The sequence below is a fragment of the Robertkochia aurantiaca genome (assembly GCF_020166495.1).
Classification (GTDB): domain Bacteria; phylum Bacteroidota; class Bacteroidia; order Flavobacteriales; family Flavobacteriaceae; genus Robertkochia; species Robertkochia aurantiaca.
The window spans coordinates 403,701-519,043 of the sequence record NZ_JAINZS010000001.1; the positions used below are offsets into that span (position 1 = coordinate 403,701).

A 115,343-nucleotide genomic window follows, 5' to 3' on the forward strand; every position below is an offset into this window, starting at 1 on the left:
CATTGGAAATCATGGTGTTGCGGGCGCCAGAAATGCCTGGAAAGCCGCATTACCTTCGATACTCAACCTGCAGTATAACGATTACATTAAAGGTAAAAAGGTATTGCTTCTCGGCCATATGGATTTTGATGAGCTGTACCATCAACTAAGCGGGTTGGAAGGTGAAGAACGAACAGAAAAAGCAAGAGAAATCACCAACTTTGTAGACAAACAGATAGTCATTGTTGTAAATCGTATCGTCAGTGCAGGAAAAATACCTATTGTTATTGGCGGAGGTCATAACAATGCCTACGGAAATATAAAAGGAGCATCCCTGGCGTTAGGCAAACCCGTCAATGCCCTCAACTTCGATGCGCATACCGACTTCAGAAAGAGGGAATCCCGGCATAGTGGTAATGGTTTTTCATATGCGTGGTACGAAGGATTCCTGCAACGGTATTTCATTTTCGGATTACACGAGAATTATACCCCTAAGAAAGTATTCAAAAAACTGCTAAAGGAGAATAATATAGCCTTTAATACCTTTGAAGAAATTTCGGTAAGACAGGAAAAAGGATTGGAATACCAGATATCAGAAGGCATAGACTTTGTGAAATCGAACAGCTTCGGTCTGGAGATCGATCTTGACGCCATAAGCGATATGCCGAGCAGTGCGATGACGCCAAGCGGGTTTGACCTCAATGTCGCCAGAAATCTTGTTTTCAAAGCTTCCAGAAGCAAAAATATTGCCTGGCTTCATATCTGTGAAGGTTTACCGGGAGAAGAAGGAAGCACCGATTTTATTAAGGTAGGAAAAGCTATTGCTTTGCTGGTTGCTGATTTTCTTCGGAAATAGTCATGACCCATTTAAATGTTGTGAATTCAGAGATACAACTATGCTTAACCAACTATTTTTCAATCGTTTACATATAAACTTACATCATAGACAACAATTTTCGAGACCACTGCATGAAATTTCCTATATTTGAACCATAAAGAACCCCAATTCTTTAACTCTAATTAGAACGATTATGCATAACCTACTTTTGGCGATCAACGTTTCCAAACTTACTTCTCTGCTCAGCTCCGGCTTTCTTATCTGCCTGGTTCTTCTGATCATAGCTCTTTACAGGAACCTGAAACTCAAGGCTGAAAATGAACGCCTGAGAAACAAAACGGAGAAAAGCCGGGGATAGTTATTGGATTTTTCATATCGATGCTTATATGTATCTTTAAGAAAAACCAATGATATGAGAATCGTACTCTTTTTTCTTTTTTTATTTGCTTCCACGCACCTGCAGGCTCAATTACCCGAGCCAGACATGTATAATAATATTACCGTTCAACCCGTCGTTCACGGGTCTCTGATGCTCGAATATAACGGAAAAGTAATCTATGCTGATCCATATGGCGGAGCGGAGCGCTATACGTCTTTGCCAGAACCTGACATTATTCTTATCACAGATATTCACGGCGATCATTATAATGAAGAAACACTCCGGGCGGTTTTCCACGAAGATGTTTTAATCGCTGCCCCATTAGCTGTGCGCCAGATGATGCCTTCAGAAATAGCTGAGAAAACGGTTATTATTTCTAACGGAGAAACCAAAGATATTGGAGGTGTAACTGTCGAAGCCGTACCCATGTACAATCTTCCGGAAGATGAAGAATCACGGCACCCGAAGGGTCGGGGAAACGGCTATATTCTCGATCTGGACGGAACCCGGGTTTATATCAGTGGTGACACCGAGGATATTCCTGAAATGCGGGCCTTACAAAATATCGACCTTGCTTTCGTTTGCATGAATATGCCTTATACCATGACCGTCGAACAGGCTGCAGATGCCGTTCTGGAATTCAAACCAGAGGTGGTCTACCCTTACCATTACCGGGGAAGACCTGAAATAAGCGATACCTCAGAATTCAGACAGCTCGTTAAAGCTGAAAACAATGACATCGAGGTTCGACTTAAGAATTGGTATACCGGCGAATAAAAAAGGGAGGCTTGATGCCTCCCCTTTCCTTTGATTAGTCTCTGATAAGTTTTTTGTATTTGATACGCTTGGGAGTAAGATCTTCACCCAGACGTTTTCTTTTATTCTCTTCATATTCTGAAAAACTACCTTCAAAGAAATAAACCTGAGAGTTTCCTTCGAATGCAAGTATATGAGTACAGATACGATCAAGGAACCATCTGTCGTGAGAGATGACCACGGCACAACCCGCAAAATTCTCCAGACCTTCTTCCAAAGCCCGAAGCGTGTTAACGTCGAGATCGTTGGTTGGCTCATCAAGCAGAAGTACGTTACCCTCTTCCTTGAGTGTCATGGCCAGGTGAAGACGGTTTCTTTCACCTCCTGAAAGAGTGTTCACCTTCTTGTTCTGTTCGCTTCCGGAGAAATTAAAACGGCTGAGATAAGCTCGCGAATTCACCTGTCGGCCACCCATCATAATCAGATCCTGTCCGTCAGAGAAGTTTTCCCAGATCGATTTTTCAGCATCAATATCTTTATGGGACTGATCGACATAAGCGATCTTCACGGTATCTCCCACCTCGAACGAGCCCTTATCGGGTTGTTCCTCACCCATGATCATGCGGAATATGGTCGTTTTTCCAGCTCCGTTGGGTCCTATGATTCCGACGATACCTGCCTGCGGAAGTTTAAAATTCAGGTCCTCATACAGGAGTTTATCTCCGTAGGCTTTGGCAACGCCTTTCGCCTCTATAACATTGGTACCCAGCCTGGGACCGTTCGGAATATAGATCTCGAGCTTCTCATCCAGTTTTTTCTGGTCTTCGTTGAGCAGTTTATCATAGTTGTTCAGACGTGCTTTTTGCTTGGCCTGTCTTCCCTTCGGTGCCATACGCACCCATTCCAGTTCCCGCTCCAGGGTTTTCTGTCTTTTCGAAGCCTGCTTCTGCTCCTGGGCCAGTCTTTTTGACTTTTGCTCCAGCCATGAAGAATAATTCCCTTTCCATGGAATACCTTCTCCCCTGTCAAGTTCCAAAATCCAGCCGGCCACATTATCCAGAAAGTACCTGTCGTGCGTTACGGCGATGACCGTTCCGCTGTATTGCGAGAGGTGTTGTTCCAGCCAGAGCACCGATTCTGCATCAAGGTGGTTGGTGGGCTCATCAAGCAGTAATACGTCAGGTTGCTGCAATAGCAGACGACACAAGGCCACCCTTCGGCGCTCTCCTCCGGAAAGCACGCTTATTGGCTTATCGGGTTCCGGAGTACGCAAGGCATCCATGGCGATCTCCAGTTTGGTATCGAGTTCCCAGGCGTTGGTAGCATCGATTTTATCCTGCAGAACAGCCTGCCGGTCCATTAGCTTTTGCATCTTATCAGCATCCTCATAAACCTCCGGTACTCCGAAACTATCGTTGATCTGATTGTACTCATCCAGCACAGCGGTGATCTCTGCCACCCCCTCTTTTACCACTTCGATCACGGTTTTTGATTCGTCAAGTTGTGGTTCCTGCTCCAGATATCCCACAGTATATCCCGGAGAAAATACCACATCACCCTGGTAGTTCTTGTCCTCTCCTGCAATGATGCGTAAGAGAGTCGACTTACCAGAACCATTGAGTCCGAGGATTCCGATTTTGGCTCCGTAGAAAAAGCTCAGGTAAATATTATTAAGTACCTGCTTATTTGATGAGGAGTAGGTTTTAGAAACCCCCGACATGGAGAATATGACTTTTTTATCGTCAGACATCGTAAATGTTTTTAATATTAATCAATTGAGTAATTCATCATTGGATACAGCACAGATCTATACCCTTCCTTTTAACGCATTGAAAACCCAGGCAATGGCAAAGAAGCCTACTCCAACCGCAGCAAAGCCGTAACCTGCTACTTCCCGGTATTTAAAGGCGCCCAGGGCGATCAGTCCCAATCCGACCACGATCATGATCCAGGTTGCCCAGGCCAAAATGGTATTCTTGTTCATTCCCATGAATAAATTTTTAAATGTTCTTGTCTAGTAGTTAAAAAGAGGCCAAATATCGTACAATTTAAGGAAATATTGGGGATTTAAATAAGACTTGTTTTCGTATTTTAGCGACGCTTGCCCGGAAGTTACCCGAGCAAATTACTGCCCGAATTGCCCCCTTCGGGACCGCTAACTTAAATTAATCACTACCAAAATTAGTTTGATGGATTTAAAATTCAATAAGAACGAAGATCACAATAAGCTTAAAGTATCTGAATTAAAATCAAGACTACAAAAAATATCGCTGGGAGGCGGAGAAAAACGCATCAAAAAACAACACGAGAACGGGAAGCTCACTGCTCGTGAGCGTATCGATCACCTCCTGGATAAAGACCGACCGTCTATCGAGATCGGGGCGCTTGCCGGATATGAAATGTACGAAGAGCATGGCGGATGTCCTTCAGGAGGGGTCGTTGTCAAGATCGGCTACGTTAGTGGAAAACAATGTATCGTCGTTGCCAACGATGCCACGGTGAAGGCGGGAGCCTGGTTTCCGATCACAGGAAAGAAAAACCTGCGGGCACAGGAGATCGCGATGGAAAATCGTTTGCCGATCATCTACCTGGTCGACAGTGCTGGTGTATACCTGCCTATGCAGGATGAGATCTTCCCGGATAAGGAACACTTTGGTAGGATCTTCAGAAATAATGCGATCATGAGCAGTATGGGAATCACCCAGATCGCTGCGGTGATGGGAAGTTGTGTGGCAGGAGGAGCTTACTTACCCATCATGAGCGACGAAGCGCTGATCGTTGATAAAACAGGAAGTATTTTCCTGGCCGGGAGCTACCTGGTAAAGGCTGCCATCGGTGAGAATATAGACAATGAAACCCTTGGCGGGGCAACCACTCACAGCGAGATAAGCGGGGTCACCGACTACAAGGCTAAAGACGATAAAGATGCACTGAATACCATCAGGAATATCATGAACAAGATCGGTGATTTCGACAAGGCCGGTTTTAACCGTGAAAAGCCCAAAAAACCCGGGAAAGATCTCCAGGAAATTTATGGGATCATCCCCAAAAGCCGGGCAGATCAGTACGATATGATGGAGGTCATCGAACGCCTGATCGACAAAGACAGCTTTGAGGCTTATAAGGATGGCTACGGAAAAACGCTGATCACCGGATATGCCCGCATCGATGGTTGGGCCGTGGGAATCGTGGCGAACCAACGGAAAGTTGTCAAATCAGGGAAAGGCGAAATGCAGTTTGGCGGTGTGATCTATTCTGATTCTGCCGACAAAGCCACCCGATTTATTGCCAACTGCAACCAGAAAAAAATTCCGCTGGTTTTTCTGCAGGACGTGACCGGTTTTATGGTAGGCAGCAAATCAGAGCACGGAGGAATTATCAAAGACGGAGCGAAGATGGTGAATGCCGTTAGCAATTCGGTGGTGCCTAAGTTCACTGTCGTCATCGGAAATTCTTACGGAGCAGGAAACTACGCCATGTGCGGAAAAGCCTATGATCCCAGGCTGATCGTTGCCTGGCCCAGCTCAGAACTGGCGGTGATGGGAGGTTCCCAGGCTGCTAAGGTTTTGCTGCAGATAGAAACCGCGGCCATGAAGAAAAAAGGGGAAACCATCACTAAGGAAAAAGAAGAAAAGCTCTTTAACGAGATCAAGTCACGATATGATGAGCAGGTGTCTCCTTACTACGCAGCGGCCCGTCTATGGACCGATGCCATTATCGATCCGGCCGACACCCGAAAATGGATCAGCATGGGAATCGAAGCAGCCGATCATGCTCCCATTGAAAAGAAATTTAATCTGGGAGTGATACAGACGTGATTTGGTTTTTGGGTATGCAGTTATACGGTTATGCAGTTATACGTGGTTAGCTAACAGCTATCGGTGAACGGTTTTTATTATAACAGAACCATTCTCTTATCTCTTATATCAGGGATACGGTCCTGCCGGCAGGCAGGGATGCGGTGATAGCTAACGGCTAACAGCTATCGGTGAACGGGATTTTCTCATAATAAACCATTCTCCACTCTCTATTCTCTATTCCCCACTCTCCATTCTCTATTCTCCATTCCCTATTCCCTATTCCCTATTCCCTATTCCCTATTCCCTATTCCCTATTCTCTACTTCCCTCCTCCAATCAAAAACTTTTAAAAAAGAACTTGATTATCTCATACGATTTTGCGTATTTTCGCAATCCGTATCGGGTCATTAACTCAGTTGGTTTAGAGTGTCACCTTGACAGGGTGGAAGTCATTGGTTCGAGTCCAATATGACCCACTAAAAAAGCCGTTCCTTCTAACAGGAACGGCTTTTTTTATTTTCGCTTATGTTGATGAGATAATTATCAATCACTCAAATGGTCATTCACCCTGGGGATCAGCAGAAACTCCGTCTGCCGGCCATCTACATAATTAAAGCCGTCATCGCCATAGAACCCTGCCTCTTCCAGCATGATACGGATATCGCGATTCCATTCCGGTATGTTCACCGTTGCATTTAATTCTATAGCATAGACGGTATTCGGGTACAGGGGATAATCACCATCGCCTTCCACTCCCCCCTGGGAATCCCACATCCCGATGGTCGGACCGGCCGAATGACCGTAACTTCCGAGAGGATGGGTATAAATCGCAGGTTGCAGTCCTTCTGCCTTGGCTTCCCCAAGAGATTTGAGAAGGATCTCATTGCCTGTTTTTCCTTTTTCGAAATTACGAGTGAGGGCATCCTGCACCTGGTTTCCTTTCTCAAAAGCTTTCTTTAAGAAGTCAGGAGCTTCCTTTTCTCCTCTTCGCAGTACATAGGCCAGCTCCTGGCAGTCGGTATTCAAACGCAGGTAGGTGATCCCAAAATCACAATGAAGCAAATCTCCCGGCATGATCACCTCATTTTCAGGTCTCCCGGAAAATGAATACAGGTGGCCGACCAGTTCCTCGCTGGTACGCTGCACATCGACCGTTGGGTGAAACCAGGTTTCAAGACCAAGACCGGTCACCTTTTCCCTCATCCACCATTCCACATCGGTAGTGGTGGTCACTCCGGGGGTGATCACTTCCTCAGAAAAAGCTTCTGCAATGATATCGTGCGTAATATCTACCAGTTGTGTGTAAATGGCCATTTCTCTTGGGGTACGTGTCTCTATCCAGGAAACAGCCAGTTCTTCTGCAGAGGTAATTCTCTTTTTATAGGTATTTGGAAGATATTCCATAAACTCATTATAGTCGGTAAGAACCAGTCCGTCTGCAATATTGAAATGCTCTGAATAGTTCAATCCGATGGTCCGGGGATCCCGCTCTTCGATGATCTCGACCAGTCGTGCCCACTGATCAGGTTGTTTTTCTTTATCCCAGGCTGAAATGATATTCTCTCCGAAATTATAGCGGGCCACAGCCAGGCGTTCTAGGGTATCTGCCGCCTTATCGCGATAGAAGACCAGGATGGTTCTTCGGCGCGCATTCAGCCAGGTCGCAGGTAACATTGTCTTTAATACCGGATCTTCGTTATATTCCCTGGATATAACTACCCACATATCGATTCCCGCACGGTCCATGAGTTCGGGTAGCAGGTAGGTAAACCGTTCTTTCAGGATCTCATCAATAACCTCGGCTCTTTCGCGTTCAGGGAGAATGCGCTGTGCATTCAGGCAAAGGCCGGCCATCACAAAGCTTAACAACAGAATTTTTTTCAGCATGTGTTTTCAGATTTTCCGTACAAATTACATCAAAAGAACGATTTGATGAAATGAAGCAAAATCACTTTTACAAGTGGCTGTTTTTCAGTATATTAATAGATAGTTTAACCAATAAACAAACCAAAATGGAAACTGTTAAGAATCTTAATAAGTGGGCGAACGCGCACACTTATTATCCCTTGGATCTGCTCCGGGTGGCTCTGGGAGTATTTCTGTTCATAAAGGGAACCAAATTCATCGCCAACAGCCAATACCTGATCGATCTGATCGAACCCTTTCAGAATCTTGCGGGGTCGATGATCATGATACATTATGTGGCGCCGGCTCATATGGTAGGAGGCCTGCTCATTGCCTTCGGATTGCTTACCAGATGGTCAGTGATCGCACAGCTTCCCATACTGATCGGTGCTGTAGCCATTAATTTTGCAGGAGAAATGCATGCAGGCAATCTGATACTTTCAACAGTGGCACTCCTCTTATGTATTTTCTTCCTCTTTTACGGAAGCGGAAAACATTCGGCCGACTATTATTTTAAAATGCAACAGTAGAACCCGATCAAAGACCTTTCTGGTCCAGTTCCAGAATCGTATGTAACAGAACATTGGCACCCCTGGCGATGTCTTCAGGAGAACTGTATTCTTCCGGAGAGTGACTGATACCGCCTTTGCTGGGAATAAATATCATTCCAACCGGACCGATCACAGCCATTTCCTGGGCATCATGCCCGGCCCCGCTGGGCATTTCCTTATGACTGTAACCCAGATCAGAAGCCACTGATGCAATGGTCGATTTAATAAGCTTATCGGTAAGAGCCGGATAACTGTCTGTAGAGAGATGTTCAAACGCTATTTCCGTACCGGTTTCGGCTTCTATTTGCTCAGCGCGCTCTTGTATCATTTCAAAAAGCTGCCTGATCTTTTCCTTGGAAAGGTCCCTGATCTCGAGGCTCAGAACGACCTTGCCGGGTATGACATTCGGTGCCCCGGGTTCGGCCTTTATTCTGCCCACTGTTCCTACCTGCCTCCCTTCAACGCTGTTGATCACCTCATTTACGGCAATGGTAAATTTAGCTGCCGCAAGCATGGCGTCTTTTCGCATGTTCATAGGAGTTGTCCCGGCATGATTTGCAGAACCGGTAATAGTGACATCCCACCATTCAATACCGACGATTCCTTCCACGATCCCTATATCGATCTGTTCATTCTCAAGTATGGCTCCCTGCTCGATATGCAATTCCAGAAAAGCAAGCATAGATCCCTTTTCCCGGGCCACCTCACCAATCCTGTCTGGGTTTCCTCCAATCTTTCTGATTCCTTCTCCCATGGTGATTCCTGTGATGTTCTTTTCACCGAGAAGATCTGTATTTAAATGCCCTGCAATGGCACTGCTGCCAATTACCCCTCCTTCTTCATTTGCAAACAAAATGACTTCAAGAGGATGGTTAGTCACTACATTTCTTTCATCGAGCGTCTTTATCACCTCGATCGCTCCCATAACCCCTACGCAGCCATCATAATCACCTCCATCGGGTACCATATCGATATGGGAACCGAATATGATAGGTTTGGATTTCGAATCCTTCCCATCTCTTCGGCCGATTATATTACCGGCATAGTCGATACGGGTTTCCAGACCGGCATCTTTCATGAGTTGTAAGACAAAACCTCTGGCTGCCACATCTTCATCAGAAAATGCCACACGGTATGAGTGACCGCTGCTGTCGCGACCAAAGGTCGATAACTTTGTAAGGTTTTCATTTATACGTTCCTTATCAACTCTCAACGCTTCCGTATCGCTTTGTGAATAAACGTTTACCAGGGCTAAAAGAAAAAACAGTAAGGCTATATTTTTCATAAGCATCAAATAATATTCTCACTAAGTTAAGAAAACCATGTATTTATTCACCTCCCCCTGTAATCTATCACAAAGGCTATGAAATAAAAAAACGTCCATATCGGACGTTTTTGTATGAAGTTTTGAAAGCCGGTCAGGCCTTTTCAAGAATCTTTTCAACGGTGACTTCCCTGATCACCTTGCTGTTTTCGGTTTCCTCAAAACGCGAGGTAAAGAGTATATCTTTGGGTCGTTCAAACTTTTCAAGGTTTTTAACCCGTGAAATTTCATCTTCTATTTCTTCCCTTTGATTCTCCATGCCTTCCACTACCAACACCACCTTCTGACCCAATTCCTTATCAGGAATACCGTAAATAAAGAAACGATCCCTGATATAAGGGGCAAATTTTTCTTCCACCAGTTCAGGTATCACCTTCACCCCTCCTGAATTGATCACATGATCCACGCGACCAAGCCACTCGAAGGAATTATCTTCATGAATCTTTACCAGGTCATTTGTTATCACGGGTTCCTCGGCTAAATCAGGAGCCTGTATTACCAGGCAGCCCCGGTCATCAAGTTTTATTTCAATATTTGGCAACACTTCGAATCGGGCCGATTCAACCTCTTCTGCGTTTCTGAAATTATTGATCTTCTTAGCAGCGATATGAGTAACGGTTTCGGTCATACCATAAGTTTCAAAGATCATGGTGTGTTTGTTCTGAACAGCCTCTATCAGGTCACGGTTAACAGGAGCTCCGCCAACGATGAGTTTCTTGATCTGATTGAGTTTATCGAGCGAATTCATCACCTGAAGGGGAATCATGGCCGAAAAATCATAAGACTTATTCACTTCAGACAAAGGTGTGAGGCTGGGTTCCACCAGATCGATCTCTAAACCGAGTATCATAGCTCTCACCAGCATCATTTTACCGGCGATAAACCCCGCAGGAAGACAATGTAATGCCGTATCACCAACCCTGATACCAAAAAAATCTCCTGAAGCCAGGGCAGAATTTACCATGGCCTGTTTTTGAATTTTTATCATCCTGGGGTTTCCGGTCGATCCTGAAGTACGTACCTGTATATAGTCCTTGTCATCTACCCAATCCATGAGGAAATCCCCCACGGCGATCTCAAAATCTTTACCTTCCTTGACAAAACTATAGGCTACCTCTTTAAGCTCCTCGCGGTTAAAATGAATACCATTGAGCTTGAACTTCAGGTGTAAATTTTCGTATGTTGGTTTCATACTGTAAAATTAATGCTTTCTGTGCGAATAGAAAGATAAATCGTTAAGCCCTGATATCATCCGGTTTAACCACTTTTCCTGTGAGTCTTTCCTTCCAGTTCTTCCATTTATATCGCTTTGAAAATATATATAACAACAAAGGAAAAACCACGAAAACGGGTACCAACACGTCAAAACCAAGAGCAGGAGTCGCTATGTCTTTCAATACTGATGGGGTCTGAAAGGCAGTCCAGCTGGCGGTTACCAAAAGGGCCGTAAAAAGGTTGTTTGCAGCGTGAAATCCGATAGCCAGTTCAATTCCTTCATCCATGAGTGTTATAATCCCCAGAAAGAAACCGGTACCTATATAATAGACCAGGATACCATACCCCAGTTTCCCGACCTCAGGGTTACCCAGGTGCATCAAACCAAAGAGAACCGAAGTTGCGATCAGAGGAACCAAACGGTTACCGGCCCATATCCCGATACCCTGCATGAGATATCCCCTGAAAAGATATTCTTCAAAGCTTGTCTGAAGAGGGATTAGGAGAACTCCTACCAGGAGGAGGTATAAAAAAGGTTCCCATTCAAAGTTCCACTCATAATTCTCAGGACCCAGCTGGTAATCCAGAAAGATCATCAGACCTGTTATGATCCCCCAAAGAAAAAAAGCGAAGAAAATCCGTTTCCAGTCAATCTTATTGCGGGCAGTGGTCAGAGAGGTGATCGATTGCTGATGAACCAGTTTTACCCATCCTAAGAGAAAAACCAGGCCAAAAGCCAGAGGAGCCAGTAATTCTATCAATACCCTGATTTCTCCTTTTTGTTCAATCTGTTTGGCCATCAAGGCTTCTACATCGATATTAAGAACCACTACTGCCAGGTAATTCAACACCATTAAGGCAAAAAACAAACCGGGTATGATCAGGTATTTCCACAAACCGATATCACCCTTGTAACCTTGAGCTACGTACATATATTAATAGAGATTAAGTTTCATTCCTTATTTGTTTGAGCACAGCATTCAAATCCCATGCTGCTGAACTGTTATAATGAAGCGCTCCGTCCCGAACCTCTAAGGGAGCAGGAATGTTATTGGTAAACAGGCTACCCGTTCCCAGGCCCTGGGGCATTCCATTATTCAGCGTAAAGGTCCATTGTGCAATGGCGTTCAGCCCTATGTTGCTTTCAAGTGCACTGGTAATCCACCAGCCTATATCGTATTTCTCAGCCAGTTCGATCCATTGCCCTGCTCCTTGAAATCCACCTGTCAATGATGGCTTCAGGATGATATATTGCGGGCTGACGATTTGTAGCAGTTCTTCCTTTTTTGTTACATCGGTGATGCCTATCAATTCTTCGTCAAGGGCTATAGGAAGAGGGGTCCCTTTACAAAGCGAAGCCATGGCCTGCCATTGGCCGGCTCTGATGGGCTGTTCTATGGAGTGCAGGTCAAATTCAGATAAACTCCTGAGCTTATCGGCTGCTTCCCCTATTCCGAAGGCTCCGTTGGCGTCGACCCTTAGCTCTACCTGCTCTTTGCTGAAGTTTTTCCTGATACCCCTGATCAAAGCCATTTCCTTATCAAAATCGATGGCCCCGATCTTCATTTTTATACAATCAAAGCCCTGATCGAGCTTCTCTTCGATCTGTTCAAGCATGAATCCAGGGTCACCCATCCAGATCAATCCGTTTATGGGTATGGCTTTCTTTCCTTCAGTGAATTCACCGGGAAACAATACAAGGTTTTCAGCTGCATGCAGGGATCGGATGGCCTGTTCGAGACCAAATTGAATCGAAGGGAATTCCCTTAGGTAATGCAGCAGCTCCAGTTCAGGCAAATGTATATTTTGGCAGAGCCATTGCAGCTTTTCTTCGTAATCAGGCCTGTCGTCAAAGCTCAGACCTCTGAAGATACCACACTCTCCCACACCTGTACGCCCATTATTTTGAAGTACCAGGAACCAGGTTTCCTTGGTGTTCATGATCCCTCTCGATGTGCCGCTGGGTCTTTTGAACTCTAACGTATATCGATGGTAAGTGGCCTTCATCAGAGTTCGATACTTTCGCCTATATCCAACAGCATCAGGTCTCTATTCTTCTCATAGAAATATTTCTTGGCTGCATCATGGTCGATTTCGATAAAACCAAAAGTATCGTAGTGATACCCGAGCACCTTATCACATTCCAGGAAATCAGAAGCAATAGCCGCATCTTCATACCCCATGGTGAAATTATCGCCCACCGGCAGGATCGCAAGATCCAGTCTTGTACGCATGGGTATCAGTTTCATATCCATGGTGAGGGCTGTATCTCCGGCTATATAGATATTCTTGTGTTCTCCTTCCAATACGAATCCTCCGGGTTGCCCCCCGAAACTGCCATCACCAAAGGAGGAAGTGTGAATGGCATTGACATATTTAAGGTTACCAAACTCGAAATCCCAGCTGCCGCCATGGTTCATTGGGTGGGTTTCAAAACCCTTTTCACCGTAGTGATTGGCGATCTCATAATTCGAAACTATAACAGCTCCGGTTCGTTTGGCGATCGGTTCCACATCCAGGGTATGATCCTGATGTGCATGTGTTAGCAATATGTAATCAGCTTTCAGTGAATCGATATCGATATCTGAAGCTTTTTCATTTCCCGATATAAAGGGATCTACTAAAATATGTATATCATTGATCTGTATTCCCAGACAGGCATGTCCGTAAAAGGTGATTTTCATAAAAAGAAATTTTTGTTCACCTTTAAAAGTAGGAAAATTTTAAGTGAAATTAAACCAAAAGCGCACCCCCCGGGTTTCCCTGTCGATGTTCAGTTTGGAACGCAGCTGGTTAGCCAGGCGCTGAATAAGACTGAGCCCCATGGATCCTTTAGATACTTCACCAAGATCTTCAGGCAATCCCACCCCGTCATCGGTATATTCGAAAGACACCTCTTCACCTTTTTTCTTCAGGTAAATATCGATATTTCCTGTTTTACCGTCATTAAAGGCATATTTAAACGAATTTGAAACCAGCTCATTGAGAATAAGACCTATGGGAATAGCCCTGTCTACATCGAGCTGAGTGCCTTCTGCATGCACATTGACACTGATATCGTAACCCTCCTTTTTGTAGACTGATTGTATACTGGCTACCAGTGATTCTATGTATTCCTGCATCTCGATGACAGAAAGGTCTTCGTTCTGATATAGCTTCTGATGAATAAGGGCCATTGCCTTAACCCGGTTCTTTCCTTCTTCCAGAGCATTAATGGCTGATTTACTGCGTGTACTTTTAGACTGCAGACTCAAAAGGCTGGAAACCATCTGCAGGTTGTTCTTTACACGGTGATGTATTTCCTTAAGCAGCGAATCTTTTTCAACAAGAGATTGCTCGATGAACTTCTTCTGGTTCTCGATAAGGCGTTTGTTCTTAATACTCTTGATATAGGCGATTATAAGGGCAATTACACAGAGAACGCTGAAAATAAGGGCTACGATACTCAGGTAGATGGTCTTCTCCCGTTGCAGTATTTCTGAACGGTTGCGTTCCAGGTCCATACGCTGTTGCTCGATAATCGACTCCTTTTGGTTGGTCAGATCGAAAGAAACCACAAGGCCGAGTAATTGTTTTCTGAGCTGATTGTATTCCAGAGAATCTTTCAACTGCATGTACCGGTTATAGTAGGTGGCTGCAGAATCCGGCTGATTCTTTCTCAGATGATAATTAGCCTTCAGTCTGTTAAATTCAGCTATCTTATTATTCACAATACGCGGTTGCATATCAATACTGTCAAGATAAGCCTTTGCCAGCCTGAGATCATCATTCTCCATATAACATTTAGCCAGTTCTGTCCAAAAGTCAATAGCGTTCTTCTGGTAGCGTCCACGATCATATTCCCTGCTGGCAGATATTCCGGCCTCTATATACGGAATAGCTTCTTCATATTTTCCCTGGTCAACAAGACATTTACCCATGTTACCCAGAATCATTCCCTTTAGAAAAATAGCTTCCCTGAAGTCTGATGGAGTAAGTGTCATTTCATGATCCATGTAACTTTCAATGGTTTCAAGAGCTTTCTCATACTCTTTCAGCGCAGAATAAACAGATCCGTCTTTCCTTAGAAAAGTGGCTTTCTGATTGAAATATGCCGCCTTTTCAAATCCGTTTCCTTCTTCAAGTACATCTCCATAGGTATTGGCATAATCTATCATGGCCTGCCTGTGCAAGCCTATATTGGAGTAAATATCATATAAGGGAACATCAACCCCAAGTTCTTTCAGCTCCATACGTGTTTCCAATTGTTGATTATAGAGCTGCATCGCTTCATAGCTATCATCAAGCACCCCCAACATGCGACTTTTGACCTCAAAGTCCATCATGTTTAATGATTCTGAAAGCGCTTCGCCGATCTGTATGGATTTTTCGTAATTCCCCAGGTCGTTATAGATTTGTGATTCTATGGTTTTATAGATAAAATAATCCTGGGTGTTTTCTGCTGATTTTGCAGAATCTATAGCTTTCCCGACCCATTCGAGCCAACGGTAAGCAGATCTTCTGTCGTATCTGTTAGTTGTTTCAAAGAAGAATTTCAACTGCCCTTCAGAAGAAGACAGCCCCGTGAAACGTTCATAACTGTTATCGGTTATCCCGGCGCTCTGGCCAGAAACGCTTATAGTAACCGAAAAGCTGCCTATGATCGATAAAAATAAGGTTGTAAAAATGCTTCGATACATATTTCGTTTGGGGTTGAAACTTGCTGGTGGGATATCTTCAGGTGTATGGAAAAAGCCTAAATTTTCATTTAGGCTTTCTATTCACTGAAAACATATAACTAAAAGCATGTCTTACTTTTCGCTATACGATTAACATCTTAACAGCGGGATAAACATAGGTCTTTTCCCCAACCCAGATAAATAATTGTTGTATAAAGGCGGCATTTTGTTGTGTATTCAAAATATCAGGAAAAGCGGCAAATACTTTATAGCATATAGTCTCAGACATCACTTCCCTGAGAACATTCGTGTCTTAAACGGGATCGACAAAAAGCAACTTAAGCACCAGGTATCGGTGTATAAAAAAAACGAGCCTTAAGGGGTACTTAAAACTCGTTTTGGGGCATCATTATGAAACAAGTTGCTTAGGCTATTAATCAACTTTTTCTAATCGATGGAGTAAACTTAGCATTTTAGCAGCTTTCAGGGCAAAACTTTGTTGTCAACCTGGCAGGAGATGTTGTAAAACATAAGATATGAGCCTTTTAACTACTTTCGATACGGGTAAAAAATAAAAAGAGCCCCGGAGATCCGGAACTCTTTTCACGAAAACCATTAGTGTAGGTGTTAGGTATTAGTTTATTCAGGGCTATTTGAACTGATAACATTTAGGGCATCGTATCAGTCATTAATAACTAACAACACTGTAAATGTATATCAGCACTTGCGCAAAGAAAAATTATTGTTGCCAGTCAAGACTATGTTGTTGCGTAAAACACTCTGAATGTGGTTACTACTTTTTCAGGAGTTCATATTTGAGAGGATAAAATCCTTAAAGTCTTTGGAAATAGGAATGGTCTGACCGTTGATAACAATATCACGGGAATTAATCGCCTGAATGTGGTCCAGGTTCACGATATATGACTTATGAGCCCGGTAGAATTGGTGAGAAGGCAGTTTTTCCAAATAATCCTTTAAAGCGGAACGTACCAGGTAGGTTTTATCAGCCGTATTTACTTCCAGATAGACGTTATCGGCCTTGACAAAGTGAATATCGTCGAACGGGATGCGGTGATAATGCTGGTTTTTCTTGACAAAAATCGAATTTCGAAGTACCGAATTCGATACATGATCATCCTGTGAATTGTTCGTCTCCCCTGCCTGAGACAGGTTGGTCTCATTAAAATTTGAAAGAGCGATCTCGATAGACGTGAACAGATCCTGCTGTTCAAAAGGTTTTACCAGGTATCCGTTCGGTTTGACCGTTTTAGCATTTTCCACCGTTGCCTTATCCGAATTGGAGGTTACAAAGATGAAGGGAATATTGCAGTTTTCCCTGATGTATTTACCGACATCGATTCCGGTCTTTTCAGTAGCCAGAATGATATCGACTAATGCCAGATCAACTTCATTGTTACTGAGGGCTTCTACAGCACTCTCATAATCAACAACATTGGCTACGATATCGTAACCGATCTCTTCAAGCATGGATTGCATGTCATCAGCTATGATCACATTATCCTCAACAATAAGAATCTTAATGAGTGGGTCCAAAGTAGTTAGTATTAGTTATTTAGTTTAGAAGGTCTTTAAATCTACAAAAAAATATTAAAACCGGTCATGAAGAGAATGGAAAAGAGAAAGGTGCTCAGAGCCAGGGGCTTCAGTTCTTTATCAAGTACAGAAGGGTCTTTACTATCGGCTACCCTTTTGAGGTGAAGCCCCAGGGGAATAAAACTAAGCACGAATAAGAAGTTAAACCACGAGCTAAAGTTCAGGTATGCGAAGTACAGACTGCTCAGCATTCCGGCAACCACCAATACATAATGATAGGTTCGGGCTTTGTTTATCCCCATTTTGACGGCCAGGGTGATCTTTCCGGCATTTCGGTCGCTTTTGATATCTCTCATATTGTTAAGATTCAGAACACCCACACTGAAAAACCCAATGGTAACCGCCGGTAAAAAGACCTCCACAGTCAGAGCCTTGGTATAAAGAAAGTAGCATCCCACTACGGCAAGCAGGCCAAAGAACAGAAATACGAACAGGTCTCCAAGGCCTCTGTAACCGTATGCACTTCGCCCCACAGTATAGGTAATGGCAGCCATTACAGAGATCAGGCCCAATATGAAAAATAACAAGGCATACCAAAGGTAGTCAGTGCCAAAAGCAAGATAGATCAGTATCATAGCTGAAAGCAGGCTTATCACCCCCGTAATCACTATGGCTGCCTTGAGTTCAGAAGCAGTAAGCAACCCGCTCTGCATGGCTCTGGCCGGCCCTATTCTTTCTTCGTTATCAGTGCCTTTTACTCCGTCGCCATAGTCATTTGCAAAATTAGACAAGACCTGGAAACCAATGGTGGTGATTATTGCCAGTAAAAAGATCTGTATATCGAAGGCATGATCGATCAGGGCAACTGCCGAACCGGTGATGATACCGGAAACCGATAGCGGAAGGGTTCGCAACCGCGCAGCATTGAGGTAAGCTTTGGTTTTCTTCATTAAAAGGCTTCTTCTATTTTAATCCTTTTTCCATTCCTGTATGAAGCTATAAATGCATCTTCAAAGCCCATGGTTATCAATTCCTTTCTCAATTCCCTGGCTTCTTCGAGGGTTGCAAAATTTCCAAGGGCATATCTGTTGATCGACTGGTCTGAAGTAACCTTCATTCCATCGAATGCCCTAGAAAGCAATGGAAGTTTTCTTTCTTCAAAAGCTCCTACCTGTACGGTGTACAGAAGGCGTTCCGGATCGAGCAAACTATCGGCCAATACCAGGGAACGTTTCAAAGCTTCATTTTCAGAACGAAGCCCGGCTATGGTTTGGCGCAGTTCTTCAACTTCCTCTATACCTATCGTCTCAGAGGCACGAACCTGTTCAGATGGCTCTGAAACATAGGTAATGACCCCCCATGTTATCGAACATGCCAGTAAAAACAGTAAGACTCCTGAAACAACGAGATGCTTTTTTTTTGAAAGGGCATAAGCGGAACGTTCTTTTTTCAGAACTCTGAGCAATCGTTCTTCAGACTGCTCCTTTTTCTCAAGGCTCTCATGCAGCCTTACAAGGTGTTTTTCCTCGACATAAGGCATGGTATATGGTTTATGGTTGGACTCTAAGGTAGATCTACGGAATCCATTTAATATCGGAAAAGTCAGGTTTTCTTTTCTCAAGGAAGGCATTGCGCCCTTCCTTGGCCTCATCCGTCATATAGGCTAAACGGGTTGCTTCACCCGCAAAAACCTGCTGTCCCACCATTCCGTCATCCGTAAGATTAAAAGCAAACTTAAGCATTTTGATTGAAGTAGGAGATTTCTGAAGAATCTCCTGTGCCCACTGATAAGCCGTGTCTTCCAGCTCGCTATGAGGCACCACAGCATTGACCATTCCCATTTCATAGGCTTCCTGAGCTGAATAGTTTCGTCCCAGAAAGAAAATTTCGCGTGCGCGCTTTTGTCCCACCATTTTGGCCAGGTACGCAGAACCATACCCCCCGTCAAAACTGGTTACATCAGCATCGGTCTGTTTAAATATAGCATGTTCTTCTGAAGCGAGGGTCAGGTCGCAGACCACATGAAGACTATGGCCTCCTCCTACTGCCCAACCGGGAACCACAGCGATGACCACTTTTGACATGAAACGAATTAATCGTTGAACTTCGAGTATATTAAGCCTCGGCATTCCTTCATCATCAACATACCCCTGATGACCACGGGCATTCTGGTCTCCACCGCTGCAAAAAGAATAAACCCCGTCTTTGGGAGAAGGTCCCTCTGCTGAAAACAGAATGACCCCGATACCGGTATCTTCACGGGCATCGACAAATGCCTCGAACAATTCTGCCACTGTTCTAGGCCTGAACGCATTTCTCACTTCCGGTCTGTTAAAGGCTATACGTGCAACGCCGTTAGCTTTCTTATAGGTGATATCCTGGTATTCTTTTACTGTTTTCCATTCAGGTTTACTCATGAATCTATGCTTTAAAAAATGAAATTAATCAAATATTTTCTAATTGAAAGTTAAGGCGTATACCGGTTCAGGATTCGATCAGGCGTATCCCTCCCTCTTCGATGGTAATGCGCCTCTTTTTATACAAAATGCCCACAGCCTTTTTAAAACTCTTTTTACTCATTTGCAGTTCCCTGCTGATCGTTTCCGGGTCGCTCTTATCGTGCAAGGGCAGGTAGCCGCCGTTATCTTTCAGGGTCTTTAGAACCTTTTCTGCGGAAGGCTCCAGATTGCGTACACCCTGCACCTGCAAGGCCACATCGATCTTATTATCTTCCCTGATCTTCTTGATATAGCCTTTGAGGTGTTCTCCAAGGTGTAGTTTTCTGAAGATCTCATCCTGGTACACCAGGCCCTTATGTCGGTTGTTTATTATAACTTCTACCCCAAGGTCTGTAAATCTCTTTACGATCAGGTCTACTTCCTGATTCTCATCAACAGTGACCTCATCATTCGAAAGAAAACGGTCTGTTTTGCTGGAACCAACCAGTCGCCCGGTCTTCTCATCTTCGTAAAGGTAGACCAGGTAATGTTTTCCTTCTTCCATTTTTCTGGCCTGCTCTCTGAAGGGAACGAACAAGTGCTTTTCCAACCCCCAGTTCATGAAAGCTCCGATCTGGGAAACATCTGCGACCTTTAGCAGTCCGAATTCACCTAAAGTAATAGCAGGCTTCAGGGTTGTTGCCACCGGCCTTTCATCATGGTCGAGGTAACAGAACACCGTCATTTTATCTCCCAGCTCATAGTCTTCAGGAACATATTTATTGGGTAAGAGAATATCATTCCCTTCCTCATCGGTTAAAAAAAGCCCTACTGAAGTATGGCGATCGATGGTTAGCGTGTTGTAAGAGCCTGTTTTTATCATGTAACAAAAGTACATCAATCTCTGCGAGTCGCCCAAAACACTGTTAAAAATATCAGTTTATATTTTATACATTTATCTTCCTAAACCTGATTTAAAATGAAGTTCCTTACTGTATTCATACTCTCTGTCGTACTACTTTCCTGTAATAAAGAGCCACGGTTTTCTGTTGATTCCATTTTTGATGAGACCGAGTCTTTAAAAGGCAAAGAAGCTTATCTGCAATCACCTTATGTTACGGCGGGGAACAGATTGTATTCGGTAGGGCACCAGGATGGTAGTTTTCCACCGCTGGGATGGCACGTCAAAGATGAAATGGGAGGCGTGTGGAACCATCCGGTCAAGTTGCTCGATGGATTTACAGCCTCTTGGGTGGAAAACGGTGATACCGTTAATTTAAACCGGGCTGAAACCTTTGTCAACTATCCCTTTGCAAACCGGCATTATTACCCTTCCTCAGAGTCGATCAGGGCTCAAAGATGGCAATTTGTGCCGGATGATCGCCAGGGCATGTTCGTACAGTACATATTGGAAAATGAATCTGACACCTCAAGAAAACTTGAATTTCTGTTTACCATTCATTCAGATCTAAGGCCTACCTGGCTTGGAGAACGTACGGGAATGATCGATACCGATGACCTGGTACAACCGGGTCATGAAGAGGGACCGGTACTGATAAAAGACTCAGAGAATCCCTGGTTCGTTCTTGCAGGGTCAGACACCAGGCTGCGTCATTCAGATACCCTGCAGAATACCCTGCCGGGTAAGGGAAAGACCGCAATACTTACATATCAACTCGATATGGAGCCCAGAGAATCGAAGAAAATCAATTTTTTTATTGCCGGTTCATATCTCAATGAACAGGAAGCCCGGAAGACCTATGATGATATCCGTAAAAATTGGTTCAGGCATTTAAAAAGCAAACGCGACCGATATGAGAGCCTGGCGGAAAGAAGCAGATTAACCATTCCTGACAAAGATATAGAAGAAGCGTTCCGATGGCTGAAATACAACAGCGACTGGCTGGTGCAATCCGTTCCTGAGATCGGCACCGGAATAACAGCCGGAATTCCCGATTACCCATGGTGGTTTGGAGTTGACAGCGAATATGCGCTTAAGGGATATATGATGATCGGCCAGGATGATCCGGTTTACAAGACCATAGCCCTGCTTGACAGTATATCGAACGCTGTGAATGGAAATGGGAAGATCGTTCATGAGGTTTCCACTAATGGCGCTGTATTCAATGAGGGGAACATCAACGAAACCCCGCAATTCGCATCTCTCATTTGGGAAATTTACAAGTGGAACGGTGACAGGGAATTTCTGGAGGCTTACTACCCTACCGTTAAAAGCGGACTGGAATGGCTGATGACGGAAACAGATCTCGATGGAAATCTTTTTCCAGACGGATTCGGAATGATGGAAATACATGGTCTTGACAGTGAAATGATCGATGTGGCTTCCTATACTCAAAAAGCATTTGCCGATGCTTCTGAGATGGCAAAAGTCATGAACGACAGCCTGCTCTCTGCAGAATACCACGAAAAAGCAGTGAAACTGGGTGCCCTCATCAACGAGAAATTCTGGTCTGAAAAATTCGAATCCTATGCCGATTTTATAGGGAAGGATTCCCAGGCTCTGAAGCTAATCGAAGATGCTATTGTAAGAGCAGACACCCTTGATAAGCCGTGGGCGGTAGAGGAACTTAAGGCTACTAAAAACTTCATCGAAGAAAATCCGCAAGAGGGTTCGAGGCCTTTTGTGGTACATCACAACTGGGTGGTAAACACGCCTATGGAGGTCGGCTTGGCTGATTCGGCCAAGGCGATAAAAGGTCTGAACACGGCCCGGCGCTATACCAATCCTTTTGGAGTGTTTGTTACCGGTATCGATCGTGATGAAAGTTCAGAAAACGACGACGGTTCCTTTGCCGGAAGCAAGGTCTTTTCATATACCGGAGCAGTCATGACCCTCCCTACCGGGGTGCAGGCGATCGCAGAAAATAATTATGGCAGACCCGATGAAGCCCTTGATTACCTCAAACGAATGACACGATCTTTCAGTTATGCGCTTCCGGGAAGCTTGTACGAGGTATCACCTGATTACGGGATGATCGCTCAGGCATGGAATATCTACGGCTATGCCAAACCTTTGATCGGTCAGTTCTTTGGGGTGGATCCCATGGCTTCTGAGAAGAGGGTGCGTATTTCTCCCATGTTCCCCTCATCATGGCCTGATGCAACATTAGAAAATATTCGCATTTCTGATAACACTCTCAATATTCATATGGAACGGGATGATAAATGGGAGACGCTGATTATCTCTCAGGAACTACCCTGGAACATTGATATAGAGAATGACAACATTTCATCTTCAGCAGAAGTACTGGAAGGAGATGTGCGAATCAAATCATCAGGTGATGGGGTAACTCTTTTGAGCTCCAAAAGCGAGTTGATCAAAATCAGGTATCAAAGAAAAAACAAGCAAAGTAGCAGCGCAGCCGAAAATAATCTCTGAAAGCGCAAGGATCTTTTCAGAGGCCTCCTATGAAAACTGATATACCCCGGGCTATCTCATTTAAACTTTCTGTGACAGGGCAACCTTACTGATTGTTGGCCAGATAGGTGAAATACTGCATCAATATCTTGTCGTTTTCAGTGCGAGGAGTAAAAATTTCAAGCAACTTGGGTCGGTCTGATTCCACATAGAATTCCTGTTGATGTTCCTGCAACTCCTCCAGGGTATCTGCCCTGTGATAATCGATATTAAAGGTTTGGCAAAGTCCTTCTGCAGTAAGATCATGAGTGGTTTCGAAGTAGGTTTCGAAATTTTCAGAACTTTTATCTCCCGGAAGGATCCTGAAGATCCCCCCTCCGCTGTTGTTGATGATCACTATGCGAAAATCAGAACGCAGATAATTATTCCACAACCCGTTCGAATCATAAAAGAAACTAAGATCACCACTTATCAAAACGGTAGGAGTTTCAGCCTTCCATGCTGCTCCCACTGCCGTACTGGTACTACCGTCTATACCGCTGGTACCACGATTGCAAAAGACCTTAATGGTTTCACTTATGCGGAACAACTGTGCGTATCGTATCGTAGAACTATTGCTAAGCTGGAGATGGTATTCATCGGGAATTCCCTTTAAAATATGCTCATAGGCTTTGAAGTCAGAGAACGGAATGCTTTCCACATATTTTTTGTGGAAGCTGGTTCTTTGTTCCCTTATCTTCTCCCAGAAAGATTGGTAACCGGAAGCACTATTTTCTGTCTTCTTAAGAAATTTTTCCAAAAACATTGAAGGGTGTAACCTGATATGGCGGCTCAGGCAAAAAAAGGTATCAAAGGCCCTTTTTTCGTCGATATGCCAATGGTGTTCCGGTTGATATTTCCTTAAAAATGCCTTGATCTTCTTTGAAACGATCATCCCGCCAAAAGTGAGCAGTACCTCGGGCTGCAAGCGTTGATAAAAGCTTTCGGCATCTTCAAGTTTATCAAGGGGAGCTATTAATTTGTCTATAAATGGGAAAAAATCCCTGTGATGCAGGTTCGAGGTCGTTTCGGTTAGAACAATGACCGATTCATCTTTTGCAAGCTGCTCCAAAACTTCGAAGGGAATGGAATCAGGACTGTTCACCCCTACCAGAACCATCTTTCGTTGAGCTCCGTTCCAGGTGGTAACCAATTCATCCCATTCACTTTCGCCAAGTTGGTAGGTCTCTTCGCTTTTAACCACTCTTTTTGGTTGTACAACCGGATGATCGCTCCGGTTATAAAGGGGTTCTTCAAAGGGTGCATTCAAATGCACAGGGCCCTTACCATGTACTGCTGTACTCAAAGCCTCATTGATGGTTACCTCGTTGTAATGCTGTATCTCAGACTGTAATGAAGGTTTATTTCTTGCCAGCTGTAACAAAGGCGGAACGCTATCCTGGTCTCTTATGATATTCGGATCATTATCCCGGAGATCCTGCTTCAGGTTACCGGAATACAATATATGCCTGTGAAAGATATTATCCTGCCTGATGGTTTGCCCGTCGCCGATGTCGATACGATATGGCGGACGATCGGCAGAGATAACCACTAAAGGGATGTCGCTGTAAAAAGCTTCTGAAACTGCCGGATAATAATTCAAAAGGGCAGAACCTGAGGTACAGACAACCGCCGCCGGCTCTTTTAATTGCTGGGAGAGCCCCAGGGCAAAAAAGGCAGCGCTTCTTTCATCTACGATACTATAGGTAGCAAACCAGGGGTCTTCTGTGAAACCGATGGTTAGGGGAGCGTTGCGGCTTCCCGGAGATATTACTATATGCCTGACTCCGTTTTGCTTACAAAGATCGACTATGGTATGTGCCAGGGGAATTTCAGTATACTTCATGCTAGATACACGGCAATTTTTCAGTAAAAATACATAAAGTTATCGCCTTTGCCGAAATAACTCATTGCCTGAGAACCCTCAAAATGGTTTCAGCTTTGTTTTCGGTTTCCTGCCATTCCCTTTCGGGGTCAGAATCCTGTGTTATCCCCCCGCCGGCATACAGGCTCAGCAAGCCATCACGATAACAGCAGCAGCGCAAATTAACAAACAACCTGCTCTTGCGATTCTCGTTTTCACCGAGATTGATTTCTCCGAAGTAGCCCGTGTAGTATGAACGATCATAATTCTCATGCCGATCCAGAAAGTCAACAGCGGCTTTTGCGGGAAGCCCTCCCACGGCCGGAGTCGGATGTAAGGCCCGGGCAAGCTCCCCCGGGCTAACCCGGTGCGGATCGAACCGGGCACTCACCATGGTTCTCAGGTGCAGAAGATTCCCGGCTCTGACCGTGGCTACCTCATCCTTTTCAGGACTATCGGCAAAAGGTTTCAGAGCCTCGAGTATAGCCTCGGTAACCAGGGCCTGTTCTTCAATTTCCTTGTTTCCCCAATGTACTTTCTCGGTGCCATTAAATGTCTGTGTGCCGGCCAGCGACATGGTAGTGATTTTGTTACCCTCTATATTCATAAGAGTTTCGGGGGTGGCTCCCATCCAGTAACCCGTTTGGGGGTGATACCAGCAATATACCATGGCTGCCGGGTATGCTGTTCTCAGTCTTTGAAAGAGCTGTAAAGGAGCTACCTCATCTGAGCGGAAGTCGATTCGCCTGGAAACGACCACTTTTTTAAGTTCAGAATTTCTGATCTGATCAATCGCTCTTTTCACCAAAAACATATGTGCTTCTTTTTGTGCAGAAAGATCGGTAACAACCTCTAAGTTAATCGTGTTCGATCCGGTCTGTTCCGGCAAGTCTGTGGATGAAAAACTCAATTGATGTTCAGCAGGAATATAAATCATCGGTCTGCCTTGACTGAAGGGAGCCATGACGAATCCGGAAACGTTGAGATCAGACGTCGTGTGGGTTTTAAGATCGGTCTGATAAAAAGCCCTGAACTCACTTGACCCCGGAACGGAATAGACCACAAAAGGGTACCCCTTATCGCTGATGTTCTGTATGTGCTGCCACTCTGATCCCACAGAAAGAATTTCTATTTATTTGTACTCAAGGTGATAGTGGTAAGCTTGCACAGCGAGATAAGCCTGTCTTCCTCATCGGTAACCCTGATCTCCCATAACTGGGTCGTTCTTCCCTTATGTAAGATACTGGCTTTTGCATAAACGTATCCTTCCCGAACCGATCTTACATGATTGGCAGCGATCTCAATACCTCTGACAAAGAAGTTATGCGTATCCATAAAGATGAGCGAAGCAGCGCTCCCGGTGCTTTCTGCCAAAGCGACAGTGGCGCCACCATGCAGCACCCCATCGGGTTGATGCACCCTGGAATTTACGGGCATCCTGGCAAGCAGCCAGTCATCTCCAAGATCACAGTACTCGATTTCAAGAGTTTCCATCAGGGTATTTTTGGAGATCTCCTTGCAACGAGCTAAAATTTTTTCCTTTTCAAAGGCCATATTACCTAATTTTAGCGTAAAAATACAAAAGAGGACCCAATGAAGATACCCCGGCTGGAAAATCAGATCGCCAGACTGGAACCACTGACCATGAGCAATTTTAAATACCTCCTTCCCATAGCAGGTGAAAAAGAAATTTTAAAATATTCTCCTTCAGATATTTCCACTTTCAGCAAACTTCGCGCCTATGTGACAGAAGCTCTTGAGGAAGCCAACCAGGACAAGGCCCTTCCTTTTATCATTTTAGACAAACGCTCAGGCAAAGTTGCCGGTTCCACCCGTTTTGGTCATATCGATCTCAAACAACGCAAACTTCATATTGGCTGGACATGGCTGGGTCAGGAATTCAGGGGTACCGGTCTGAACAAAGCGGTAAAGGAGCTTATGATCAACTATGCTTTTGGAGAAATGCGAATGGAAAAGATCGAATTCAGGGTCGATGAAAGAAATCTTCGTTCCAGAAGAGCACTCGAAAAACTGGGCGTAAAACTTGAAGGTATACTGCGTAAAGATATTTACCTGTCTGATGGCTATAAAAGGAACACCTGCTGTTACGGTCTTCTGAAAGAAGAATGGACCATCAGTTAGACACACCTTCTCAACTTTTTCCAGTCACTTTTTTGAAAAAATTCTGTTTTTTTCGTCATTGTCTTATTATATCACAATCAACTGTTAAACAGTGTCTTACATGATAAATATCATAGCATTTAATTAGGATAGTGACTACCTTCTGTCGGCAACTTAAAATACAAGAAGTCATGAAAAAAATCATTATGGTCCTTCTTATTTTGGGTCTGACCAGCCCAATCGTTGCGCAGGACGTAGTTGAATTATCTGCGGTTGAAGTGTCTGCTATGAATTACAAGTACCTAAAAGATGTAGGTTCTGCAGAAGCAGCAGTACCAGTAAGATTACTGGAAGAAAAAGTCGCCCGATACGATTTAAAAAGCTCTGATATTTACAGTGATGAATATGAAACATACACCGTAAATTTTTTCATTCCTGATGGTAAGGTGGTCGCAGCCTATGACAAAGACGGCAATCTGGTAAGAACCATCGAAAAATTCAAAAATGTTAGTCTCCCGAACCCTTCCAGAAAAGCCCTTTTAGAGCGATTTCCGGGCTGGGAAATGACTGAGAATATTTACCGGGTCACCTACCATACTAAAAAGGGTGTAGGCAGAAAAGATTACAGTGTGAAACTGGTAAATGGTGACCAGGTCCTAAGGGTCAAAGTAGATGATCAGGGTAATTTTATGTAAAAACCTTTTAACCGGAGGTTTATGTCAGGAAATGCCCGGGGAAACCCGGGTTTTTCTTTTATACTCAGAACCGGTTACAGGAAGGTTACGGAATGAAAAAAGCCATTCCCGTTTTAGGAATGGCTTTTTTTTATTCATTGAAGGTTTTTCAGAAGGATTATTTCACCTCTTCAAAGTCGACGTCCTGAACGTCTTCACCTTCTTTTCCTCCACCCTGGTCACTGCCTCCGGTGGCTCCGGATCCGGCATCTCCCCCGGCTCCTGCTGCACCACCCTGAGCTTCTGCCTGGGCTTTGTACATTTCTTCTGAAGCTTGCTTCCAGGCCTCGTTGATCTTATCAAGTGCAGGCTGCACCTTGTCAAGGTCCTGAGACTCGTGAGCTTTTTTCAATTCTTCAAGAGCATCTTCGATAGGCTTTTTCTTATCGGCAGAAAGCTTATCACCGAATTCCTTCAGCTGCTTTTCTGTCTGGAAGATCATCGAATCGGCCTCGTTGAGCTTTTCAACACGCTCTTTGGCTTTTTGGTCTGCTTCGGCATTGGCCTCGGCTTCCTTCTTCATTTTTTCGATTTCCTCTTCGGTCAATCCAGAAGAAGCCTCGATACGGATCTTTTGCTCTTTATTGGTGCCTTTATCTTTTGCAGATACGTTGATAATACCATTCGCGTCGATATCAAAGGTCACTTCGATCTGAGGAACTCCCCTTGGTGCAGGCGGAATTCCGTCAAGGTGGAATCTACCGATGGTTTTGTTATCTGCTGCCATCGGACGTTCACCCTGAAGTACGTGGATCTCAACCGAAGGCTGATTATCTGCCGCTGTGGAGAATACCTGTGACTTCTTGGTAGGGATAGTGGTATTGGCCTCTATAAGCTTGGTCATTACACCTCCCATGGTTTCAATACCTAACGAAAGCGGGGTTACATCAAGAAGCAATACGTCTTTAACGTCTCCTGTAAGAACACCACCCTGAATAGCAGCACCGATAGCTACTACCTCATCAGGATTCACTCCTTTAGAAGGTTTCTTACCAAAGAATTTTTCAACTGCTTCCTGTACAGCTGGTATCCTGGTCGATCCACCTACGAGAATGATCTCGTCTATATCGCTTTTAGAAAGTCCGGCACTCTTAAGAGCCGTCTCACAAGGCTTGATGGTTCTCTCTACCAGGTCACTGATAAGCTGCTCGAATTTAGAACGGCTCAATGATCTTACCAGGTGCTTGGGACCTGAAGCGGTTGCTGTAACGTATGGCAAATTGATCTCTGTCTGGCTGGAAGAAGAAAGCTCGATTTTTGCTTTCTCAGCAGCTTCTTTCAAACGCTGTAATGCCATAGGATCCTTTCTAAGGTCGATCTCCTCTTCCTTCTGGAACTCATCGGCCAGCCAGTCGATGATCTTTTCATCTACATCATCACCTCCCAGGTGGGTGTCTCCGTCTGTAGAAAGTACTTCAAATACGCCGTCTCCCAGTTCAAGAATAGAAACGTCATGGGTACCTCCACCAAAGTCAAATACCACGATCTTCTGATCTTCACCTTTTTTATCAAGACCATAAGCCAGCGCAGCTGCGGTAGGCTCGTTGATAATACGCTCCACTTTCAATCCGGCGATCTCTCCGGCCTCTTTGGTTGCCTGACGCTGAGAGTCATTAAAGTAAGCCGGTACGGTAATCACTGCCTGCGAAACATCCTGTCCGAGATACTCTTCAGCGGTCTTCTTCATCTTCTGAAGAATCATGGCTGAAAGCTCCTGAGGCGTATACATACGGCCGTCGATCTCCACCCTTGCGGTGTCATTATCACCTTTTACCACTTTATAAGGAACACGCTGCGCCTCTTTCTCTACTTCAGAGTATTTGTTCCCCATAAAACGCTTGATGGAATAAATGGTCTTATTAGGATTGGTTACCGCCTGGCGCTTGGCAGGATCACCAACCTTTATTTCTCCACCTTCTACGAATGCTATCACAGATGGTGTTGTTCTTTTTCCCTCTGCATTAGGAATAACTACCGGTTCGTTCCCCTCCATTACAGAAACACAGGAGTTGGTAGTACCTAAATCAATTCCGATAATTTTACTCATGCTAATTTTATTATAGTGTTCAAAATTGTTTTCTCTCGATCTAACTGAGTCAATCTTTATGCCACTAAACAAAATATGACAAGCTGTCAGATTCTCTGACGAAGAACCTATTCCACTACCCCGTTGACGTAAGATTATCAACGAAATGCATCTTCCTGACATTAATATCACCTGCAGTAACTCATCATACCTGTTAGCCTTCATCCGGAGGTCATTTTAACAGCTTATTAATTTCTTAGCCGGTTGAATTCTGTAACTTTAAGGGAAACCAAAAATTTGAAACAGTATATGAAAGCAGCACAAATACATGAAGCAGGAGGAGATTTTAAAATCGTTGATATCGATACTCCCCAACCCAAATCTGACGAAGTACTAATCAAAGTAGAAGCCTGCGGGGTCTGCCATAGCGATATGTTCGTAAAGGAAGGTGGGTTTCCGGGTCTGGAATACCCCCGCACCCCTGGTCATGAGGTGATCGGTATTATTGAAGAGACCGGGAGTGATGTCACCGGCTGGAAGAAGGGACAACGGGTAGGTGTCGGCTGGCACGGTGGTCACTGTTTTGAGTGTGAGCCCTGTAGAAGGGGTGATTTTGTCAATTGTCAGAATGCCAAAGTCTGCGGAATCTCTTACGACGGCGGCTATGCTGAATACCTCACCGCTCCGCAGGAGGCGCTCGCCATGGTACCGGAATCTTTAAAACCGGCAGAGGCGGCACCATTGCTTTGTGCCGGAATAACCGTCTTTAACGGAATGCGCCACTCGGGAATAAAAGCAGGTGACCTCGTGGCGGTGCAGGGTATCGGAGGACTTGGTCACCTGGCCATACAATATGCCCATAAAATGGGAATGCGTACCGTCGCCATCTCCACTTCAGATTCGAAAAAAGAGCTGGCCAAAGAACTGGGTGCCCACCACTTTATAAATACGGAGAACTCAGACGCGGCAGAAGAGCTGAAAAAACTGGGTGGGGCACGATTGATCGTAGCCACAGCCCCTTATCCCGACGCGATAAGCAGTGTGATAGATGGTTTGGGCATCAACGGCGACCTGCTGACCCTTGCTGCTTCCCCTGACCCTATCAAGGTTTCGAGTTTCCAGCTTATCATGGGCAGAAAGTCCATCAGCGGATGGCCCAGCGGAACAGCCATTGATTCAGAAGACACCCTTCGTTTCAGCGCCATGACCAATTCCCTTCCCATGATCGAAGAATTCACACTTGATAAAGCCGGAGAGGCTTACGACCGGATGATCAACAACGAAGCGCGTTTCAGAGTGGTTATTGTGCCATGATGGGGAGTGGTGAGTGGTGAGTGGTGAGTGGTGAGTGGTGAGTGGTGAACTGTAAGCATAGGTTTATTCACGTAACTCCCCACTTCCCTATTTCCCCCCATACCCCCATACCCTCATACCCTCATACCCCCCTACCCAATAATTTATCCCTCACCGGTTTGCATCGTATTTAGAAATACTATATTTGCGGCCATCTATAACGATTTCGAAAATGGAGTGCATCAGTGTATTTGATATGCTTAAGATCGGGATCGGCCCCAGCAGCTCCCATACTCTCGGACCCTGGCGTGCCGCCGAACGATGGCTTAAGGAAATAAAGGAAGAAGGATTGTTCGAACAGGTTCAGTCTGTCAGGGCTCACGTCTATGGTTCCCTTTCATTAACGGGAAAAGGTCACGCCACAGACCTGGCTATTCTTCTCGGACTGTCGGGTTGTGACCCTGAATATTACCCGGTTGAAGATATCAACGACCTGGTTACAACCATAAAGAACGATCAAACCCTGTCACTTTCAGGAGAAAAACTCATTCCTTTCAGTTTTAAGGAAGATATCGTTTTTCACCGTGATTTTTTACCCTTCCATGCCAACGGAATGAAGTTTGAAGCCCTGTTGAAAGATGGCTCGGTACAGACCGAGACCTATTATTCCATCGGAGGAGGCTTCGTTGTAAAGGAAGAGCGTGAAAATGCCAAAGAAAATATCGCGGTCTTTAAGACATTCCCCTATCCCATTCAAAACGGAACGGAATTGCTGGAGGTCTGCAGGGAAGAGCAAAAACCCATATCTGAGATCGTACTCACCAACGAGAGATCACTAAGAAGCGACGAAGCGATCGATCGTGAGCTGAAGCGAATCTGGAATACCATGCTGGAGTCAATGTATCTGGGATGTCATACCGAAGGAACCTTACCCGGCGGACTCAATGTAAGACGTCGTGCTTTTGACATGCATCATAAGCTCAAAGGCGACCTTCCCTACGACGGTCCGGAAGAATGGCTTCAAACCATAAGAAAAACAGAGGTGAAATTCCGGCAAATCCTCAAATGGGTAAGCTGTTTTTCTCTCAGCGTTAATGAGGTAAATGCTTCTCTCGGAAGGGTTGTAACCGCTCCTACCAACGGGAGCGCGGGTGTTATTCCGGCTGTGTTGATGTACTACATGGTAATAGAAAATCACGAAGCAGACTTTTCTCATATAAAGCAATTTCTGATGGTGGCCAGTGAAATAGGAAGTATTTTCAAAAAAGGTGCTACCATCTCAGCCGCCATGGGCGGGTGCCAGGCAGAAATAGGCGTTTCCTCGGCCATGGCTGCCGGAGCGCTTACAGAACTTCTGGGAGGAACTCCCGAACAGGTACTGATGGCCGCCGAGATAGCTATGGAACACCACCTGGGACTTACTTGTGACCCTATCGGCGGACTGGTACAGGTGCCTTGCATCGAAAGAAATTCGATGGGTGCCATAAAGGCTATAAACGCAGCAGAGCTGGCGATGGAATCCGATCCTTCACATGCTAAGGTTCCCCTCGATAAAGTTGTGAATACCATGTGGGAGACCGCAAAAGACATGAACTCAAAATACAAAGAAACCTCTGAGGGTGGTCTCGCAGTTGGGGTTCACCTGAGTGATTGTTAATACGGGGATGCAGGGATTCGGTGTTGCGGTGATAAGAGATCCTTTCTACCTCTTACCATTGAAAAGTTACAAGCACAGAACTTTGGGGCGTTTCTTTAAAATGTATTAGTAGTCAGATATTCCCGGTACGGGGAAGACAGGATTGATAAACCCAGCTTCCCGTTTTCCTTTTGATCCTAAATACTCCCGTATAAGGAAAACCGGGCTATTTGTTATCGTGCCCTTCACACCCTTCCTTCCGGCGGGTATCGATCAGGTAAATGATCTTCCACTTTCCGTTCAATTTGACCATCTGAAAAGAATTCACTCCACAGTGGCTGAACTGACCATCGAACCAGAACTCATAAGGGGTCCATACCTGGGCCATGGGTCCGTCGATGAGCACCTTATAGTCGAGCAGTTTCTCTTCATAGGCATTCACTTCGGGAATGGCTGCCAGGCGGGTCAGAAATTCAGACAGGGAACTGCTTCTGAGCTGCACCTCCCCTTCCTCATTTTCCCCTGTGGTTTGTAATAACATATCAGGTTGAACATATTCCTTAATGGCGCTGGTATCCTGCTTGTGGAAGGCGATAAAAAAGTCATCGACCACCTTGATCAGCTGCTCTTTTTCTGAACCCTGAGCCTGTGACAGGTAAAATCCACCAAAACAAACAATAAGAGAAAGAATTTTCTTCATAGTAACGCGTGAAATCTATTAATGTAGGGCTAAGTAAAGAAAAGTTTATCAAATCTCCCTATTTTTACAGACAGTAAAACTAAAGTCATCTCAATGTCAGTTGCAAAAAAGGAATACAAGAGGGTAACGGTTCATTCTCTGATGGAAATGAAACAGGATGGAGAGAAAATCTCCATGCTCACAGCCTATGATTACACCATGGCGAAGATTGTTGACGGCGCCGGTATCGATGTGATCCTGGTAGGTGATTCTGCCAGTAATGTCATGGCAGGTCATGAAACCACTCTTCCCATCACCCTTGATCAAATGATTTATCATGCTTCCTCGGTAATTCGGGCAATTGACCGGGCACTGGTAGTGGTCGACCTTCCTTTCGGAAGTTATCAGTCTGATCCGAAAGAGGCGTTGCGCTCTGCGATCAGGATCATGAAGGAAAGCGGTGGTCACGCGGTGAAACTGGAAGGCGGCAAGGAGATCAAGGAATCGATCAAACGTATCCTGAACGCAGGGATCCCTGTAATGGGGCATCTCGGATTGACTCCCCAGTCCATCTATAAGTTTGGAACCTATACCGTAAGAGCAAGGGAAGAAGCCGAAGCTGAAAAACTGATGAGCGATGCGAAATTTCTTGAAAAAGCCGGTTGTTTCGCCATAGTTCTGGAAAAGATACCGGCCGAACTGGCCAAAAAAGTAGCTGCCTCAGTAGCCATCCCGGTGATCGGTATCGGTGCAGGCAGTGGCGTAGACGGACAGGTCCTGGTCTTACACGACCTGTTGGGGATGACCCACGAATTCAATCCGCGTTTCCTGCGCAGGTATATGAACCTGTATGATGATATGACCAAAGCGATCACCAATTATGTTGATGACGTGAAGTCGGCCGATTTTCCTAACAGCGAGGAACAGTACTAATGTCGTCATCTCAGCATTCTGACAAGAATAATCTCGACGTGCTTTACGAAGACAATCACATCATTGTGGTTAACAAAAGACCGGGAGATATTGTTCAGGGAGATAAAACAGGAGACAAGCCTCTCTCTGAGGTGATCAAATCGTTTCTGAAAGAGAAATATAATAAGCCCGGTAATGTATACCTCGGAGTGGTTCACCGGCTCGACAGACCTACATCGGGGGTCGTTCTTTTTTCCAAGACTTCGAAAGCCCTGCCGCGGCTCAATAAACTTTTCAGCGAAAAAAGAACCCGTAAAACCTACCTGGCAATTGTTGAAAACAGTCCGGAGAAACCCCATGCCACTTTGACCCACTGGCTGAAGAGAAATCACAAACAGAACAAATCGTATGCTCATATCAAGGAGGTCCCTGACAGTAAAAAGGCTGTACTGCACTACAAGACTCTGGCACAGCTTAAGAACTACACCCTTCTTGAAATAGATCTCGAAACCGGAAGACATCACCAGATACGGGCGCAGCTGGCTGCCATCGGGTGTGTGATCAAAGGTGATCTGAAATACGGAGCAGCTCGCAGTAACAAAGACGGAGGAATACATCTGCATGCCCGTAAACTGGAACTCACACATCCCGTCAAAAAAGAATTACTTACGATAACAGCTCCTCTGCCCGATCAGGACAATCTATGGAACGCCGCCTCGGCATTTCTGTGAAAAACGATAACACCCCGAACTAACGTCTTTCTGCTCTTACATTTCGAAAACTCTCGATGACTACGGCAAGAAGAATGAGAATACCCCCGATCACTGTGGTCAGTGCAGGTATTTCATCTAAAAAGATCATCCCGATAATAATCCCATAGACCGGCTGCACACTGCTCATAATACTGGCTGTGGTGACCGAAAAATGTCTGAAAGACAGTAAAAGCAAGGTGTGTCCCACACAGGTGGTAAGCAGAGCCAGTGTCGCAATGGGTACAACCTGATCCCATACCTCTGTGAAATCGGCTGTAAAAAGAAACGGACTCAGCATGGCGCTGATAGTCGCAATCTGGTATAGCATCAACACTGACCCGTTATGCCTGGCAACCTGAGGCTTCATCAGAATATTCCGCAGGGCATAGAATAAAGCGGAGGTAATACCGAAGAGAACGGCGATAAAATAGGTGTTCTCAAAGCTGAAGTCGGGAACCAAAAACCAGATACCGGCCAGCACGAGCATTCCAAGAATCAGATGTGATTTCTTAAAGGGGACCTTCAGAATCAGGGGTTCCAAAAAAGAGGTAATGACCGGGTAGGTATAAATCGAAAGCATACCAACAGCCACACTTGAGAGCCTCAGGGCATAGAAATAAGTAACCCAGTGAATTCCGAAGAAAACACCGCAAAGAAGTATCTTTCTCAGATCTGACTTATCTGAAATAGTCAGCCGGAATCCCCGTAATTTACAGTACACCAGCATAAGCAAGGTGGCCAGCAATGATCTGAACAGGATGGTGACCTCAGGTGGTAGCTCAATATAACGGCCGAGTGCACCTGACGTACTGATAAACAGAACAGCCAGGTTAATCTCGAGATAAGGAAGTATGGAAGGTTTGGTACGGGTCAAAAATCAGGGTGTTTAACGAATGAGTTCTGCTGCCTTTTCCCTGATGATCTCGCCAACGGGTTTATTCTCAATTTTACTTTCAAGCCATGAGAGTATGTCAAGGTATAGAAAAGCTCTTTTCTCATACGGATGATTCTCATACCTTTTCAGGGTTTTGTGTAGTTTTTTAAACTCTTTCCTGATCTCGTGCGGATAGATCTCTCCCAACCCTCTCAGAAATTTGATAATCTCTTTCTGTACTTCATGGAGATCATTCATCTTTAAAAGGAATTTATAGGTACTCTTCAGCTGTAATTCGAGATGATAGTCCATTCCTGCTTCATAATGTGCCACCAGGCTCAGTATGCGGGCAAAGCACATCAGGTCTTCCCGCATGCTCAGGTTCTTGTTTTCGATGATCATCTTCAGATACCTGATACATGACCTGTTATCTCCTGTCCCGAAATAAAGACATGCCAGTTTATAGTAGAACAACATGACATGATGTTCATCAAGCCGGTTGTCATGAAGTTTTATCCCCTTTAAGATTTCGGGCTCAAGCTTCAGGCCTTCCTGAAATGTACCCTCCATAAAATGAAGGTTGATCTTATTGCTGTTGATATACAGGAACGAAAGGGTTTCCAGGTTGTCATTTACAGGAAACTTCTTTCCGGCGATAGTAGCTTCCAGTCTTTCAAGTGACTCCTTGAACCCGCCGCGGTTACGCACAAAGAATAAAGATTCCAGCAAATAATTATTTCCCTTCAGGAAGAAAACCGGGTTCAGGTAGATCATGGGTTCATTATCGTAGAACAGCTGCACCCATTTAGCCGAATATTTATAACAGGAAAGAAAATCCTGGGTAAGGAAACTATACCAAAGCTGGGCCTTATAAAGCCAAAGTCTTTCGCGAAAGCCCAGGTCAGACATTTTAAAATCAGGCATATGAGCCAGATAGTAGTCGGTGATCCAGCGGTACTCCTGATCAGACTTAACATAACCGAACTTTAGCATGATCCCGTAAAGTTGCAGGGAAAGGTTTGACAACTTGCTGGTAAGCACGTTCTGCCTGCTGAGGTCTTTCGCCTGTACAGCCAGCTCATCGGCCCTCCCGCTTATACTTCTGGTTATATATTGCGTTTCGATCACCTTTTCAAGTTCAACAATCTCATAAGCGATCACCTTTTCCTGGTTTTCTATAGCCTGGGCCTTTGCCTTATCCAATATTTTCAGGCTTTGCTTGTATAATCCCTTATGGTAAAGTATGGTTGCAAAATCCAGTTGTTCCCTGATTTGTATCCTGATATTCTGGTTGACAGGATTCAGCCTCAAGCTCACCAATATCTGCTTATACAAGTGAGCCTTCAGGTTCGAAAGCTGCTGCTTCTTTACGATACCACTTTTAAGAATCTCAGGCTCATTATAAGTCGACATCTTATCCAGCAGGTTAAAGAGTGCCAAAAACTTTGCATCAGCATTTACACCCAAACGATTGACATAGAGTTTGAATTGCCTTTTTTCCGATTTGGATAAAGACTTTACCAGGATGAATAAGCTATCATTTGAACTACTTGTCATTGTAAAATTATAAACGTAAATAACTGATTATCAGGTTTTTACAAAAATAAAGCTTGCCTTTAACATTGTAAACCGACCCCGAGAACACCGGTTGTTGGTTCACGCAAAATATAAATTCGTAATGTCTTATTGAAATTATATTAAAAAATCAATATGAGTACAGAAAAAGTCCAAATCTTTGACACCACATTAAGAGACGGAGAACAGGTACCCGGATGTAAATTAAACACCCAACAGAAGCTCATAATAGCCGAGCGACTGGATCAGCTGGGGGTCGATGTTATTGAAGCCGGTTTTCCGATCTCCAGTCCGGGTGATTTCACCTCTGTGGCGGAAATCTCAAGAATTGTAAAGAATGCGACCGTTTGCGGGCTGACCCGTTCGGTTAAAAAAGATATAGATGTTGCAGCCGAAGCACTGAAAGGTGCAAAATACCCACGTATTCATACGGGTATCGGAACTTCTGATTCACATATCAAGTATAAATTCCGGTCGACCAGGGAACAGATCATCGAAAGAGCGGTTGAGGCAGTGAAGTATGCCAAAACCTATGTGGAAGATGTTGAGTTCTATGCTGAAGATGCCGGAAGAACCGACAATGAATTTCTTGCACGGGTATGTGAGGCAGTAGTAGCAGCAGGAGCCACTGTATTGAATATTCCTGACACTACCGGTTATTGCCTTCCGGAGGAATATGGCGCAAAGATCAAGTATCTCAAAGAGAATGTCAAGGGAATTGAAAAGGCCATACTCTCCTGTCATTGTCACAATGACCTGGGGTTGGCTACAGCGAATTCCATAGCGGGAGTCATAAACGGTGCCAGACAGATCGAATGTACCATTAACGGGCTTGGGGAAAGAGCCGGTAACACCTCCCTCGAAGAGGTGGTCATGATCATGCGACAGCACCCGACCCTGAATCTTGATACAGGAATTAACTCGAAGTTGCTTTACAGTACCAGTCGTCTCGTTTCTGAAAGCATGGCGATGCCTGTGCAACCCAATAAAGCCATCGTAGGGGCTAACGCTTTTGCACACAGTTCAGGTATTCACCAGGACGGCGTGATCAAGAATCGTGAGACCTATGAGATCATAGACCCTGCCGACGTGGGCGTAACCGAATCGGCGATTGTTCTTACAGCAAGAAGCGGTCGTGCTGCGCTTGCCTACCGCGCCAAAAACGTAGGTTACGAACTGACCAAATTACAACTGGATAAAGTATACCAGCAGTTCCTGGTTTATGCAGATAACAAGAAAGAAGTTCATGACGATGATATCCACCTGATCATACAGGAATCTAATATTGGAATTAAAGCTACGGCCTGAAAATGAAAAAAACATTGTTTGATAAGGTCTGGGACAGTCATGTGGTTGATACCGTACCTGATGGCCCCCAGATACTCTACATAGATAAACACCTCATACATGAGGTAACCAGTCCGCAAGCCTTTGCCGAACTGGAAGAGAGAAATATCCCGCTGTTCAGAAAAGAACAGGTGGTCGCTACTGCCGACCACAATGTTCCGACCAAAGATCAGCACTTACCCATACAAGACCTGTTGTCTAAAAAACAGGTGGAAATGCTGAGCGAGAACTGCGAGAAGCATGGCGTCACCCTATACGGGCTCGGACACCCTTACCAGGGGATCGTTCATGTCATGGCTCCTGAACTGGGCATTACACAACCGGGTATGACCATGGTTTGTGGCGACAGTCACACCTCAACCCATGGAGCCTTCGGCACCATTGCCTTTGGAATCGGAACCAGTCAGGTTGCACAGGTATTTGCCAGTCAGTGTTTGCTGCTGAGCAAGCCCAAAAGCATGCGTATTACGGTTAATGGAAAATTAAAGAAGAACGTACTCCCAAAAGACGTGATACTGTATATCATAGCAAAACTCGGCACCAATTCCGGAACCGGATATTTCGTGGAATATGCAGGTGATGTTTTTGAAAATATGAGTATGGAAGGTCGTATGACCGTTTGTAATATGAGTATTGAGATGGGTGCACGTGGCGGTATGATCGCACCCGACCAGACTACCTTCGATTACGTTAAAGGAAGAGAATTTGCTCCAAAGGGTGAAGAGTTCGATAAAAAGGTGGCCTACTGGAAAACCCTGCCCACCGACGAGGGAGCAGAATTTGATCTGGAATACGAATTTGACGCAGCCGATATCGATCCGATTATCACCTACGGAACCAATCCGGGTATGGGAATGGGTATCACTGAGTCGATTCCTGAACAGGATGATCCCACCTTCAGAAAATCCCTGGAGTATATGGGACTCAAACAGGGCGAACAATTACTTGGTAAGAAGATCAACTACGTATTCATCGGGAGCTGTACCAATTCGAGGATCGAAGATTTCAAAATAGCCGCCTCCTATATCAGGGGAAAACAAAAAGCCCCGAACGTCAATGCGCTCATCGTACCGGGGTCACAACAGGTAGCACGGCAGATCAAGGAAGAAGGTCTGCAGGAAATATTCGAGGCTGCCGGTTTCGAAATACGTCAAAGCGGTTGTTCGGCCTGCCTGGGAATGAATGAAGATAAAATCCCCGCCGGAGAGTATTGTGTGTCCACCTCGAACAGAAATTTCGAAGGAAGACAAGGTCAGGGAGCCAGAACCATACTTGCCAGCCCGCTGGTTGCCGCAGCGACAGCGGTGAACGGAAGCATAGTCGATATATCGGCAGAAGTGGAAACAACAGAATTCGCAAGCTAGAAGAGATCAAATGAAAAAACTGAATACATTACATTCGACCGCCATTCCATTGCCAATTGAAAACATCGATACCGATCAGATCATTCCGGCAAGGTTTCTCAAGGCCACCAATAAAAGCGGTTTTGGTGAAAACCTGTTTAGAGACTGGAGATATAATAAAGACGGTAGTGAGAATGAAGATTTCATACTTAATAACGAAGACTACTCCGGGGAAATACTCGTGGCAGGCAATAACTTTGGTTGCGGGAGTTCCCGGGAACATGCTGCCTGGGCATTGGAAGACTATGGCTTCCGCGTAATTATATCGAGCTACTTCGCAGATATCTTTAAGGGAAATGCTCTTAACAACGGTATTTTACCCATACAGGTCAGCAAGGAGGTTTTAAACCAGATTCTTCACGAAGTAGACAACGATCCTAAAACGCTGCTGACCGTCGATCTCGAAAACCAGGAATTAAAGGTTGAAAGTACCGGAATCAGTACTGCGTTTGAGATCGACAGCTACAAAAAAATGTGTTTGCTGAACGGATACGATGACATCGATTTTCTGTTGAGTAAAAAGGAAAAAATCGAAGCTTTTGAAGCTTCCAGAACTTTAGGTTAAAGAAGTATTAAATACTATAAAAAAAGCATACAACACACTAACTTTACGTGTTTAAAATATTAGTAATCAACAATTTATGAAATTAAATATCGCTGTTTTACCCGGAGATGGAATAGGACCTGAAGTAACGCTTCAGGCTATCAAGGCGCTGAATGCCGTGGGTGAGGCTTTTAATCATCAGTTTACTTTTGAAGAGGCACCGGTAGGGGCTACAGCAATCGACAGCACGGGAGACCCACTACCGGAAAAAACCCTTGAATTATGCATGAACAGTGATGCTGTTCTTTTCGGGGCTATTGGTGATCCCAAATACGATAATGACCCTTCGGCCAAGGTACGGCCGGAACAAGGCTTATTGAAGCTAAGAAAATCATTGGGTCTTTTTACCAACATAAGGCCCATAAAGGCCTACCCTACTCTGCTCGATCAGTCTCCCTTGAAGAAAGACCGCATCGAAGGGACCGATATGACTATATACAGAGAGCTTACCGGAGGAATTTATTTCGGAGAGAAGAAATTAAATGATAAAGGAACCACAGCCTCCGACCTCTGTGAATACAGCGAATTTGAAATAGAACGCATCGCACACATGGCCTTCAAAGCGGCCAAAGCCCGTAAAGGGAAGCTGACACTTGTCGATAAAGCGAATGTACTGGAAACCTCTCGTTTATGGCGTAAGGTGGTTACAGAAATCGGAAAGAGCTACCCTGAGGTAAGTCTTGATTTTCTTTTTGTGGATAACGCCGCCATGCAAATGATACTTAACCCTTCTCAATTCGATGTAATATTGACCGAGAATATGTTTGGTGACATCATTTCAGATGAAGGAAGCGTCATAGGTGGTTCCATTGGGCTGCTTGCCTCTGCTTCGGTGGGAGATGACAATGCATTGTTCGAACCCATACACGGATCATTCCCGCAGGGAAAGGGACTCGGAATAGCAAACCCTATTGCCTCCATCTTATCGGCAGCAATGCTGCTGGAGCATTTCCGGCTGTTCGAAGAAGCCGCTATCATACATAAAGCTGTTGAAAAAGCCCTTGAAATGCAGGTGGTGACTCCTGACCTGAAACCAGACAGTAAAATCAGCACCGACAAGGTTGGAGATTTTATAGCCGATTTTATCGGTCATGCTGAAGAGGTCATCAATTACAATCACGAAAACATAGAATACGGTCAATCAACTATCATATAATAATTAATTTGATTCGTTTTTAGTGTTTGTTGACCTGAAACCCTGGCTCCGGCCGGGGTTTTCTTTTTAAGGTAAGGCTGCTCCCACCGGCAGGTCACATCGGTGTCCCGGCTGGCCGTGCGGTGGATTCACACGTGTGGTGGCATTTAAAATCGAACCGTCAAGTTGCGGATTCACGGGTTGGTCAAGCGAAGCTCCCACCGGCAGGTCACATCGGTGTCCGGGTTGTCCGTGTGGCGGATTCACTCCTGAAACCGGCGCAGCCTGAATAGGATCATCGGGCTTATTAGCCTCATATTCTGCCTGCTCCTGTTCAGGATCATAACCTTCCAGCTTTTCACTTTGAGACCAGCTGTCTCCGAAATTAAGGTATACCAGTATGGCTGCCGCAAGCAGCAAAACAAGGGAAAGTATTGTAGCAGGTTTTTTCATGGCACATCGTTTTGTTCTTCAAATATAGGGTTTTTTGGTTATGCGGTTACACGGTTATACAGTTATGCGGGGATGCAGGGATGCAGTTACGGGTTATGGGGTTATGGGGTTATGGGGTTATGAAATTTACACGGTTGCGCCATTTACAATTGAACATTCATGATCGCTTACTTCGGTTCACGCTACTTCCGGGAAATGAGATTATTACTTACTTAACCCTTAATAATTTATCATTCTCCACTCACGACTCACGACTCACAATTAAAAAATTTTCAGGGATACGGTTATACGGTTTACGGTTATGCGGTTATGGGGAATTTAAACGGTTGAGCCTTTTATAAGGCTATAATTTACAATTGAACATTCATGATGGCTTACTTCGACCAACGCTACTTCCGGGAAATGGGACTATTACTTACTTAACCCTTAAATAATTTATCATTCTCTACTCCCGACTCACGACTCACAATTTAAAACTTTCCGTGGATACGGTTATACAGTTATACGGTTAAGCGGTTATACAGTTATGCGGGGATGCAGGGAAAACAATTTATACCTTCATACCCTCATACCTTCATACCCTCATACCTTCATACCTTCATACCTCCATACCCTCATACCCTCATACCCTCATCCCCTCAAAAAAAAAAGCCGACCTCATTTAAGAAGCCGGCTCCAACCATTAATTAAAGGTTTCGGGGGATTAAAGAATATAATCGGTGCTCACGAAATTAGAGGCTTTACTGCCCAAAAGATCATTGAGAATACGGTTGTTATAATCATTGTCTTTAGAAGCCACAAAGGTCCTGATCGAGAATGACCTGAGCGCGTCGTGTACGCTAAGGGTGCCCACTGCAGAGTCTTTCCTTCCGGTAAAAGGATATACATCGGGGCCTCTCTGGCATTGTGAGTTCAGGTTTACCCGGCAGACCAGGTTTACCAGGGTATCGATCAGCGGTGCCAGGGTTCTGATATCCTTCCCGAAAAGACTTACCTGTTGTCCGTAATTCGAATCGGCTATATCATCCAGAGGCTTGTCGATCTCATCAAATGGCACAACGGGAATAACAGGACCAAACTGTTCTTCATGAAAGACCCTCATCTTTCTATTAACGGGATATAGTACAGCAGGATAGATATAGTTCTCAGATATCTTCCCTCCCTTTTTGTTGAGTATGTCTGCTCCGTGTTCACGTGCATCGGCGATCAGTTCCTGGATATAACCGGGCTTATCGGGTTCAGGAAGGGGAGTGAGTTTCACATCCGGCTCCCATGGGTTGCCGAACTTGAGTTCATCGACCCTTTTAGCAAACCGGCGATTGAATTCATCTACGATCTCCTCATGCACATATAACAGCTTAAGAGCCGTACATCGCTGACCGTTGAAAGAAAGGGTTCCCGTGATGCATTCCTCTATCGCCAGATCCAGGTCTGCGTCAGGCATTACTATGGCCGGATTCTTTGCTTCCAGTCCGAGAACCAGTCGTAACCTGTTCTTGTAAGGGTGTTGATCCTGAAGTGCAACGGCTGAACGACTGTTTCCGATAAGTGCCAATACGTCGATGCGGCCTGATTGCATGATAGGAGCTGCCACCTCTCTCCCGCGTCCGAACACTATATTGATAACCCCTTTTGGAAAACTGCTTTTAAATGCCTCCAGTAAGGGGGTAATCAGTAAAACGCCGTGCTTGGCCGGTTTGAAAATGGCTGTATTTCCCATCATCAGCGCGGGAATCAGTAAGGCAAAAGCCTCATTCAGCGGATAGTTGTATGGGCCCAGGCACAGTACGATGCCGAGCGGACCTCTTCGAATGTGCGCATAGATACCATCTCTTTTCTTGAAATTTGCCGAGTCACGGTCCAGCTGTTTGTACTCTTCGATAGTATCATAAATATATTCAACGGTACGGTCAAATTCCTTTTGTGAATCGGGCAGGTTCTTTCCGATCTCCCACATCAGTAATTTAACCACTTCATCGCGTTTCTTTTCCATCTGCCTGACGAACTTTTCCATACAGGCCACCCGGTCAGCGACCTTCATGGTAGGCCACAGGCCCTTTCCCTTATCAAATGCATGGGCTGCAGCTTCCAGAGCCTGGTCAGCCTCGGGTTTACTCATATAAGGAATACTGCCCAAAAGCGTGGGCTCATAATCGGCGGTTTTAGAAATGGTTGAATATACTTCGGTGGTTTTTCCCTCCCACGACTTCAAAACACCATTGACCAACCATTGCCTTTGGTGTATGGGTTCGTTGATTTCAAATCGTTCCGGTATGACCGGTTTGTTTTTGGTTTTCATAAGGTTTTTAAACTTTTTGCTGATTTCCATACTGGAAATCCCACTAAATTTCGGCAATAGCCTGATAGAAATCAAATATTTAGAGGAGCTTTTCTACGCAAACGTTTGATATCAAACCAGGAACTGAAACAAGTCGGGTTTATCATTCAGATAGTCTCCGTAGAAATTGTGATCCTTCATCCTTTTGATCAGGGGTTGCAGGTCATCAGGCGACTTCAATTCAATGCCGACCACCGCCGGGCCATTCTCCCTGGCGTGTTTTTTAGAGTATTCGAAATGCGTGATGTCATCGGTTGGCCCCAGTATTTCTGCCACAAATTCTTTCAGAGCCCCTGCTCTTTGCGGGAAGCGCACGATAAAATAATGCTTCAGACGAGCATGAAGTAAGGCTCTTTCTTTTATCTCGGCCGTTCGTGTGATGTCGTTGTTGCTTCCGCTTACGATACAAACCACATTTTTTCCTGCGATCTCATCCTTAAACTGGTCCAGAGCCGAAAGTGTCAGGGCTCCTGCCGGTTCAACCACTATGGCGTCTTTATTATAAAGGTCGAGAATCTCCTGGCAGATCTTTCCTTCGGGCACCGTTACCATTTCATGAAGATGATCCCTGCAGATGGCGAATGTTTTGTCTCCGACCTTTTGAACGGCAGCACCGTCAACGAATTTATCGATCGAGCTCAATTCGGTGTTCCTGCCCATTTTCATCGAGGTCTTCATCGAGGGGGCTCCTTCGGGCTCCACCCCGATTATCTTCGTATCGGGAGATAGAACGCTGAAGACCGAAAGCAGACCGGAAGCGAGACCGCCTCCCCCGACGGCGACAAATACGTAATCGACAGGGTTCTTGGTTTGTTCCAGTATTTCCAGTCCTACCGTTGCCTGCCCTTCGATTACTTTGGTGTCATCAAAAGGGTGCACAAAGGTTTTCCCTTGTTTTTCACAAGCCCGCATAGCAGCTTTATAGGCATCGTCGAACGTGTCTCCTTCCAGTACGATATCGATATACCCTTCTCCGAACATTTCGACCTGCTCGATCTTTTGTTTCGGTGTGGGTGAAGGCATATAGATCGTGCCATGAATTTTCAGGGTACGGCATGAAAAGGCTACTCCCTGGGAATGATTCCCGGCTGAGGCACAGACAATACCCCTTTCCCGTTGTTCACTGCTAAGAGAACTTATCTTATTATAGGCACCTCTTATCTTATAGGATCGAACCTGCTGCAGGTCTTCCCTTTTGAGCATTATGTTAGCCCGGTATTTCCCGGAATAACGAATGTTCTGTAATAAAGGGGTTACCGCCGATACGCCTTTAAGGTTTTGCGCTGCCTTTCTGACGTCTGCTATTTCAGGGAACCAGGTTTTGTCTGATTCTTTCGTTTTCGTTGTTTCCATCTCGTCTCCTTCTCTTTTAAACAGGGAAAGGGTACTGCAAAACTGAAGCACCCTTAAACCCCTGTTCCATTACAGGAATTATTCTCTTATTGCCTTCATGGCGGTCATCGAAGCCCGCAGCCACTCTCCCACAGCCTCGACCGGGTGATTTCTGATAGCAGCGTTCACCTCAATGAGGGTCTTGTTATCAACGGCTGTTTCATGAGTGAATGGCTTTCCGATCACTTTGGTATCGATCGATTTCATAAAATCAGCCAACAATGGCTTACAGGCATGATCGAACAAATAACAACCATACTCTGCCGTATCAGAAATGATCCTGTTCATTTCAAACAGCTTCTTTCGCGCAATGGTATTAGCGATAAGCGGCGTTTCGTGTAACGACTCATAGTAGGCTGATTCTTCGATGATACCTGCCTCTGTCATGGTTTCAAAGGCCAGTTCCACCCCGGCTTTCACCATGGCAACCATCAGGGTGCCGTGATCGAAATATTCCTGTTCAGCAATGGGCATATCTCCTGACTCGGTCTTTTCAAAGGCCGTCTCTCCGGTTGCCTTACGCCATTTTAACAAATTCGCATCATCATTGGCCCAATCTTCCATCATGGTCTTTGAAAAATGTCCGCTCATGATATCATCCATATGCTTCTGAAACAAGGGTCTCATGATCTCCTTCAGGTCTTCAGATAATCTGAAGGCTTCGATCTTTGCCGGATTTGAAAGACGATCCATCATATTGGTGATTCCTCCGTGTTTAAGAGCCTCAGTAATGGTCTCCCATCCATATTGTACCAATTTGGCCGCATATGCCGGTTCCACCCCCTGCTGGGTCAGTTTATCAAAACAAAGTATCGATCCGGTTTGCAGAAGACCGCAGAGAATGGTCTGCTCTCCCATAAGATCAGATTTCACTTCAGCTACGAAAGAAGACCTGAGCACCCCTGCCCTGTGACCTCCGGTCGCTACAGCATAGGCTTTGGCTTGTTCCAGTCCTTTTCCTTCGGGGTCATTTTCCGGATGCACCGCGATGAGGGTAGGCACGCCGAAGCCACGTTTATACTCTTCCCGAACTTCAGATCCGGGACATTTGGGCGCCACCATGATAACAGTGATATCTTCCCTGATCTGCATGCCTTCTTCCACTATATTGAAACCGTGAGAATACGACAATGTCGCTCCTTTTTTCATCAGTGGCATAATGGTGCTGACTACCTGGCTATGTTGTTTATCAGGGGTCAGGTTACAGACCAGATCAGCATCGGGAATCAGCTCTTCGTAGGTTCCGGTTTTAAATCCGTTTTCAGTGGCATTCTTATAAGACTGCCGCTTTTCATCAATCGCACTTTTTCTCAGTGCGTAAGAGATATCAAGGCCTGAATCGCGCATGTTAAGCCCCTGGTTCAGCCCCTGGGCTCCGCAACCTACGATCACGATCTTGTGATCTTTCAGGGCATCGATACCGTTTTCGAATTCACTTTGATCCATGAATTCGCAAACACCTAATTGTTGTAATTGTTCACGTAATGATAGGGTATTGAAATAATTTGCCATTACTCGTTTTTTCAGTTTTATATTAATTAGTTGATCAGTGTTGAAATTCTTTTAAAATTGTGGTCACCGGCATTTGTCCTTTGGTCACCGATATTCTTCCCGAACGAACGAATTGCATGATGCCATAAGGTTTGAAACGGTCATAAAGCGCTTCGATCTCATCTCTTCTGCCTGATTTTGAAAGCACGAAGAACTCCGGCGAAACCGTTACGATCTCAGCATGACTTTCCTTTATGATATTCTGTATCTGTCGCTCTTCGAACAGCAGGCTTGATGCGATCTTAAAGAGAGCCGTTTCCTGGAAAATGGTCTCTTCATCGGTGTGGTAATACGCCCTGATGACCTCTATCTGTTTTTCGATCTGGCCTACGATGCGTTTCACCCATGTTTCGGTGGTATGCACCACGATCACGAACCGCATCACGCCTTCGATCTCTGAGCCCGAAACGTTTAGACTGCTGATACTTATATGACGTTTTAGAAATATCCCCGAGATACGATTCAGGAGGCCGAGCTTATTTTCTGTATATACCGAAATGGTAAAGTTTTGTTTTTCTTCCATGACTGCTTAATTATAATATCAACTCAATCTGATATCAGATACCGACGCTCCGGAAGGCACCATAGGGAACACATTATCTTCTTTTTCTACGCATACTTCCAGGAAAAACGCTTCTTTTGAAGCCATCATATCTTCAACGGCTGCCTTCAGGTCTCCTCTTTCAGACACCCTTCGCGCTTCGATATGATATCCCTTTGCAATGGTAACAAAGTCAGGATTGGTGAGTTCGGTTGAGGCATATCGCTTATCAAAAAAGAGTTGCTGCCATTGTCTCACCATCCCCAGGAAGTTATTATTTAGTACCACGATCTTCACCGGTACACCTGTTTGGAAGATGGTTCCCAATTCCTGGATGGTCATTTGATATCCTCCGTCTCCGATCACGGCCACCACGTCTCTATCAGGAGCTCCCATTTTGGCTCCGATAGCTGCCGGAAGGGCAAACCCCATCGTTCCCAGGCCGCCTGAAGTGATATTACTTTTACTGGCTTTAAACTTGGCATATCGGCAGGCGATCATCTGGTGCTGACCTACATCGGAAACGATAACCGCTTCCTGACCGGAAGCCTTATTGATTTCCTCTATTACCTCACCCATGGTCAGGCCGGTCTTTTCAGGATGCAAATCGTTCTTGATCACCTGTTTAAATTCCTCTTCATATTTTTCATGAAAGGCTCCCAGCCATTCTTTGTGCTCGTTCTTATCGATCATGGGGAGCAGTCGCTCCAAAGATTCCTTCACATCTCCCAGCACGGCAACATCGGCCTTCACATTCTTATCGATCTCGGCGGGATCAATCTCGAAGTGTAATACTTTAGCCTGTTTGGCATAGGTGTCAAGATTACCCGTCACCCGGTCGTCGAACCGCATTCCAAGGGCGATCAAAACATCGCATTCGTTCGTTAGCACGTTTGGTCCGTAATTACCATGCATTCCCACCATTCCCACGTTCAGGGGATGTTCGCTCGGAAGGGCTGAGGCTCCGAGGATGGTCCATGCAGCAGGAATCCCTGCTTTTTCAACCAGTGCTTTCAGTTCATTTTCAGCATGGCCGAGAATGATCCCCTGTCCCCAGACGATCAGGGGCTTTTTAGCCTGGTTAATGGCTTTTGCCGCCTCCCCAAGACAGAAATCATCTGCCTTTGGAACCGGTTTATAACTTCTTATACCCGTACATTTATCATAACTGAAATCCATTTCCTCGAACTGAGCATTCTTGGTAATATCGATAAGTACCGGTCCGGGCCGCCCGCTGCGGGCGATAAAAAAGGCCTTGGCTATGATCTCCGGAATTTCTTCAGCATGTGTGATCTGATAATTCCATTTGGTTACTGGCGTAGAAATACCCACGATATCGGTTTCCTGAAAGGCATCTGATCCCAACAGATGGCGTGGCACCTGTCCGGTTATACACACCATGGGTGTTGAATCGATCTGGGCATCTGCAAGACCGGTGACCAGGTTAGTGGCTCCCGGACCTGAAGTGGCCATGGCTACCCCTACCCTGCCAGACACCCGGGCATAGCCCTGTGCTGCATGGGTAGCGCCCTGTTCATGACGCGTAAGCACGTGATGGAGCTTATCCCTGAACTTATAGAGTTCATCATATATCGGCATGATGGCTCCACCGGGATAACCGTATATCGTATCTACACCTTCGGCCAGTAAGCAATGCATTACCGCCTCAGCCCCCGTGATCTTTAAACGGGTGGGAGTAGCTTTACCTTCTTTTTTCAATGTTTTTAATTCCATGGTGATTCAATAAAAATGGATTGTAACTGCTAACATTCATCGGTCACGCAGCCCTGGGAAGCCGATGAAACAGTCTGGGCATATTTGTATAAAACCCCTCTTTTCTTTTTAAGTTCGGGGGCCTTCCAGTTCTTTCTCCTTTTTTCCAGCTCTTCCTCTGAGATATCAAGAGTGATGGTGTTGGCCTCTGCATCGATAGTGATGGTATCACCGTTCTCTACAAGGGCAATGGCGCCCCCTGTCTGTGCTTCTGGCGAAACGTGGCCTACCACGAAACCGTGAGACCCCCCGGAGAAACGGCCATCGGTAATCAGGGCCACCTCTTTTCCGAGACCGGCACCCATTATTGCAGCTGTTGGCTTGAGCATTTCAGGCATTCCGGGACCTCCTTTGGGGCCTTCATACCGAATAACGACAACATCTCCTTTCTTAACCAGTCCGTCGCGAATTCCATCATTGGCCTCGAACTCTCCGTCAAAGACCCTGGCCTTTCCTGTAAACCGCAATCCTTCCTTGCCGGTGATCTTTGCAACGGCTCCTTCAGAAGCAAGATTGCCGTAGAGAATACGTAAATGACCGGTGCTTTTGATCGGGTTCTCAACATCCCTGATGATCTCTTGCCCCTCTTCGAGGTCTGGTACCTCAAGGAGGTTTTCTGCCAGAGTTTTCCCGGTAACCGTTAAACAGTCACCGTGCAGCATACCCTTTTTCAGCATGTATTTCAGAACGGCCGGGATTCCGCCTACTTTATGGAGGTCTTCCATGACATATTTTCCACTGGGCTTCAGGTCTGCCAGAAGCGGAGTGGTATCGCTGATACGCTGGAAATCATCAAGGGTGAAGGTGACTCCCGCAGCCTTGGCGATTGCCAGAAAATGCAATACTGCGTTGGTTGAACCACCCAGCACTGTGATAAGTCTTACTGCATTCTCCAGGGCTTTCCTGGTGACGATATCCCTTGGTTTTATATCTCTTTCAAGTAAAAGTCTTAATGTTTTGCCCGCTTTCCTGCATTCTTCCTTTTTTTCCTTGCTAACGGCAGGATTCGAAGAGTTATAGGGCAGCGCCATTCCCAGTGCCTCTATGGCAGAAGCCATGGTATTGGCAGTATACATTCCGCCACAGGCTCCCGCACCAGGACATGCCTTATGAATAACCGCTTTGTATTCCTGTTCGCTGATAGTCCCTGAAACCTTTTGTCCCCAGGCTTCGAAAGCTGAAACGACATCTAGTTTCTTTCCTTCATGACATCCTGCAGCTATGGTTCCGCCATAGACGAGTACCGAAGGACGGTTGAGTCTGAGCATTCCCATCAGGGCCCCAGGCATATTCTTATCGCATCCGACCACTGTCACCAGGCCATCATAACACATGGCTTCAATAACCGTCTCTACAGAATCGGCGATCACATCTCTTGAGGGAAGCGAAAAGCGCATTCCTGAGGTTCCCATGGATATCCCGTCACTGACTCCAATGGTATTAAAGATCAGACCGACCAGGTCTTCTTCTTCAGTACCCTTTTTAACATGGGTCGCCAGCTCGTTCAAATGCATGTTACAGGGATTTCCCTCGTAACCGGTACTGGCAATTCCTATAAACGGTTTTTCAAGGTCTCGATCATCAAGACCCAGGGCATGTAACATTGCCTGAGCAGCAGGCTGGGTAGGGTCCTGGGTAACTTTTTTACTGTGCTTATTTAATTCCACTATGAGTATTCGTTGTTTTTGGTTTAAAACTTCTTACTCAAAATTATCGGAATGAAAACAGGCGAAAATTATTTTTTTACAGATTGTTTTAAACTCAATCACTACATTAAAAACATAACTTACTGATTTACAGTTAATTACATCTAATCATATTGGATGTTCAATTTTGAAGAAATTATGGTAAACACTGATAGTTATGTGTTTAAGAAAGAAACCACCCTAATTCATCATCGATTCAAGCCCACGGAACAATCTTCTTCGTACTTCCTGATCTCCCGGTCGGTTCAGGAAGAGATAAACTTCATTTCCTGAGGGCAGATAAATACTGAAAAGTTCAAATCCCCGAACAGATCCATCGAGGTTGACAGAGGGACCTTTAAAATACTTTTGGTGCTCATCGTTCAGCACCCTGCCTTCCCTGATGAATTCGTAGAATTTTAATAAATCGTCAAGCGTTGAATACATACCTCCGCTACCCTTGATCAGCCAGGAAGTGGGCCCCCAGTTAGGAGGAATATTGGGCAGACCGATCAGTTGAGGTCCTCCTCCAACGGCAAAGTCCCTGATCGCAAAATTCTTTCTGTCTCCGTATTCCCCGGTTCGCGTCATTCCTGCCGGCTGAAAGAAATTTTCTTCCAGAAACTGCATATACGATTTACCGCTGTTCAACTCCACTATCGCAGCCAGTAATCCAAAAGCAGCATGTGAATGGGCGTGATCACTTCCCGGTTCGAATATCAGACTGATATTCATTAGTCGTTCAATAGCTTCCTCTCTGCTTATCCATTGCAAATCGGGATCGCTGTCTTCATCTGTATGAAAGAAATCAGGAAGACCTGATTCACCGGTCATCAGCTGTTTCAGGGTGATGTTCTGTTTGTCTGCGGGTACATTTTTTAAATGTTCCTCCAGCCGATCGTCCAGCGACAGGGTCCCTTGCTGATCTAACAGAAGAATCGCCGCTACCGTAAAATCTATAGGTCTGGAGCCGATGGCAAAAATGGTTTGCTCCTGGTTCTTCAAATCCAATGCTTCGTTGGCCATTCCAAAGGGTTTTCTAAGCAAGATATTTCCCTGATACTTCAAGTAAATATGTCCGGACATCTCATTTGCGTTCAAATAATCCAGTATGGCCCCGGGATCATCAGCACTCAAATGAAGGGTTTCCATTTCCGGTAGTAAGACGAGTGCTCTTACCCGACCGGCTTCAACATCATATACGATACGCAGCCTTTTTTCAACATCTGAATTACTAAAGGAAAGGATCGCTCCTGTTTCATCAGCCTCGATGCCGATACCCTCGCGAATACCTGCCAGTTCTTCCCTGATCCCTTCAATGCTTTTTATAACAGAATCGCGGTCTTTATTCAATACCATATACCCGTCAATAAATTTTTCCACACTGGGCTGCCCCTTTTCGTCCATTAGCTTTTCAACAGCACGGGCAGAAGACTCAAGGGAGTTTTTTTCCTGTGCCAGAACAGGCATAATAACCAAGTAACAGAGGGCCAAAAAAACAGCGGCTGATTTTTCCATAGGAATGAATTTACGAATTAATGGACCATTCTTGTTTTTCTTCAGGTTAAAATCCAGTATTGTGATCGAAAGACGGAATTAAAATTTGACCAATTATTTTATTAAGTTATACTGCTTAAATCTAATTTTAATTTCTAATTTGAAACTTTGATTAGACGATACATAATTTAAAAACACCAAAACGTGGAAACCCTGGTTAAGGAAGACCTGCAAAAGATCAGAACTGCTCAGCAGGAATATTTTAAAGGTGGTCATACCCTTCCCTATCATATTCGGAAGGAAAGCCTGAAAAAGCTCAGAGATGAGATTGTAAAGCGGGAAGACGAAATATGCAAGGCTGTGTATGATGATTTCAGGAAATCAACATTTGAGTCATTGCTAAGTGAAACGCAGTTCACACTAGCGGAAATCGAACATGCTATCAGCAATTTATCGAGCTGGATGAAACCCGAAAAAGTGCGTTCATCCCTCGCTAACTTCCCTTCAAAAGACCGTATTTATAGCGAGCCTTATGGAAAGACACTGATCATAGCTCCCTGGAATTACCCTTTCAATCTCGCTATCGCTCCCCTGATAGGAGCCGTGGCAGCCGGCAACACCGTGGTGCTGAAACCTTCTGAATTAACTCCGAACACCTCGGCTATAATCAGGGAGGTGGTCAGCGCTTGTTTTAAAAAGGAACATGTAGCCGTTGTGGAAGGCGATGCAGATACGGCCCAGGAATTACTGGATCTTCAATGGGACTATATTTTCTTTACGGGTAGTGTTGCGGTTGGTAAGATCGTATATAAGGCTGCAGCTGAACATCTGACTCCTGTTACCCTGGAACTGGGCGGGAAGAACCCTTGTATTATCGATGAGACTGCAAAAACAGACCTGGCGGCAAAACGAATTGTTTGGGGAAAGTTTCTTAACGGCGGGCAAACCTGTATCGCTCCCGATTACATCCTGATAAAGCCTGAAATCAAATACGATTTTATCAAAGCCGTTGAGAAGGAGATCACCAACGCATACGGCGATGATCCCCAAATTTCCCCAGACTACCCCCGTATAGTAAATCAAAAACATTTCAACCGACTCAACGCTCTTCTGGAAGATCAGGTGATTGCGGTGGGCGGACAAACAGATGCTTCTGACTGCTATATCGCTCCGACGGTGTTAGACGAACCGGAATTGAGCAGTAAGGTCATGGAAGATGAAATATTTGGTCCTATTTTGCCGGTACTGTCTTATAATGACGAGAAAGACCTGGACACTATCATAGGTTCGTACGACAGGCCTTTATCGCTTTATGTCTTTTCTTCAGATGGTAACCGGTCAAAACATTTAATGCGCAAATACAGCTTTGGAGGAGGAGCGATCAATGACACGGTTGTACACATAATAAACAAGCGCCTGCCCTTCGGAGGTGTCGGAAACAGTGGTATAGGGGCCTATCACGGAAAGAAAAGCTTTGACATCTTCAGCCATAAAAAATCGGTGGTAAAAAGAGGTACATGGATCGATATACCCATCAGGTATGCTCCTTACAATTCAAAGCTTGGTCTCGCCCGCTACATAAAAAAACTACTCTAGTATATGGAAAAAACCGTTTCTGAAGCAATCGCCTACCGGCGATCGGTACGCGTATTTGACGATAATCAACCCATCGATGCCGAAAAGGTCAGGTCATGTATCGAAAACGCAATACTCGCTCCTACGAGCAGCAATCTGCAGCTCTGGGAATTTTACCATATCACGGATGAAGAAACCCTGGAAGAATTGACACATGCTTGTCTTGGCCAGAATGCGGCCAAAACTGCCCGGCAACTGGTTGTGGTAGTGGCACGAAAGGATCTTTATCGTAAAAGGGCCAAGCAAAACATAGCTTTCCTCAAGTCGGTCTATGGAGACAAAAAAGAAGAGGATTACTCGCGCAGGGAAAAATTCGCATTAAACTATTACCGGAAACTGATTCCAACCATCTATACCGACTTTTTAGGTATCCTGGGATGGATTAAATATCTGGTGTTTTGGTTCATCGGTCTTTTCAGGCCGGTATACAGACAGGTAAGAAAGAGTGATCTGCGTATTGTGGCTCATAAAAGTGCCGGACTGGCCGCCCAGAATTTTATGATCAGTATGGCTGCAATCGGTTATGATACCTGCCCCATGGAAGGCAGTGATACCCTGCGGGTAAAACGAATACTTCGATTGCCCCGAGGAGCAGAGATCAACATGATAATCGGTTGCGGCATCAGAGCCGAGAATGGAATTTATGGTCCGCAGTTCAGGGTTCCTTTTTCAGAAACCTATACCCGAATCTAAACTTCGATGATGTGATGCTTCATAGCGTATAGTACCAAGCCGATCCTGCTTCTGACGTCCAGTTTATGAAATAGAGTCTCCCGGTAACCGTCGATGGTTTTGGGGGAAAGAAACATCTTTTCGGCTATTTCTTTGTAGGTATGTTCTGTGCAGGCCCACTTGAGAAACTCCAGCTCCCTTTCCTTCAGCTCAATCTCATTCTGTGGCTTCTTATCCAGACTGTCTAAAAGGGAATCAGTGATCATATCAGAATAATAAAAACCCTTTTCAAGTACATCTGAGATGGCTTTTTCGAATTCATCGGGATGAATGTCTTTCAACAAATATCCCCGGGCTCCCTGCCGCAACATCTTGATAATGGTTTCTTCACTGTCGTCAACAGAAAGGGCCAATACTTTCTGTTCAGGAAAGTTTTTCTTTAAATGCCCCATGGTATCGATCCCGTCCATCACGGGCATATTGATATCCATTAGCACTACGTCAGGTGGCTGATTAAGTGTCTCGTATTTATCAAGAAAAATTCTGCCGTTAGTAGCATGAAAGATCACGTCCCACTTGTCGAATGAAAGAATCAGTTTCTCAAGAGATTGCGCAAAAAGACGATGATCATCGACTATCGCTATAGACTTTTTCATTGTCGGCTGGTTTGAATAGATACTTTAAAGATAGGGAAACACCTTTATTTTTCGAAGCCTTCATCGATAAATCTGCCCCGATCAGGGCTGCTCTCTTTTTCATATTCATAAGGCCCAGCCCTTTACCTTCCTCGTCCATATCGAAACCGTGGCCATCATCTGCTACAAGAATATCCAAAGCCTCATCGGTATAGTTCAGCACCAGCCTCAGGGTATCTGCATCGGCATATTTCACTGTATTTGAGAAAAATTCCTGGAGAATGCGAAAGATTACCAGCTCGTCTTTGTCTTCCAGCTTACGGGGATCACCCTTTACCTGATAATCAATATTGAGCAACTGAAGTCTTTTAAAACGTGCCAATTCCCTTTCAACCGATTCCTGTAAACCCATTTTCGAGACAAAGTCTGTGTTGAGCATATGAGATAACTGACGAACCTCCTGCAAGCTTTGTCCGAGTGTTTCGGAAGCATCTTTAAAGACATGCATATTGTCTTCAGGAATATTTCGCTGAAGCATGTTGAGCTGCATACGTGCCACAGACAGTAGTTGCCCGATATTATCGTGAAGTTCCCATGAAACGTTCTTCATGGTCTGTTCCTGTATTTCGGTTTGGGTTTTGGAAATCTCCTCCTCGTAGAACCGTTGTTGCTCTGCCTTTTCAATAAGGAGTTGGGTCTTTCTCTTGTGATAGGCTAAAAAGAAGGTGATCAGAAAAACAATGATGATGATAATCAGCAAACTCACATAAATGATCAGACTCACGATCTCCTCCTGTCCGTCTGAAACGGCATCAGGTTCACTCTCCTGTAAAAGAAATAGGATATTCAATAACGATAGGTTCATAGCTTAAGGCAATGGCTGCTCTAAGTTAAATAAACATTTTCACATTTTCTGTCGTATCGCTTTAGCCCTACTGACTGTTCTCAATCTGCTTCTTTCACGTTCAACTTTTTCACCGTATTTAGCATTAATGATAAAGCCTAATATGAAGCATCCGTAATAAAGAATATTAGAGAATTGCAAAATGAATTGGAAGACAGGATGTTCTAAGCCTAATATAGTTTGAAAAATAATGATCGGGGTATATAACAAATGAAAAGTCAACGTGCCTATAATTATCCACAGATCCAGTGAGTACTTGAAAAAGTAGAATTTATCTGTATTGATCACTTCATAAAAATAAAGACAACAGCAAATAAAGATCAATAAGGAACCCAAAATAGGATAAAACACCATCAGCTCGTCCATCAGCGCGGCATCTAATTTTATCAAATTGTATATACACGCTCCCCATAGGATTGGAAAAAAAGCTAATACAAGGTATTTATTAAATTTTACTTCGAATAAGCGATAGAAATAGAGCATGTAAACATTATATATAATGATATCATAGGAATGATACAGCCATACATTCCCCGCCAACATGCTTTTCGGTATAAATTTTTGTAACCATATGATAAAATCGTGATTGGGATTTAAGTGGTGCAAGGATCTGATTTCCCCAAAAAGTTCAAGAAACACTACAAACCAAAGGAGAAATAGAAAGTATTTACCTGGTAAGTGTTTATAGTATTTCCAGGTGACAGTCGCGGTAAGAGCTGCAACGATCTCACTAAATAAACGTATATCTGAAATGGTTTCAATCACAACCTAATAGCATAGAGTATTATTTTATCTGGTATTTCCGGTTCCCACTCCGCCCCTGTTTAATACCCCGGCTGAGCTGTAAAATGGTTTTATGGTAAGGTTGAATATGCTACCCTCCTGCATACCTCCTGCAGCTTCTGCTTTTTTAAAGAATTCATCTTCCTTCGGAAAGATAAAAACAGTCAGGGTTTCCTGTTTATATTCTCCCTGTGGAGGGTTGATACCAAAGAAAATGGCCATCTCTGAGTTATCGTCAAATCTGAACCCTTCTTTAGCAAATTCCTGTTCCACGTAGGCTAAATATTTTTTAAATTGACCAACAGGTATGGTCACATGGGTTTGATCAGAAAACATTCCATTCTTCTCTAAAATCGGTTGAAACTTTTCTGCAAATGCTATTTGCTTCTCAACCATTTCGTCGTAGTCTATGACATTTCCCGGCCGGGAAACCATACCCGTATCTGTGGTATCTACCTTTAAAAAAGCGTTATCTTGTTGATATTTGTCCGGAAATACTGCCTGTGGCTCCTCTGCCTCGGTTTTGGCCTCTTTTGGCTGTTGATTGCATGAATTACATGAGGTGAGACACAGCACTAAAAATGCACTAAACAGGATTCTTATTGGTAAAGTTTTCATAACTGGTTGGTTTTATACATGTTAAAATTATGACAAAATAACACCTGAGATTAGGGGAAAAAGCCCTGTTTTTACCCCAATCTTTTGAAAACCAACCCTTAAATAATTATCTGAACGATTTTGGAGGCCAGCCTGAACTGGATTCATTCAGCGCCTGATACTGGGTAATGGTCTGAAGTAAAATGACCGGTTTCTGTTTGATCGGGCGCCCCCCTTCTTCCTGCTCTTCCTCCTCTTCCTCTTCAATCGAAGGATCGTCATGAACGATCACCCCTACCAGGCAATTATCAGGCTTTCCGGCTACAGCTGCAGCCTGATCCGGCAAACCAGATGGAGAATTCTTTCCAAGAAAGAATCGAATGCCTTTGACATTGGGATTAGGATCATCATCGATCTGCTTTAAAAACTTTCTTACGTCTTCTATGGAAAACCAGAATTCATCACAATGTTTTTTATTGATCGAATTTTTTTGCCCCCGGTAATTTTTTACTTGCTCTTCTGCTTCCTCTAATGAAATTAGTGCCATTTTATTTGATTTTTGGTTATACTCTGATCTTCAGGCTACAAACTACCTGGTAAATGGGGAATAACTGCTAAATCTTCATGGCCCGGGGCTCAGGCGCTTTCAGCTGCGTGCATATTTTTTTGGGGACTCTTTTTAGCCACGATAAAAGCCAAGGTCAGGCTTCCGTATAAAAACAGGTTCCACAGAAACAATCCTATTACATACACATCCATCAGCTTGTCATAGGTTCCCAAGAGGATCTGTAAAACTGAAAACAGGCTCTTGTTTAGTAATAAACCGACAGCCACAATCATAGGCATCCGATTGATCGACGCATTCATTGAATCGTTCAGGATCAGGGAATACAAGTACAATAACACCGCGATCAAAATACCAATGGTCTGGGTAATTAAATTCAGATTGATCGGAAATTGGTAGTTAAAAAAATCTTCAACCCGCGTGAATCCATACAGGCTAATGACAATTACGGAATAAAACAAGAGGTGCTGGACCTTTCTGAATCCGGAATGCAGGGTAAACTTTTTGAAATACCATATAAAGAAACAAGAGAATACCAGACCATAGATATTGTAAAGCCACTGATTTTCCAGGTAAACCCACCCAGGTACGTCTTCAGGAATAGAATTTATAAGTATGTTTTCAGGGTAGAAATAATTCAAAACCGGCAGGAGCGCAAAGGCCTCAACGAAAATGATGAATACCAGCAAATGAAGCAAGTAGCGGTTTGGGGTATCTTTAAAGTAGCCATAGTTCTTTATGGCAAAGAACAGACAAATGACCTCCATCCCCTTAATAGAATCCCGAAGTAATTGATCCCAGTTCATATTGGTTTATCCCGGTTATTAGAAACTATCGCGCATAATTTGCGTACTTGAAATTACAAAATTTGTCGGTAAACGATATCAACAAATCTTCCATTCCTGTAATCTGCTAATCATATCTCACTGATCATCAATGAATATCTAAGAAACACTTAGTTTTTTATCCGTTCGAAATGCCAGTAGGTAAAAACATACCAGTAGACTGGAGTACCAAAGAATGTTGAAAACAAATAAAAAAAATGAATAGGTAAAATCCATACTCCCCAACACGTTGATCAATAACAGATTAGGCGTATTCCCAACAAAGAAGAATAAAGCGCCGATAGCCACCCAGAACACCGGTAACTTAACCAGCCCCCCCTGTTGTTCAAAGAGAAAGTAATCGAATAAAAAACTGATTACGGTAAAGAGTATGAGCAGGTTTCCGGCGATCAGGCTCAAGGCCTGATGCTCATCATTAAAGGTGTCGGTAGTCATATAATTATATATGAATATACAGACCAGTATAGCTCCAATAGCCTTAAAAACCTTTTTTATCACGATCGAGTTTAAATAACGGTAGAAATAGTACAGGAAGAAAAGAGCAAGGAAGTTGAAATATAAATTGGTGATCCAGAAATTATTCACATAGAACCATTCGGGCATAACCATTCGCATTCCCTGGAAAAAATAATGGTCCGCATAATAGTAGTTGAACACCGCGTTATAATTGATCAACTCGACGAGCACCGGCACCCATACTAATATAAGCAATGGCCTGTCTTTGGTATTAGCATAATACCTGTAGGTAATGGTACCTGCAAGAGCTGTAATCAATATAAGGGTGACCACGATTATACGTGACCATATTTTAAACTCCACGATCAATAATCTTTGGGCGGTACACCGGTTCCGGTCACATTATAAGCATCGATACTGGTCAGGTTATCATCTTCACGGCTGGGCTGACCCTGTAATTCAGTGTTCGGCTGACCTGTTCCCGTGATAAACAACGTGACATCATCTTTTCCGGTATCTGCTGAAGATTTACCCAAATAGAACCGGAGACCGAGATTATCATAGCCCTGTGTACCTGCTTCTTTCCTGAGGTAGGCAATATATTCTTCGATCTCTTCCAGCGACCACCAGAACTCTCTTACCTTATTCTTGAATAGCGCTCTGAACCGGTTGTCGTTAACGAAATTGTTTTGTTCTTCAGCGGCCCGGGCCTTTGAAATACATTTTGCGGGTTTTGACATGATTATAATTTTTTTGGTTGGTAGCGCCGAATATACTAAAAATATTACCAGAAAAACCTGGAAAAGCTGAATCAATAGTGTCGTTTTATCTTACACCAAAGCATTAAATCAAAGCTCTGCTTCCCACATGAATGCACCAATACAACTATCTGACTATCAACAAATAACAACTTAACATTATCTTTACAGGAAATTTTAACCGATTCGTATTATAAACTTTAAATAACTGATTAATAATCAACTAAATCCAATTCCTCTGGTCGTTAATTTTTACCTGTAAACGTTTTATTTTCTATGCATTCCTGAATTTATCTTTATTTGAGAGAAAGCAATCAATGATAACTCAAAAAGCATATGAACCGAACGACTTCCTACCTGCACATCTACAAACTGCTCAGCAATCAGAAACAGGGGGCAGTTAGCAAGATTCAGGCCCTGATCGAAAACGACGACCTGTCGGCCAGCGATGAAATGTATGCCTGGCTTCAAAAGCTGGAAGATGTATTGAGAAGAAACAGATTTGTTCAATTCAACGACATCGCTAAATACAGAGCGAACCTGTTATCTTCCCGTATCGCCATTGACCGACGAATACCGAGAAAAAAACAACAGCTGGAAGCTGCGCTGGCTTTGATTACGCCGGTTACCAAAACACTTGAAGACGTTATGAAACCAATTGAAAAAAGCCTTGAAGAAATTCATCAGACCATTAGAGAATTACTAATTGAAGCGAATGAAAGAGGTGATGCCAAATGGAATAACGGACTCGACTTTTCTGAATTTATACATGCCTTATGGAGACACTTCATTTATAAAGATCCTTACAAGCAACGCGCGCTGCCTATTTTACAGGTGATTTCTGAAAACGATGCCCTGGAGATACTGGCCAGCGAATTTCATAAAACAAGAACCAGAAGCGAAAAAAATCATACACAGGAAATCTAGTTTTATTAATTTGATGCAGGATAAAAACCCGAACCTTTTGCAGGTCGGGTTTTTTATTTTAGAATGAGAACATGATCTCTTCTCCTGTATGTTTTTGTGCCAGCAGACAAATAGCTTCTTCCTCAAGCTGTAAAATTCGCGGATAACCCCCTGTAGTCTGAGCATCCCGCATAAGTATGATCATTTTACCGGCCGGAGTGAGTTGAACCGTTCCAGGTAATGTGGCTGATGTGAGAATACTCATCTCATGGGGAAGCAGATTTTCGTTAAGCTGACAGGCCATCCGGTTATTTTCTTTTGCTACCGTGAAAATTCCCGTCTTCAACTGCCGTTGCTGCTGAGTCGACAACAATGTAAATTCGGGTCCCTTACAGGCCTTCAGGCGTTTTTTTGAAAAATCCACCGGCTTGGGAACCCTGCGAGATTTTGGTAATTCGCCTGAGTATACTTCAACAGGCAAGATATCGCCTTTCTTAAGATGAGACGATGGAGTAAGAGGAACATACCATGATCTGCTTCCTAAAACCTCCACGGTCCTGAACCCCTTTCTAACGGCAAGATAAGCTCTTAAGCCGTTATTCGACCTTCCCATATCCAGGATGTCTCCTCTTTTCGCTTTATAGGCACGCACGGGCTGTATCTCCTCCCCATTTAGCATGAGACTACCGCTTCCCCCGGTAATAGCGAAAACCGTTTCGCCGTCGAACTGCAACTTCGGGCCGGTCATGGTGGTCTCCATTACTGCTGCCCCCTCCGGATTTCCCACTAAGGTATTAGCCAGGGCGGCAGAATGACTGTCCATGGCACCACTAAGAGGCACACCTTTGTCTCTGTATCCCTTTCTTCCAAGATCCTGAATGGTGGAAAACAGTCCGGGTTCCAATACTTTAATCATTTAATTCCAGGGTTTTCAGTTGAAAAATTCCGCTTTCCACTTGTATAGTGAATAACTCGTGTGTAGGCTTATCGATCGAATAGAACTGCACCTGATCTCCGACATTCACTCCGCATGGAGGCTGATTCTCAGGATTAAATATTCTGATGGGCGAGTTCCCGATGATGTTCCATCCTCCGGGAGATTCCTGAGGGTATACCCCTGTTTGTTCTCCGCCAATCCCCACCGAACCTCTCGGGATCTTAAGACGTGGTTCTTTCCTGCGCGGATGATGTAAAGTCTTGTTAAGCCCGCCCAGATACATGAAGCCGGGAAGAAAGCCGATGGCGTAAATGGTATATACCGGTTCTGTATGGAGTTTTATGACATCTTCTACCGAAAGTTTCTTTTGAAAGGCAAAGTCTTCCAGGTCGATACCGAACTCTGTATCATAACAAACAGGGATCTGCCAACGCTTGCGTTCGACAGGATCGCTTTTATAATGCCCCTTATAAAGATTGTTGACTTCCTTAATCATTTTGGCAAGTACCGTTTCTGTATCAAAAATCAACAACAAAGAATTGTAAGCCGGAACGGTTTCCTGAACATCAAGCTGCTGCTTTATCAACTCATTAAAGCTGATGATATCGGTAAGTATGGATTCATCAACAAGCCTCGGCCATTGTATTAATAATGCATGGTCTCCAAAACTCTTATATTCAAGTTTAAATTTATCCAAGCCTGGTGTTTTTAAGTTTATTTCTGATATAACCCACTATGGTAACAGCATTTTCTGTATCTGAATGTATGCACCAGGTTTCGGCCTGAAGAGGAACGAGTTCTCCTTCTACCGTTTTCACCCTTCGTTCGGTTGCCATTCGTAAAATGTGCTGATAAACTTCTTCCTCATCATGAATAAGAGCATTTGGCGAACTTCGATTCACCAATGTAAGGTCAGCATTGTAGTTGCGGTCACCAAAGGCCTCATAAATACATGGATGCCGGTTCTCACGGGCTATTTTGCCAAGTTCTGACCTGAAGGGCAGCATCAGGGGAATATTTTTGTAGTTCAACTCCAGGGCCTTCCAGACTGTATCGGCGATTCGCCTCGACACTACAGCATCGTTGTATAAAGCCCCGTGCAGTTTAATGTGTGTTAAAGGTTTGTCGCTTTGACCCAGAGCCCGGTCAAATGTTTCCAGTTGATTCCTGATACTTTCGATCAAAGCTTCAGAGGATATGGTCATCGTTTTTCGTCCGAAATTCTCTTTATCAGGATACGAAGGGTGAGCCCCTACCTTCACCTCACTTTCTTCAGCAATCGTCAATACCCGCTGCATGGTTTCTATGTCGCCGGCATGCCCTCCGCAGGCAATACTGCAGTAATCGATCAACGGTAAGAGCGAAGCTTCATTATCGACTCCTTCCCCTACATCACAATTAATCTTAACATCAGTGTTTACCATATATTAAAAGCTCTCAATATCCCTCTAATACCTAAGAAAAGCGTCAGGCATATAATTATAAAGGTAAGTATATTTTGTAAGCTGGTATTGCTGTAGGTTCCCAAAACAGACTTTTTATTCACCAGCCAAAGCAGGAGAACTGCTATGACAGGTAACAACAGTCCATTGGCTACCTGGGCAAACTGTATTAACGCGATCGGATTGAGATTTAAACTCTGTACACCTACTCCGAAAACGAGTACTGAGATCCAGGTTATCCTGAAAGGCAGAGAGGTCATATCACCGGAAAAGTTAAAACAATTGCGCGCCACATAGGCCGCCGCAAGCGGGGCAGTCACAGCAGAGGTTATTCCTGCCGCGAACAACCCGATTCCCATAAAATACCGCGCCATGTCTCCGTAAAGAGGTTCCAGGCCCGATATCAATTCCATGACCGATTCTACCCTGTCTGCTTTAATGGCGGCGGCTGCTATGACAATACTCAGAGACACCAACCCGCCCAGTACCACTGAGACCAGGGTATCTGTACGACTGATCTTGAGAAAAGACGAATCTTTCCATCGCTGGTTTACCAGGGAGGCATGTAAAAAAAGGTTATAGGGTACCACCGTGGTTCCAACCAGGGCGATGATAGTAAATAAATTCTCATCATTCACTTCCGGAACGAAAAGGCCTTTAAGCAGGGGCATAATGGCTGGTTGCGTAATAACCGCAGTGAGCAGAAAGGAAACACTCATGACCAGTACCAGAAATACCAGGCTTCTTTCCATTGTTTTATAACTACCCGAGAAGAGCAAAATAAAAGCCATTGCTCCCAGTATCAACGGATAATATTCACTGTATACGGAGCCGAAAACAGCCTGCATTCCAAGAGATGCTCCACTGATATTACCCGCTTCGTAAGCTGTATTTCCGATGACGATAGCAGAAAAGATCAGTATTAATATGATCCTCTTCCAAATAACACCGGGAAGATTATCCCGGATGACTCCGGCCAGACCCTTCTGAGTAACCAGGCCTATACGACTGGCCATCTCCTGCAATATATAGGTCATAAAAACAGATAGTACCAGAGCCCACAGAAGGCTGTAACCAAAGGAAACCCCTGCTATGGTACAAACCGTTACCGTTCCCGGACCGATAAAAGCAGCTGCAACCAGGGTTCCGGGTCCGATTTTTTCTAACCAGCGATTTATCATTCTGTACTTTTTAATGCCAGCAGGGCAAAACTGCCCAGCCAGTGTGTGCCTTCATAATTCCCGTCTGTGATCCCGTTCAGGGAATAGGTGATATGTTCGTTCGCTGCACTTTCCAGGTGCTCAAAACCAGCCAGGGTATTGGCTATGCCATTCAGGCACCAGGCCCTGCTGAAGTTGAGTCCGTCAAGATGTACAAGCTTCCCGTCACTGCGATCGCTGACACGTGCAGGCGTCAATTCGAAGTCAGGATCTGAAAGCTGGGGAAGAAATCGGTTCAGCCACTTTTCAAATGCCCTGGCATCAAGAACCCTCCTCATGATATCTGCCTCCTGAAGGCAGGGAGATAAAAAATCGAAGCCTCCCGGTTCCCAGCTTATCGGGCAATTCTGATCATTTTCATAAAAGGAAACAGCCTTATCGCGAATCATTGTCATCAATTCTTCATCACCGCTAACGACTGCATAATCGTAGGCAAAAGACATTCCGAAGGCCGTATTGCTGTGTTCCCCGACACGAACCGGATATACGAGTTTTGGTAAGAAGGTTTTATACCCTTCAACTACACGGTCTGCAAGTGGTTGAAGGTTAGAAGCCAGTTCTTTTGCTAATGGATCATCCCATGTTCTTAGTTCCTCCTGCAGTTTTAACAGCCAGGCCCAACCATATGTTCGCTCATAAGATCGGTTTTCTTCTCTGTTGAAATAGGCGACTTCGGCAGCGATATTACCGGCTGTAAGATGCGATCTTAAGCTTTCCATGATCTGTTCTTTATCTCTCAGCTCAGGAAATGACTTCAGGAGTTTTACCAGAGACCAATGTCCGTGTACCGAGGAATGCCAGTCAAAACAACCGTAGAAGGCAGGATGAAGCATATCGGGCGGCAGTAACTGAGTCGAATCGCTAAGGGTCTGGCCCAGTTTATTCGGATATACCACGTCGATGCAGGCTAACGGCAGGGAAGCCAAACGATCGGCTTGTTCCAGGTCTAATTCCGGACTTTCAGTGGGTACCGAAACCGACTTGTTATTTGACCTTTCACAACCATGGGAAATTACCATAAAACAGAAGAGCAGTAAGATCTTTTTCAAAATTCAAGGATTACGTTGGTGCTTTTGGGATGAAACTACTAAAATATTTTGAGCTATGATACATGAATAGTGGTTAGTGGTTAGTGGTTAGTGGTTAGTGGTTAGTGGTTATTAGTTATTAGTTATTAGTTATTAGTTGTTGGTTGTTGGTTGTTGGTTCTCCGTTCACCTTTCCCGGTTTACGGTTTTCGGTTTTCGGTTCCCAGTTCCCAGTTCTCGGTTCTCGGTTCTCGGTTCTCGGTTCTCGGTTTATTAAAAATCCGATAATATTTATCTCCCCACTGCATTACAGCTTTAAAGCTTCAGCTATTATACTTATGAAACCCGTAACTCTTAACCCTTAACTCTTAACCCTTAACCCTTAACCCGTAACCCGTAACCCGTAACCCTTAACCCGTAACCCTTAACCCGTAACCCTTAACCCGTAACCCTTAACCCGTAACCCGTAACCCAATACCCCCATACCCCCTTACCTCCTTACCCACTTACCTACTTACCTACTTACCCACTTACCTACTTACCTACTTACCTACTTACCTATCCACCTCTCATACCTGAAATTTCCCTTACTTTAGTACAAGTTTTTAAATAAGACCCCATGAACCCGACCAAAAATGTGCTGCCCCTTATTGTTCTGTCGCAATTTCTTTGTACATCTCTCTGGTTTGCCGGCAATGCGATTATCAACGAACTGGTCATTAATTTTGATCTTGGTGATCATACGCTTGCCTATCTGACCAGTGCGGTACAGTTGGGTTTTATTACCGGTACGCTCCTTTTTGCAATACTCACGATCGCAGATCGCTTTTCACCTTCAAAAGTATTTTTCTTTTGTGCCTTGTCTGGCGCCCTTTTTAACCTGCTCACACTATTACCATCCAATACCTTATTCAGCCTTTTAAGCTGGCGAATTATGGTAGGCTTCACGCTGGCAGGGGTGTATCCTGTAGGAATGAAGATCGCGGCAGATCATTTTGATACCGGATTAGGCCGCTCTTTGGGATATCTGGTTGGGGCTCTTGTCCTGGGAACGGCTTTTCCTCACCTGATCAGGTGGGTCACGGGCGGAAATCAGCTACCCTGGCAATGGGTGGTGTATACTACTTCCTTCCTGGCTCTCTGTGGTGGGTTCCTGATCCTGATCTTTGTGGCTGACGGTCCGTACATGCGTAAGAGGTTGCGGTTCGAGTGGAGTGCATTTACCCGGGTATTTTCGAAAAAACCTTTCAGGGCTGCGGCCTTTGGCTATTTCGGACATATGTGGGAACTGTATGCATTTTGGGCTTTTGTACCTGTCATGCTTGAGGTAAGAAACAATATGTTCGAGACCGAATTACCTGTCTCTGCCTGGTCTTTTGCTATAATCGCCATCGGTTCGCTCGGATGTGTGGCAGGAGGATACCTTTCTGAGCGCTTTGGATTACAACGCATTGCCGGCGCCGCATTATTGGTCTCAGGGCTTTGCTGCCTGGCTTCCCCTTTATTCGTGCAAACGGCTTCGCCGTATTTTTTTCTGGGTTTTATGCTGATATGGGGAATGGCGGTGATCACCGACTCTCCGTTATTTTCAACATTGGTAGCTAAAAATGCTGAACCGGATATCAAGGGTACAGCACTCACTCTGGTGAATTGTATCGGATTCAGCCTGACCATTATCAGCATTCAGTTACTGGGTTATCTCACTCCCCTGGTCGACCGGTCTTATCTGATGTGTTTTCTGCTTCCGGGCCCCGTTTTCGGGTTATGGCGGCTGTTTAAAGTAACGGAGAGAAAGAGCTAAATGAAATTCAGAAAACACCTACCACCGACAATACTTTTCTTACTTACGCTTATCAACAAATGTTCATAACTCCCTTCTTAATAACCTAAACAACATGCTATCAAATAATTAAGCTGTTGATAACTCAAAAATCCTGAATTCAATTTTAAGTCCATTTCCGGTCATTTAACCATAAAATCAACTTTTAATCTATCGTTTTTCCATAATACATCGATTTATTATCAGAATTTTCTGATTCGATAACATTGTTTATAACTATTTGCTTTTCAGGTAATTAACAGGTTAAATCATTGTTATTTTTATATCAACAAAACTAACTGCTAAAACACGATGAATCAGGTATTGAATAATGCACAGACCAGAGAACTGTATGCCCAACTTATCATGGTGAAATTATTTGCAGAAACAAAAGGATGCGCTACTCCCACCGCATTTTGCAATCCGTTTAACATGTACAATCAGATCAAGCTGTTAATGGGAGATGAATTTCAGACCGAAACCTACTACGATGCCATCCAGTATTTGGAACAAAACAATTATGCAACCTATGGCGGTATGTATATCACTGAGAAAGGAATCAATTTTATCAGAAGCTTCATTTCTGTTTCCAGGCAACTCTCAGTACTTGAAAAACATGAAAACACACCCCTTTTGCTAACCGATGATGAACCGGCAGAAGCATTAAAGGTGGCAAACAATATAACGACTTCCTAAACCGGAATTTACTTGTGATGCGTTTTAGAGCCCATTAATTGATTTGGCAAAAACAAGGCTTTAAAACTGGTTTCGGCAGCAACAGGGGAGAAAGTCCGACCTGGTTTTCAGTAAGAAGGACTCCCGAGCCTATACGGACTCCCCGGCTGTCGGGCCCATTTGAGTGAGGTAGTGAGGTAGTGAGGTAGTGAGGTAGTGTGGTAGTGTGGTAGTGTGGTAGTGTGGTAGTGTGGTAGTGTGGTAGTGTGGTAGAAAATATAAATTATTCCCGCGTTCACTGAATTTTGAATAAAAAGTAATTTTAAATCTCACCCTTTATTTTCAACAATTCAATGCCCATTTCCTATGCTGCATTATCCTATCCGGTTCCGCTTCTTTATTGTTTAAACATTCTTGAATAGATTTTTTCCTATATCTTGAGATCTAAATAAATCAAAAAGATATGTCAAAATTCATGAAATGGTTCCTATTAATACTGTTGGCCCTGCTACTGATCCAATTGATTCTGTTTATTCCGGATATTTTTTTAAATAATGACCTTAGCCAGCTAAATAATATTTTGATGACCCTGGTGATTTTTGGTATCATCTGGCATTTTTACAGCAAATCACATAACGAAAAGGGTCAGAGGGAAGACAGGCTTTCCCAACTGATAGGAAATAAGACGGTTGTCTTTGTCATGTTGATTTTATCTGTCTTCATGTTCGGAATTTTGATTTATAATAGACTGCCAATGGAATTGATTAAAGAAAATCTTTTTGTAAATGCATTTTTTTCTGTGCTTCCCGGTTTGCTTGCAATATCACTTTATGGCTATATTCTTTATAACCGAAAGATTCAATAGATTCTGATCTATTTCCTATCCACCCTTTCACTTCTTATAAAATCCTCACCCTTTAAAAAATCCATCCACAATTAATGACATTTAAATAAGAAACCATTGGCTATCTAATTCTACCTGAAATCGAATTTCAGGAGTGTCCGATCATCCATAATGTGATGGGATGTATTACATAAAAAAGGCTTACAAACTGACTTTGTTTTCATCAACACTTTAATAATCATTCATCATTTACCATTTACCATTTACCATTTATCATTATTCACCCCAGCCACCCTTCTCTATCCAGGCTACAATACTGAATGGCTTCAGCGATATGGTTCCCGTTAATGGCTGCCACTCCTTCAAGATCAGCGATCGTTCTCGATACTTTTAAGATCCGATCATAGGCCCTGAACGACTACCTTCTATTTATTGAGATGAGCGGGAGCTTTTGATAAAATTGTACACTCCCTTGCCCTCAGCCACCAGTTCCCCTTCTTGTAAAGCTCTCATCCTAATAACCATAATTCGATTACCCAACCTGACCAGGTCTCCTTCAACGATCAGGGAAGAAGCATCTGCTCCCTTTAGATAATCAACTCTGAGATCTATGGTAGACAAACTGTCTTTCATTGAAGTAAAGAATGTAGTTCCGATCATTCCTCCAACTGAATCCATAACCGTTGCTATTATACCACCATGCCATCTGTTGCGACGTATATCCCCGACTAGCTCTGTTCTGAAAGGAACCGAAACACGTACATAGCCCTTTTCAACGCTTAGTACCTTTAGTCCGAGAAATTTGTGAACAGGTATCTTTTCTTCAGCTATCCTGATAAATGAAGATTTTTCCTTTGCTTCCATACTGCCTTTCCGATCAGTTATGTTCTCCCCTGGCCGGATATCCCGAAGAATTAATATAATCTACCGCTTTCAAAAATGAAGGAAGATGTGGTCTGCCCCATGGGTTACTGTTAATAGCAACATAATACACCTTGTTAGAATCATCAATCAGGAACAATCCCGGTTCACTGAACAGATCCGGTTCTTCATCTTTTATCGCCTCACTAAGATATAACCCCCATGATTTTGCTGCTTCCTGATCCAGACCATACCCCAGTTTTAACTTCTTAAGATCCCATTTTTGACGAGATAAGCGGGCTCTCTTTTCACTGTCCATGCTAACAGCCACTGCATCCACTCCTTTTTCCCTGAAATCAGGTATAAGTTCTTCCAGCTGCTGGAGGTAGCTTTTACATATCGGACAATGAAGGCCTCTGTAAAAAACTACCAGGGTAAAGTTTTGCGGAGCCTGATCTTTCAGACTCCACAACTCACCTTCCAAAGTATTAAAGCTCAGTTCAGGGGCCTTTTGTTTTGGAATGGGTCTGCTCATCGTTATACGTTTTTAAAATTTTCATATAAGTGATCATGGAATCGCTTAAAATCCATCTCCACCTCGGGATTCTTCATAACATCGTAGGCCATAAAAGTCGGTAGGGGTTCAAATCCAAACCACTTAAAATTCAAATGCATGGGCCGTAAAAGCTCATCTTCACTCAATCCGTTAAAAAAACTCTCATTCTTATCGTTAAATGCTTCTTTAGGGGCATTTGCCGTAACAGACATCATATAATTACCTTTCAGTTTTCCGCCTAGACCGTAATTCTTTTTGGGGTCTTTTTCAGATCTGCCATCTCCGTCTGACATTTGACCCATCATACCTAATGAAAAGACTTCATCGATGTATTTTTTAAACGACCAGCTCACTCCCATCCAGTTAATAGGGGTCTGAAAGAAGATCAGATCAGCCCATTTGAATTTATCAACTTCCTCCTGAACATCGTAATCATCCTCCATGGTGGTCAACTTTACCTTAAAGTCGTTAGATTCAAAGAATTCTTTTGCTTTGGCGGTAAAAGTTCCATTGAGTCTTCCCTCAGAAAAGGGATATTTCTGATGACCGTTTATTATAAATACGTTTTTCATTTACTTTTAATTATTTACATTTGTATCGCAAAGAAACAAATAATAGTTTCTTTTTGAAACTAATTGGCTTTTCATCTTATATAAAGTGGTAACCCTGAAGTAACCTATGTCAAGAAAGTATATTGATAATCCGAATGCCTGTACCCTTGTTCATACCATGAACATTATAGGAAATAAATGGAAACCCATAATTATTTACCTCTTATCAAACGGTCCTATGCGATTCGGAAAACTGAATGCTTTGGTCCCCACCATTTCCAAAAAAGTACTTACCACGCAGTTAAAGGAACTTGAAAACGATGAACTTATCATCCGAAAATCTTATGCTGAAATACCCCCCAGGGTAGAGTATTCACTTTCTGAGAAAGCGAAGGGCTTGCTACCGGTATTAAAAGAATTGAGTCAATGGGCAGAAAACAACTTTCCGGAAATTGAATTTGAAGAATGCCGTATAGTCGATCTCTAGGCCAAGGGATCTCGGAAGTAACCAAATTCAAGAAAATAAAGTTGATTGAGCTTGCTCCCCCACAAACACTTTCACTACCATCTAAAGAATACCTGGGAGAAAGGCCAGACCGACGAAAACTCTATGATCAAAAAAGATTCAAGGCAGAACCCATCTTTCTTGAAGCTATCTGGAGAATTCGATGAACGACGGTACAGCCATAGTAATCGTTTTGAAATTGAGAGAAACATTTTTTCTGAACATTACAGTGCGATCCAAGGCGAGTTGGAGACCAAGGAACATTAATAACGAATGTAGGTTCTGGTAAAAATCCAAATCTATCTGGTTGATAAATTTATAGTGTTGTTGCATTATATCAATTACTCAAGTTCTCAGACCTTCATAATCTACAATCCACCATTCATCATTTATGGTCACCCTATACCTGATTTATTTACAAACCCCCATTTATCATTCATCATTTACCATTTAACATTTAACATTTATCATTATTCACCCCAGCCACCCCTCTCTATCCAGGCTACGATACTGAATGGCTTCCGCGATATGGTTCCCGTTAATGGCTGCCACTCCTTCAAGATCAGCGATCGTTCGCGATACTTTTAAGATCCGATCATAGGCCCTGGCCGACAGATTCAGTCGGTCCATGGCGGTTTTCAGGAGGGTCATGGCAGCCGGATCGAGCGGACAAAACTCCCTGATCTGCCGGGTTCCCATCTGGGCATTATAATGTATGTTCTCAAAGCTGCTGAAACGCTGTGCCTGTAATTCCCTGGCTTTGGTCACTCTTTTACGTATCTCCCTGCTGGGCTCTCCTTTCCGGTCATCAGACAGTTTTTCGAAAGGTACGGGTGTCACTTCGATATGGATGTCGATACGATCGAGTAACGGACCCGAGATCTTTCCCATATAGCGATGCATCTCTGCCTGGCTGCTCTTAACCGGCGCATTGTCATCATTGAAAAACCCGTTCGGACTCGGATTCATACTGGCAACCAGCATAAAACTCGAAGGATAGGTGATGGTGAACCTCGCCCTGGAAATGGTCACCTCCCGGTCTTCCAGAGGCTGACGCATGACTTCAAGTACACTCCTCTTGAATTCGGGTAATTCATCCAGAAACAAAACCCCATTATGCGCCATGGAGATCTCCCCGGGTTGCGGATAACTGCCCCCGCCAACGAGAGCGACATCTGAAATTGTATGGTGCGGATTTCTGAACGGGCGCTGGGTCATCAATCCCTTCTCCCCTGTTCTTCCCGCCACGGAATGTATTTTGGTGGTCTCAAAGGCTTCGTACAGGCTCATAGGCGGAAGTATGGATGGCAAACGTTTGGCCAGCATGGTCTTACCCGAACCCGGCGGACCGATAAGAATAATGTTATGACCGCCGGCGGCTGCGATCTCCAGGCAACGTTTGATCCCTTCCTGTCCGCGAACATCTGAAAAATCATACTCCGGGAATTCCAGGCTGCGGTAAAACTCAGCGCGGGTATCAACCTTCACCGGGGCTACCGGTTCTCCTGCATTGAAGAATTCTATCACCTCGGTGATGTTCCTAATGCCGTATACCTCCAGGCGGTCAACAACCGCAGCTTCCTCTGCATTTTGCATCGGTAGCATTAATCCCTTAAAACCCTCTTCCCGGGCCTTAATAGCGATCGGCAGGGCGCCCTTAATAGGCTGAAGTTCGCCGTCAAGCGAAAGTTCTCCCATGATTACATAATCAGAAAGCTTCTCTGCTTTGATCTGTCCCGTAGCCACCAAAATTCCAATGGCTATTGGCAAGTCATAGGCTGAACCCTCCTTCCGCAGATCAGCAGGAGCCATATTGATAGTGATCTTTTTTACGGGCACCCTGAAACCGTTGTTCTGCAAAGCAGCTGCTATGCGATAATTGCTTTCCTTGATGGTATTGTCAGGTAAACCTACCAGGTGATACCCCACCCCCTGGTCTACATTCACCTCTATGGTGATAGTGGTGGCCTCGATGCCGAAAATGGCACTTCCGTATACTTTTGACAGCATGATTACTTTATAAACACTAAATTTATAGAAAATAATCTATATTTAAGCTGTCTTATTCATAAAAAAAGCCTTCCGAAGGGAAGGCTTATGATGTATCTGATTGCGAGCTGTGTTAAGCGAAATAGGCATAAATAAATATTACCAATGCCACGATACCAATACCCACAGGGGCAAGATAACGGTACGGAGTAATCTCTACCTTTCTGGTATATTCCAGCTCGAAGTCTGTTTGACGCGGATAGAATTTTCCGATCACCAGCATGATCAGGATATTGGCCACAAAAAGAATTGCCATCACGTGCAGGTAATGGGGATACGATAATGTTGCCACCTCAGCAAGCTTATCGGGATCAGTGATCCCGGCTGCCTGAGCCTTTTCGACCGCCCTGTCGGCAAGTATGGGCTTCAGAATGAACTGACTGATAATATACAGCACACTTCCTGAGATGATCCCGATCTTCGCGGCAATGGCGGGTACTCTTTTGGTAAGGTATCCCACTACGATGATCGTGAGGATCGGAATGGAATAACAACCATTCACCTCCTGCAGGTATCCGAATAATCCCTGTGGTGCTTTCGCGATCAGGGGAGCGATCAACATGGAAGCGATAGCAAGTATGATCCCAAAATATTTTCCGTTTTTAATAACGGTCATTTCTGAAGCATCTTTATTGATGTATTCCTTATAGAAATCAATACTGAAAAGCGTCACCGAACTGTTCAGAGCCGAGTTAAACGAGCTCAGAATGGCTCCGAAAAGCACCGCAGCAAAGAAACCGAGCAAGGCAGTAGGCAATACTTTATTGATCAAAAGCGGGTATGCCTGATCGGGTGTTTCCAAATTCGGACCGAACATATAGAAAGCGATGATACCGGGAAGTACCACGATAAGCGGACCTAATATTTTGATAAATGCTGCCAGTAATAATCCTTTCTGACCTTCCTTCAGGTTTTTGGCCGCCAGGGCTCTTTGAATAATCGCCTGGTTGGTTCCCCAGTAGAACAGCTGTACCAGCATCATCCCGGTAAAGATGGTACTGAAAGGCACTGAAGCGGTTCGGTCACCAATAGAATCGAATTTTTCAGGAGCCTCATTTATAAGGGTGGTGATCCCCTCCCCTAACGAGCCATCTCCGATCATGATGAGTCCGAATATCGGAATCATAATACCACCTATAAGAAGTCCGACTGCATTCACTGTATCTGAAACTGCTACGGCCTTCAACCCACCGAAGATAGCATAGATAGAACCGATGATTCCGATTCCCCATACACAGATCCAGATTGAGGTCTCCAGATTTACACCAAGCAGCCCGGGTACATCAAACATGGTAGAGATCGCCAGGGAGCCTGAGTAGAGTACGATAGGTAAAAAGATCACGACGTACCCCAATAAGAACAGCCCTGAAGCTATGGTTTTGGTTCCTTTGTCATAACGGGTTTCAAGAAACTGAGGTACAGTGGTGAGTCCGCCCTTGAGATATCTCGGAAGCAGGAATACCGCTGTTACCACCATGGCGATCGCTGCCAGGGTCTCCCAAGCCATCACCAGGATCCCTTCGGTGTATGCCTGTCCGTTCAGTCCGACGATCTGTTCTGTGGAAAGGTTGGTCAGCAGCAAAGAACCGGCCACCACTCCTGCGGTAAGCGATCTGCCACCCAGGAAATAACCATCGGAAGTACCTTCATCTGTCTTTCTGGTAGCGAAATAAGAAATAATACCTACGAGCAGGGTAAACCCTACAAAGGAAAGAATTGCCATATTCAGAATAGTATTAGTTAGTTCTTGCGAATATAACAGAATGTTTTTAAAAAGACCGGAACATTTTGAATTTGGTCAAAAGGTCAGAAAGTCAGGAAGTGAGAAAGTGAGAAAGTCAATAGGTGAATTATAAATTGTACACGGATGATTGAAGTAAGAAATCAGAAAAGGTGCTTCCAGTTACACTCATCTCATATCTCTTATTTTGGAAAGGAGGTCAGGCAATCAATGTAACCCTATTTATTTTTCAGAGAAATTTTGAGTTTATAAAGCATTTTACAAATGATATCCACTTCCGCCAAAATCATTTCTATATCATTTAGAAATTTAAGGTCTCTGGATATCAGCAATTGGGTTTCAAATTCTTTCATAGATCCGATCGCAATGTTTAAAAAACGTATCATTTCCTTAACTGACCCTCGGGCTGCCCCCTCTGCAATATTCGAAGGGACAGAAATTAAAGATCGTTTCATTTGAGATTTTAATTGAAACTCCTCACTTTTTGGCAAACTATCAATTAAAGGATAAGCCGAAACAATCAATTGTCTGCTGCGTTTGTAAACTTCCAGTTTCGTATGGTTCATTGCTCTGCAAAAAAATAAAGATATAGATTTTATTCTACATCTTTATTTTTAACAGTAATTACTTACCGATTAGCAAGTCAAATATAAGTCTTACTTCTCAATACATTTGACCACCTAACCTATTAACCTCTTGACCTCTTGACCTCCTGACCTCTTGACCTCCTGACCTTTTGACCTCTTGACCTCTTGACCTCTTGACCTTCTGACCGTTTGACTATTCCTCCAAAACCGTAAACTCAATCTTCGAATTGTTATACACTCTATGAGTCTGCTTCTGAAAATCGCTTTCTTTTGCTTCAAAGATATTGTCTACCCAGGTCTGCGGGTTGATATCGATATACGGGAACCAGGTACTTTGTATCTGTACCTGTATCTTATGCCCCTTCTTGAAGGTATGATATACGTCTTGCAGCTTGATGTCTACCGCGGTTTCCTTATTAGGCTCGAAAGGCTCCGGGTTCTCAAAACTGTTTCTGAACCTGCCTCTCATGGCTTCGCTTCTGACCATCATATGGTAGTTGCTCATCTTCAGGTGATCCTGGGTCTCCGGGAAATCTTCAGCATCGGCAGGCCATACATCGATCACCTTCACCACCCAGTCGGCAGCGGTTCCCGTGGTCGACACCCTTAACCTGGCCATGATATCTCCCGCCAGGGTCAGGTCTTCCTCCAGTACTTCGGTTTCATACACCAGCACATCCGGCCTTCTGGCAGCAAAGCGCTGATCGTCAGTCATATATTTTCTGGGCGTAAAAACCACTTTTATATCTTCAGAATAAGGCACCGGTTTTTTCGGATCGCTCACAAATTCCCTGAAGCTGTATTCTGTGGTCATGATCTCTCCCATATATCCGCTGGTGCCCAAACCAAAAGTCTTTTTCTTTACATTTTCGGGGGGCCACTGGCTGAATTCACTCCAGTTATTCGCTCCGGTATCATAGACATAAGCTTCCGGCAATCCGGTCTCTCCGCTGGCCGGGCCTTTCAGAAAATGATTGAAGAAAACGGTTTCTATGTTCTCCTGGAAAAATTGAGATATATTATCTCCGAAGTATACATTACCCACTGCCTGGCGCTCCTTTAAACGTGCCCAGTCGCCATGACTCCACGGACCCATGACCAGGGTGTTGTACCCCTTACCGTGTTCTTCCAATGTCTCGTAGGTTTCCAACGGTCCATAAAGGTCTTCTGCATCGAACCAACCTCCCACCACCATGGTGGCGGCATCAAAATCCTGCTCGAGATGCTGTATGATACCCCGCTTTTGCCAGAACTCATCATAGTTCGGGTGTTCTTTCAGTTGCTGCCAGAAAACATTGTCTTCTCCGTAATACTGATCGAGGTTCGACAGCGGACCCGCATCCAGAAAGAACTGATACTGATCCTGGGTGCCCATATCGGGAAATTCATACCACGATTCGGTCATCGGCTTATCTTTCATGTAGCCGAACAAAGCCGTCGCACGCCAGTAACTTAATAAATACGCGCCGTTGTGATGAAAATCATCAAAAAAGAAATCCCCTATCGGAGCCTGGGGAGATACTGCCTTAAGCGCAGGGTGTTTGCTTAATAATGAATAGGTCGAATAATAACCGGGATACGATATACCCCAGATCCCAACCCTTCCGTTGTTATGCTGTACATTTTTCACAAGCCAGTCGATGGTATCGTAAGTATCTGATGCCTCATCAACCTCTTTCCTTTTCTTCTCCGGGATATATGGACGCATATTGTCGTAAACCCCCTCACTGTTCCAACGCCCTCTTACATCCTGGTAAACGATGATATTCCCCTCCTTCATCATGGTCTCATTCGGACCGATCTTTGAACGATACTGGTCTGCACCGTAAGGCCTGGCGCTGTATGGAGTACGCTGCAGCAAGATGGGATATTCCCTGGAAGTGTCTTTCGGACTGTAAATAGTGGTATGAAGTGAGATGCCATCGCGCATTTCGATCATCACTTCAGTCTTATCGTAGTGGTCTTTTACGTTGTAATCCTCCTGGGCACTTAGGGTAAGAAACGAGATAAGCGCCAGCAGCGTAAGAAATCTTTTCATAGTTAATCAGATAATTTTGGCTTTAAAAGCCTAAATCTAATGAACCTCTCCAGGATTTCTATACATAGTGCGAAATTTTAAGAATCTTTTTGGTTTTATCGGTGACCCTGAAACGGTCATCAGCCCGTTTTCCGATAACCCAGATAATACTATCGTCACCATTGCACAACAGCCATTGCCTTTCTTTCTGATCAAGGCTGTACTTTTCATCTTTATAGAACTTGCTCAACTTCTTTGACCCCTTCAATCCGAAAGGCTGAAACCTGTCGCCCTCTGTCCATTTCCTGATGATCAGGGGGTACTTAAGCTTTTCCCGGTCAACATAAATGGTATGTTCGTCTGTCTTCCCCAGCGCTGTCACCTCTTGCATTTGCAAGGTCAGGGGGTCAAAAATATTGGTAAGCTCCTTCTGAAGCTTGTAGACTTTCGGAACCCTGGTAGGTCCTTCCTCCAAAGGCTGCAACAAAAGATAGTCCCGGTCTCTGATCAGCCTGTGGGTGGGTGACAACAGGAATTTACCGCTTTGTGCCTCCAGAAGGTTCTTCACATCGTCCCAGGCTGTAAACCCATATTCCCGGAAGAACGCATACAGGTAAGATTCGAGAGGCTCCAGCTTTTGCAGCTGGCCTAAAGGAATTCTGAACCCATAATTTCCATCCTTTATAAAATACAGTGACCGCAATTCCCTGATATGACGATCGAGTATCTCGTTATATCCTTTCAGGTAACCGATCGTTTTGGTAACGTTGGAAAGCAACCGGTCATTGACCTCTTTAAACCTGGGTATCACCTTATTTCGCAACTGGTTCCTGAGGTACTTATTCTCCCGGTTACTACTGTCTTCCCGCCATTCAAGTTTCTCATTCAAAGCATAAGTTTTGATTTCCTCTCTTGAAAAAGGGAGAAGAGGCCTCAGAATCTTCCCATGCCTTTCAGGTATGCCGGTAAGCCCATCAAGTCCGGTTCCGCGCGAAAGATTGATGAGGAAGGTTTCCAGGTTGTCGTCGGCGTGATGAGCCGTCATCAGGTAATCATAGCCGTGGTCGCTCATGAGTTGATCAAACCAGTTGTAGCGCAGCTCCCTGGCTGCCATTTGAGTCGATAATTTTTCTGATGTTGCATACTTTTCGGTATCGAATCGCTTTGTGAATACCGGAATATCGTATTGGCCTCCTAATTTCTTTACAAAAGCCTCATCGGCATCACTTTCTTCACCACGAAGTGCGAAATTGCAGTGGGCCAAAGCGATATTCTCTGAAACAGTACGCATAAGAGAGGCCAGCACCACACTGTCGATTCCCCCACTGATTGCGATAAGTATCCTGGAATTTGTATAAAAAGGAAAGTTCAGGCGAAGATGCCTGTGAAATTCTTGGGTCATAAAAGGGTGACATTAGGTTGTTTGGTCGATCCAGGTGGTCAGATCATTCATAAGTTCTTCCTTTACAAGATCGTTATGCAATTCATGATATCCCTGATCATACAACTTTAAATTTACTAAATCTGATCGTTCTGCCAAAGCCTTACTGGCTTCCCACGAAGTGATACCATCTCCGGTACCATGCGCAAGAAAAACCGGGGTTCTTATTTCTTCTGCTTTTTCAAGGATCTTCTCCCCCATTTCAAGAAAGGGAAAAACGTATGAAGCACTCGCCCGTTCATGCACCAGGGGATCTTCAAGGTATTGCCTTACCTCTTCCTTGTCACGGGAAATCATATTGGGGTCCAGACCACTCGACATGGTCATTTCGGGAAGTAGCTTCCCCAGCATTTTTCCCGCAAACATTTTGACTCCGGAAGGCTTGTAGGCGAGTTTCAAAAACGGACTGGTAGCGATCACACCCTGCAGGTCATGTTCCCTTTCCAGCATATATCCCAATACCACGTTACCACCCATGCTATGCCCGTAGAGCAATACCGGGATCTCCGGAAAAACAGAACGCCCCTTTTTCATGACCTTCGCGACACTGTCAAGCACCGCATTATAACCGGGATTCACGCCTCGCTTACCCTCACTGTGACCATGACCGAAATGGTCAAAACCGATCACGGCACAACCCGCAGCCACCAGTTCAGGTACCACAAAATGCGAATAGCGGCCACTGTGCTCACCCATACCATGTACCAGTATCACCAGCACCCTGGGATCATCATCGTACCAGTATTGTCCGAATATTTTACGCTTGTGGCATTTGAGTTCGAAGCCGTGGTATTGCATCTGAAAGTAACTTTTGAATGATTTAAAGGTAGGAAATTTTGGGATGCGGGGATGCGGGGATGCGGTCCTGCCTGACGGCAGGCAGGTATGCGGTTATACAGTTATGGGTTATTGGTTATTGGTTATTGGTTATTGGTTATTGGTTATTGGTTATTGGTTATTGGTTATTGGTTATTGGTTATTGGTTATTGGTTATTGGTTATTGGTTATTGGTTATTGGTTATTGGTTATGTAAGATATACATTCATCTTTGAACTTAAAAGATGATCGATAATCTAATTATATGCTTCACTACACAATGTCTCGCCCATCAGATATTGCTTTTCAAAGTCATCTTCCCACAAAGGGAAAGGAGAAGGTACTTTTTGGTAGCAATATTACCCATTCACCTTTAGACGGGCATGTCATCCTTATTGAAATCTTTGACCGATGGATCTTTCATGGTTTTATTCTTAGGAATCCGGTCTTCCGACGGCTTTCTTACCCATATAAAAGGTTAGAAATGACTTCACTTTTGATCATACCTGACTCAATTCCGAATTCATGATCTAACATCTACAATCTATCATTTACCATTCATTACTTCCACTTCTTAACCCTTAATCATTAATAATTATACATTAATCATTCTCCCTCTAGTACCTCCCTCATCGCCTTCGCTTTTACCAGGCATTCTTCATATTCGTTCTCGGGAGTGGCCCTGGCGGTGATGGCGCTTCCTACAGAAAAAGACACATATCGTTTCGCCGCGTTGTATAAGATGCTTCTGATGATCACATTAAAATCAAAATCTCCTTCCGGAGTGAAATAACCTACCGCGCCACTGTACAGACCTCTTTTGGTTTCCTCGAGCTCTTCGATGATCTTCATAGCCGAGATCTTGGGAGCCCCGGTCATACTACCCATAGGGAAGGTGGCTCGTATAATATCCAGGGGGTCTGTATCTTTCAGAACCCTTCCTTTTACCGTTGAGATCATCTGGTGTACCTGCTCAAACGTGTAGATTCTGCAAAGCTCCTCCACTTCAACGCTTCCCTTTACAGCTACCCGCGACAGATCATTTCGTACCAGGTCAACGATCATCACGTTCTCTGAGCGCTCTTTTAGATCTCTGCCAAGCGCCTCTACCAGCATCAGGTCTTCAGCCGCATTCGAAGCTCTTCGGGCTGTTCCCTTGATCGGCTGTGAAAGTATCTGCTCACCCTTCTTCCGCAGGTATCTTTCCGGAGAAGCCGAGATCAGGTACCGATCCCTTAAACGCATATAGGTAGCAAAAGGTGGTTTAGAGATCGCATTAAGCCGCTGATAGGTTTTCAACGGATCTATCTCGGTATCCTCTGCATAAAACTCCTGGCAAAAGTTGGCTTCGTAGATATCGCCACGATGTATATGATGCAGTAAGCTGCGTACCTTTTCATGGTAGGCATCCTTATGAATACGCATGTGAATCTTTGGAACAGACCTTAAAGAATCAACCTGCTCCTGACCTACCTCAGCACACCTCTGAATAGCATCAAAATCGTAAGTGATCTCATCATCGACCATGGCCAGGTACAGAAACTGAAGCTCATGGCCTTTCAGCATAATGATCTTTTTCGGCTGAAAGAAATACAGTTCAGGAAAACCCAGGCTGTCATGATTTCCTGACTGCAGGTTTTCAAGGTCGTTCTTCAGGTCATAGGTAAGGTAACCGAACAGCCAGTCGCCGGTTGTCTTTCTGTATTCTGCCAGTTCATCGAAAGCCTGATGATAATCGGTCTGCAGAGCCGTCAATCCGTCTACGGCAAGAACCGCATCGAAGCTGCTGTGCTTTTGTGCATAATCATTGCTGTCGAGCCAGGCAACTTCCTCCTCTTCCCGCGCCCAGATAAGCAGGGCGTTCTTTATCTTTTCAGGGTTTTCTATATGGTAAATCTTAGTGCTTCGCTTCATCTGTTCTTGCTGCTTTTCCAAAAAAGAATTCAAATTTAACAAACAATAAATAGGTTGGTAAATAATTAATGTCTATACTTGTCGTTCAATTCGCGTGGCGGATCAAAAACATGAAGAAAATAATCACACATATCGAAGCAATTCTGAGAGGCCTTTTCCAGGCTACTCCCGCTTATGTGGTTATTCCTGTTCGCCGTCGTCCTATTCTGCGTCGTCGCCCGTAAGGGTGCACTATAACTTCTGGAACCCAGGTGAGTCCGGTTCCCCTTCCAAGACCAGTTAAAATCCTATTAGTTACTTAATTATCACAGCAGATGCACATTGTTGTTGCTGATGTTTCGCATTTCCGCTTTGCTGAGGAAATTGTGGACACTATAGCCGATTCGGCAGAAAAGAGAGGTACCGGTATCGCCCGGAGAACCCCTGAATACATTCGCACCAAAATGACCAACGGCAACGCGGTTATCGCTATCGATAACGACCGCTTCGCCGGGTTTTGTTATATCGAAACCTGGAGTCATGACAGATTCGTTGCCAACTCGGGGCTTATCGTACACCCCGACTACAGAGGGCGCGGACTGGCCACTCAGATCAAACAAAAGGTTTTTGAGCACAGCAGGAAGAAATTCCCCAAAGCCAAGATATTCGGGATCACCACCGGGCTGGCCGTCATGAAGATCAATTATGATCTGGGCTATGAACCTGTGACCTTTTCAGAACTAACCGATGACCCGACCTTCTGGCAGGGCTGTCAGACCTGCAAAAATTTTGATATCCTCACCCGAACAGAACGCAAAATGTGTCTCTGTACCGGGATGCTCTACGATCCGGATAAGAAGAAGAATGAAAAAAAGAGACATCCCTACGACTCCAAGACCTGGAAAAGACTGAAAGAGATCAAACAGCAACTGCTATTTAAAACGACAAAAAAACAAGAATCATGAAAGATATCGTACTGGCCTACAGCGGCGGACTGGATACATCATATTGCGTAAAATACCTTTCTGAAGAGGGCTACACCGTTCACGCCGTGAGTGTGAATACCGGTGGTTTCGATGAAAAAGAGATCGAAGAGATGAAAAACAAAGCCCTGAAACTGGGCGCAAGCAGTTTTGAATGCCTCGACCGGGTTCAGGAATTCTATGACAAGGTGATCAAATACCTCATCTTCGGAAATGTACTAAAGAATCAAACCTATCCGCTTTCGGTAAGCGCCGAGCGTATCGTTCAGGCTATGGCCCTGGCAGAACATGCCAAAAAAATCGGGGCCGGTTATATCGCCCATGGCAGTACCGGAGCAGGTAACGATCAGGTGCGTTTTGACGGGATTTTCCAGGTGGTTGCCCCTGAGATTGAAATCATCACCCCCATCAGAGACCAGCAGCTTTCAAGGGAACAGGAGATCGAATACCTCTCTCAAAAGGGGGTTGATATGTCATGGAACAAGGCCAAATACAGTATCAATAAAGGCCTCTGGGGAACCAGTGTGGGAGGTGCAGAAACCCTGGGCTCCAAACTTCCCCTTCCGGAAGAAGCCTTCCCCAGCCAGCTGCAGAATATGGGTACAGAACAGGTGAAGCTTTCCTTCGAAAAAGGTGAACTTACCGCCATCAACGGACAACAAGACAGCCCGGTGAATCTCATCCTGAAACTACAGGACCTGGCATCGTCATTTGCCATAGGAAGAGATATCCATGTGGGTGATACCATTATCGGGATCAAAGGGAGGGTCGGTTTCGAGGCAGCCGCACCGCTGGTAATCATCAAGGCTCACCACCTGCTTGAGAAACATGTACTCACCAAATGGCAGCAACAACATAAGGAATACCTGGCTAACTGGTACGGGATGCTTTTGCACGAAGGACAGTATACAGACGAGGTCATGCGCAATATCGAAGCCTTTTTAACCGACGCCCAGAAACAGGTGACCGGTGATGTATGGGTAAGCCTTTACCCGTATCGCTTTACCCTCGATGGTATCGAATCACCTTTTGATATGATGCAAAGTGACTTCGGAAGTTACGGAGAGATGAATAAGCAATGGAGTGCACAGGAAGCCAAAGGTTTTATCAAGATCCATGCAACCGGTTCAAAAATTGCTGAAGCCGTAAAAAACAAAGCATCATGATAAAAGTCGGTATTATAGGAGGATCGGGATATACCGCCGGAGAACTGTTGCGATTGCTGAGTCTTCATCCGGAGGCAGCTATAGACTTCGTTTACAGCACCACCAGGCCTGACACCCCTGTCTCATCGGTACATCAGGATCTGAAAGCCAGCCTTGACCTGAACTATTCTGCTGATATCAATGCAGAAGTAGATGTGGTATTCCTTTGCCTGGGTCATGGAAGGTCTAAGGCCTTTCTGGAGCAGCATGAGTTTTCTGAACACACCAAAATCATAGACCTCAGCAATGATTTTCGTCTGAAAGACGATTCAAAGCACCAGGGGAAAGAATATGTATACGGACTCCCGGAACTGAACAAGCAGGAGATCATCACATCCAGCGCTGTTGCCAATCCGGGTTGTTTTGCCACCGCCATACAGCTTGCCTTACTTCCGCTAGCTGCTGACGGGAGCATAGCCGATACCGTACATACCCATGCGATAACCGGAAGTACCGGAGCAGGTGCTTCACCCTCCGACACCACCCATTTCAGCTGGAGAGACAATAATATCAGCTGGTATAAGCCTTTTACCCATCAGCATCTTGGAGAGATCAACCAAAGCCTGTCAGATAAAAGCGGAAAGGATTCGCAGATCATGTTTCTTCCCTTCCGTGGTAATTTCAGCAGGGGCATCATGGCCAGCAGCTATTTGCAGTATGAAGGAAGCCTGGACCAAGCCGGCGCTATCTTCCGGGAATATTATGAATCAGCCCCATTTGTGCATGTTTCAGATGAGCCGCTGCATTTAAAACAGGTGGTGAACACCAACCATTGTTTTATCCACCTGCATAAACACGAAGACCAGCTGCTGGTAACCTCGGTGATCGATAACCTGGTAAAAGGGGCTTCGGGCCAGGCCATTCAAAATATGAACCTGATGTTCGGCTTAGCTGAACAAACCGGCCTGAAACTAAAAGCCAGTTATTTCTAAAAAACAAGACGCTATGGAACTATTCGACGTATATCCGCTCTACCCGGTCACTCCGGTATCTGCCAAAGATATCTTTGTTTATGACGAAAACGGGAAGGCGTATCTCGACTTTTACGGCGGGCATGCCGTGATCTCGATCGGTCACAGCCATCCGCATTATATACAACGCATCACTGAACAGCTTAACAAGCTTACCTTCTATTCCAATGCGGTTCAGAATCCGCTGCAACAGGAGTATGCCGAAAAACTGGGAATCCTTTCAGGTTGTGAAGATTACCGCCTTTTCTTATGCAATTCAGGAGCAGAAGCCAATGAAAACGCTTTAAAAATGGCCTCATTTGCAACCGGTCGGTCAAAAGTGATCGCCTTCGAAAAGGGATTTCACGGACGAACTTCGGCTGCGGTGGCTGTTACAGATAATGAAAGCATAAAAGCGCCCCTCAATAAATATCACCAAACCGTCATACTTCCCTGGGAAGACCTTGAAGCGCTGGAAAAAGAACTGGCTCAGGGGGATGTTTGTGCCGTGATCATCGAAAGCATTCAGGGGGTCGGTGGTCTGCAGGTGGCTTCGAATGCATTTTTGCAAAGCATCAGCAGTTTGTGCAAGCGCTACGGAAGCATGTTCATAGCCGACGAGGTTCAGTCAGGATTCGGAAGAAGCGGTGCCTTCTTTGCCTTTCAGCACGCCGGAGTAACGCCTGATATCATACCCATCGCAAAAGGAATGGGGAATGGATTTCCCATTGGAGGCATACTTCTCCATCCCGATATAGAGGCCAGACATGGTATGCTGGGCACTACGTTCGGCGGAAACCATCTGGCTTGTGCGGCAGGCCTCGCCGTACTGGAGGTTATCGAGAGTGAAGACCTACTTTCAGAGGTGAATAAACAATCGGCATTTCTGAAAAAGCAACTTTCCTCCCTGGATCAGATCAAAGCTGTTAAAGGTCGCGGGCTCATGATAGGTATCGAACTTGAGTTTCCGGTGGCTGCTCTGAGGAAGAGCCTTCTACTCAGTCAGGGGGTATTCACGGGGGGCTCATCTGATAAACAGCTCATCAGGTTATTACCGCCCCTGACCGTTAAAGAGAAACATTCAGAGCAACTGACCCTTGCCCTGAGAAAAGAATTATCAACTGTAAATTCCACTACTCCATGAAGCAATTTCATGACCTGAATGACATTACAGAAATCGACCTGTTGCTGGACAGAGCCCGTTCTTTCAAACGTGATCCTTTTCAAAAGGAATCGCTGGGAAAACACAAAACCCTGGGCATGCTGTTCTTTAACGCCAGTCTGCGTACACGAATGAGCACCCAGAAGGCAGCCAGGAACCTTGGAATGGATGTGATGGTATTAAACCTCGACAGTGACAGCTGGAAGATGGAATTTGAAGATGGCACCCGTATGCATACCGATAAAGCCGAGCACATCAGAGAGGCCGCTGCCGTGATCGGGCAGTATGCCGACCTGCTTGCCATCAGGGCCTTCCCCACCCTAAGCGACCGGGAAGCAGATCGGGCGGAAAAGATCTTAAAGGGGTTTGCTGCCTATGCCGGAGTGCCGGTCATCAATATGGAAAGCGCCACAGCTCACCCGTTGCAGGCCCTGGCCGATGCTTTGACCATTACCGATACCATGGAGCAACTGAAAACGAAAAAACCGAAAATAGTACTCAGCTGGGCACCACACCCCAAGGCCCTGCCACATGCCGTACCGAATTCTTTTGTGAAGATGATGAAACAGCTGGAGATGGATCTGACCATCACCCACCCGGAAGGATATGACCTGGATCCCGGGATCACAGCCGGGGTCACCATCAACAAGAACCAGGACGAAGCGCTGGAACAGGCAGATTTTGTGTATGCAAAAAACTGGAGCAGTTACCGTGACTATGGAAAGGTGCTGAGCACAGATGCTTCCTGGATGATCACCAAAGAGAAGCTGGGGAACGCAAGGTTCATGCATTGCCTCCCTGTACGCAGGAATGTGGTGGTGGAAGATGCCGTCTTAGACAGCGACCAAAGCCTGGTCATCGAACAGGCCGGCAACCGTACCTGGGTGGCACAGGCAGTGTTGGAAGCTATTTTGGGGAGGGGTGAGTGGTGAGTGGTGAGTGGTGAGTGGTAGATTGTAGATGTTAGATTGTAGATGATAGATTGTAAAAAACCTCATAACCCTTAACTCGTAACTCGTAACCCATAACCGTATAACTGTAAAGTTGTTAATGGTGAGTCGTTAGTCGGGAGTAGAGAAAGGAGATATGAATGATTAATTGTTAATGTTTAATTATTAAAGGGAAGAATAATGGAATGGTAGATGACAAATGGTAAATGGTAAATGGTAAATGGTAGATTATAAAAACCTCAAAACCGTATAACCGTAACCCGTAACCCGAAACCCGTAACCCGTAACCCATAACCCATATCCCAACACCCCAGAACTAACAAATGATTGGCTAATAGATAAATAGGCGAATTGGCGAATGATAAATGGTAAATGATGGATTATGGATTGTGAATTGTGGATTATAAATACCTGAACCTCATAAACTCCATTACTTCATTACCTCATTACTCCATTACCTCATTACCGAAAACTGAAAACTGAAAACCGAAAAACGAAAACCGTGAAACTAAAAATCGTAAAAATTGGTGGTAAGATCCTGGAACATGAAAGCCTGCTTTCGGGTTTTCTGGATGACTTATCGCAGCTCGAAGGTCCGAAAGTGCTGGTGCATGGCGGCGGACAAAAAGCCAGCAGCCTCGCCACCCAACTCGGCATACCCGTTCAAATGAATGACGGACGTCGGGTGACCTGTGAACAAACCCTGGAGGTGATCACCATGGTGTATGGAGGGTTGCTCAACAAAAAGGTCGTGGTGCAACTGCAATCCAGAGGTTGCGATGCCATCGGCCTTTCCGGAGCCGATGCCAATCTGATCGGTGCGGTAAGGAGACCGGTAGCCGATATCGATTACGGGTTCGCCGGTGATATAAGCCAGGTGAACACCAAACGCCTTACCTCCCTCGTAGACACCGGGCTGACACCTGTATTCTGCGCGATCACCCATGATGGTAACGGACAACTTTTAAACACCAATGCCGATACAGTGGCCGCTTCCCTCGCTGTGTCACTGAGCCAGCAATTCGAAGTGGAGCTTTACTACTGTTTTGAACTGAATGGGGTGCTGAGGGATCCGCAACAAGCCGAAACAGTCATTCCTCACATCAATAAGCGTTACTATCAAAGCCTGATCGAGGAAGGAGTGGTACAGGGTGGCATGTTGCCAAAACTGCATAACTGCTTTGATGCTCTTGAAAAGGGCGTGAAACAGATCCATATAGGCTCTGCCGCCATGATAAAGAACGACAACCACCTGAAAACCACTTTAAGCCTATGATCACTCAGACACTGACATCGGAAGCAATTAACCTGCTTAAGAAAATGATAGAAACCCCTTCGTTTTCTTCGGAAGAGTCAGAAACCGCCCTCCTGCTGGAGAACTGGTTCAGGGAAAAAGAGATCCCCTTCGAGCGAAAGAAGAATAACATCTGGGCCTTCAATAAGCATTACCATGAGGGGAAACCCCTGCTGCTGCTGAACTCTCACCATGATACCGTGAAACCCAATGAGGCATATACCAGAGATCCCTTTAATGCTTCGGTAGACGGTGATAAGCTCTACGGACTCGGAAGCAACGATGCGGGAGGATGCCTGGTATCTCTGCTGGCAACCTTTACAGAATTATATGACCGGGAAGACCTTGGGTATAACCTGGTATTCGTTGGCTCTGCCGAGGAAGAGAGCAGCGGACCTGACGGACTGAACTCGGTATTGAAAGAACTTCCGGAGGTCGACGTGGCTATAGTGGGGGAACCTACTCAAATGCAAATGGCCATCGCAGAAAAGGGTTTGGTTGTCTTCGACGGAAAAGTGAACGGCACTCCCGGACATGCAGCCCATGCAAACGGAGACATGGCTATATACAATACCATTGAGGTCTTGCAGTGGTTCAGGGATTACCGGTTCGAAAAAGTCTCCCCGGTACTGGGGCCGGTAAAAATGACGGTGACCCAAGTCAAGGCAGGCACACAACACAATGTGGTACCCGCCGAGGTGAACCTGGTCATCGATGTACGGGTCAATGATTGTTACTCAAATAAAGAGATTCAGCAGATCCTGGAGAAGGAAGCCCCCTGCCGGTTGAAAGCCCGTTCCCTGCGGCTGAATTCCTCCAGTATTGCTGAATCGCACCCACTTATACAGGCCGGACTGAGCATGGGAAGAAAAACCTATGGTTCCCCTACCCTTTCCGATCAGGCAGTATTGAGTTGTCCGTCACTGAAAATGGGCCCCGGAGATTCCACCCGTTCCCATTCAGCTGATGAATTTATTTACGTGAGCGAGATCGAAGAAGCGATTCCGATGTATGTGGAATTGATCATGAAAGCTTCACGGATGGTTTAATGATTAATTGTTAATGTTTAATGATTAAGGAAAAGTGGAGAGTAGTGAGTAGTGAGTAGTGAGTAGTGAGTGGTAAATTGTAGATGGTAGATTGTAGATGTTAGATGTTAGATGTTAGATGTTAGATGTTAGATGTTAGATGTTAGATGTTAGATGTTAGATGTTAGATTGTAAGTTAAAGAACTTCATCAACTCCATCAACTTTATAAACCCCATAACTCCATAACCCCATAACCCCATAACCCCATAACTCCATAACTCCATAACCCCATAACCCATAACCCCATAACCAAAGAAAAAATGAAACTCTGGGACAAAGGATATTCAACAGACAAAAAGATCGATCTCTTTACCGTAGGCAGTGACAGGGAACTGGACCTTCATATCGCCAAATATGATGTCATGGCTTCGAAGGCGCATGCCAAAATGCTGGCCAAAACAGGACTGATCAGCAGGCAGGAAGCCGAAGACCTGATCGGTGCACTTAATATGATCAATGAAAGCATTGAAGCCGGTACATTTACAATAGAAGACCAATTCGAAGACGTACACTCGAAGATCGAATACCTGCTTACTGAAAAGCTGGGTGATACCGGAAAGAAGATCCACACCGCAAGATCGCGAAACGACCAGGTACTGGTGGCCATGCAACTATACCTGAAAGATGAGATCAAGACGATCCGGTCACTGTCAAAGGAGCTGTTTGAGGTATTGATGCAGCTGGCTGAAAAGTACTCAACCGTGTCGTTACCGGGATATACCCATCTGCAGGTGGCCATGCCTTCTTCTTTCGGACTCTGGTTCAGCGCCTATGCCGAAAGCCTGATCGATGACCTGCTCTTCCTGGAAGCGGCACGAAAAGTGGTAGACCAAAATCCATTAGGCAGCGCGGCGGGCTATGGCAGCTCCTTCCCTGTCGACAGGGAGTTCACCACCAAAGAGCTTGGATTTGAAACAATGAAGGTGAATGTGGTGGCCGCCCAGATGGGAAGAGGCAAAGTCGAGAAAGGCGTGGCCCTGGCCATAAGCAGTATGGCCGGCACCCTGGGAAAACTGGCCATGGACATCTGTCTGTATATGAGCCAGAACTTCGACTTTATCTCCTTTCCCAAAGAGCTCACCACCGGGTCCAGTATCATGCCCCACAAAAAGAACCCCGATGTGTTTGAACTCATCCGCGGTAAATGCAACCTGTTGCAAGGGGTACCCAACCAGTTGTCGCTGCTATCGACCAACCTCCCTTCGGGTTACCACCGTGAACTGCAACTCACCAAGGAGGTCATGATCCCGGCTTTGCAACAGCTAAAGGCTTGCCTGGAAATGATGCGCTTTTCACTGGAGAAAATAGAGGTCAATGCTTCTATCACCGAAAACCCCATATACGATTATCTCTACAGTGTCGATACCCTAAACGAAAAGGTATTGCAAGGAGTTCCCTTCAGAGATGCTTACAAAGAAATGTCGGAGGCTATTGAGAATGGAAGCTTCGTTCCTAACAGAGATGTGAAACATACCCATATCGGCAGCACCGGAAACCCCGGCTTCGACCGGATCAGGGAGAAGATGGATTTTTTTAATGGTTAATTATAAATGATGAATTGTGGATTGTGGATGGTAGATTGTAGATGGTAGATTGTAGATGTTAGATGTTAGATGTTAGATGTTAGAAAAGTAAATGATTGAGGCTAAAACATCACCTTCATCACTTCCATTACTCCATTACCTCATTACCGTATAACCGCATAACTGCATAACCGTATAACCGTATAACCGTATAACCGTATAACCGTATAACCAAAAAGAAAAAATAGAAAATAATCTACAGTGCCAAATGTTAAAGTTTCACCACCAAAAACCAGGATATCAACCTCCGAAAAGGGGCAGCCCCGATTGCCGTTTTTTACGGTAAATACTGTCAGGTTATTCCTAAATCGATTGCTTTACTCAAACGTTAGAAACAGGTAGTTAGCACACGAATTTCTTCTTAACATCCGCTATTATAAACAGCGTAATAAAAGCAGGAATTTTCTTCAAAAACCGGATAAAAGTCAGGCTAAATCAGGGTTTTAGCTATTTCTTAAAGAAATCTTAAAGCCTGTCTGAAACTTGCTTTTTCGCTTTAAAAAGTTATTATGTGCCTTGTTCTGAAATGTATTGGGTACTGCATCTGGCTACCGGCAAGTGGTTTTTGACTGTCCTTATGAAATAAACGACAAGATAGACCACTTTAGTTATGTCTTCAAAAGACGTGCGGTTTTCGATGAATGGTTATCTGACATAGACGAACAACGGAACATTTAAAAATAAATTTTAACAAAAAACAACACATGAAAGTTACAGTTATTGGATCAGGAAATTTGGGTAAATCCATTATCACAGGGCTCGCGTCCAGCGATCTCTTTGATCCAAAAAACATTACTGTTGCCGACAAATCTGAAGAAAACTTAAAAATTATTCAGGAACAGGCCGGAGTAACCGTTACAGAAGATAACGTAAAAGCCGTTAAAGAGTCTAAATGGGTTATACTATGTATCCAGCCAAGAATCCTGAATTTGGTCCTCAATGAGATCAAAGATCATTTACGCGAAGATCAGGTACTGATCTCTACCGTAACGGGAGTGACCATAGAGGAGATTAACGAGGTTGTACCCAATAATAAGGTGATTCGTGCCATGCCGAACACAGCAGCGGTAAAACAGGAGTCTATGTCTTTTGTTTGTGCCAATGATAATGAAGACGAAGATGTATTCTTTGTTGAAAAGATGTTCGGAACCATCGGAAAAGCGATCATCATCGAAGAGCGTCTGATGAAAGCTGCCACCGTACTGGGTGCCAGTGGTACGGCATTCTTCCTGCGTTTCCTCAGGGCGATGACCCAGGGTGGGGTGCAGATGGGTTTCCATCCGCATGAAGCTCAGGAAATCGTGGGGCAGGTTGCTTTAGGAGCAGCTGCGCTGATCGAAGACGGAACCCATACCGAGGTGGAGGTCGATAATGTGACCACCCCTTCCGGATGTACTATTGAAGGACTGAACGAGCTGGAGCATAACGGATTGTCATCTTCTGTTATTAAAGGAGTGATGGCGGCCTATGCGAAGATCAGCAACATTCACGATTAAATACTTACCTGAAAGACTGTCACCGAACTGACAGACTTTCAGTTACGTTCTTACTGTATTGAAAGTCCCGGTTTCGGCCGGGCTCCTTTCCGAAAGGAAGTGATGGCCTGTGAAGCCGTAACCCGGCTGCTGACCTTCCGCAGAAAGGAAATAATAATAAATAAAGACAGATCACGGTCTGTATAGGTGTTTGAGGCATCAGACGTTAAATTTTACAAAGATTTAAAAGACGAAGCCCTTCTCTGGTACAGAGCTTGCACCATATAGTACCGAGATCGTAAAAAGGACTGGTTCCCGGGATTAAAAACAAAAACAAATGTAATCGGGTGGCCCGTTGCTCCAGTTCCTCAGAAAAATAAACCACCCACCTATTGACCGAAGCACGCTTAACAGCTGTCACAGGCTAAGCGCAGGCGAAAGTCATAAAACGTAATGGACAAAATACTAACAATCACAGAACGAAATGAAGTGCTGAAACGAATGGCTGAACTTATCCGTCAGGAAAGCAACGTCATCCTTGAAGCAAACAAAAAAGATCTGGAAAGTTATGATGGAAACGATCTGGCCATGGAAGACCGACTGAAGGTCGACGATGGGAAGATCGACGGAATGATCGCTTCTCTGGAGCATCTGGCTTCAGAAGAAGATCCTCTCGGAAAGGAACGCTTTCATTTCACCCATGATAACGGGATGGAAGTATTTAACAAAACTGCTCCTTTCGGAACCGTGATGATCATTTATGAATCACGTCCTGATGTAACTGTAGAAGCGGCAGGGATCGCTTTTAAATCAGGAAACAAAATTCTGCTTAAAGGAGGTAAGGAATCATTGAATTCCAATCTTGCCATCGTTGAACTATGGCACAGAGCGCTGAAAGAGAACGGGGTATCTGCCGAATGGGTAGAGTACCTGCAGTTCAACAGGGAGAAGACCAGGGATTTCCTGGCGAACCCGACTCAGCCGGTAGATCTGATCGTTCCCCGGGGAGGTGAACGCCTGATCGCTTTTGTTAAAGAGAATGCGAGTTGTCCGGTGATTGTCAGCGGTCGCGGAAACAACTTCGTGTATGTACACAAAGATGCAGACCTGGAACTGGCCAAGAAGGTGATCCTGAATGCCAAGACCGCCAAGATCTCTGCATGTAATGCCCTGGACAAGGTGTTGATAGACACCCGTATCCCGGCTTACAAAGACTTTGTAAAAGACCTGATGGCAGCGCTGTCAGAACACAAGGTAGAAATATTGGTCGATGAGCACTTTAAGAACCTGAACGGTACCAAAGAGATCCCGGGAGACGAGATCTGGTACGAAGAGTTTCTTGATTACAAGATCGTGATCGGCGGGATCGATTCTCTCGAGAATGCGATCGCCAAGATCAACAAGTTCTCAGGAGGGCACTCCAGCTCGATCATCACCAAAGATGAATCGGCAGCCGATACCTTTATGATGACCATCGATGCGGCAGCGGTATATCACAATGCCTCTACCCGTTTTACCGATGGCGGACAGTTAGGTCTCGGAGGAGAGCTGGCCATCAGTACCGATAAGTTACACCAGCGCGGTCCGATCGGGCTCGCACACCTGGTGACCAACAAGTGGTACATTCACGGAGAAGGACAAATTCGATAATACTGAATGATGTTGTAAGAAGATGACGTTCGAAGGTTGTAACAACCGTTCACTCATTCATAACACACAAAAATTTATCATTCATTAAAGCAGAAGCTAAAAAACAAGACATGTTTAAACAAAGAGAGGAACCACCGAAAAAGAAAAAGAGAATACTTTTAAAAATCGGTTCCAATACCCTTACTAAAGAATCTGATCAGTTATCAAGAGGAAAGATCGAAGATATCGGTCGTCAGATTGCCGCCCTGAAAGACGAATACGAGTTTATTATCGTGTCTTCAGGTGCCAAGGTAGTAGCCAAGCAGTTCGTGGAACTGGAAAGCGACTATAAGGATATTCACACCAAATCGGCGCTGACCTCGATCGGACAGCCACACCTGATGCGTATCTTCCAGGAGAGTTTCAGGGAGCTGGGACTGCTGGCTTCACAATGCCTGCTGTCGTATTCAGATTTTGAGAAGGAAGTCTCAAGAGAGAACATCAAGAAGACCGTAGATATACTGGTCAGCAATAACTATATCCCTATCATTAACGAAAATGATACGGTGGCTACCGACGAGATCAAGTTTGGTGACAACGACAGGCTGGCGGCCATGACCGCAGGACTGCTAGACGTAGACCTGCTGGTGATCGCTACCAATACCAATGGTATCTATACCAAGGAATCGTTCGAGAACGGTTCACCTGAGACCATTGAACAGGTGGAAGATTTCGCCGACCTGAAAAAGGAAGTGGTCGATGAAGACAAGTCTACCCACGGTACAGGAGGTATGAGCTCAAAAGTGATCGCACTGGAGATCGCTAATAAGGCAAATATCGAAACCTGGATCGTCAACGGACTGGAAGATGACTTTATTCTGAACACCCTGAATAAAGACACCGCTTTCACCAAGATCGAGTCGTAAAGACAGATATTGCAGAATATATATTTCAAAAGCCCGGCAGGATGATTCTTGTCGGGTTTTTTTGTTTCCGGGTTATGGGGTTATGGAGGTATGGGGTTATGAAGTGATGAGGTAATGCAGTTTATAAAGTTCTTTAACTTACAATCTAACATCTACAATCTAACATCTACAATCTAACACTCCCGACTAACTACTAACGACTCACCAATCACGACTCACTAATTCACCGTTTTATCTGAATCCTTCAAAGAATTAATTATTCCATCAGGGAGTGAATGCCTTATCTTACTTCCATTATAACCCTGCCCTGTGGCGATGATGAAGCGATAGATATGATGAAGCATTTAAATATAATATTCCTTTTAGGGTTGCTTTTGGTGCTGCTTCCCTCCTGTTCTACGGAAAAGACAGCTGCAGAGGTAGAAGCCGATCAAACCCGTTCTGTAACGCCTGAAATCGGCGTTTTTTACCAGGGAGGCTATGTTTTCTACCTTTTTCAACCAGGAGATGACCGATACGTGGAAGGTGAAATACACGGACTCATCGCTGCTCCGGAAAACCTGGCAGATGAAGGCATGCCCTGGGCTCCGGAAGGGTTTTCACCCTACGACCCGATACTCTCACAGCAGTCTGATAATGGTTATGAGAATTCTAAGGCTATCGTAACGATTTACGGGGAAGGCCATTACGCGGCCAAAGCCTGTCTGGACCTGGAACTGGGAGATTTTGACGATTGGTACCAGGGTTCAGATAAGGAAATGTCCCTGATGTGTGAGAATCTTGTACACGGCGAATTTGACAATGATTTCGAACTCAGCGAGCTTGATCACTTCTGGTCTTCCAATGAATTGGGTATTCTCGCCAAAAAGCCAAGTCGTAAACTCACCGCCAGCAATGATTATGGCATCGGCGGCTCTACCATGTATTTCGACCTTTGCCTGGCCGAAGAAGGTTTTGATAAAGACTATACACAGATTAAAGTGAGAGCTATCAGGGATTTTTGAGTATGTGTTGATGCCGTGATGCGTGGTCCGTGGTCCGTGGTCCGTGGTCCGTGGTCCGTGGTCAAATAACAATCTCAACTTTACAACTTTACAACTTTACGACTTTACGACTTTACGACTTCCTAATTAAACATTAATAATTAACCATTCATAATCTACAATCAGGCGAAGCCGTGATACCGTTAAGCCGTTAGTCAGTTATACGGTGATACAAGTGATGAAGTCTAAGGTAAGGGGTTTACTTACAATTCATCATTTACCATTATTACCTCCCTTAATAATTAATCATTAACAATTAATAATTCCACTCCCGACTCACTACTCACTACTCACCACTCACAACTAACTATTTATCATCTACAATCTAACATTCCCTACTCTCTATTCCCGAACTTAAACATCCACCTTCCTTTTATCGGAAAGTACCCCGTCAAAATATTCGATGGTTTTGGTGAGGCCTTCGCGTAATTGAATGTTCGGCTCCCACCCACCGAGTTTTTCCTTGGCCAGGGAAATGTCAGGACGCCGCTGCTTCGGATCATCCTGCGGAAGCGGCAAATGCACCAGCTTAGAAGAGCTTCCTACCAGGTCAAGAATGGTTTCGGCCAGTTCCAGCATGGTAAATTCATTCGGGTTCCCCAGGTTTACAGGACCGATGAATTCTTTGGGTGAGTTCATCATACGTACGGTCCCCTCGATCAGGTCATCCACGTACTGAAACGAACGGGTCTGGGTACCATCTCCATAGATGGTAATATCTTCTCCCTTGAGGGCCTGAACGATAAAATTCGATACAACCCTACCGTCATCGGGGTTCATGTTCGGACCATAGGTATTAAAAATCCTGATGATCTTAATCTCTACATTATTCGAAGTGTGGTAATCCATGAAAAGCGTTTCGGCACAACGTTTTCCCTCATCGTAGCAGGATCGCATTCCGATGGGGTTTACATTCCCCCAGTACGATTCAGGTTGCGGATGCACATCAGGGTCTCCATACACCTCTGAGGTACTGGCCTGCAGGATACGGGCTTTCACCCGCTTGGCAAGCCCTAGCATATTGATGGCTCCCATTACGGAGGTTTTGATAGTCTTGATCGGATTGTACTGGTAATGCACCGGACTCGCCGGGCAAGCCATATTATACACCTGATCGACCTCTGCAAAATATGCATGCGTAACATCATGACGTACCAGTTCAAAATACGGATCATCGAGCAGATGAATGATATTATCCTTGGTGCCGGTAAAATAATTGTCCAGGCAGATCACCTCATTCCCTTCTTTTAATAAACGTTCGCAAAGATGACTTCCTATGAAGCCGGCTCCACCGGTAACTAATATTCTTTTCCGACCCATGATGTACGATTCAATTTCTCAGATACTGAAAATAAACCGAATTACAGAACTAAACAAAGCAGAACGATAAAAAACTTAAAACAGGGATGACAACAATGAGGTTATGCCGATATGCGGTCCTGCATGCCGGGAGGCAGGTATGCGGTTATGCGGAAACTAAGCTATAAATTGCAGCTTCATAATTAATAATTAATAATTAACAATTCATAATCTTACATCTGCAATTTACCATTTATCATCTGCACATTTGCCTATTCGCACATTCGGTGAATTACCTCAATCTAATATCCGGAATCACTGTTAATCAGTAAATATTTGATTTTCAAAATTTTAACATTCATATGTATTCATTTTAATTATCTCTAAGACATATTTCCTCCAGGCTACGATAATCATTAAATCAACCAATCCGATGAATCGTATTTGCTATCTCTCCGTTCTGGCGGGAATATTCTTCCTGTTTTTTCATTCCTGTTCCAAAGATGATGAACCACAATTTTATACTGTGACGGTAGCAGCCACGCCTGAAGCATCCGGGGTGATCAGCATAGAAAAGAAGGAAGTTGTGGCTGGTGAATATCTCACCGTGGAGGCGAAGCCTTATGAGGGTTATGTATTTGAAAGCTGGTCAGATCCCGAAATAGAGGCTAAAAATACGGTACGGATCAAAATAAACCGGAATATGAACTTCTCCGCCCGGTTTTCAAAAGCAGACGCTGATAACGACGGAGTTCCCGATAACCGGGACAAATGTCCTGACACCCCCGAAAAAGAAGAGGTAAATGCTTTGGGTTGTTCTGAAGCTCAAAAGGATCTTGACGGTGATGGCATTCCCAACAACAGAGATCGCTGTCCCGACACAGCTCCCGGAGAATCGGTGAATCCTGTAGGTTGTTCCATAAGTCAGCTCGATGAAGATGGTGATGGTGTTCCCAACAACAGAGACCTTTGTTCTGAGACTCCATCAGGCGCATCGGTGGATGCCTTAGGGTGTACAATCGATGACGGCAGAACCTATGTACCTGATGATGGTTTTGAAGAATACCTTATAGGCCTGGGCTATGATGACGTACTGGACGATTATGTTCTGACCGAGAATATTTCCGGAATTACCGAGCTGGTGATCAGCCGACCCAACCCGGACTACGGTCCTGAATTCGGCGACTTTCCCGAAACAACAGCAGACATCACAGACCTGACCGGAATAGAAGATTTCACGAGTTTAATCAAATTGACCATTCAGGAGATTTACAGCCTGATATCTATAGATATCAATACTATACCGGTAATAGAAGAGCTGGTGTTATCAGATATGAATATTCAAGATAGTTATGACCTGATCAATAATACCTCGCTACAGCGACTGACTGTAGACCTCTCGCCGACTCCGGGAACCATTAAAAATAATAGTCAATTGATGAATATTTCCATTTCAGAATCAGGATTTACACTGGGAATAGATGATAATCCGATGTTGGAAGCACTGGTTTGCTCAGATTGTGGTCTCAATGAATTATCCATTACCAACAACCCAGATCTGAATGCCCTATACGTCGGTGGAGGAAATGGGGAATCAGGAGTGGCCAGCGGTAACGATATTGTTACTATTACAGGCAATTCTTCCTTATCAACTGTTACATTCTTCGGAGAAATAGAAACTCTGACATTCTCTGGAAGTCCTGGACTAATTGAATTGAATGCGACCGGAGAAACCCGGACCTTAGACCAACCTGGAGATCTGGAATTTGGTTCGCTCGACCTGGGTGATTTTCCCGCTTTGGAAACCCTTTATCTGGACGGAGTTGTACTCACCTCCCTCGATGTATCTGAAAACCCTTATCTACAGACATTCAGCTTGCTCAATCATGCGTTGGCATGTGTCGAAGTCAACCCGGTTCAATTGTCCGCCATCCCTGCCGGATGGACAGCCAGTCCGACAGTAGACTACCAATTAGATTGCGGAGATTAAAAGTTGTTATTTGAAATTGATTCCTAAAAGTGAGAGTAACAGGGAAGATGATTCCGTAAAAAGTAAAAACTCAACTGATACTTCATAATTTAATATTACCAGTTATATGGTGGCCCGTGGTCTGTGGTCTGTGGTCAGATAAAAAAACGACTTTACAATTCTACATCGTCAAACCTTTACAATTTTCAGGTTATGCCGTTATGCCGTTATGCCGTTATGCCGTTATAGAAAATTTACTATGTTTATTTCAAACTTTGAATTTATGACACATAAAGATTTAGATCTATGGAAAAGAAGCATAGAACTGGTAAAGAAAGTATATGTAATTACTTAGGAATTGCCTAAGCTTGAAGCTTACGTTTTAACGCAACAAATAAACCGGGCAGCCATTTCTAATCCTTCCAATATCGCGGAAGGATCCGGACGCTCCAGTGCAAAAGAATTATGTCGGTTTCTTGACATTGCCAATGGGTCTCTTTCTGAGCTGGAAACTCAGATGATTCTGTTGGATGAGCTACAATATGCAGATACCAAAGAGCTCATACAATCAGATATTACCGATATTCGAAAAATGATCTATCGATTGAAGAAATCCCTGAGCAGAAATCTATAAATTCTGAAATAAATTTGGTGTAACATCCCAACCGTATAGCGGTATAACGGCCTGGCGGCATAACGACTAAACCAAACAACTAATTATCTTCCAGCCCCTCCTCTTCCCAAAGGGCACGCAGCACTTCACGGTGTGTTTCACAATGCACCACATTCCTGATCATATTGACCTTATCAATCCCGTACAGGCGGTCAGAAAAACCGATACGTCGGTTAAGTGCCCGTAACCAGCGATTGTGTCCCATAAGCCGGTCGGTATAATTCCGACGCTGGGTCTTACAATATTTCAACCATTGATCCCGCACGAATTCGGTATCAACTACCTCTTTCGACCGTTCATCGAGAGACCTCAGAAAAGATGCTGACTCTCCCTCCTTCATCATTTTCACGCCGGCGAAGCCATCTGATTGTCGAAAAGGAATAAATTCATACGCAAAGCCTGATTTATTCAGGGAAAGCTGAATCAGAAAGCCTTCATACCAGGCAGGATGATTCCGTTTATTCCGTTCAAACAAAAAATTGCCTTGTCCGTATACAATGAGACCCTTCTCATAATTCTCATAAGATCCCGCCATATGAGAATGCTGAGCCACAACCACCGAAGCTCCTTCGTCTATAAAAAACCGGGATATCTTTTGCTGGTCAGGGGTGGGAAACGGGTAATGCTCCTTTCCACCGTGGTACAAGACGATCACATGATCGGCTTCTTTTGACAGCTTTCTGATAGCCCTGCTGTTCTCAACCACATCCAGGGCATTGGCTCCCATGCCGGAACGGAGATCACGATTAAACTCATGTTCCGCTACCCCATACCATGCCACCTTTAATTCTCCATGGATACTGAAATATGCCTTATCGGCTTCACCCGGGGAGAAACCCGCTCCAAAAAATCCGATGGCTTCCTTTTGCAGAACAGTAAGCGTATTTTGCAGTCCGCTTTTTGCATGATCGAGTATGTGATTATTCGCCAGGTTGACCGCATCGATTCCGGCCTTTCGCAGTCCCGTCGCGCATACGGCAGGAGCTTTCAAAACAGGACCATTCTTCGCGATGGGGTCAGAAGTATCTGTTAAGGGACATTCAAGATTTACCACCGTATGATCTGCCTCCTGCATCAACGGGCCGAGTTCCCTGAACAAATCTGAAATACGATCGTTGATAAAGTACCGGGAGGTTTCACCTACCGGACATATGTCACCACCAATTAGTATTCGGGCCAGTTGATCACTCATAGAAATACAATTAATTTCGGTATAATTTAAAGCTTTTCAAACAGAATCATTGCCGGAATCGATCTGTAAAGAGTTGAGAGGGTTGAAGAGGGTTCCGGAAATCGACAAAGGAAAACAAACCATGAAGGGCCTCCCCTTGTCAGATGCAGTTCTTAGCGTAATTCGAACATCAGGTAATAGCCTGCCTTCTCGAACAGGTTAAAACCGGATTCGAGCTTTTTCAGATCTGCCTCCATCTTCCCGGTCAGGTAATTCTTATGATCGCCGATCTTCCCTTTACGGAAGAACCATTTCCGGTCAGATTTTTCCCTGACCTTATTCAGGCTGGTATTTTCTATGATCGATTCAAGATCCAGAGTATCGGGGTTTACCCCCAGAAATTCAGCGAACTTCAGCACTTCGTCCCTGGTGTGGGTCTTCAATTGTTCGAAGGAAGAGTGCAGTACATTATCAGTATAGGTTGCCCAGTTTTGGTTATACTTCAGGATCTGCATTGCTTTGAAACGGCCTACCGTCCAGTAGTATTGGTTAAAACTGGGTTTGATACGTCTCACATTAATAAAATGATTGTAATGGGAAACAATGGCATCTCTGATGTCACGCTGTATCATAAATACATATACATCTGAAGTGTTACGGGTCAGGATCTCGATATGTTCCTTTTTAAAGATATGGGCTTTTGCCAGGAAATTCTTTTCCCGGATAATATCTGAATCTACGATCTCCTGCAGTTTATCAGTATGTATAAACGAATCATGGTGGGGACTCCGGAAAGCTTCAGGCAGCGGACTGAAATCCATGAAATGCCTGATGATATTTCTTTGCCAGGTAGAGCCTGACTTAAAAGCCCCGTTCGCAATGACTAACATAGGATAGATATTTATAATTCATTTCTAAATTAATCGATTCGAAGTCAATTAATAACATGGCTGCCAGATAATTAGTTGTATCTGAATTATTAAGGGTTTATCTGCAACCTGAATCCTCCTGTGAGTGCGATTAAGCTCTTTCAGGAAGGATTATGGATCACTTTTTTTCTACTTTTCACCTTTTTAAGCGTCTCATGTATGTAAGTACCCAACCAGGTTGGACGTTTAAAAGCCAGTAACCCCAGCAAAATACATAAAAACACACTCAAAGCGAGAAAGGCTGTGATGTTGATCGCTCCCCCGCGTTTAAAAAGGAAGTAGTACGGAACAAGAATGATCGACAACAGAATGGTTAGTCGTAAAGCCTGAGCCAGGGGAACATAAAATACATCCAGAAATGATCTTTTGAAAACACTTCCGACGAGATAGACCATTATGAGATAATTCACTACCACGCTGAAGGTAACCCCGGCAGCTGCCCCTTCGAGTCCATAATACCATGCCCCGAGCCCGGAGCAGATAAAGAGAATAAATACATAAATAAGCTTTCGGCTAACGTTCTTATACACCAGTCCTTTTGCCCTGATCACTGAGTCTGTCATACGGCCTGAGATACTAAACGGGAGTACCACGAACATGATCTGTAAAGGCAGGATCGCCTCATTCCATCTTTGTCCGAGTAAGATATGTACGATCTCTCCTGAAAAGAAAATAAAATAGAGCGCCAGGGGCATGAGAATAGAATTGCTCAATCCCAGACCATGATCGTATACTTTAAAGAGTCGTTCTTCCTCATCCTGTATCTCAGACATGGCGGGAAACATGATCCGTATTAAAACCTTACCCAGGTAATTGCTGGGCATGTTCTTGATCTGAAAGGTTCGCTCGAAAACTCCCAGAACAGAGGGGATAAAGATCTTTCCCAACATAAGAATGAGGCCGTTATTACCCAGGTAATTACTAATCCTGAGAATGATCATGCCGGATCCGAAAGAGAACAACTGCCGCCATTCTTTCCGGTAGAGTCTGAATTGTAGCTTGATAGGCGCAAAGTAAAAGAATCCGGCCATTTTCAGAAAAGAGAACAACAGGTTGGCAATTACCAGTGACCAGACGCCATAATCGAGATACCCGAAAACGATACCTGCTCCAAAACCCAGAACACAGGAGATGATGGTCACCAAAGCCGATTCCCGGAACATAAATTTTTTATGCAACAGGCTCATGGAAACACTCGTCACCGATAATAAAAAGAAGTTCAGTGCCACCACCCGAATAAGTGGTGAAAGCATGGGTTGATCAAAAATTACGGCGATAAGGGGAGCCAGTAAGAAGAAGACACCAATAATCAGGCTCGAAAAGAATACACCACCCTGTAAGGCTGCGTTCATATGCTTCAGGTTGATGTTCTTCCTCTGGATCAGGGCGGCGCCGAGACCACCTTCGGCAAAAATGGTACCAATGGCTATAATACTGTTGGTGATCGCCATGAGTCCGTAGTCAGCTTTGGAAAGAAGCCTGGCCATTACCCCAAAGTAAATGAACTGACAAACCACCAGGGCTACTACCTCAGCGGTTTGCCACATGCCGGAAGATTTGAGTTTTGATGTAATGCTCATGGTCAGATCTTATCAATAACCGACCCTAACAGCCGAAAAATGGGTCGGGAAGCCGATTTCTTTTTCCAGCTGTCGTCGTATTCGATTTTTCTTTTTCCCTGCCGGTTCGGAGTACCACCCACAGCGTGGTCTCTTTCGATTACCATATAGTCAGGAACCTGCAGTGCGTGCAACTGAAAAGAGTCACAAATGTGATCGATCACTGCCTGGGGCCGGCGGGCGAGGTCTTCATAACGGATAAAGATTTTATCGCTCTCATTAATACGTTCCAATGCCTGTGTGCATCGAAGATCATACAGTTTACTCAGCAACATGATCTTATACCTGCCCGGCTTGCGTTCCTTTAATTTCCTGAACCATTTATGTTTCGACATGGTTACTGCACGAATGTCGCGTTTCAGGTAAATAATCTTCACATCGTATCCCAGCTTTTCATACAAGGCCAGGCCCTGGGTAGGATCTTTTGAAGAATCAACGATCACACTTGCTCCGGTCAGTTCGAAAACAGCGGTATAGATCTGTTCAAGCAGCCTTATAATTTCATCATTTGCCTCTCCCGGCCGGTATTCACAACTTGAGAGATAAGACAACCCTTTGGCATTTTTACGCTGTACCTCCGTAGCCTCCACCCTCTCGACACCCATATCCCGAAGTTTGCCCAGGATCTTTCCCCAGAACTCGCAAGATTCGAACGGTTCACCACAGGTACACTGCCAATTCCAGGTCCTGCCCCAGTGCCCTTTATTCAAAAAACTGTCCAGGTGAAAAAGCTCTCCTACCGTGGTCATTTGAGCACCTGTACTGAGAATGTTTTGCAGTAGTGTCGATCCCGATCGGGTATCAGACATGATATAGAGTATTTTCCTTTTCATTGTTTCGTTTAGGGAGTTTAGGAGAACCGCTTACCATTTTATCGCTTTCAAAACAGCCATTCTGCTTTTCATAATTTTTAAGTGGTACTTATTCCTTTTTATCACGCTTTTAAGCCAACACATTCCGGTGCCTGAAAGTACTAATTTACAAGGTCATAGGAAATAGGAATTCTACCAAGCGCTCTTTTTAGGTGTTGTGTTGAATGATTAAGGGTTAGTGGTGAATGGTGAATGGTGAATTACAATTTCAAAGCATAATGGCTTAACGGCTTAACGACAATATCCCTAATCATTCCAGTGAAACCGGCGTTCCAATAATTCTTCGAGTTGCTCGTTCGCGGGCTTATACCACTGATTGAGATCTCTGAGCAGTGCGGGGTCCGGCTTACTGTACCCGTGCTGATTGTGCGCTCTCTCAAAATCGATCCCTGTGAATTTTTCCAATCTGAGGTAGTCCATTACTTTAAAGACCTCTTCCCTGGTATGACTATAGAAATCTTCACTTTTCAGGATCAGGAATTGTTCCCGGTCGAAATGCCTGAACCATCTTTGCAATTGTTCGGCATAAAGTCCGCGGCTGAGATATGAAAAGGTCTTGATCTTCCACGGATCCTGCAGATCCCGCTCTTCCTGTAATCGGGCATCAAACCCCTTCTGAAACAAGTCTTGCAAAGAGCGTTGTTCTACCCCTTTTCTTTTCATGTGATGAAGATGCGATATGGCCCGTTTGGCCGGGTTTCGCAACAGCACGATAAAGCGAATGTCAGGAAGCAGGTTCTTTACCCTTTCGGGAACTGCCGGGTCAAAAAGATAGAGGGGGGTGGCTTCACCACTGATCTTCCCGTTCATTTCATCACGGTAAGGAAAGAAGGACCGATAATACCGGGGGCCCCTGTCATAGGTCTCGTCAAAAAAGTGGATCTCCTTTCGTTTGATCTCCTGCACATCAGGATGTTGCTCCAGGTAGTTGAACAGAGAGGTCGTGCCTGCCTTCTGGGCGCCGATCACCATGAAATCCGGCAATACCCTTAAAGAGGCCGACCAATATCGCGGAAGCATCGTCGCCTTAAAAACCTGCTGCCTGATACCTTTCTTCAACCGGTAGACCAAATGACTCTCTGCTTCCATAGTACTCAATGCCTTTAGGGGTAAGCCCCATTAATTGTAAGTAGCTAGATTACAAAGTATTAAGCAATTACCTGTTATAAACTCTTTAAAGGTTATTTTTAATCGACATAAAGGTGGTACACTCGTAGGGTTAGAATAACTGCACTGAAATACCGTACCGTACCGGGATCTGTACCGGCGGATTTCATCTTATCAAATCAAAGCCGTTCATCAGCCTGTTCACCCAATATCCCCTTTACATCATACAAAAGTGAAGGATCTTTCCTGAGTTTTGAAAAATCTGCTTGCAGAAAGGTCTCATGCGCCACCGCCAGAACGATCGCATCGAAGCGTCTTTCAGGAAGTTCGGTAACGATCTGAAGACCATATTCCTTTTCCACTTCTAAGGGATCTGCCCAGGGATCGTACACCTGAATACGCGTTTGATACTGCTTCAGGCTATCGATCACATCGATCACCCTGGTATTTCGAACATCCGGACAGTTCTCTTTAAAGGTGATCCCCATAATGAGAATTTCAGCCTCTTTCACCCTGATATCTTTCAGCAACATATGTCTGACCACTTCTCCGGCTACATAAGACCCCATGCTGTCGTTCAGTCTACGCCCGGCCAGAATGATCTCAGGATGGTACCCGACTTCCTGAGCTTTGGTTGCCAGGTAAAACGGATCGACTCCAATACAGTGCCCCCCTACTAAACCGGGTTGAAAAGGAAGGAAGTTCCATTTGGTACCGGCGGCTTTCAACACCTCCTGCGTATCGATATCCAGCAGGTTAAAGATCTTGGCCAGCTCATTTACAAAGGCGATATTGATATCCCGTTGGGAGTTCTCGATCACCTTGCTGGCCTCAGCGACCTTGATGGAGGGCGCCAGGTGGGTCCCTGCTGTGATGACGCTGGCGTATAAGGCATCAACTTTATGGGCTACTTCAGGGGTTGAGCCTGAGGTGACCTTTTTTATGGTAGCAATGCTGCGAGTCTTGTCACCGGGATTCACCCTTTCCGGAGAGTAGCCAACGAAGAAGTCTTCATTAAAGCACAAACCACTTACTTTTTCGAGTACCGGGACGCACTCTTCTTCTGTGACACCGGGGTTCACGGTGCTTTCGTAAATGACGATGTCACTCTGCTTCAACACCTTACCAACTGCTTCACTGGCCTTTAATAAGGGGAGCAATACCGGTTGGTTGTGTTTGTCAACCGGGGTGGGTACGGTAATGATAAAGAAATTGCAACGGGCGATATCCTGAAGAGAAGAAGAACAGTACAATCCGGGTTCAGAGAAGTCTGCATTTTGCTGCAGCACGGACTGCAGATCTGTATCATCCACCTCGAGGGTAAGGTCGTGCCCCTGATTAAGTTCTGAAACGCGGGATATATCGATATCATAGCCCACCACCGGATATTTGGTGGCGAATAAACGAGCCAGAGGCAATCCGACATAACCCAGGCCTATTACAGCTATGACCGGATGAAAATCATTCGAAGTAGTTTGCATGTATGCATTGAATTTAGATCAAAGATATAATATTTGGATAAGGATTTTATGGTTAGTGGTTAAGGGTTAGTGGTTAAGGGTTAAGGGTTAAGGGTTAAGGGTTAAGGGTTAAGGGTTAAGGGTTAAGGGTTAAGGGTTAAGGGTTAAGGGTTAAGGGTTAAGGGTTAAGGGTTAAGGGTTAAGGGTTAAGAAAAAAGTAAATAATACATAGAAAATAGTCTATTTTAGTGTTAAATAAAAAACATGAATGTTCTAAAAAGCAAAAGTTTTCAATTTTCACTTGATTTCATTAAATGTTATCAATCCTTAATAACTGAAGACTAGGAATATGTTTTGAGTAAACAATTGCTAAAAGCTACTACAGCTATTGGGGCAAATTATCGGGAAGCTCAGTTCGCTGAATCCAAAAAGGACTTTATTCAAAGTAGCAATAACGCAAAAGGAATGTGCCGAAACTATCTATTGGCTGGAACTCTTATTACAATCAGGATATAATAAGGCTGAAAAGTTAAAACAGCATATCAAGCAAGCCGAAGAACTAATGAAATTGACAACCAGTATTATTCTTTCTGCTAAGCGTAAAAATTAAATCCCTTAAACATTAAACCTTAATAATTATCAGTGCTTCAAAAGTGGAAAAGCTTTTCGAAAAAACGTTTTCTAAAACAATTTCGTAAAACCTATTCCCACCGCCGCATTCTTGTTCTCGTCACCCCAGTCGGCACCGATGAAAAGGCGTACGGGTAGCACTTTGTTCTGCCAGGTGATGTCAAGTCCGCCGGATAGGACTTCGCGTTCTCCTGAATAGGCTACGGTCGGCGTACCGTAGTTTTTCCGGTAGCTGAGCAATGCCTTGTAGCGCAGTTTCCAGAGATCACCTCCAAGGCCAAAGTGATGTACCAGCAATTCATTTACAGCGATACCACTGCCATCTTCCGCAGGCAGGAAAAAGGGAGAGCCGATCATCCGCTTGTGATAGGTCCACCCGGAGGAAAATACGCCGTGATTGAAATAATTATCGTTCCCGTCACTTTGGTTTTTGGTGTAATAGAATTCATAGATGAACGAGTCCCACAGTACCTCATCATCTGTTCTCTTTATAAAAACTCCATACCGCCCGTCGGGAAAGTTCGATAACCGCATACCGGAACCGTCTTCGAACATATGATCCCAAAAGAACTCGACCCGGGTTTTGGGCCAGAACCACTGGTACCTGAGGGAATACATGGCAAGCTGGTTCCAGTCTCCCCCAATCTCAGGGGTATTCTTCGACTGATCCCGTTCCCGGGCTCCTGCCACTATGGTTGCATAGTCTGCCAGCCCGTCAAGCCACTCGGTGGTCACCGGCCAGCGACCATCGTATTGAGTAAAATGTTCGAAGCCTATAACGAATTTACTTTGAGCAGTAGCCTGGTAATGAAATCTCAGCTGCTTATGGTGAACTCTGGCCTTATCCACTGCACGGTCATCGTCCATAACATATTCACCCCATTCCGCTTCGAAAGCGAAGCTTTCCTTCCGGTCCAGGAACAAGGGCCTGGCGGTGTAAATACGCGCTCCGGGCATAGGCCTGGCATTGTTCGACCGAAGCCAAGAAGGGTCTGCTGCTGCGAGTCCACCATATTCCGGTTCAGGCTGTTTTTTCCCGGCATCGATCCCAAACCAGTAATTCTCGTAGGTGAGGTACCAGTGGTCTGCCCGAAAGGCCGGATCGCCGGCATCGGTGGCTGTGATCCCGATCCCGGCTTCAAGGAAACCCCAGCGTGAAAATTCCCGCCTGGCAGCAAAACCGGCCATTCCATATACGGTCGACTCCTCCTCTACCCTGCCAAAGTTATTGGAAGCCATCCAAAAGGGTAATTCCGCATCGGTTCCGAAATAAGCCATGCCTTCCAGCTGTCCGGAATACAGGGTTTGCTGGGCATGAGAGATCAAGGGAAAAGACAACGCAAATAGCAGGCGCTTCAGTCTGTAGCACATAAGTTCAGTCGGTTTTGAGTTTTGATCTGGGGTCTTCTTAGCATTCCTTTGGGAAATAATCCCTGTGGAATGCGTACTTTTAACGGGAACTAAGGTAAAATATTTCCCAATTAACGTGATGATTTCCCTCTTTTCAAGTAAGGTTTCACTTAAATCGCTGTTGCATAGTCAGGTAGACATTCATTGTCATTTATTACCCGATATTGATGACGGGGCTGCCAACATCGAGGTTTCCTTTGAAATGTTACAATGGTATGAGAAACTGGGATATAAAAAGATCATCTGTACCCCTCACATCATGGAAGACCAGTACCGGTTGAATAAACAAAAGATCGACAAGGAACTGGAAGTATTCAAACCTAAAGCTCAACAAACTTTTCCGGAGATCGAGCTTTTTGCCGCGGCTGAGCACCTGGCCGATAAACAATTCGAAACCCTGCTGCAGAATGATTTACTGGCTCCCCTTACAGATTCTATCGTTTTGTTCGAAACCGGTTTTCTGATGAGGCCTCTGAATCTGAACAAACTCATCTTTGACATGCAGAATAAAGGGTATCTGCCTGTACTGGCACATCCGGAGCGGTACAACTATATATCTTCAGAAAAGGAATACCGGGAACTCAAATCAAGAGGCGTTCTCTTACAGCTCAATATGCTGTCGGTTACCGGCCACTACGGAAGAAATATTCAGCAGAAATCAGAGATGCTGCTTACCAAAGGCTATATCGATTATATAGGCACCGATGCGCACCGGCCTGAACACCTGGAAAAGATCTGGAATGCGAAGATCTCTAAGAAACTGGTGAAGCCGTTGGAGGTGGTTTTGCAGAGGACCAACGAGATTTTTGGATGATTATAGATTGTAAATGTTAGATTGTAGATCATATAGTAAATATTTTATAATAATGTTTATTTTTTACTACAAATCACATAATGAATCCTGTCAAGGACTTATCATTTCAATTTGCTATTGCAGTCATTGAAACTACCAGAAATATTCAAAAGAATCACAGGGACATTACGATCAGTAAACAATTGCTTAGATCGGGAACTTCGGTAGGTGCATTATACACGCTGAATCTAAGGCAGATTTCATACATAAATCAGCGATCGCACAGAAAGAGTGTAATGCAACCCGCTATTGGATAGAATTGTTAAATCATACAAGTTGCCTTGATAAATCTGAATATAACAATCACAAGGCATTATCGTTTAATCTCATGATGTTTTCAGTAAAATATTACTGACTACCAAGAATAAGTAGGTTTACAATCACGGGATAATAAAAGCAATCCACCGATTTACAATCTAACATCTACAATCTATAATCCCATTTAAGCTGAAAGCCTCCGCTTCAACTTCTCCACAAAACCAGGCTTTTCCTCCTCCGAATAACCATAGCCATATTTATTACCGTAACCGAAATCGGCCATATTCAGGTCATTCAATACAAGTGCAACCTTATTTAGTTTTTTTGCTTTTATGGCATCTTGAATAAAATCAGTAAATCGAAGCTCTGAATAACCTGATCTTATAATATATAAAATCACATCAGCGTATTTACTTATAAGAAAAGTATCGGTTACCAGCAATAAAGGCGCGGTATCTAAAATAATATAATCGTATTGCTTCTTCAAGATTGAAAAAAGCGTATCCGCCCTTTTACTAAGTAACAACTCTGCCGGATTAGGAGGAATTCTTCCTGAAGTAATGAGATCCAGACTACTGTTATCGGGAGTTGAGATTGTTATATCAGCCACCGACAACCCCTCTTGATACAAATAATTGGAAAGTCCGGTCTGATTACGGTCATGCTCAAAGTATCGGGATAACTGCGGATTACGAAGGTCGGCACCTACAATTACTACCTTCTTGCCAGTCCCTGTCAAGGAAATGGCTAGGTTAGAAGCGGTAAGTGATTTTCCTTCACCTTTTGTGGAAGAGGTAACAAGGATTGTTTTTGCCATACCCTTCTGATGCTCCAGATACAAATACTGTAAATTGGTGCGCATGATCCGGAAGGCTTCTGCAAAAATAGAGCGATCATATGGACTAATCAAACTTCTCTCTTTTTCCTCCAGATGAGGCAGTTCGCCTACAATGGGAAGTCCTGGAAGATTTTTCTCGATATCTTTACGAGTTTGTACCTTATTATTAAGTAGGTCTTTCATAAAAAGAATGAGAAAAGGGATCAACAACCCCATAATTAATCCTCCTGCCAAAACATAATTCGTTTTGGGTGCAACAGGATCTTTTGAACTGTTAGCATAATCAACGATCTTAGCTTTAGGAGCTGTAATAGCCATGGAAATAGAAGCCTCCTCCCTTTTCTGAAGAAGGAAGAGATAAAGAGCCTCTTTGATGTTTTGCTGTCTTTCTATTCCTCTGAACTCTTTTTCTTTGTCAGGTACCCCGGCAATACGATTATCCATTTGCAATTCACGATTACGCATATCTTGCAAAGCAATTTCCAAAGCTGTCCTTTGAGTCTCGAAACTTTTTAGAACTGTTTGTCGTAATTGCGAAATCTGGGAATCAATATTTCTGACCACAGGATTTTTCTCGGTGCTATTCTCCCTTAGGTGCCCCCTTTCGATCACCAGAGTATTGTAGGTGCTGATCAACGCAGCCAGTCCTTCACTTTCTGGCCCCAGATTAGCAGGTAGTAATTTCGAATTATCACCCTGCTTAAGGTAGTCGATCATGGTATTGATCACTTCCAACTGGGTCGCCATTTCCAGATTACGTTTGCTCACTTCGTTCGCGTTTTCGAGGAATAATTGTGCTTCAGAGGTGATGTCTGTGATCTTGTTGTTAGACTTGAATTCCACCTTATCAGTCTCTACCGAGTCCAACTCTTCGGCTATAATTCGTAAACGGTCGTCTATGAATTCAGCCGTGTTCTTTGCAATCATATTGTTGTCTTTGATCGCATCTTTATTATACTGATTCACCAGTTCATCGAGAATGTCCTGTGCCTTTTGTTTGACTGGATACTCCAGAGCTAAATTTATTACTGTACTGTTCCTACTTGAAAGACTTACCTGAATCCCATTCTCTAAAAGATTTGTCGCCACATCATCAATCTGATAAAAGAATAATTGATACTCTGCTTTCGGATTTTCCAGTAATTGGCGATTAATTTCCAGATTTGGAATCACTACGATTTCTCCAAATGGCAATGTGATAGTACTGCCCATCTTATAGTGTTCTACTCGATCGCCACTTTCGATTCTTATATTTTCATTATCTATAAGAGAAAATGAAAGAGGTTCTTCCGGCATTTCCGCTAACTGATTATAAGTGAGTATTTTCACAAAAAAAGGCATGGTACTGTAAACCTCTTTTAGTCTAAAATTATTATCCCGGTAATAACTTACATTTATCCCAAGTTCAGACACAACTTTTTTGAACAAACGTCTAGAGCGCAAAATCTCTAACTCATTGTCTACACTATTCCCTCCAAAAGAGTTCAGAACACCTAGGTCTTGAAGAGCGGATAGCTCAGATACAGCTCCTCCATTTTTATCATCCTTAATAAGAATACTCGCCTCGGTCATATAAGTTGGAATGGTAAATTCAAGATAAATAACCGAAGCTGCCACACATAAGATCACACCGATCAAAAACCATTTCCAGTTACGTAAATACTTTTGAAAAAGCTCCCTCAAATTTATTTCTTCCCCATAATAATCTTCCATAAAAACCTTCTCTTGCATTGTCTTAAATGATTAACGGGTGATTAAAATAATTAATGAAACAAGAACCGATGAAATCGATACGAATATGGGAATATTTCTATTATATGATGATGCCTGGACTTGTGCATTATTTGGCTGAACGTATACAACATCGTTCTGTTGTAAATAATAAAAGGGAGAATCGATAAAATCAGTACTGGTCATATCGACCATGCCGTGGGTTTTTACTCCATTATTTTCTCTTAATACCAATACCTTTTCTCTTTTGCCATAGATCGTCAAATCTCCAGCCATTCCCAGTGCCTCTATGAGTGTTATACGCTCATCCTGAATAGAATATGTACCTGGTCGCATTACTTCTCCAATCACCGTCACCTTATAATTAAGAATTCGCAAATTGATGATTGGATCTACTACGTATTCGGAGACCTGTTTTTCCAGTTCTTTAACGAGTTCCTGACGGCTCATGCCAGCTACGTGAATGGTACCGAGAACGGGAAACTGAATATTCCCATCACTATCAACCAAGTATGACTGAAGCTGAATTTGACCCTTGACATTGCCGTTCAGATTAGGTGCTGCGGTAACGGGTAAATTAAACGGTTGAACAGTTTTAAGATCATATGAGGAAACGGTGATCTGTAAGAGATCGTTCTTTTGAATTACGGCCGTGTAGCTGTAATCGGGTACATTCTCCATGACTGTATTAATATCCTGGAAATAAATGATGTCTTTTTTAGAGGCGCATGAGCCCACAAAAAGCAGGAAAAAGGCAACAAGTAAGCCGGCTATAAACCCGGGGCGTATGTTCATAGAAAATAATTTGCGTCAAATATAATGAAACGGTCTTAGCTATGATAATTTATTTATTCATGGGTGTTAATTAATTATTCGGGTTATGGGGTTTTGGAGTTTTGTGTTTATGCGGGTATAGATTGATGCCGTTAAGTTGTTATGCCGATCTACCTTTAAGCCGTTTTACATTTATACTAAGAAATAGTAAAAAAGGGTAATTAATCGTAATCCCATTCGCCGATTAACTCATTTGCTATTCGCTATAAAAGGTTCTCTGTTTTCGTTTTTGGGTGCTCAATAGTACCATCCATAATCCCTAAGCCCCGAACGGAAGGAGAAGGATACGTCCGCATTGGGGACTGCAGTCTTCGAACGGCTGGCAGTTTTCTCACCCTTGAAGGGTTCGAAATGACTCGTTTTCATAATTCACGATTATATCTATTCCGAACTAATAATTCACGACTCACCATTAACGACTTTACAGTTTTACAGTCATACGGGTATATTGGTAGTCAGGTAGTTGAAATTAATCATCAAATTTTAAATTAAGTGCATTTCATCGATTATTTTCTAAATAAGTTGTTAAAGACGTAGATTATATTCTATATTTAATAGAATAACCTATTAACCAATACATTATGACTAATCACAAAGATCTGGATATCTGGAAGCTCAGTATCCGTTTAGTCATTGCCGTTTACAAACTGGCAGACATTCTCCC

At 44.4% G+C, this 115,343-nt stretch carries 103 protein-coding genes, 1 tRNA gene and 2 pseudogenes (2 of these 106 cut by a window edge); 44 read left to right on the forward strand and 62 right to left on the reverse strand.

Annotated features, from left to right (window positions below; genetic code table 11):
- The 3 genes from K7R10_RS01830 to K7R10_RS01840 form a co-directional block, all read left to right on the forward strand.
- Positions 1-835, forward strand: the 3' portion of a protein-coding gene (locus K7R10_RS01830; RefSeq protein WP_224482979.1) for a formimidoylglutamase. Its footprint begins 188 nt before the window's first position; 835 of the gene's 1,023 nt are visible here — the last part of the coding sequence; its start codon lies off the left edge, out of view; its stop codon occupies positions 833-835.
- Positions 836-1,010: 175 nt separating this feature from the next.
- Positions 1,011-1,175: a hypothetical protein gene (locus K7R10_RS01835; RefSeq protein ID WP_224482980.1), complete on the forward strand. Its 165-nt coding sequence runs from the start codon at positions 1,011-1,013 to the stop codon at positions 1,173-1,175.
- 54 nt (positions 1,176-1,229) lie between these two features.
- The gene (locus K7R10_RS01840; RefSeq protein WP_224482981.1) at positions 1,230-1,973 is read left to right on the forward strand and encodes an MBL fold metallo-hydrolase; all 744 of its coding nucleotides are present in this window, start codon (positions 1,230-1,232) and stop codon (positions 1,971-1,973) included.
- 34 nt (positions 1,974-2,007) lie between these two features.
- On the opposite strand, the gene ettA is transcribed toward K7R10_RS01840, so the two are convergent.
- The gene (gene ettA / locus K7R10_RS01845; protein WP_224482982.1) at positions 2,008-3,702 is read right to left on the reverse strand and encodes an energy-dependent translational throttle protein EttA; all 1,695 of its coding nucleotides are present in this window, start codon (positions 3,700-3,702) and stop codon (positions 2,008-2,010) included.
- 57 nt (positions 3,703-3,759) lie between these two features.
- Positions 3,760-3,936 (reverse strand): CAL67264 family membrane protein, encoded by a 177-nt coding sequence (locus K7R10_RS01850; protein ID WP_224482983.1) that lies wholly within the window; start codon positions 3,934-3,936, stop codon positions 3,760-3,762.
- A gap of 205 nt (positions 3,937-4,141) precedes the next feature.
- Between K7R10_RS01850 and K7R10_RS01855 the strand changes: the two genes are divergently transcribed.
- Both K7R10_RS01855 and K7R10_RS01860 read left to right on the forward strand, forming a co-directional pair.
- Positions 4,142-5,770, forward strand: coding sequence for an acyl-CoA carboxylase subunit beta (locus K7R10_RS01855; protein ID WP_224482984.1), 1,629 nt, complete (start codon positions 4,142-4,144; stop codon positions 5,768-5,770).
- A gap of 382 nt (positions 5,771-6,152) precedes the next feature.
- A tRNA-Val gene (locus K7R10_RS01860) sits at positions 6,153-6,227 on the forward strand.
- A gap of 67 nt (positions 6,228-6,294) precedes the next feature.
- Here K7R10_RS01860 and K7R10_RS01865 read toward each other — a convergent pair.
- Positions 6,295-7,638 (reverse strand): M24 family metallopeptidase, encoded by a 1,344-nt coding sequence (locus tag K7R10_RS01865; protein WP_224482985.1) that lies wholly within the window; start codon positions 7,636-7,638, stop codon positions 6,295-6,297.
- Between the two features lie 125 nt (positions 7,639-7,763).
- On the opposite strand from K7R10_RS01865, the gene K7R10_RS01870 reads away from it, so the two are divergent.
- Positions 7,764-8,186, forward strand: a complete 423-nt coding sequence (locus tag K7R10_RS01870) for a DoxX family protein (RefSeq protein ID WP_224482986.1) — start codon at positions 7,764-7,766, stop codon at positions 8,184-8,186.
- Positions 8,187-8,193: 7 nt separating this feature from the next.
- Here the strand turns inward: K7R10_RS01870 and K7R10_RS01875 are convergent, their stop codons facing one another.
- From K7R10_RS01875 to K7R10_RS01925, 11 genes are all read right to left on the reverse strand, one after another.
- Positions 8,194-9,492, reverse strand: coding sequence for a M20 family metallo-hydrolase (locus K7R10_RS01875; RefSeq protein WP_224482987.1), 1,299 nt, complete (start codon positions 9,490-9,492; stop codon positions 8,194-8,196).
- Between the two features lie 133 nt (positions 9,493-9,625).
- The gene (locus tag K7R10_RS01880) at positions 9,626-10,723 is read right to left on the reverse strand and encodes an AMP-binding protein (protein ID WP_224482988.1); all 1,098 of its coding nucleotides are present in this window, start codon (positions 10,721-10,723) and stop codon (positions 9,626-9,628) included.
- 43 nt (positions 10,724-10,766) lie between these two features.
- Complete coding sequence (locus tag K7R10_RS01885) at positions 10,767-11,678, reverse strand: CPBP family intramembrane glutamic endopeptidase (RefSeq protein WP_224482989.1); 912 nt, start codon at positions 11,676-11,678, stop codon at positions 10,767-10,769.
- Positions 11,679-11,691: 13 nt separating this feature from the next.
- Positions 11,692-12,753, reverse strand: a complete 1,062-nt coding sequence (locus K7R10_RS01890; RefSeq protein WP_224482990.1) for an o-succinylbenzoate synthase — start codon at positions 12,751-12,753, stop codon at positions 11,692-11,694.
- A complete protein-coding gene (locus K7R10_RS01895; RefSeq protein WP_224482991.1) occupies positions 12,753-13,430 on the reverse strand; it encodes a metal-dependent hydrolase in 678 nt (225 codons plus the stop codon). Before K7R10_RS01895 ends, K7R10_RS01890 begins: the two co-directional genes overlap by 1 nt.
- Before the next feature lie 39 nt (positions 13,431-13,469).
- Entirely contained in the window at positions 13,470-15,425 is a 1,956-nt protein-coding gene (locus tag K7R10_RS01900) for a histidine kinase dimerization/phosphoacceptor domain -containing protein (RefSeq protein WP_224482992.1), read from the reverse strand.
- Between the two features lie 780 nt (positions 15,426-16,205).
- Entirely contained in the window at positions 16,206-16,958 is a 753-nt protein-coding gene (locus K7R10_RS01905; RefSeq protein ID WP_224482993.1) for a LytR/AlgR family response regulator transcription factor, read from the reverse strand.
- A 41-nt stretch (positions 16,959-16,999) separates the two neighbouring features.
- Positions 17,000-17,908, reverse strand: coding sequence for a 1,4-dihydroxy-2-naphthoate polyprenyltransferase (locus tag K7R10_RS01910; protein WP_224482994.1), 909 nt, complete (start codon positions 17,906-17,908; stop codon positions 17,000-17,002).
- A complete protein-coding gene (locus K7R10_RS01915) occupies positions 17,908-18,498 on the reverse strand; it encodes an SPOR domain-containing protein (RefSeq protein WP_224482995.1) in 591 nt (196 codons plus the stop codon). Before K7R10_RS01915 ends, K7R10_RS01910 begins: the two co-directional genes overlap by 1 nt.
- A 34-nt stretch (positions 18,499-18,532) precedes the next feature.
- Positions 18,533-19,375 carry a 1,4-dihydroxy-2-naphthoyl-CoA synthase gene (locus K7R10_RS01920; protein ID WP_224482996.1) on the reverse strand — a complete coding sequence of 281 codons (843 nt, stop codon included), beginning with the start codon at positions 19,373-19,375 and terminating at the stop codon, positions 18,533-18,535.
- A 67-nt stretch (positions 19,376-19,442) separates the two neighbouring features.
- A complete protein-coding gene (locus K7R10_RS01925; RefSeq protein WP_224482997.1) occupies positions 19,443-20,279 on the reverse strand; it encodes a CvfB family protein in 837 nt (278 codons plus the stop codon).
- A gap of 96 nt (positions 20,280-20,375) precedes the next feature.
- Here K7R10_RS01925 and K7R10_RS01930 point away from each other — a divergent pair, with 96 nt between their 5' ends.
- The gene (locus K7R10_RS01930) at positions 20,376-22,796 is read left to right on the forward strand and encodes a glucosidase family protein (protein ID WP_224482998.1); all 2,421 of its coding nucleotides are present in this window, start codon (positions 20,376-20,378) and stop codon (positions 22,794-22,796) included.
- 85 nt (positions 22,797-22,881) lie between these two features.
- Here K7R10_RS01930 and menD read toward each other — a convergent pair whose 3' ends face one another.
- The 3 genes from menD to K7R10_RS01945 all read right to left on the reverse strand — a co-directional run bounded on the left by menD (position 22,882) and on the right by K7R10_RS01945 (position 26,232).
- Positions 22,882-24,660, reverse strand: a complete 1,779-nt coding sequence (gene menD, locus K7R10_RS01935) for a 2-succinyl-5-enolpyruvyl-6-hydroxy-3-cyclohexene-1-carboxylate synthase (RefSeq protein ID WP_224482999.1) — start codon at positions 24,658-24,660, stop codon at positions 22,882-22,884.
- Positions 24,661-24,721: 61 nt separating this feature from the next.
- The gene (locus K7R10_RS01940) at positions 24,722-25,795 is read right to left on the reverse strand and encodes a chorismate-binding protein (RefSeq protein WP_224483000.1); all 1,074 of its coding nucleotides are present in this window, start codon (positions 25,793-25,795) and stop codon (positions 24,722-24,724) included.
- 11 nt (positions 25,796-25,806) lie between these two features.
- The gene (locus K7R10_RS01945; RefSeq protein WP_224483001.1) at positions 25,807-26,232 is read right to left on the reverse strand and encodes a hotdog fold thioesterase; all 426 of its coding nucleotides are present in this window, start codon (positions 26,230-26,232) and stop codon (positions 25,807-25,809) included.
- Positions 26,233-26,271: 39 nt separating this feature from the next.
- Between K7R10_RS01945 and K7R10_RS01950 the strand changes: the two genes are divergently transcribed.
- Both K7R10_RS01950 and K7R10_RS01955 read left to right on the forward strand, forming a co-directional pair.
- Positions 26,272-26,820 carry a GNAT family N-acetyltransferase gene (locus K7R10_RS01950; RefSeq protein WP_224483002.1) on the forward strand — a complete coding sequence of 183 codons (549 nt, stop codon included), beginning with the start codon at positions 26,272-26,274 and terminating at the stop codon, positions 26,818-26,820.
- A 170-nt stretch (positions 26,821-26,990) separates the two neighbouring features.
- Positions 26,991-27,494: a nicotinate-nucleotide adenylyltransferase gene (locus K7R10_RS01955; RefSeq protein WP_224483003.1), complete on the forward strand. Its 504-nt coding sequence runs from the start codon at positions 26,991-26,993 to the stop codon at positions 27,492-27,494.
- Positions 27,495-27,651: 157 nt separating this feature from the next.
- Here the strand turns inward: K7R10_RS01955 and dnaK are convergent, their stop codons facing one another.
- On the reverse strand, positions 27,652-29,580 hold the full coding sequence (gene dnaK, locus K7R10_RS01960) for a molecular chaperone DnaK (protein WP_224483004.1): 1,929 nt from the start codon (positions 29,578-29,580) through the stop codon (positions 27,652-27,654).
- A 288-nt stretch (positions 29,581-29,868) separates the two neighbouring features.
- On the opposite strand from dnaK, the gene K7R10_RS01965 reads away from it, so the two are divergent.
- Complete coding sequence (locus K7R10_RS01965) at positions 29,869-30,873, forward strand: alcohol dehydrogenase (RefSeq protein WP_224483005.1); 1,005 nt, start codon at positions 29,869-29,871, stop codon at positions 30,871-30,873.
- A 211-nt stretch (positions 30,874-31,084) separates the two neighbouring features.
- Positions 31,085-32,509, forward strand: coding sequence for an L-serine ammonia-lyase (locus tag K7R10_RS01970; RefSeq protein WP_224483006.1), 1,425 nt, complete (start codon positions 31,085-31,087; stop codon positions 32,507-32,509).
- 205 nt (positions 32,510-32,714) lie between these two features.
- Here K7R10_RS01970 and K7R10_RS01975 read toward each other — a convergent pair whose 3' ends face one another.
- A complete protein-coding gene (locus tag K7R10_RS01975; RefSeq protein ID WP_224483007.1) occupies positions 32,715-33,188 on the reverse strand; it encodes a nuclear transport factor 2 family protein in 474 nt (157 codons plus the stop codon).
- A gap of 93 nt (positions 33,189-33,281) precedes the next feature.
- Here K7R10_RS01975 and panB point away from each other — a divergent pair, with 93 nt between their 5' ends.
- Together panB and K7R10_RS01985 are read left to right on the forward strand one after the other, a co-directional pair.
- Positions 33,282-34,100, forward strand: a complete 819-nt coding sequence (gene panB / locus K7R10_RS01980) for a 3-methyl-2-oxobutanoate hydroxymethyltransferase (RefSeq protein ID WP_224483008.1) — start codon at positions 33,282-33,284, stop codon at positions 34,098-34,100.
- The gene (locus K7R10_RS01985) at positions 34,100-34,810 is read left to right on the forward strand and encodes an RluA family pseudouridine synthase (protein WP_224483009.1); all 711 of its coding nucleotides are present in this window, start codon (positions 34,100-34,102) and stop codon (positions 34,808-34,810) included. Before panB ends, K7R10_RS01985 begins: the two co-directional genes overlap by 1 nt.
- Before the next feature lie 19 nt (positions 34,811-34,829).
- On the opposite strand, the gene K7R10_RS01990 is transcribed toward K7R10_RS01985, so the two are convergent.
- Entirely contained in the window at positions 34,830-35,705 is an 876-nt protein-coding gene (locus tag K7R10_RS01990; RefSeq protein WP_224483010.1) for a DMT family transporter, read from the reverse strand.
- A gap of 12 nt (positions 35,706-35,717) precedes the next feature.
- Positions 35,718-37,262, reverse strand: coding sequence for a hypothetical protein (locus K7R10_RS01995; RefSeq protein ID WP_224483011.1), 1,545 nt, complete (start codon positions 37,260-37,262; stop codon positions 35,718-35,720).
- A 153-nt stretch (positions 37,263-37,415) separates the two neighbouring features.
- Between K7R10_RS01995 and K7R10_RS02000 the strand changes: the two genes are divergently transcribed.
- The 4 genes from K7R10_RS02000 to leuB all read left to right on the forward strand — a co-directional run bounded on the left by K7R10_RS02000 (position 37,416) and on the right by leuB (position 41,790).
- A complete protein-coding gene (locus K7R10_RS02000) occupies positions 37,416-38,588 on the forward strand; it encodes a 2-isopropylmalate synthase (protein ID WP_224483012.1) in 1,173 nt (390 codons plus the stop codon).
- 2 nt (positions 38,589-38,590) lie between these two features.
- The gene (leuC, locus tag K7R10_RS02005) at positions 38,591-39,991 is read left to right on the forward strand and encodes a 3-isopropylmalate dehydratase large subunit (protein WP_224483013.1); all 1,401 of its coding nucleotides are present in this window, start codon (positions 38,591-38,593) and stop codon (positions 39,989-39,991) included.
- Between the two features lie 10 nt (positions 39,992-40,001).
- The gene (gene leuD, locus K7R10_RS02010; RefSeq protein ID WP_224483014.1) at positions 40,002-40,595 is read left to right on the forward strand and encodes a 3-isopropylmalate dehydratase small subunit; all 594 of its coding nucleotides are present in this window, start codon (positions 40,002-40,004) and stop codon (positions 40,593-40,595) included.
- A gap of 76 nt (positions 40,596-40,671) precedes the next feature.
- Positions 40,672-41,790 carry a 3-isopropylmalate dehydrogenase gene (gene leuB / locus K7R10_RS02015; protein WP_224483015.1) on the forward strand — a complete coding sequence of 373 codons (1,119 nt, stop codon included), beginning with the start codon at positions 40,672-40,674 and terminating at the stop codon, positions 41,788-41,790.
- A 66-nt stretch (positions 41,791-41,856) separates the two neighbouring features.
- Here the strand turns inward: leuB and K7R10_RS02020 are convergent, their stop codons facing one another.
- From K7R10_RS02020 to K7R10_RS02055, 8 genes are all read right to left on the reverse strand, one after another.
- Complete coding sequence (locus tag K7R10_RS02020) at positions 41,857-42,222, reverse strand: hypothetical protein (RefSeq protein WP_224483016.1); 366 nt, start codon at positions 42,220-42,222, stop codon at positions 41,857-41,859.
- Between the two features lie 703 nt (positions 42,223-42,925).
- The gene (locus K7R10_RS02025) at positions 42,926-44,521 is read right to left on the reverse strand and encodes an NADP-dependent glyceraldehyde-3-phosphate dehydrogenase (protein ID WP_224483017.1); all 1,596 of its coding nucleotides are present in this window, start codon (positions 44,519-44,521) and stop codon (positions 42,926-42,928) included.
- 111 nt (positions 44,522-44,632) lie between these two features.
- On the reverse strand, positions 44,633-45,913 hold the full coding sequence (gene ilvA / locus K7R10_RS02030; protein ID WP_224483018.1) for a threonine ammonia-lyase IlvA: 1,281 nt from the start codon (positions 45,911-45,913) through the stop codon (positions 44,633-44,635).
- A 78-nt stretch (positions 45,914-45,991) separates the two neighbouring features.
- Complete coding sequence (ilvC, locus tag K7R10_RS02035) at positions 45,992-47,464, reverse strand: ketol-acid reductoisomerase (RefSeq protein ID WP_224483019.1); 1,473 nt, start codon at positions 47,462-47,464, stop codon at positions 45,992-45,994.
- A 34-nt stretch (positions 47,465-47,498) separates the two neighbouring features.
- Entirely contained in the window at positions 47,499-48,026 is a 528-nt protein-coding gene (ilvN, locus tag K7R10_RS02040; RefSeq protein ID WP_224483020.1) for an acetolactate synthase small subunit, read from the reverse strand.
- Positions 48,027-48,044: 18 nt separating this feature from the next.
- Positions 48,045-49,778: a biosynthetic-type acetolactate synthase large subunit gene (gene ilvB / locus K7R10_RS02045; protein ID WP_224483021.1), complete on the reverse strand. Its 1,734-nt coding sequence runs from the start codon at positions 49,776-49,778 to the stop codon at positions 48,045-48,047.
- 29 nt (positions 49,779-49,807) lie between these two features.
- On the reverse strand, positions 49,808-51,484 hold the full coding sequence (ilvD, locus tag K7R10_RS02050; RefSeq protein WP_224483022.1) for a dihydroxy-acid dehydratase: 1,677 nt from the start codon (positions 51,482-51,484) through the stop codon (positions 49,808-49,810).
- Positions 51,485-51,703: 219 nt separating this feature from the next.
- Positions 51,704-53,020, reverse strand: coding sequence for a serine hydrolase domain-containing protein (locus K7R10_RS02055; protein ID WP_224483023.1), 1,317 nt, complete (start codon positions 53,018-53,020; stop codon positions 51,704-51,706).
- Positions 53,021-53,203: 183 nt separating this feature from the next.
- Between K7R10_RS02055 and K7R10_RS02060 the strand changes: the two genes are divergently transcribed.
- On the forward strand, positions 53,204-54,595 hold the full coding sequence (locus K7R10_RS02060) for an aldehyde dehydrogenase (protein ID WP_224483024.1): 1,392 nt from the start codon (positions 53,204-53,206) through the stop codon (positions 54,593-54,595).
- 3 nt (positions 54,596-54,598) lie between these two features.
- A complete protein-coding gene (locus tag K7R10_RS02065) occupies positions 54,599-55,327 on the forward strand; it encodes a nitroreductase family protein (RefSeq protein WP_224483025.1) in 729 nt (242 codons plus the stop codon).
- On the opposite strand, the gene K7R10_RS02070 is transcribed toward K7R10_RS02065, so the two are convergent.
- The 7 genes from K7R10_RS02070 to K7R10_RS02100 all read right to left on the reverse strand — a co-directional run bounded on the left by K7R10_RS02070 (position 55,324) and on the right by K7R10_RS02100 (position 60,831).
- Positions 55,324-55,962: a response regulator transcription factor gene (locus K7R10_RS02070; RefSeq protein WP_224483026.1), complete on the reverse strand. Its 639-nt coding sequence runs from the start codon at positions 55,960-55,962 to the stop codon at positions 55,324-55,326. The genes K7R10_RS02065 and K7R10_RS02070 overlap by 4 nt on opposite strands.
- Positions 55,934-56,806, reverse strand: coding sequence for a sensor histidine kinase (locus K7R10_RS02075; RefSeq protein WP_224483027.1), 873 nt, complete (start codon positions 56,804-56,806; stop codon positions 55,934-55,936). The genes K7R10_RS02070 and K7R10_RS02075 overlap by 29 nt, the downstream gene beginning before the upstream one ends.
- Before the next feature lie 828 nt (positions 56,807-57,634).
- Positions 57,635-58,246 (reverse strand): hypothetical protein, encoded by a 612-nt coding sequence (locus tag K7R10_RS02080; protein WP_224483028.1) that lies wholly within the window; start codon positions 58,244-58,246, stop codon positions 57,635-57,637.
- A 106-nt stretch (positions 58,247-58,352) separates the two neighbouring features.
- Complete coding sequence (locus K7R10_RS02085) at positions 58,353-58,772, reverse strand: hypothetical protein (RefSeq protein WP_224483029.1); 420 nt, start codon at positions 58,770-58,772, stop codon at positions 58,353-58,355.
- 89 nt (positions 58,773-58,861) lie between these two features.
- A complete protein-coding gene (locus K7R10_RS02090; RefSeq protein WP_224483030.1) occupies positions 58,862-59,596 on the reverse strand; it encodes a hypothetical protein in 735 nt (244 codons plus the stop codon).
- Positions 59,597-59,734: 138 nt separating this feature from the next.
- Positions 59,735-60,454, reverse strand: a complete 720-nt coding sequence (locus K7R10_RS02095) for a hypothetical protein (RefSeq protein WP_224483031.1) — start codon at positions 60,452-60,454, stop codon at positions 59,735-59,737.
- A gap of 2 nt (positions 60,455-60,456) precedes the next feature.
- A complete protein-coding gene (locus K7R10_RS02100; RefSeq protein WP_224483032.1) occupies positions 60,457-60,831 on the reverse strand; it encodes a hypothetical protein in 375 nt (124 codons plus the stop codon).
- A 354-nt stretch (positions 60,832-61,185) separates the two neighbouring features.
- Between K7R10_RS02100 and K7R10_RS02105 the strand changes: the two genes are divergently transcribed.
- Complete coding sequence (locus tag K7R10_RS02105; protein ID WP_224483033.1) at positions 61,186-61,776, forward strand: hypothetical protein; 591 nt, start codon at positions 61,186-61,188, stop codon at positions 61,774-61,776.
- A 58-nt stretch (positions 61,777-61,834) separates the two neighbouring features.
- On the opposite strand, the gene K7R10_RS02110 is transcribed toward K7R10_RS02105, so the two are convergent.
- Genes K7R10_RS02110 through K7R10_RS02130 form a run of 5 tightly spaced genes read right to left on the reverse strand, consistent with a single transcriptional unit; the run spans position 61,835 to position 66,403 of the window.
- Positions 61,835-62,671: a 5-oxoprolinase subunit C family protein gene (locus K7R10_RS02110; protein ID WP_224483034.1), complete on the reverse strand. Its 837-nt coding sequence runs from the start codon at positions 62,669-62,671 to the stop codon at positions 61,835-61,837.
- Positions 62,664-63,389, reverse strand: coding sequence for a 5-oxoprolinase subunit PxpB (gene pxpB, locus K7R10_RS02115; protein WP_224483035.1), 726 nt, complete (start codon positions 63,387-63,389; stop codon positions 62,664-62,666). The genes K7R10_RS02110 and pxpB overlap by 8 nt, the downstream gene beginning before the upstream one ends.
- A complete protein-coding gene (gene pxpA / locus K7R10_RS02120; RefSeq protein ID WP_224483036.1) occupies positions 63,382-64,116 on the reverse strand; it encodes a 5-oxoprolinase subunit PxpA in 735 nt (244 codons plus the stop codon). The genes pxpB and pxpA overlap by 8 nt, the downstream gene beginning before the upstream one ends.
- The gene (locus tag K7R10_RS02125; protein ID WP_224483037.1) at positions 64,110-65,315 is read right to left on the reverse strand and encodes an Nramp family divalent metal transporter; all 1,206 of its coding nucleotides are present in this window, start codon (positions 65,313-65,315) and stop codon (positions 64,110-64,112) included. Before K7R10_RS02125 ends, pxpA begins: the two co-directional genes overlap by 7 nt.
- Entirely contained in the window at positions 65,312-66,403 is a 1,092-nt protein-coding gene (locus K7R10_RS02130; protein WP_224483038.1) for a DUF2891 domain-containing protein, read from the reverse strand. Before K7R10_RS02130 ends, K7R10_RS02125 begins: the two co-directional genes overlap by 4 nt.
- A gap of 598 nt (positions 66,404-67,001) precedes the next feature.
- Between K7R10_RS02130 and K7R10_RS02135 the strand changes: the two genes are divergently transcribed.
- The 3 genes from K7R10_RS02135 to K7R10_RS02145 all read left to right on the forward strand — a co-directional run bounded on the left by K7R10_RS02135 (position 67,002) and on the right by K7R10_RS02145 (position 69,741).
- A complete protein-coding gene (locus K7R10_RS02135; protein WP_224483039.1) occupies positions 67,002-68,183 on the forward strand; it encodes an MFS transporter in 1,182 nt (393 codons plus the stop codon).
- Positions 68,184-68,513: 330 nt separating this feature from the next.
- Complete coding sequence (locus K7R10_RS02140; RefSeq protein ID WP_224483040.1) at positions 68,514-68,897, forward strand: hypothetical protein; 384 nt, start codon at positions 68,514-68,516, stop codon at positions 68,895-68,897.
- A 442-nt stretch (positions 68,898-69,339) separates the two neighbouring features.
- The gene (locus K7R10_RS02145; RefSeq protein WP_224483041.1) at positions 69,340-69,741 is read left to right on the forward strand and encodes a hypothetical protein; all 402 of its coding nucleotides are present in this window, start codon (positions 69,340-69,342) and stop codon (positions 69,739-69,741) included.
- Between the two features lie 259 nt (positions 69,742-70,000).
- Here the strand turns inward: K7R10_RS02145 and K7R10_RS02150 are convergent.
- The 4 genes and pseudogenes from K7R10_RS02150 to K7R10_RS02165 form a co-directional block, all read right to left on the reverse strand.
- Positions 70,001-70,138 (reverse strand): annotated as a pseudogene (locus K7R10_RS02150) (magnesium chelatase subunit ChlI family protein); the annotation flags it as partial.
- Between the two features lie 11 nt (positions 70,139-70,149).
- Positions 70,150-70,584: a hotdog fold thioesterase gene (locus K7R10_RS02155; RefSeq protein WP_224483042.1), complete on the reverse strand. Its 435-nt coding sequence runs from the start codon at positions 70,582-70,584 to the stop codon at positions 70,150-70,152.
- Positions 70,585-70,597: 13 nt separating this feature from the next.
- Positions 70,598-71,116 (reverse strand): peroxiredoxin-like family protein, encoded by a 519-nt coding sequence (locus K7R10_RS02160; protein ID WP_224483043.1) that lies wholly within the window; start codon positions 71,114-71,116, stop codon positions 70,598-70,600.
- A gap of 2 nt (positions 71,117-71,118) precedes the next feature.
- Positions 71,119-71,709, reverse strand: coding sequence for an NAD(P)H-dependent oxidoreductase (locus tag K7R10_RS02165; RefSeq protein ID WP_224483044.1), 591 nt, complete (start codon positions 71,707-71,709; stop codon positions 71,119-71,121).
- 106 nt (positions 71,710-71,815) lie between these two features.
- Here K7R10_RS02165 and K7R10_RS02170 point away from each other — a divergent pair, with 106 nt between their 5' ends.
- The gene (locus K7R10_RS02170) at positions 71,816-72,175 is read left to right on the forward strand and encodes a winged helix-turn-helix transcriptional regulator (protein ID WP_224483045.1); all 360 of its coding nucleotides are present in this window, start codon (positions 71,816-71,818) and stop codon (positions 72,173-72,175) included.
- A gap of 492 nt (positions 72,176-72,667) precedes the next feature.
- Here K7R10_RS02170 and K7R10_RS02175 read toward each other — a convergent pair whose 3' ends face one another.
- From K7R10_RS02175 to K7R10_RS02200, 6 genes are all read right to left on the reverse strand, one after another.
- Complete coding sequence (locus K7R10_RS02175; RefSeq protein ID WP_224483046.1) at positions 72,668-74,203, reverse strand: YifB family Mg chelatase-like AAA ATPase; 1,536 nt, start codon at positions 74,201-74,203, stop codon at positions 72,668-72,670.
- 112 nt (positions 74,204-74,315) lie between these two features.
- Entirely contained in the window at positions 74,316-75,965 is a 1,650-nt protein-coding gene (locus K7R10_RS02180; protein WP_224483047.1) for a solute:sodium symporter family transporter, read from the reverse strand.
- A 236-nt stretch (positions 75,966-76,201) separates the two neighbouring features.
- The gene (locus K7R10_RS02185; protein ID WP_224483048.1) at positions 76,202-76,549 is read right to left on the reverse strand and encodes a four helix bundle protein; all 348 of its coding nucleotides are present in this window, start codon (positions 76,547-76,549) and stop codon (positions 76,202-76,204) included.
- A gap of 214 nt (positions 76,550-76,763) precedes the next feature.
- Entirely contained in the window at positions 76,764-78,608 is a 1,845-nt protein-coding gene (locus K7R10_RS02190) for a CocE/NonD family hydrolase (protein ID WP_224483049.1), read from the reverse strand.
- A gap of 58 nt (positions 78,609-78,666) precedes the next feature.
- A complete protein-coding gene (tilS, locus tag K7R10_RS02195) occupies positions 78,667-79,989 on the reverse strand; it encodes a tRNA lysidine(34) synthetase TilS (protein ID WP_224483050.1) in 1,323 nt (440 codons plus the stop codon).
- Between the two features lie 12 nt (positions 79,990-80,001).
- A complete protein-coding gene (locus K7R10_RS02200) occupies positions 80,002-80,826 on the reverse strand; it encodes an alpha/beta hydrolase (protein ID WP_224483051.1) in 825 nt (274 codons plus the stop codon).
- A gap of 13 nt (positions 80,827-80,839) precedes the next feature.
- Between K7R10_RS02200 and K7R10_RS02205 the strand changes: the two genes are divergently transcribed.
- Complete coding sequence (locus K7R10_RS02205) at positions 80,840-81,061, forward strand: hypothetical protein (RefSeq protein ID WP_224483052.1); 222 nt, start codon at positions 80,840-80,842, stop codon at positions 81,059-81,061.
- Positions 81,062-81,450: 389 nt separating this feature from the next.
- Here the strand turns inward: K7R10_RS02205 and pabB are convergent, their stop codons facing one another.
- Positions 81,451-82,758: an aminodeoxychorismate synthase component I gene (gene pabB, locus K7R10_RS02210; protein ID WP_224483053.1), complete on the reverse strand. Its 1,308-nt coding sequence runs from the start codon at positions 82,756-82,758 to the stop codon at positions 81,451-81,453.
- Positions 82,759-83,072: 314 nt separating this feature from the next.
- Here pabB and K7R10_RS02215 point away from each other — a divergent pair, with 314 nt between their 5' ends.
- The 12 genes from K7R10_RS02215 to K7R10_RS02270 all read left to right on the forward strand — a co-directional run bounded on the left by K7R10_RS02215 (position 83,073) and on the right by K7R10_RS02270 (position 96,987).
- Complete coding sequence (locus tag K7R10_RS02215) at positions 83,073-83,702, forward strand: GNAT family N-acetyltransferase (protein ID WP_224483054.1); 630 nt, start codon at positions 83,073-83,075, stop codon at positions 83,700-83,702.
- Positions 83,699-84,886: an argininosuccinate synthase gene (gene argG, locus K7R10_RS02220; RefSeq protein WP_224483055.1), complete on the forward strand. Its 1,188-nt coding sequence runs from the start codon at positions 83,699-83,701 to the stop codon at positions 84,884-84,886. Before K7R10_RS02215 ends, argG begins: the two co-directional genes overlap by 4 nt.
- On the forward strand, positions 84,883-85,857 hold the full coding sequence (gene argC / locus K7R10_RS02225) for an N-acetyl-gamma-glutamyl-phosphate reductase (protein ID WP_224483056.1): 975 nt from the start codon (positions 84,883-84,885) through the stop codon (positions 85,855-85,857). The genes argG and argC overlap by 4 nt, the downstream gene beginning before the upstream one ends.
- A gap of 13 nt (positions 85,858-85,870) precedes the next feature.
- Positions 85,871-87,019: an aspartate aminotransferase family protein gene (locus tag K7R10_RS02230; protein WP_224483057.1), complete on the forward strand. Its 1,149-nt coding sequence runs from the start codon at positions 85,871-85,873 to the stop codon at positions 87,017-87,019.
- Positions 87,016-87,969: an N-acetylornithine carbamoyltransferase gene (locus tag K7R10_RS02235; RefSeq protein WP_224483058.1), complete on the forward strand. Its 954-nt coding sequence runs from the start codon at positions 87,016-87,018 to the stop codon at positions 87,967-87,969. The genes K7R10_RS02230 and K7R10_RS02235 overlap by 4 nt, the downstream gene beginning before the upstream one ends.
- 520 nt (positions 87,970-88,489) lie before the next feature.
- Positions 88,490-89,263: an acetylglutamate kinase gene (gene argB, locus K7R10_RS02240; protein WP_224483059.1), complete on the forward strand. Its 774-nt coding sequence runs from the start codon at positions 88,490-88,492 to the stop codon at positions 89,261-89,263.
- Entirely contained in the window at positions 89,260-90,330 is a 1,071-nt protein-coding gene (locus tag K7R10_RS02245; protein WP_224483060.1) for a M20 family metallo-hydrolase, read from the forward strand. Before argB ends, K7R10_RS02245 begins: the two co-directional genes overlap by 4 nt.
- Before the next feature lie 300 nt (positions 90,331-90,630).
- Entirely contained in the window at positions 90,631-91,914 is a 1,284-nt protein-coding gene (gene argH, locus K7R10_RS02250; protein WP_224483061.1) for an argininosuccinate lyase, read from the forward strand.
- A gap of 743 nt (positions 91,915-92,657) precedes the next feature.
- Positions 92,658-93,449, forward strand: a complete 792-nt coding sequence (gene proC, locus K7R10_RS02255) for a pyrroline-5-carboxylate reductase (RefSeq protein WP_224483062.1) — start codon at positions 92,658-92,660, stop codon at positions 93,447-93,449.
- A 432-nt stretch (positions 93,450-93,881) separates the two neighbouring features.
- Positions 93,882-95,078, forward strand: coding sequence for a glutamate-5-semialdehyde dehydrogenase (locus K7R10_RS02260; RefSeq protein WP_224483063.1), 1,197 nt, complete (start codon positions 93,882-93,884; stop codon positions 95,076-95,078).
- A gap of 110 nt (positions 95,079-95,188) precedes the next feature.
- Positions 95,189-95,983, forward strand: coding sequence for a glutamate 5-kinase (gene proB / locus K7R10_RS02265; RefSeq protein WP_224483064.1), 795 nt, complete (start codon positions 95,189-95,191; stop codon positions 95,981-95,983).
- 332 nt (positions 95,984-96,315) lie between these two features.
- Positions 96,316-96,987 (forward strand): hypothetical protein, encoded by a 672-nt coding sequence (locus K7R10_RS02270; RefSeq protein WP_224483065.1) that lies wholly within the window; start codon positions 96,316-96,318, stop codon positions 96,985-96,987.
- Positions 96,988-97,380: 393 nt separating this feature from the next.
- Here the strand turns inward: K7R10_RS02270 and K7R10_RS02275 are convergent, their stop codons facing one another.
- Positions 97,381-98,346, reverse strand: coding sequence for a UDP-glucuronic acid decarboxylase family protein (locus K7R10_RS02275; protein WP_224483066.1), 966 nt, complete (start codon positions 98,344-98,346; stop codon positions 97,381-97,383).
- 412 nt (positions 98,347-98,758) lie between these two features.
- Between K7R10_RS02275 and K7R10_RS02280 the strand changes: the two genes are divergently transcribed.
- Both K7R10_RS02280 and K7R10_RS02285 read left to right on the forward strand, forming a co-directional pair.
- Entirely contained in the window at positions 98,759-100,315 is a 1,557-nt protein-coding gene (locus K7R10_RS02280; RefSeq protein ID WP_224483067.1) for a thrombospondin type 3 repeat-containing protein, read from the forward strand.
- Between the two features lie 337 nt (positions 100,316-100,652).
- On the forward strand, positions 100,653-100,928 hold the full coding sequence (locus K7R10_RS02285; RefSeq protein WP_224483068.1) for a four helix bundle protein: 276 nt from the start codon (positions 100,653-100,655) through the stop codon (positions 100,926-100,928).
- Positions 100,929-101,007: 79 nt separating this feature from the next.
- Here K7R10_RS02285 and K7R10_RS02290 read toward each other — a convergent pair whose 3' ends face one another.
- The 6 genes from K7R10_RS02290 to K7R10_RS02315 all read right to left on the reverse strand — a co-directional run bounded on the left by K7R10_RS02290 (position 101,008) and on the right by K7R10_RS02315 (position 108,146).
- On the reverse strand, positions 101,008-102,159 hold the full coding sequence (locus K7R10_RS02290; protein WP_224483069.1) for a CapA family protein: 1,152 nt from the start codon (positions 102,157-102,159) through the stop codon (positions 101,008-101,010).
- Between the two features lie 152 nt (positions 102,160-102,311).
- Positions 102,312-103,028, reverse strand: a complete 717-nt coding sequence (locus K7R10_RS02295) for a sulfotransferase domain-containing protein (protein WP_224483070.1) — start codon at positions 103,026-103,028, stop codon at positions 102,312-102,314.
- Positions 103,029-103,168: 140 nt separating this feature from the next.
- Positions 103,169-104,647, reverse strand: coding sequence for a lipopolysaccharide biosynthesis protein (locus K7R10_RS02300; RefSeq protein ID WP_224483071.1), 1,479 nt, complete (start codon positions 104,645-104,647; stop codon positions 103,169-103,171).
- Between the two features lie 2 nt (positions 104,648-104,649).
- Positions 104,650-105,519, reverse strand: a complete 870-nt coding sequence (locus K7R10_RS02305) for a sulfotransferase (RefSeq protein WP_224483072.1) — start codon at positions 105,517-105,519, stop codon at positions 104,650-104,652.
- A gap of 285 nt (positions 105,520-105,804) precedes the next feature.
- Positions 105,805-106,647 (reverse strand): sulfotransferase domain-containing protein, encoded by an 843-nt coding sequence (locus tag K7R10_RS02310; RefSeq protein ID WP_224483073.1) that lies wholly within the window; start codon positions 106,645-106,647, stop codon positions 105,805-105,807.
- A gap of 197 nt (positions 106,648-106,844) precedes the next feature.
- Positions 106,845-108,146 carry a nucleotide sugar dehydrogenase gene (locus tag K7R10_RS02315; RefSeq protein ID WP_224483074.1) on the reverse strand — a complete coding sequence of 434 codons (1,302 nt, stop codon included), beginning with the start codon at positions 108,144-108,146 and terminating at the stop codon, positions 106,845-106,847.
- Positions 108,147-108,479: 333 nt separating this feature from the next.
- On the opposite strand from K7R10_RS02315, the pseudogene K7R10_RS02320 reads away from it, so the two are divergent.
- A pseudogene (locus tag K7R10_RS02320) lies at positions 108,480-108,735 on the forward strand (four helix bundle protein).
- Between the two features lie 71 nt (positions 108,736-108,806).
- On the opposite strand, the gene K7R10_RS02325 reads toward K7R10_RS02320, so the two are convergent.
- Positions 108,807-110,126: a capsule assembly Wzi family protein gene (locus K7R10_RS02325; protein ID WP_224483075.1), complete on the reverse strand. Its 1,320-nt coding sequence runs from the start codon at positions 110,124-110,126 to the stop codon at positions 108,807-108,809.
- A 118-nt stretch (positions 110,127-110,244) separates the two neighbouring features.
- On the opposite strand from K7R10_RS02325, the gene K7R10_RS02330 reads away from it, so the two are divergent.
- The 3 genes from K7R10_RS02330 to K7R10_RS15250 all read left to right on the forward strand — a co-directional run bounded on the left by K7R10_RS02330 (position 110,245) and on the right by K7R10_RS15250 (position 111,373).
- A complete protein-coding gene (locus tag K7R10_RS02330; RefSeq protein ID WP_224483109.1) occupies positions 110,245-110,979 on the forward strand; it encodes a tyrosine-protein phosphatase in 735 nt (244 codons plus the stop codon).
- 80 nt (positions 110,980-111,059) lie between these two features.
- Positions 111,060-111,275, forward strand: a complete 216-nt coding sequence (locus K7R10_RS02335) for a four helix bundle protein (RefSeq protein WP_255610442.1) — start codon at positions 111,060-111,062, stop codon at positions 111,273-111,275.
- On the forward strand, positions 111,236-111,373 hold the full coding sequence (locus K7R10_RS15250; protein WP_370631293.1) for a hypothetical protein: 138 nt from the start codon (positions 111,236-111,238) through the stop codon (positions 111,371-111,373). The genes K7R10_RS02335 and K7R10_RS15250 overlap by 40 nt, the downstream gene beginning before the upstream one ends.
- Before the next feature lie 87 nt (positions 111,374-111,460).
- Here the strand turns inward: K7R10_RS15250 and K7R10_RS02340 are convergent, their stop codons facing one another.
- Both K7R10_RS02340 and K7R10_RS02345 read right to left on the reverse strand, forming a co-directional pair.
- Entirely contained in the window at positions 111,461-113,845 is a 2,385-nt protein-coding gene (locus K7R10_RS02340; protein ID WP_224483076.1) for a GumC family protein, read from the reverse strand.
- 12 nt (positions 113,846-113,857) lie between these two features.
- A complete protein-coding gene (locus tag K7R10_RS02345; protein WP_224483077.1) occupies positions 113,858-114,640 on the reverse strand; it encodes a polysaccharide biosynthesis/export family protein in 783 nt (260 codons plus the stop codon).
- Between the two features lie 620 nt (positions 114,641-115,260).
- Between K7R10_RS02345 and K7R10_RS02350 the strand changes: the two genes are divergently transcribed.
- Positions 115,261-115,343: the start of a four helix bundle protein gene (locus K7R10_RS02350; RefSeq protein WP_224483078.1), read on the forward strand. The gene runs 298 nt beyond the window's last position; only the first 83 of its 381 coding nucleotides appear in the window; its start codon is at positions 115,261-115,263; its stop codon lies beyond the right edge, outside the window.

Excerpts from the sequence above, each read along its gene's own strand:
- K7R10_RS01835 (WP_224482980.1), top strand. The coding sequence starts at position 1,011 with ATGCATAACCTACTTTTGGCGATCAACGTTTCCAAACTTACTTCTCTG.
- K7R10_RS01840 (WP_224482981.1), top strand. The coding sequence starts at position 1,230 with ATGAGAATCGTACTCTTTTTTCTTTTTTTATTTGCTTCCACGCACCTG.
- ettA (WP_224482982.1), bottom strand. The coding sequence starts at position 3,702 with ATGTCTGACGATAAAAAAGTCATATTCTCCATGTCGGGGGTTTCTAAA.
- K7R10_RS01850 (WP_224482983.1), bottom strand. The coding sequence starts at position 3,936 with ATGAACAAGAATACCATTTTGGCCTGGGCAACCTGGATCATGATCGTG.
- K7R10_RS01855 (WP_224482984.1), top strand. The coding sequence starts at position 4,142 with ATGGATTTAAAATTCAATAAGAACGAAGATCACAATAAGCTTAAAGTA.
- K7R10_RS01865 (WP_224482985.1), bottom strand. The coding sequence starts at position 7,638 with ATGCTGAAAAAAATTCTGTTGTTAAGCTTTGTGATGGCCGGCCTTTGC.
- K7R10_RS01870 (WP_224482986.1), top strand. The coding sequence starts at position 7,764 with ATGGAAACTGTTAAGAATCTTAATAAGTGGGCGAACGCGCACACTTAT.
- K7R10_RS01875 (WP_224482987.1), bottom strand. The coding sequence starts at position 9,492 with ATGAAAAATATAGCCTTACTGTTTTTTCTTTTAGCCCTGGTAAACGTT.
- K7R10_RS01880 (WP_224482988.1), bottom strand. The coding sequence starts at position 10,723 with ATGAAACCAACATACGAAAATTTACACCTGAAGTTCAAGCTCAATGGT.
- K7R10_RS01885 (WP_224482989.1), bottom strand. The coding sequence starts at position 11,678 with ATGTACGTAGCTCAAGGTTACAAGGGTGATATCGGTTTGTGGAAATAC.
- K7R10_RS01890 (WP_224482990.1), bottom strand. The coding sequence starts at position 12,753 with ATGAAGGCCACTTACCATCGATATACGTTAGAGTTCAAAAGACCCAGC.
- K7R10_RS01895 (WP_224482991.1), bottom strand. The coding sequence starts at position 13,430 with ATGAAAATCACCTTTTACGGACATGCCTGTCTGGGAATACAGATCAAT.
- K7R10_RS01900 (WP_224482992.1), bottom strand. The coding sequence starts at position 15,425 with ATGTATCGAAGCATTTTTACAACCTTATTTTTATCGATCATAGGCAGC.
- K7R10_RS01910 (WP_224482994.1), bottom strand. The coding sequence starts at position 17,908 with ATGAAGAAAACCAAAGCTTACCTCAATGCTGCGCGGTTGCGAACCCTT.
- K7R10_RS01915 (WP_224482995.1), bottom strand. The coding sequence starts at position 18,498 with ATGCCTTATGTCGAGGAAAAACACCTTGTAAGGCTGCATGAGAGCCTT.
- K7R10_RS01920 (WP_224482996.1), bottom strand. The coding sequence starts at position 19,375 with ATGAGTAAACCTGAATGGAAAACAGTAAAAGAATACCAGGATATCACC.
- K7R10_RS01925 (WP_224482997.1), bottom strand. The coding sequence starts at position 20,279 with ATGATAAAAACAGGCTCTTACAACACGCTAACCATCGATCGCCATACT.
- K7R10_RS01930 (WP_224482998.1), top strand. The coding sequence starts at position 20,376 with ATGAAGTTCCTTACTGTATTCATACTCTCTGTCGTACTACTTTCCTGT.
- menD (WP_224482999.1), bottom strand. The coding sequence starts at position 24,660 with ATGAAGTATACTGAAATTCCCCTGGCACATACCATAGTCGATCTTTGT.
- K7R10_RS01945 (WP_224483001.1), bottom strand. The coding sequence starts at position 26,232 with ATGGCCTTTGAAAAGGAAAAAATTTTAGCTCGTTGCAAGGAGATCTCC.
- K7R10_RS01950 (WP_224483002.1), top strand. The coding sequence starts at position 26,272 with ATGAAGATACCCCGGCTGGAAAATCAGATCGCCAGACTGGAACCACTG.
- K7R10_RS01955 (WP_224483003.1), top strand. The coding sequence starts at position 26,991 with ATGAAAAAAATCATTATGGTCCTTCTTATTTTGGGTCTGACCAGCCCA.
- dnaK (WP_224483004.1), bottom strand. The coding sequence starts at position 29,580 with ATGAGTAAAATTATCGGAATTGATTTAGGTACTACCAACTCCTGTGTT.
- K7R10_RS01965 (WP_224483005.1), top strand. The coding sequence starts at position 29,869 with ATGAAAGCAGCACAAATACATGAAGCAGGAGGAGATTTTAAAATCGTT.
- K7R10_RS01970 (WP_224483006.1), top strand. The coding sequence starts at position 31,085 with ATGGAGTGCATCAGTGTATTTGATATGCTTAAGATCGGGATCGGCCCC.
- K7R10_RS01975 (WP_224483007.1), bottom strand. The coding sequence starts at position 33,188 with ATGAAGAAAATTCTTTCTCTTATTGTTTGTTTTGGTGGATTTTACCTG.
- panB (WP_224483008.1), top strand. The coding sequence starts at position 33,282 with ATGTCAGTTGCAAAAAAGGAATACAAGAGGGTAACGGTTCATTCTCTG.
- K7R10_RS01985 (WP_224483009.1), top strand. The coding sequence starts at position 34,100 with ATGTCGTCATCTCAGCATTCTGACAAGAATAATCTCGACGTGCTTTAC.
- K7R10_RS01995 (WP_224483011.1), bottom strand. The coding sequence starts at position 37,262 with ATGACAAGTAGTTCAAATGATAGCTTATTCATCCTGGTAAAGTCTTTA.
- K7R10_RS02000 (WP_224483012.1), top strand. The coding sequence starts at position 37,416 with ATGAGTACAGAAAAAGTCCAAATCTTTGACACCACATTAAGAGACGGA.
- leuC (WP_224483013.1), top strand. The coding sequence starts at position 38,591 with ATGAAAAAAACATTGTTTGATAAGGTCTGGGACAGTCATGTGGTTGAT.
- leuD (WP_224483014.1), top strand. The coding sequence starts at position 40,002 with ATGAAAAAACTGAATACATTACATTCGACCGCCATTCCATTGCCAATT.
- leuB (WP_224483015.1), top strand. The coding sequence starts at position 40,672 with ATGAAATTAAATATCGCTGTTTTACCCGGAGATGGAATAGGACCTGAA.
- K7R10_RS02020 (WP_224483016.1), bottom strand. The coding sequence starts at position 42,222 with ATGAAAAAACCTGCTACAATACTTTCCCTTGTTTTGCTGCTTGCGGCA.
- K7R10_RS02025 (WP_224483017.1), bottom strand. The coding sequence starts at position 44,521 with ATGAAAACCAAAAACAAACCGGTCATACCGGAACGATTTGAAATCAAC.
- ilvA (WP_224483018.1), bottom strand. The coding sequence starts at position 45,913 with ATGGAAACAACGAAAACGAAAGAATCAGACAAAACCTGGTTCCCTGAA.
- ilvC (WP_224483019.1), bottom strand. The coding sequence starts at position 47,464 with ATGGCAAATTATTTCAATACCCTATCATTACGTGAACAATTACAACAA.
- ilvN (WP_224483020.1), bottom strand. The coding sequence starts at position 48,026 with ATGGAAGAAAAACAAAACTTTACCATTTCGGTATATACAGAAAATAAG.
- ilvB (WP_224483021.1), bottom strand. The coding sequence starts at position 49,778 with ATGGAATTAAAAACATTGAAAAAAGAAGGTAAAGCTACTCCCACCCGT.
- K7R10_RS02055 (WP_224483023.1), bottom strand. The coding sequence starts at position 53,020 with ATGGAAAAATCAGCCGCTGTTTTTTTGGCCCTCTGTTACTTGGTTATT.
- K7R10_RS02065 (WP_224483025.1), top strand. The coding sequence starts at position 54,599 with ATGGAAAAAACCGTTTCTGAAGCAATCGCCTACCGGCGATCGGTACGC.
- K7R10_RS02070 (WP_224483026.1), bottom strand. The coding sequence starts at position 55,962 with ATGAAAAAGTCTATAGCGATAGTCGATGATCATCGTCTTTTTGCGCAA.
- K7R10_RS02075 (WP_224483027.1), bottom strand. The coding sequence starts at position 56,806 with ATGAACCTATCGTTATTGAATATCCTATTTCTTTTACAGGAGAGTGAA.
- K7R10_RS02080 (WP_224483028.1), bottom strand. The coding sequence starts at position 58,246 with ATGAAAACTTTACCAATAAGAATCCTGTTTAGTGCATTTTTAGTGCTG.
- K7R10_RS02085 (WP_224483029.1), bottom strand. The coding sequence starts at position 58,772 with ATGGCACTAATTTCATTAGAGGAAGCAGAAGAGCAAGTAAAAAATTAC.
- K7R10_RS02090 (WP_224483030.1), bottom strand. The coding sequence starts at position 59,596 with ATGAACTGGGATCAATTACTTCGGGATTCTATTAAGGGGATGGAGGTC.
- K7R10_RS02100 (WP_224483032.1), bottom strand. The coding sequence starts at position 60,831 with ATGTCAAAACCCGCAAAATGTATTTCAAAGGCCCGGGCCGCTGAAGAA.
- K7R10_RS02105 (WP_224483033.1), top strand. The coding sequence starts at position 61,186 with ATGAACCGAACGACTTCCTACCTGCACATCTACAAACTGCTCAGCAAT.
- K7R10_RS02110 (WP_224483034.1), bottom strand. The coding sequence starts at position 62,671 with ATGATTAAAGTATTGGAACCCGGACTGTTTTCCACCATTCAGGATCTT.
- pxpA (WP_224483036.1), bottom strand. The coding sequence starts at position 64,116 with ATGGTAAACACTGATGTTAAGATTAATTGTGATGTAGGGGAAGGAGTC.
- K7R10_RS02125 (WP_224483037.1), bottom strand. The coding sequence starts at position 65,315 with ATGATAAATCGCTGGTTAGAAAAAATCGGACCCGGAACCCTGGTTGCA.
- K7R10_RS02135 (WP_224483039.1), top strand. The coding sequence starts at position 67,002 with ATGAACCCGACCAAAAATGTGCTGCCCCTTATTGTTCTGTCGCAATTT.
- K7R10_RS02140 (WP_224483040.1), top strand. The coding sequence starts at position 68,514 with ATGAATCAGGTATTGAATAATGCACAGACCAGAGAACTGTATGCCCAA.
- K7R10_RS02145 (WP_224483041.1), top strand. The coding sequence starts at position 69,340 with ATGTCAAAATTCATGAAATGGTTCCTATTAATACTGTTGGCCCTGCTA.
- K7R10_RS02155 (WP_224483042.1), bottom strand. The coding sequence starts at position 70,584 with ATGGAAGCAAAGGAAAAATCTTCATTTATCAGGATAGCTGAAGAAAAG.
- K7R10_RS02160 (WP_224483043.1), bottom strand. The coding sequence starts at position 71,116 with ATGAGCAGACCCATTCCAAAACAAAAGGCCCCTGAACTGAGCTTTAAT.
- K7R10_RS02165 (WP_224483044.1), bottom strand. The coding sequence starts at position 71,709 with ATGAAAAACGTATTTATAATAAACGGTCATCAGAAATATCCCTTTTCT.
- K7R10_RS02170 (WP_224483045.1), top strand. The coding sequence starts at position 71,816 with ATGTCAAGAAAGTATATTGATAATCCGAATGCCTGTACCCTTGTTCAT.
- K7R10_RS02175 (WP_224483046.1), bottom strand. The coding sequence starts at position 74,203 with ATGCTGTCAAAAGTATACGGAAGTGCCATTTTCGGCATCGAGGCCACC.
- K7R10_RS02180 (WP_224483047.1), bottom strand. The coding sequence starts at position 75,965 with ATGGCAATTCTTTCCTTTGTAGGGTTTACCCTGCTCGTAGGTATTATT.
- K7R10_RS02185 (WP_224483048.1), bottom strand. The coding sequence starts at position 76,549 with ATGAACCATACGAAACTGGAAGTTTACAAACGCAGCAGACAATTGATT.
- K7R10_RS02190 (WP_224483049.1), bottom strand. The coding sequence starts at position 78,608 with ATGAAAAGATTTCTTACGCTGCTGGCGCTTATCTCGTTTCTTACCCTA.
- tilS (WP_224483050.1), bottom strand. The coding sequence starts at position 79,989 with ATGACCCAAGAATTTCACAGGCATCTTCGCCTGAACTTTCCTTTTTAT.
- K7R10_RS02200 (WP_224483051.1), bottom strand. The coding sequence starts at position 80,826 with ATGCAATACCACGGCTTCGAACTCAAATGCCACAAGCGTAAAATATTC.
- pabB (WP_224483053.1), bottom strand. The coding sequence starts at position 82,758 with ATGAAGCGAAGCACTAAGATTTACCATATAGAAAACCCTGAAAAGATA.
- K7R10_RS02215 (WP_224483054.1), top strand. The coding sequence starts at position 83,073 with ATGCACATTGTTGTTGCTGATGTTTCGCATTTCCGCTTTGCTGAGGAA.
- argG (WP_224483055.1), top strand. The coding sequence starts at position 83,699 with ATGAAAGATATCGTACTGGCCTACAGCGGCGGACTGGATACATCATAT.
- argC (WP_224483056.1), top strand. The coding sequence starts at position 84,883 with ATGATAAAAGTCGGTATTATAGGAGGATCGGGATATACCGCCGGAGAA.
- K7R10_RS02230 (WP_224483057.1), top strand. The coding sequence starts at position 85,871 with ATGGAACTATTCGACGTATATCCGCTCTACCCGGTCACTCCGGTATCT.
- K7R10_RS02235 (WP_224483058.1), top strand. The coding sequence starts at position 87,016 with ATGAAGCAATTTCATGACCTGAATGACATTACAGAAATCGACCTGTTG.
- K7R10_RS02245 (WP_224483060.1), top strand. The coding sequence starts at position 89,260 with ATGATCACTCAGACACTGACATCGGAAGCAATTAACCTGCTTAAGAAA.
- argH (WP_224483061.1), top strand. The coding sequence starts at position 90,631 with ATGAAACTCTGGGACAAAGGATATTCAACAGACAAAAAGATCGATCTC.
- proC (WP_224483062.1), top strand. The coding sequence starts at position 92,658 with ATGAAAGTTACAGTTATTGGATCAGGAAATTTGGGTAAATCCATTATC.
- K7R10_RS02260 (WP_224483063.1), top strand. The coding sequence starts at position 93,882 with ATGGACAAAATACTAACAATCACAGAACGAAATGAAGTGCTGAAACGA.
- proB (WP_224483064.1), top strand. The coding sequence starts at position 95,189 with ATGTTTAAACAAAGAGAGGAACCACCGAAAAAGAAAAAGAGAATACTT.
- K7R10_RS02270 (WP_224483065.1), top strand. The coding sequence starts at position 96,316 with ATGATGAAGCATTTAAATATAATATTCCTTTTAGGGTTGCTTTTGGTG.
- K7R10_RS02275 (WP_224483066.1), bottom strand. The coding sequence starts at position 98,346 with ATGGGTCGGAAAAGAATATTAGTTACCGGTGGAGCCGGCTTCATAGGA.
- K7R10_RS02280 (WP_224483067.1), top strand. The coding sequence starts at position 98,759 with ATGAATCGTATTTGCTATCTCTCCGTTCTGGCGGGAATATTCTTCCTG.
- K7R10_RS02290 (WP_224483069.1), bottom strand. The coding sequence starts at position 102,159 with ATGAGTGATCAACTGGCCCGAATACTAATTGGTGGTGACATATGTCCG.
- K7R10_RS02295 (WP_224483070.1), bottom strand. The coding sequence starts at position 103,028 with ATGTTAGTCATTGCGAACGGGGCTTTTAAGTCAGGCTCTACCTGGCAA.
- K7R10_RS02300 (WP_224483071.1), bottom strand. The coding sequence starts at position 104,647 with ATGAGCATTACATCAAAACTCAAATCTTCCGGCATGTGGCAAACCGCT.
- K7R10_RS02305 (WP_224483072.1), bottom strand. The coding sequence starts at position 105,519 with ATGAAAAGGAAAATACTCTATATCATGTCTGATACCCGATCGGGATCG.
- K7R10_RS02310 (WP_224483073.1), bottom strand. The coding sequence starts at position 106,647 with ATGGAAGCAGAGAGTCATTTGGTCTACCGGTTGAAGAAAGGTATCAGG.
- K7R10_RS02315 (WP_224483074.1), bottom strand. The coding sequence starts at position 108,146 with ATGCAAACTACTTCGAATGATTTTCATCCGGTCATAGCTGTAATAGGC.
- K7R10_RS02325 (WP_224483075.1), bottom strand. The coding sequence starts at position 110,126 with ATGTGCTACAGACTGAAGCGCCTGCTATTTGCGTTGTCTTTTCCCTTG.
- K7R10_RS02330 (WP_224483109.1), top strand. The coding sequence starts at position 110,245 with ATGATTTCCCTCTTTTCAAGTAAGGTTTCACTTAAATCGCTGTTGCAT.
- K7R10_RS02335 (WP_255610442.1), top strand. The coding sequence starts at position 111,060 with ATGAATCCTGTCAAGGACTTATCATTTCAATTTGCTATTGCAGTCATT.
- K7R10_RS02340 (WP_224483076.1), bottom strand. The coding sequence starts at position 113,845 with ATGCAAGAGAAGGTTTTTATGGAAGATTATTATGGGGAAGAAATAAAT.
- K7R10_RS02345 (WP_224483077.1), bottom strand. The coding sequence starts at position 114,640 with ATGAACATACGCCCCGGGTTTATAGCCGGCTTACTTGTTGCCTTTTTC.